At 64.1% G+C, this 113410-nt stretch carries 107 protein-coding genes, 7 pseudogenes and 1 other annotated feature (2 of these 115 running past the window's edge); of the genes and pseudogenes, 56 read left to right on the top strand and 58 right to left on the bottom strand.

Annotated elements, in window-relative coordinates; all coding sequences use genetic code 11:
- The 3 genes from traA to MBENS4_RS12815 all read left to right on the top strand — a co-directional run.
- Positions 1–320: the 3' portion of a Ti-type conjugative transfer relaxase TraA gene (gene traA / locus MBENS4_RS12825; protein ID WP_039391179.1), read on the top strand. 2530 nt of this gene lie to the left of the window's left edge; 320 of the gene's 2850 nt are visible here — the last part of the coding sequence; its start codon lies off the left edge, out of view; it ends in the stop codon at positions 318–320.
- A 9-nt stretch (positions 321–329) separates the two neighbouring features.
- Positions 330–1031: a DUF6118 family protein gene (locus MBENS4_RS12820; protein WP_039391178.1), complete on the top strand. Its 702-nt coding sequence runs from the start codon at positions 330–332 to the stop codon at positions 1029–1031.
- Positions 1032–1383: 352 nt separating this feature from the next.
- Positions 1384–1815, top strand: a complete 432-nt coding sequence (locus tag MBENS4_RS12815; protein ID WP_144400910.1) for a hypothetical protein — start codon at positions 1384–1386, stop codon at positions 1813–1815.
- 18 nt (positions 1816–1833) lie between these two features.
- Here the strand turns inward: MBENS4_RS12815 and MBENS4_RS26680 are convergent, their stop codons facing one another.
- Positions 1834–1980, bottom strand: coding sequence for a hypothetical protein (locus MBENS4_RS26680; protein WP_242404889.1), 147 nt, complete (start codon positions 1978–1980; stop codon positions 1834–1836).
- Between the two features lie 26 nt (positions 1981–2006).
- Between MBENS4_RS26680 and MBENS4_RS12810 the strand changes: the two genes are divergently transcribed.
- The 5 genes from MBENS4_RS12810 to MBENS4_RS12795 all read left to right on the top strand — a co-directional run bounded on the left by MBENS4_RS12810 (position 2007) and on the right by MBENS4_RS12795 (position 6895).
- Complete coding sequence (locus MBENS4_RS12810; protein WP_340140836.1) at positions 2007–4136, top strand: glycosyltransferase family 4 protein; 2130 nt, start codon at positions 2007–2009, stop codon at positions 4134–4136.
- Positions 4129–5424, top strand: a complete 1296-nt coding sequence (locus MBENS4_RS12805) for a glycoside hydrolase family 130 protein (protein WP_039391175.1) — start codon at positions 4129–4131, stop codon at positions 5422–5424. Before MBENS4_RS12810 ends, MBENS4_RS12805 begins: the two co-directional genes overlap by 8 nt.
- A gap of 11 nt (positions 5425–5435) precedes the next feature.
- Positions 5436–5612 carry a hypothetical protein gene (locus tag MBENS4_RS25820; RefSeq protein ID WP_159108060.1) on the top strand — a complete coding sequence of 59 codons (177 nt, stop codon included), beginning with the start codon at positions 5436–5438 and terminating at the stop codon, positions 5610–5612.
- A gap of 131 nt (positions 5613–5743) precedes the next feature.
- Positions 5744–6010, top strand: a complete 267-nt coding sequence (locus tag MBENS4_RS12800) for a hypothetical protein (RefSeq protein WP_039391174.1) — start codon at positions 5744–5746, stop codon at positions 6008–6010.
- Between the two features lie 6 nt (positions 6011–6016).
- Positions 6017–6895 (top strand): transglutaminase family protein, encoded by an 879-nt coding sequence (locus MBENS4_RS12795; RefSeq protein ID WP_039391173.1) that lies wholly within the window; start codon positions 6017–6019, stop codon positions 6893–6895.
- Here the strand turns inward: MBENS4_RS12795 and nhaA are convergent.
- The 12 genes and pseudogenes from nhaA to MBENS4_RS12740 form a co-directional block, all read right to left on the bottom strand.
- Positions 6820–8127: a Na+/H+ antiporter NhaA gene (gene nhaA / locus MBENS4_RS12790; protein WP_255352660.1), complete on the bottom strand. Its 1308-nt coding sequence runs from the start codon at positions 8125–8127 to the stop codon at positions 6820–6822. The two genes, MBENS4_RS12795 and nhaA, sit on opposite strands and share 76 nt — an antisense overlap.
- A gap of 121 nt (positions 8128–8248) precedes the next feature.
- The gene (locus tag MBENS4_RS12785) at positions 8249–8485 is read right to left on the bottom strand and encodes a hypothetical protein (RefSeq protein ID WP_052322256.1); all 237 of its coding nucleotides are present in this window, start codon (positions 8483–8485) and stop codon (positions 8249–8251) included.
- 48 nt (positions 8486–8533) lie between these two features.
- Positions 8534–8905, bottom strand: a complete 372-nt coding sequence (locus MBENS4_RS25420) for a hypothetical protein (protein WP_144400909.1) — start codon at positions 8903–8905, stop codon at positions 8534–8536.
- Positions 8902–9087 (bottom strand): hypothetical protein, encoded by a 186-nt coding sequence (locus MBENS4_RS12780; RefSeq protein WP_039391172.1) that lies wholly within the window; start codon positions 9085–9087, stop codon positions 8902–8904. The genes MBENS4_RS25420 and MBENS4_RS12780 overlap by 4 nt, the downstream gene beginning before the upstream one ends.
- Before the next feature lie 82 nt (positions 9088–9169).
- Positions 9170–9358 carry a hypothetical protein gene (locus MBENS4_RS12775; RefSeq protein WP_052322255.1) on the bottom strand — a complete coding sequence of 63 codons (189 nt, stop codon included), beginning with the start codon at positions 9356–9358 and terminating at the stop codon, positions 9170–9172.
- A 220-nt stretch (positions 9359–9578) separates the two neighbouring features.
- A complete protein-coding gene (locus MBENS4_RS12770; RefSeq protein WP_052322254.1) occupies positions 9579–10628 on the bottom strand; it encodes an SLC13 family permease in 1050 nt (349 codons plus the stop codon).
- A gap of 21 nt (positions 10629–10649) precedes the next feature.
- Positions 10650–11153 (bottom strand): SLC13 family permease, encoded by a 504-nt coding sequence (locus tag MBENS4_RS24160; RefSeq protein ID WP_084592072.1) that lies wholly within the window; start codon positions 11151–11153, stop codon positions 10650–10652.
- Positions 11119–11610: pseudogene (locus MBENS4_RS12765) on the bottom strand (IS3 family transposase); the annotation flags it as partial. The pseudogene MBENS4_RS12765 and the gene MBENS4_RS24160, both read right to left, overlap by 35 nt.
- Positions 11611–11677: 67 nt before the next feature.
- Entirely contained in the window at positions 11678–12541 is an 864-nt protein-coding gene (locus MBENS4_RS12760) for a group II intron maturase-specific domain-containing protein (protein WP_199904377.1), read from the bottom strand.
- A gap of 487 nt (positions 12542–13028) precedes the next feature.
- A pseudogene (locus MBENS4_RS24780) lies at positions 13029–13771 on the bottom strand (IS3 family transposase); the annotation flags it as partial.
- Positions 13376–13490, bottom strand: a sequence feature (AL1L pseudoknot). (Overlaps the previous pseudogene by 115 nt.)
- Complete coding sequence (locus MBENS4_RS12745) at positions 13740–14291, bottom strand: hypothetical protein (RefSeq protein ID WP_039391169.1); 552 nt, start codon at positions 14289–14291, stop codon at positions 13740–13742. The gene MBENS4_RS12745 and the pseudogene MBENS4_RS24780, both read right to left, overlap by 32 nt.
- 301 nt (positions 14292–14592) lie before the next feature.
- The gene (locus MBENS4_RS12740) at positions 14593–15486 is read right to left on the bottom strand and encodes a Fic family protein (RefSeq protein WP_052322252.1); all 894 of its coding nucleotides are present in this window, start codon (positions 15484–15486) and stop codon (positions 14593–14595) included.
- 80 nt (positions 15487–15566) lie between these two features.
- On the opposite strand from MBENS4_RS12740, the gene MBENS4_RS12735 reads away from it, so the two are divergent.
- Positions 15567–16595 (top strand): IS110 family transposase, encoded by a 1029-nt coding sequence (locus MBENS4_RS12735; protein WP_039391168.1) that lies wholly within the window; start codon positions 15567–15569, stop codon positions 16593–16595.
- Positions 16596–16900: 305 nt separating this feature from the next.
- Here the strand turns inward: MBENS4_RS12735 and MBENS4_RS12730 are convergent, their stop codons facing one another.
- Positions 16901–17833: an IS5 family transposase gene (locus MBENS4_RS12730; protein WP_039391166.1), complete on the bottom strand. Its 933-nt coding sequence runs from the start codon at positions 17831–17833 to the stop codon at positions 16901–16903.
- Positions 17739–18236 (bottom strand): hypothetical protein, encoded by a 498-nt coding sequence (locus MBENS4_RS26135; RefSeq protein ID WP_199904376.1) that lies wholly within the window; start codon positions 18234–18236, stop codon positions 17739–17741. The genes MBENS4_RS12730 and MBENS4_RS26135 overlap by 95 nt, the downstream gene beginning before the upstream one ends.
- 435 nt (positions 18237–18671) lie before the next feature.
- Here MBENS4_RS26135 and MBENS4_RS12720 point away from each other — a divergent pair, with 435 nt between their 5' ends.
- Both MBENS4_RS12720 and MBENS4_RS12715 read left to right on the top strand, forming a co-directional pair.
- Entirely contained in the window at positions 18672–20021 is a 1350-nt protein-coding gene (locus MBENS4_RS12720) for an IS1380 family transposase (RefSeq protein WP_445321510.1), read from the top strand.
- Positions 20022–20180: 159 nt separating this feature from the next.
- Positions 20181–20753, top strand: a complete 573-nt coding sequence (locus tag MBENS4_RS12715) for a tyrosine-type recombinase/integrase (protein ID WP_052322251.1) — start codon at positions 20181–20183, stop codon at positions 20751–20753.
- A 467-nt stretch (positions 20754–21220) separates the two neighbouring features.
- On the opposite strand, the pseudogene MBENS4_RS12710 reads toward MBENS4_RS12715, so the two are convergent.
- The 7 genes and pseudogenes from MBENS4_RS12710 to MBENS4_RS12675 all read right to left on the bottom strand — a co-directional run.
- Positions 21221–22072 (bottom strand): annotated as a pseudogene (locus MBENS4_RS12710) (IS91 family transposase); the annotation flags it as partial.
- A 57-nt stretch (positions 22073–22129) separates the two neighbouring features.
- The gene (locus tag MBENS4_RS24775; RefSeq protein ID WP_084592071.1) at positions 22130–23671 is read right to left on the bottom strand and encodes an ISL3 family transposase; all 1542 of its coding nucleotides are present in this window, start codon (positions 23669–23671) and stop codon (positions 22130–22132) included.
- Between the two features lie 173 nt (positions 23672–23844).
- Positions 23845–24192 (bottom strand): annotated as a pseudogene (locus MBENS4_RS12695) (IS91 family transposase); the annotation flags it as partial.
- Between the two features lie 4 nt (positions 24193–24196).
- Positions 24197–25117: a tyrosine-type recombinase/integrase gene (locus MBENS4_RS12690; RefSeq protein WP_039391162.1), complete on the bottom strand. Its 921-nt coding sequence runs from the start codon at positions 25115–25117 to the stop codon at positions 24197–24199.
- Positions 25118–25267: 150 nt separating this feature from the next.
- Positions 25268–26374 carry a Fic family protein gene (locus MBENS4_RS12685; RefSeq protein WP_039391160.1) on the bottom strand — a complete coding sequence of 369 codons (1107 nt, stop codon included), beginning with the start codon at positions 26372–26374 and terminating at the stop codon, positions 25268–25270.
- A gap of 603 nt (positions 26375–26977) precedes the next feature.
- Positions 26978–27877 carry an SDR family NAD(P)-dependent oxidoreductase gene (locus tag MBENS4_RS12680; protein WP_039391158.1) on the bottom strand — a complete coding sequence of 300 codons (900 nt, stop codon included), beginning with the start codon at positions 27875–27877 and terminating at the stop codon, positions 26978–26980.
- A gap of 10 nt (positions 27878–27887) precedes the next feature.
- Positions 27888–28823 carry an SDR family NAD(P)-dependent oxidoreductase gene (locus MBENS4_RS12675; protein WP_039391156.1) on the bottom strand — a complete coding sequence of 312 codons (936 nt, stop codon included), beginning with the start codon at positions 28821–28823 and terminating at the stop codon, positions 27888–27890.
- 157 nt (positions 28824–28980) lie between these two features.
- Here MBENS4_RS12675 and MBENS4_RS12670 point away from each other — a divergent pair, with 157 nt between their 5' ends.
- The 5 genes from MBENS4_RS12670 (at position 28981) to MBENS4_RS12650 (ending at position 35484) form a co-directional block, all read left to right on the top strand.
- Positions 28981–30408: an MFS transporter gene (locus tag MBENS4_RS12670; protein WP_039391155.1), complete on the top strand. Its 1428-nt coding sequence runs from the start codon at positions 28981–28983 to the stop codon at positions 30406–30408.
- Between the two features lie 48 nt (positions 30409–30456).
- Positions 30457–31233 carry a nuclear transport factor 2 family protein gene (locus MBENS4_RS12665; RefSeq protein ID WP_052322249.1) on the top strand — a complete coding sequence of 259 codons (777 nt, stop codon included), beginning with the start codon at positions 30457–30459 and terminating at the stop codon, positions 31231–31233.
- A 126-nt stretch (positions 31234–31359) separates the two neighbouring features.
- Positions 31360–32790 carry an NAD-dependent succinate-semialdehyde dehydrogenase gene (locus MBENS4_RS12660; RefSeq protein ID WP_039391153.1) on the top strand — a complete coding sequence of 477 codons (1431 nt, stop codon included), beginning with the start codon at positions 31360–31362 and terminating at the stop codon, positions 32788–32790.
- A 7-nt stretch (positions 32791–32797) separates the two neighbouring features.
- Positions 32798–33853 carry an amidohydrolase family protein gene (locus MBENS4_RS12655; RefSeq protein ID WP_039391151.1) on the top strand — a complete coding sequence of 352 codons (1056 nt, stop codon included), beginning with the start codon at positions 32798–32800 and terminating at the stop codon, positions 33851–33853.
- Positions 33838–35484 (top strand): MFS transporter, encoded by a 1647-nt coding sequence (locus tag MBENS4_RS12650; protein ID WP_084592070.1) that lies wholly within the window; start codon positions 33838–33840, stop codon positions 35482–35484. The genes MBENS4_RS12655 and MBENS4_RS12650 overlap by 16 nt, the downstream gene beginning before the upstream one ends.
- A 176-nt stretch (positions 35485–35660) precedes the next feature.
- Here the strand turns inward: MBENS4_RS12650 and MBENS4_RS12645 are convergent, their stop codons facing one another.
- Entirely contained in the window at positions 35661–36743 is a 1083-nt protein-coding gene (locus tag MBENS4_RS12645) for an IS630 family transposase (RefSeq protein ID WP_039391149.1), read from the bottom strand.
- Positions 36744–37100: 357 nt separating this feature from the next.
- Here MBENS4_RS12645 and MBENS4_RS12640 point away from each other — a divergent pair, with 357 nt between their 5' ends.
- On the top strand, positions 37101–37658 hold the full coding sequence (locus MBENS4_RS12640; protein WP_039391147.1) for a hypothetical protein: 558 nt from the start codon (positions 37101–37103) through the stop codon (positions 37656–37658).
- A gap of 133 nt (positions 37659–37791) precedes the next feature.
- On the opposite strand, the gene MBENS4_RS12635 is transcribed toward MBENS4_RS12640, so the two are convergent.
- Positions 37792–39141 (bottom strand): IS1380 family transposase, encoded by a 1350-nt coding sequence (locus MBENS4_RS12635; protein ID WP_445321509.1) that lies wholly within the window; start codon positions 39139–39141, stop codon positions 37792–37794.
- A 459-nt stretch (positions 39142–39600) separates the two neighbouring features.
- Here MBENS4_RS12635 and MBENS4_RS12630 point away from each other — a divergent pair, with 459 nt between their 5' ends.
- Positions 39601–39843, top strand: a complete 243-nt coding sequence (locus MBENS4_RS12630; protein WP_039391143.1) for a hypothetical protein — start codon at positions 39601–39603, stop codon at positions 39841–39843.
- A 484-nt stretch (positions 39844–40327) separates the two neighbouring features.
- Here the strand turns inward: MBENS4_RS12630 and MBENS4_RS12625 are convergent, their stop codons facing one another.
- Positions 40328–41797 (bottom strand): carotenoid oxygenase family protein, encoded by a 1470-nt coding sequence (locus MBENS4_RS12625; RefSeq protein WP_039391141.1) that lies wholly within the window; start codon positions 41795–41797, stop codon positions 40328–40330.
- A 121-nt stretch (positions 41798–41918) separates the two neighbouring features.
- Between MBENS4_RS12625 and MBENS4_RS12620 the strand changes: the two genes are divergently transcribed.
- On the top strand, positions 41919–42386 hold the full coding sequence (locus tag MBENS4_RS12620; protein ID WP_039391139.1) for a MarR family winged helix-turn-helix transcriptional regulator: 468 nt from the start codon (positions 41919–41921) through the stop codon (positions 42384–42386).
- A gap of 33 nt (positions 42387–42419) precedes the next feature.
- Here MBENS4_RS12620 and MBENS4_RS12615 read toward each other — a convergent pair whose 3' ends face one another.
- From MBENS4_RS12615 to MBENS4_RS12605, 3 genes are all read right to left on the bottom strand, one after another.
- The gene (locus MBENS4_RS12615) at positions 42420–44126 is read right to left on the bottom strand and encodes an acyl-CoA dehydrogenase (RefSeq protein ID WP_039391137.1); all 1707 of its coding nucleotides are present in this window, start codon (positions 44124–44126) and stop codon (positions 42420–42422) included.
- A 90-nt stretch (positions 44127–44216) separates the two neighbouring features.
- Positions 44217–45482: an MFS transporter gene (locus tag MBENS4_RS12610; protein ID WP_052322379.1), complete on the bottom strand. Its 1266-nt coding sequence runs from the start codon at positions 45480–45482 to the stop codon at positions 44217–44219.
- Positions 45483–45659: 177 nt separating this feature from the next.
- Complete coding sequence (locus MBENS4_RS12605) at positions 45660–46388, bottom strand: nuclear transport factor 2 family protein (protein ID WP_242404887.1); 729 nt, start codon at positions 46386–46388, stop codon at positions 45660–45662.
- A gap of 73 nt (positions 46389–46461) precedes the next feature.
- On the opposite strand from MBENS4_RS12605, the gene MBENS4_RS12600 reads away from it, so the two are divergent.
- Entirely contained in the window at positions 46462–47391 is a 930-nt protein-coding gene (locus MBENS4_RS12600) for an SDR family oxidoreductase (protein WP_039391128.1), read from the top strand.
- A 91-nt stretch (positions 47392–47482) separates the two neighbouring features.
- Here MBENS4_RS12600 and MBENS4_RS12595 read toward each other — a convergent pair whose 3' ends face one another.
- From MBENS4_RS12595 to MBENS4_RS12580, 4 genes are read right to left on the bottom strand one after another with little or no spacing between them, the layout of a single operon-like run.
- Positions 47483–48919, bottom strand: a complete 1437-nt coding sequence (locus tag MBENS4_RS12595) for an aldehyde dehydrogenase family protein (RefSeq protein ID WP_039391126.1) — start codon at positions 48917–48919, stop codon at positions 47483–47485.
- Positions 48920–48969: 50 nt separating this feature from the next.
- The gene (locus MBENS4_RS12590; RefSeq protein WP_239026547.1) at positions 48970–49821 is read right to left on the bottom strand and encodes a glutathione S-transferase family protein; all 852 of its coding nucleotides are present in this window, start codon (positions 49819–49821) and stop codon (positions 48970–48972) included.
- A 10-nt stretch (positions 49822–49831) separates the two neighbouring features.
- A complete protein-coding gene (locus MBENS4_RS12585) occupies positions 49832–50650 on the bottom strand; it encodes a beta-etherase (RefSeq protein WP_039391125.1) in 819 nt (272 codons plus the stop codon).
- A gap of 10 nt (positions 50651–50660) precedes the next feature.
- Positions 50661–51431 (bottom strand): glutathione S-transferase family protein, encoded by a 771-nt coding sequence (locus MBENS4_RS12580; protein ID WP_039391123.1) that lies wholly within the window; start codon positions 51429–51431, stop codon positions 50661–50663.
- Between the two features lie 267 nt (positions 51432–51698).
- Here MBENS4_RS12580 and MBENS4_RS12575 point away from each other — a divergent pair, with 267 nt between their 5' ends.
- The 4 genes from MBENS4_RS12575 (at position 51699) to MBENS4_RS12560 (ending at position 55305) form a co-directional block, all read left to right on the top strand.
- Positions 51699–52379, top strand: coding sequence for a glutathione S-transferase family protein (locus MBENS4_RS12575; protein ID WP_039391121.1), 681 nt, complete (start codon positions 51699–51701; stop codon positions 52377–52379).
- Between the two features lie 3 nt (positions 52380–52382).
- Positions 52383–52820 (top strand): acyl-CoA thioesterase, encoded by a 438-nt coding sequence (locus MBENS4_RS12570; protein ID WP_039391119.1) that lies wholly within the window; start codon positions 52383–52385, stop codon positions 52818–52820.
- A gap of 97 nt (positions 52821–52917) precedes the next feature.
- On the top strand, positions 52918–53787 hold the full coding sequence (locus MBENS4_RS12565; RefSeq protein WP_039391117.1) for a CmcJ/NvfI family oxidoreductase: 870 nt from the start codon (positions 52918–52920) through the stop codon (positions 53785–53787).
- A gap of 54 nt (positions 53788–53841) precedes the next feature.
- On the top strand, positions 53842–55305 hold the full coding sequence (locus MBENS4_RS12560; RefSeq protein WP_052322248.1) for an MFS transporter: 1464 nt from the start codon (positions 53842–53844) through the stop codon (positions 55303–55305).
- Here the strand turns inward: MBENS4_RS12560 and MBENS4_RS12555 are convergent.
- A complete protein-coding gene (locus MBENS4_RS12555; RefSeq protein ID WP_039391115.1) occupies positions 55280–56116 on the bottom strand; it encodes a helix-turn-helix transcriptional regulator in 837 nt (278 codons plus the stop codon). The two genes, MBENS4_RS12560 and MBENS4_RS12555, sit on opposite strands and share 26 nt — an antisense overlap.
- A gap of 156 nt (positions 56117–56272) precedes the next feature.
- On the opposite strand from MBENS4_RS12555, the gene MBENS4_RS12550 reads away from it, so the two are divergent.
- From MBENS4_RS12550 to MBENS4_RS12540, 3 genes are read left to right on the top strand one after another with little or no spacing between them, the layout of a single operon-like run.
- A complete protein-coding gene (locus MBENS4_RS12550) occupies positions 56273–57160 on the top strand; it encodes a BKACE family enzyme (protein WP_084592069.1) in 888 nt (295 codons plus the stop codon).
- Between the two features lie 46 nt (positions 57161–57206).
- Complete coding sequence (locus MBENS4_RS12545) at positions 57207–58118, top strand: SDR family oxidoreductase (protein ID WP_039391111.1); 912 nt, start codon at positions 57207–57209, stop codon at positions 58116–58118.
- Complete coding sequence (locus MBENS4_RS12540) at positions 58115–58552, top strand: VOC family protein (RefSeq protein WP_052322247.1); 438 nt, start codon at positions 58115–58117, stop codon at positions 58550–58552. Before MBENS4_RS12545 ends, MBENS4_RS12540 begins: the two co-directional genes overlap by 4 nt.
- A gap of 137 nt (positions 58553–58689) precedes the next feature.
- Here MBENS4_RS12540 and MBENS4_RS12535 read toward each other — a convergent pair whose 3' ends face one another.
- The 6 genes from MBENS4_RS12535 to MBENS4_RS12510 all read right to left on the bottom strand — a co-directional run bounded on the left by MBENS4_RS12535 (position 58690) and on the right by MBENS4_RS12510 (position 66734).
- A complete protein-coding gene (locus tag MBENS4_RS12535; protein WP_039391109.1) occupies positions 58690–59436 on the bottom strand; it encodes an SDR family NAD(P)-dependent oxidoreductase in 747 nt (248 codons plus the stop codon).
- 22 nt (positions 59437–59458) lie between these two features.
- On the bottom strand, positions 59459–60334 hold the full coding sequence (locus MBENS4_RS12530; RefSeq protein ID WP_039391107.1) for an amidohydrolase family protein: 876 nt from the start codon (positions 60332–60334) through the stop codon (positions 59459–59461).
- Complete coding sequence (locus MBENS4_RS12525; protein WP_199904414.1) at positions 60331–62508, bottom strand: PQQ-dependent dehydrogenase, methanol/ethanol family; 2178 nt, start codon at positions 62506–62508, stop codon at positions 60331–60333. The genes MBENS4_RS12530 and MBENS4_RS12525 overlap by 4 nt, the downstream gene beginning before the upstream one ends.
- A 182-nt stretch (positions 62509–62690) precedes the next feature.
- Positions 62691–63488: a glutathione S-transferase family protein gene (locus tag MBENS4_RS12520; protein WP_039391104.1), complete on the bottom strand. Its 798-nt coding sequence runs from the start codon at positions 63486–63488 to the stop codon at positions 62691–62693.
- Complete coding sequence (locus MBENS4_RS12515) at positions 63488–64255, bottom strand: glutathione S-transferase family protein (RefSeq protein WP_039391102.1); 768 nt, start codon at positions 64253–64255, stop codon at positions 63488–63490. Before MBENS4_RS12515 ends, MBENS4_RS12520 begins: the two co-directional genes overlap by 1 nt.
- A gap of 88 nt (positions 64256–64343) precedes the next feature.
- Positions 64344–66734, bottom strand: coding sequence for a TonB-dependent receptor (locus MBENS4_RS12510; RefSeq protein ID WP_039391100.1), 2391 nt, complete (start codon positions 66732–66734; stop codon positions 64344–64346).
- 243 nt (positions 66735–66977) lie between these two features.
- Between MBENS4_RS12510 and MBENS4_RS12505 the strand changes: the two genes are divergently transcribed.
- Entirely contained in the window at positions 66978–67766 is a 789-nt protein-coding gene (locus MBENS4_RS12505) for a CmcJ/NvfI family oxidoreductase (protein WP_039391099.1), read from the top strand.
- Positions 67767–67803: 37 nt separating this feature from the next.
- Complete coding sequence (locus MBENS4_RS12500) at positions 67804–68403, top strand: cation diffusion facilitator family transporter (RefSeq protein WP_039391097.1); 600 nt, start codon at positions 67804–67806, stop codon at positions 68401–68403.
- 83 nt (positions 68404–68486) lie between these two features.
- Here the strand turns inward: MBENS4_RS12500 and MBENS4_RS27405 are convergent, their stop codons facing one another.
- Both MBENS4_RS27405 and ligM read right to left on the bottom strand, forming a co-directional pair.
- Complete coding sequence (locus MBENS4_RS27405; RefSeq protein WP_340140820.1) at positions 68487–68729, bottom strand: hypothetical protein; 243 nt, start codon at positions 68727–68729, stop codon at positions 68487–68489.
- Entirely contained in the window at positions 68690–69892 is a 1203-nt protein-coding gene (gene ligM / locus MBENS4_RS12495; protein ID WP_340140819.1) for a vanillate/3-O-methylgallate O-demethylase, read from the bottom strand. The genes MBENS4_RS27405 and ligM overlap by 40 nt, the downstream gene beginning before the upstream one ends.
- Before the next feature lie 189 nt (positions 69893–70081).
- On the opposite strand from ligM, the gene MBENS4_RS12490 reads away from it, so the two are divergent.
- The 4 genes from MBENS4_RS12490 (at position 70082) to MBENS4_RS24155 (ending at position 73234) form a co-directional block, all read left to right on the top strand.
- Entirely contained in the window at positions 70082–70567 is a 486-nt protein-coding gene (locus MBENS4_RS12490) for a MarR family winged helix-turn-helix transcriptional regulator (RefSeq protein ID WP_039391095.1), read from the top strand.
- 131 nt (positions 70568–70698) lie between these two features.
- Positions 70699–72255 carry an FAD-binding oxidoreductase gene (locus MBENS4_RS12485; RefSeq protein WP_052322246.1) on the top strand — a complete coding sequence of 519 codons (1557 nt, stop codon included), beginning with the start codon at positions 70699–70701 and terminating at the stop codon, positions 72253–72255.
- Positions 72252–72698, top strand: a complete 447-nt coding sequence (locus MBENS4_RS12480; RefSeq protein ID WP_052322245.1) for a c-type cytochrome — start codon at positions 72252–72254, stop codon at positions 72696–72698. The genes MBENS4_RS12485 and MBENS4_RS12480 overlap by 4 nt, the downstream gene beginning before the upstream one ends.
- Complete coding sequence (locus MBENS4_RS24155; protein WP_052322244.1) at positions 72695–73234, top strand: hypothetical protein; 540 nt, start codon at positions 72695–72697, stop codon at positions 73232–73234. Before MBENS4_RS12480 ends, MBENS4_RS24155 begins: the two co-directional genes overlap by 4 nt.
- A gap of 194 nt (positions 73235–73428) precedes the next feature.
- Here MBENS4_RS24155 and MBENS4_RS12470 read toward each other — a convergent pair whose 3' ends face one another.
- Complete coding sequence (locus tag MBENS4_RS12470; protein ID WP_039391093.1) at positions 73429–73926, bottom strand: nuclear transport factor 2 family protein; 498 nt, start codon at positions 73924–73926, stop codon at positions 73429–73431.
- A 146-nt stretch (positions 73927–74072) separates the two neighbouring features.
- Between MBENS4_RS12470 and MBENS4_RS12465 the strand changes: the two genes are divergently transcribed.
- The 6 genes from MBENS4_RS12465 (at position 74073) to MBENS4_RS12440 (ending at position 83568) form a co-directional block, all read left to right on the top strand.
- Positions 74073–74987 (top strand): NAD(P)H-binding protein, encoded by a 915-nt coding sequence (locus MBENS4_RS12465; protein ID WP_039391091.1) that lies wholly within the window; start codon positions 74073–74075, stop codon positions 74985–74987.
- Positions 74984–77185 carry a PQQ-dependent dehydrogenase, methanol/ethanol family gene (locus MBENS4_RS12460; protein ID WP_039391090.1) on the top strand — a complete coding sequence of 734 codons (2202 nt, stop codon included), beginning with the start codon at positions 74984–74986 and terminating at the stop codon, positions 77183–77185. Before MBENS4_RS12465 ends, MBENS4_RS12460 begins: the two co-directional genes overlap by 4 nt.
- Positions 77186–77202: 17 nt before the next feature.
- Positions 77203–78813, top strand: coding sequence for a GMC family oxidoreductase (locus MBENS4_RS12455; protein WP_039391089.1), 1611 nt, complete (start codon positions 77203–77205; stop codon positions 78811–78813).
- Positions 78814–78898: 85 nt separating this feature from the next.
- The gene (locus MBENS4_RS12450) at positions 78899–80386 is read left to right on the top strand and encodes a carotenoid oxygenase family protein (protein ID WP_039391088.1); all 1488 of its coding nucleotides are present in this window, start codon (positions 78899–78901) and stop codon (positions 80384–80386) included.
- A gap of 327 nt (positions 80387–80713) precedes the next feature.
- Positions 80714–83107, top strand: a complete 2394-nt coding sequence (locus tag MBENS4_RS12445) for a TonB-dependent receptor (RefSeq protein ID WP_039391086.1) — start codon at positions 80714–80716, stop codon at positions 83105–83107.
- Positions 83108–83151: 44 nt separating this feature from the next.
- On the top strand, positions 83152–83568 hold the full coding sequence (locus MBENS4_RS12440) for a hypothetical protein (protein ID WP_199904375.1): 417 nt from the start codon (positions 83152–83154) through the stop codon (positions 83566–83568).
- On the opposite strand, the gene MBENS4_RS12435 is transcribed toward MBENS4_RS12440, so the two are convergent.
- Genes MBENS4_RS12435 through MBENS4_RS12425 form a run of 3 tightly spaced genes read right to left on the bottom strand, consistent with a single transcriptional unit; the run spans position 83508 to position 86303 of the window.
- Complete coding sequence (locus MBENS4_RS12435; protein ID WP_084592067.1) at positions 83508–84803, bottom strand: MFS transporter; 1296 nt, start codon at positions 84801–84803, stop codon at positions 83508–83510. The genes MBENS4_RS12440 and MBENS4_RS12435 overlap by 61 nt on opposite strands.
- Positions 84800–85711, bottom strand: coding sequence for a hypothetical protein (locus tag MBENS4_RS12430; RefSeq protein WP_052322243.1), 912 nt, complete (start codon positions 85709–85711; stop codon positions 84800–84802). Before MBENS4_RS12430 ends, MBENS4_RS12435 begins: the two co-directional genes overlap by 4 nt.
- Positions 85686–86303 (bottom strand): nuclear transport factor 2 family protein, encoded by a 618-nt coding sequence (locus tag MBENS4_RS12425; RefSeq protein WP_039391082.1) that lies wholly within the window; start codon positions 86301–86303, stop codon positions 85686–85688. The genes MBENS4_RS12430 and MBENS4_RS12425 overlap by 26 nt, the downstream gene beginning before the upstream one ends.
- 182 nt (positions 86304–86485) lie before the next feature.
- Here MBENS4_RS12425 and MBENS4_RS12420 point away from each other — a divergent pair, with 182 nt between their 5' ends.
- The 4 genes from MBENS4_RS12420 to MBENS4_RS12405 all read left to right on the top strand — a co-directional run bounded on the left by MBENS4_RS12420 (position 86486) and on the right by MBENS4_RS12405 (position 90452).
- On the top strand, positions 86486–87958 hold the full coding sequence (locus MBENS4_RS12420) for an aldehyde dehydrogenase (RefSeq protein ID WP_039391080.1): 1473 nt from the start codon (positions 86486–86488) through the stop codon (positions 87956–87958).
- Positions 87955–88392 carry a nuclear transport factor 2 family protein gene (locus MBENS4_RS12415; protein ID WP_242404886.1) on the top strand — a complete coding sequence of 146 codons (438 nt, stop codon included), beginning with the start codon at positions 87955–87957 and terminating at the stop codon, positions 88390–88392. Before MBENS4_RS12420 ends, MBENS4_RS12415 begins: the two co-directional genes overlap by 4 nt.
- 156 nt (positions 88393–88548) lie before the next feature.
- Entirely contained in the window at positions 88549–89328 is a 780-nt protein-coding gene (locus tag MBENS4_RS12410; protein ID WP_039391078.1) for an SDR family NAD(P)-dependent oxidoreductase, read from the top strand.
- Positions 89329–89465: 137 nt separating this feature from the next.
- Positions 89466–90452 (top strand): GGDEF domain-containing protein, encoded by a 987-nt coding sequence (locus tag MBENS4_RS12405; protein WP_052322242.1) that lies wholly within the window; start codon positions 89466–89468, stop codon positions 90450–90452.
- On the opposite strand, the gene MBENS4_RS12400 is transcribed toward MBENS4_RS12405, so the two are convergent.
- From MBENS4_RS12400 to MBENS4_RS12380, 5 genes are read right to left on the bottom strand one after another with little or no spacing between them, the layout of a single operon-like run.
- The gene (locus MBENS4_RS12400) at positions 90418–90924 is read right to left on the bottom strand and encodes a nuclear transport factor 2 family protein (RefSeq protein ID WP_039391077.1); all 507 of its coding nucleotides are present in this window, start codon (positions 90922–90924) and stop codon (positions 90418–90420) included. The genes MBENS4_RS12405 and MBENS4_RS12400 overlap by 35 nt on opposite strands.
- Positions 90921–91346, bottom strand: a complete 426-nt coding sequence (locus tag MBENS4_RS12395; protein ID WP_052322241.1) for a nuclear transport factor 2 family protein — start codon at positions 91344–91346, stop codon at positions 90921–90923. The genes MBENS4_RS12400 and MBENS4_RS12395 overlap by 4 nt, the downstream gene beginning before the upstream one ends.
- 8 nt (positions 91347–91354) lie before the next feature.
- Entirely contained in the window at positions 91355–91882 is a 528-nt protein-coding gene (locus MBENS4_RS12390; protein ID WP_039392330.1) for a DUF3237 domain-containing protein, read from the bottom strand.
- A gap of 7 nt (positions 91883–91889) precedes the next feature.
- A complete protein-coding gene (locus MBENS4_RS12385) occupies positions 91890–92651 on the bottom strand; it encodes an SDR family NAD(P)-dependent oxidoreductase (RefSeq protein ID WP_039391076.1) in 762 nt (253 codons plus the stop codon).
- A gap of 1 nt (position 92652) precedes the next feature.
- Positions 92653–93069 carry a nuclear transport factor 2 family protein gene (locus MBENS4_RS12380; protein WP_242404885.1) on the bottom strand — a complete coding sequence of 139 codons (417 nt, stop codon included), beginning with the start codon at positions 93067–93069 and terminating at the stop codon, positions 92653–92655.
- Between the two features lie 112 nt (positions 93070–93181).
- Between MBENS4_RS12380 and MBENS4_RS12375 the strand changes: the two genes are divergently transcribed.
- From MBENS4_RS12375 to MBENS4_RS27195, 3 genes are all read left to right on the top strand, one after another.
- Positions 93182–93577, top strand: coding sequence for a nuclear transport factor 2 family protein (locus MBENS4_RS12375; RefSeq protein WP_039391074.1), 396 nt, complete (start codon positions 93182–93184; stop codon positions 93575–93577).
- A 192-nt stretch (positions 93578–93769) separates the two neighbouring features.
- Complete coding sequence (locus MBENS4_RS27200) at positions 93770–94789, top strand: S41 family peptidase (RefSeq protein ID WP_039391073.1); 1020 nt, start codon at positions 93770–93772, stop codon at positions 94787–94789.
- Positions 94789–95115, top strand: a complete 327-nt coding sequence (locus MBENS4_RS27195) for a S41 family peptidase (protein ID WP_039391072.1) — start codon at positions 94789–94791, stop codon at positions 95113–95115. Before MBENS4_RS27200 ends, MBENS4_RS27195 begins: the two co-directional genes overlap by 1 nt.
- On the opposite strand, the gene MBENS4_RS24150 is transcribed toward MBENS4_RS27195, so the two are convergent.
- Both MBENS4_RS24150 and MBENS4_RS27610 read right to left on the bottom strand, forming a co-directional pair.
- Positions 95103–95519 (bottom strand): FAD-linked oxidase C-terminal domain-containing protein, encoded by a 417-nt coding sequence (locus MBENS4_RS24150; RefSeq protein WP_052322240.1) that lies wholly within the window; start codon positions 95517–95519, stop codon positions 95103–95105. The two genes, MBENS4_RS27195 and MBENS4_RS24150, sit on opposite strands and share 13 nt — an antisense overlap.
- 631 nt (positions 95520–96150) lie before the next feature.
- Positions 96151–96537 (bottom strand): annotated as a pseudogene (locus MBENS4_RS27610) (FAD-binding oxidoreductase); the annotation flags it as partial.
- Between the two features lie 237 nt (positions 96538–96774).
- Here MBENS4_RS27610 and MBENS4_RS12355 point away from each other — a divergent pair.
- From MBENS4_RS12355 to MBENS4_RS12345, 3 genes are all read left to right on the top strand, one after another.
- The gene (locus MBENS4_RS12355; RefSeq protein ID WP_242404884.1) at positions 96775–97302 is read left to right on the top strand and encodes a MarR family winged helix-turn-helix transcriptional regulator; all 528 of its coding nucleotides are present in this window, start codon (positions 96775–96777) and stop codon (positions 97300–97302) included.
- 258 nt (positions 97303–97560) lie between these two features.
- The gene (locus MBENS4_RS12350; protein ID WP_052322238.1) at positions 97561–98730 is read left to right on the top strand and encodes a multidrug effflux MFS transporter; all 1170 of its coding nucleotides are present in this window, start codon (positions 97561–97563) and stop codon (positions 98728–98730) included.
- Positions 98731–98931: 201 nt separating this feature from the next.
- Positions 98932–99774, top strand: coding sequence for a p-hydroxycinnamoyl CoA hydratase/lyase (locus MBENS4_RS12345; protein ID WP_039391071.1), 843 nt, complete (start codon positions 98932–98934; stop codon positions 99772–99774).
- Positions 99775–99982: 208 nt separating this feature from the next.
- On the opposite strand, the gene MBENS4_RS12340 is transcribed toward MBENS4_RS12345, so the two are convergent.
- Positions 99983–102127 (bottom strand): acetate--CoA ligase family protein, encoded by a 2145-nt coding sequence (locus tag MBENS4_RS12340; RefSeq protein WP_052322376.1) that lies wholly within the window; start codon positions 102125–102127, stop codon positions 99983–99985.
- A 133-nt stretch (positions 102128–102260) separates the two neighbouring features.
- Positions 102261–102689: a MarR family winged helix-turn-helix transcriptional regulator gene (locus tag MBENS4_RS12335; RefSeq protein ID WP_039391070.1), complete on the bottom strand. Its 429-nt coding sequence runs from the start codon at positions 102687–102689 to the stop codon at positions 102261–102263.
- Positions 102690–102829: 140 nt separating this feature from the next.
- Between MBENS4_RS12335 and MBENS4_RS12330 the strand changes: the two genes are divergently transcribed.
- Positions 102830–104254: an aldehyde dehydrogenase family protein gene (locus MBENS4_RS12330; RefSeq protein ID WP_039391069.1), complete on the top strand. Its 1425-nt coding sequence runs from the start codon at positions 102830–102832 to the stop codon at positions 104252–104254.
- A 174-nt stretch (positions 104255–104428) separates the two neighbouring features.
- Here MBENS4_RS12330 and MBENS4_RS12325 read toward each other — a convergent pair whose 3' ends face one another.
- Positions 104429–105550: an NAD(P)-dependent alcohol dehydrogenase gene (locus tag MBENS4_RS12325; RefSeq protein WP_039391068.1), complete on the bottom strand. Its 1122-nt coding sequence runs from the start codon at positions 105548–105550 to the stop codon at positions 104429–104431.
- Positions 105551–105687: 137 nt separating this feature from the next.
- On the opposite strand from MBENS4_RS12325, the pseudogene MBENS4_RS12320 reads away from it, so the two are divergent.
- The 3 genes and pseudogenes from MBENS4_RS12320 (at position 105688) to MBENS4_RS12310 (ending at position 108011) form a co-directional block, all read left to right on the top strand.
- A pseudogene (locus MBENS4_RS12320) lies at positions 105688–106829 on the top strand (cobalamin-independent methionine synthase II family protein).
- A complete protein-coding gene (locus tag MBENS4_RS12315) occupies positions 106826–107227 on the top strand; it encodes a nuclear transport factor 2 family protein (protein WP_039391067.1) in 402 nt (133 codons plus the stop codon). Before MBENS4_RS12320 ends, MBENS4_RS12315 begins: the two are co-directional and overlap by 4 nt.
- 28 nt (positions 107228–107255) lie before the next feature.
- Entirely contained in the window at positions 107256–108011 is a 756-nt protein-coding gene (locus MBENS4_RS12310) for an IclR family transcriptional regulator (protein ID WP_039391065.1), read from the top strand.
- 301 nt (positions 108012–108312) lie between these two features.
- On the opposite strand, the gene MBENS4_RS25405 is transcribed toward MBENS4_RS12310, so the two are convergent.
- Positions 108313–108702: a hypothetical protein gene (locus MBENS4_RS25405; RefSeq protein ID WP_144400906.1), complete on the bottom strand. Its 390-nt coding sequence runs from the start codon at positions 108700–108702 to the stop codon at positions 108313–108315.
- Positions 108703–108749: 47 nt separating this feature from the next.
- Between MBENS4_RS25405 and MBENS4_RS12305 the strand changes: the two genes are divergently transcribed.
- Positions 108750–109682, top strand: a complete 933-nt coding sequence (locus tag MBENS4_RS12305) for an IS5-like element ISNov2 family transposase (protein WP_039391064.1) — start codon at positions 108750–108752, stop codon at positions 109680–109682.
- Between the two features lie 280 nt (positions 109683–109962).
- Here MBENS4_RS12305 and desA read toward each other — a convergent pair.
- Both desA and MBENS4_RS12295 read right to left on the bottom strand, forming a co-directional pair.
- A pseudogene (gene desA / locus MBENS4_RS12300) lies at positions 109963–111371 on the bottom strand (syringate O-demethylase).
- Positions 111372–111424: 53 nt separating this feature from the next.
- Complete coding sequence (locus tag MBENS4_RS12295; RefSeq protein WP_039391063.1) at positions 111425–112183, bottom strand: alpha/beta fold hydrolase; 759 nt, start codon at positions 112181–112183, stop codon at positions 111425–111427.
- Between the two features lie 75 nt (positions 112184–112258).
- On the opposite strand from MBENS4_RS12295, the gene MBENS4_RS12290 reads away from it, so the two are divergent.
- Entirely contained in the window at positions 112259–113128 is an 870-nt protein-coding gene (locus MBENS4_RS12290) for a methylenetetrahydrofolate reductase (RefSeq protein ID WP_039391062.1), read from the top strand.
- Positions 113129–113236: 108 nt separating this feature from the next.
- Positions 113237–113410: the 5' portion of a formyltetrahydrofolate deformylase gene (gene purU / locus MBENS4_RS12285; protein ID WP_039391061.1), read on the top strand. It continues 684 nt past the right edge of the window; only the first 174 of its 858 coding nucleotides appear in the window; the start codon lies at positions 113237–113239; the stop codon falls past the right edge of the window.

The raw sequence follows: 113410 nt of genomic DNA, 5'->3' as shown, positions 1-113410 counted from the left end.
CGCGCGCCATCCAGGCCATGCGCCTGGAAAGCGAGATCCGTATCGCGGCCGATGAGCGCGCCGATCGCTTCATCGAAGAATGGCAGATCCGCACCCGCCAGTTCCTGCGCATGCAGAAGATGGGCGATCCGCTTGGTGCCGAACGGGCTGCCGAGCGAATCGATTATCTGTCAAAGAGCTTCCATCGCGACCCGGAGCTGGAATCCCGGCTCCACAGGAGATCTTATGAGCTGGGCTTCAAGCCCCGCGAAGGCAGTACCCTGTCTCGGGATATGCAGGATTGGATCAGCCGCTCGCGCTCACGCGGGCTTGAGCGGTAGCCTTCGCGCATGACACAAACCCACCCACCCGAAGAGCTCGACGCTGCCGAGGCATTCGAGGCCATGAACCGCCGTCTTGCCGGCATGTCGGCGGCGATCGATGGCTTTGCTGCGCGCTTCGATCACCTGCAGGAGCGCGACTACAGCGCGGATCTGGCCGGAATCGATAAGCGGATCAATCAACTCGGGAAGGAAGTCCAATCCCTGAAGGGTCAGCCTGCGATGACCTTGACGCCCGAACGTGTAAACAGCCAGATCAAAGCGGCTGCCCAAGAAGCGCGGCAGGCAGAGCAAGTCGCCTGGACCCGGGCACGGCAAGAGTTGAGCGTCGAGGCAAACTCGATCCGTGAAGTCGTCTATTCAGCTCGGGAGGCAGACAAACAGGAAAAGGTGCTCCTTTGCATGTTGGGTTCAGGCCTCGTGATAGGCGCGATACTGATGTTCTTTGCCCCCAGCGTCGCCCTGGATATCGTACCGGACCGTTGGCATTGGCGCGAAAAATCTGCTGTGGCAGCCATGAAGCGCGACGGTTGGACTGCTGGCGAGCGCCTTATGCAGGTCTACGATGAGAAGCGCTGGGAGGAAGTGGCTCACTTCCTGCGATTGCCGGACGAGGAGCGCGCTAAGTTCGCCGATTGCGCGACGAAGGCGGAGGAAGCGGAGAGCAAGGCCACCTGCCCTATCCACATGAGTTCGACGGACGGTAGATAAGGGCGGGCCTTGGGACATCCGCGACAGTCAGGTTCGGGGAAGCCGCCCGAGGAATGCGGACATTCTCGACGACACGCTGTGACGACCGCTTTGTTGGACGCTCCGGAATGTCTCCTTACGGGAGCGCTCACTGGGATAGCGGACGTTCCGGACGGCGAACAGGTATGTCAGCTTCGCGCCTTAGAGACGGTCATTGCGCGGGCGGCTGATGCGCCGGAAAGCGGAAAATGTTTTTTGGCCACCCTCAAGCTTTCGTTCCAAATGAGAACTGATGCCCGCTCACGAATTCGTGAAGCGGTCCGCGCGAAGTATGCTACAAGCATCCATCACATAAAAATCTTCCGAGCCATGTGTGACCGAGGGACCGACCGCGCCCCCGCTTGATGTGGGAGTGCGCACCATGTGCCTCAATCAAATCCTAGAAAATGAACAAGTTACGCTCATGCAGCACGCTGCAGCTAACAATGCGGCAAAGATCAAACCCTTGCGGCGGAAGCTGAACATGTTTCAAAAACTGCTCAAAGAACATCCATACGCTCACCGTCCCTATATCCATGCCAACAGTTCTGATGCCCAGATGGCGTCGGAAGCGAACGAGCCGTCTGGATTGATCCCCGGCCTGGCCGCTTGGGAAAACGAAGGCGGGCGTATCGAGATGGCCAAATCGCAGAAGCGCAGCAATCGTGTGATACGCAAACCCAAGGCCGAAAAGCCTAAAACTGGCCCCAAGCCGCCGGTATCTCCCGTCAGTGAGTTGATGAAGAAGCCGAAAGGAAAGCTGTGAGACGATTTTTCAGCGCGCTCACTCCGGATTGCATTTGTCGGTAACGCCCTGCCGCGCCGCTGCGGCATAGCGACATTCACGACTGACCTTGAACTGGCGCTCCGATCCTCGGCCGGAGTTGCCGAAACCGCCATTATCGTCATGCGCGACCCCGGAAGCGTCCATGACTACCCTCCTCGGTTCGCCTCGGGATCGACCAGGATGATCCGGAGCAATATCGCAATGCAGCCGAATTCATAAATCGGGAGGGTTTCGACGTCGTCTGCCTGCAGCACGAGTTCGGAATATTCGGCGGGGAAGCCGGCAAGCTCATTCTCGACTTCATTGCGGCGTTGAAGGTGCCGCTGGTCACTACGCTTCACACCGTTCTCGACCGGCCAAGCGATGATCAACGCGAGGTCACAGAAGCAATCGTTGCTGCATCGAGGCGCCTCGTCGTCATGGCGCGCAAGGGCAGGCACATCCTCGTCGAAACCTATCGCGCCGATCCCGGAAAGATCGATGTCGTTCCCCATGGCATTCCTGACGCACCCTTCGTAGACACGCTGGGAGCGAAGCACAGGCTCGGTTTCTCGGGCCGCAATGTCATCTTGACCTTTGGTCTCATCAGCCCGAACAAGGGTATCGAAACGATGATCGAGGCGATGCCAGCGATCATCGCGCGCTCGCCCGATGCTCTCTATGTGGTGATGGGAGCGACGCATCCGCAGCTTCTGCGGGAAGCCGGGGAAGCGTACCGTGAAAGCCTTGTCCGGCAGGTCGAAGCCCTAGGGCTCAAAGATCACGTTGTGTTCCTGAACCGGTTTGTCGATCGCCCCGAACTGCTCGACCATATCGCCATGTGCGACCTCTATGTGACGCCGTATCTGGATGAGGCCCAGATGACGTCGGGCACATTGGCCTATTCCCACGGACTGGGCCGGCCCGTCATCTCTACCCCCTATTGGCATGCCGCCGAACTGCTCGAAGACGGCTCGGGAGTCCTGGTGCCATTCGGCGATCCGGCGAGTCTGGGCCGCGCTGTCGCTGGCCTGCTCGAAGACGTCTCAGCGCGTCTGGACATGGCAAAAAAGGCCTATGCGGCCAGTCGCCCAATGATCTGGGCGAATACGGCGCAGCGGTATGTCCAGTGTTTTGGCGCAGCGCGCCGGGCTCTGCCGACAACTCCGTTGGCAGACGTTTCGCCGCCGACGCATTTGCTGACCGCTAACTGCATGCTTCCGACAGCGTCTGCGCGGCATCTCATCGACATGTGCGACGACACCGGAATGTTCCAGCACGCAGTGTTCTCAATCCCGGATCGCCATCACGGCTATTGCATCGATGACAATGCCAGGGGGCTATTGCTGTGCTGCACTCCTGCAAACGGACTGGATGAGTCCTTTGCAGAAACCATGTCCCAGCGATTAGCTGCCTTTGTCCAGCATGCCTGGAACCCGGATGAACGGCGGTTTCGCAATTTCATGGGGTTCAACCGCCAATGGCTGGAGTCGGTCGGGTCCGAGGACAGTCACGGTCGCACGCTGTGGGCGCTCGGTGCCTGTGCCCGGCACTCTTCCGACCCGGGACGAGCAAGTTGGGCCAGGCACTTGTTCAGCGAAGCGCTGGAAAAGGTCATGGCCTTCACGTCTCCGCGGGCGTGGGCCTTCACGCTGCTCGGACTCGACCACTATTGCGCGGCTTGCCCGAAGGACAGGAACGCTGACACACGGCGTGGAGAATTGGGTCAGCGGCTTGAGCGCCTGCTGATTGCGACCGAAACGCCTGCATGGATCTGGTTCGAAGACCGGCTGACCTATGACAATGCCCGTCTGTGTGAAGCGTTGATCCGCACCGGCAAGGCGACGCGGATCACCCATTTCACCGAAGCGGGGCTCCGCAGCCTGCGCTGGCTGATCCAGGTTCAAACGGCTCCGCAAGGCCATTTCCGGCCTGTCGGCTCGATGGGGTTTATGCGGCAACGCGCGCCCCCCCATCTGTTCGACCAGCAGCCGCTGGAAGCCTGCGCAACGATTGCTGCATGCGTGGCTGCGAATGCAATCGATCCGGCAGCGCCGTGGCCGGAAGAGGCAAGGCGGGCATTCGCCTGGTTCCTGGGTGAGAACGATCTCGCCATTGCATTGGTCGATATCGAATCCGGGAGTTGCCGAGATGGCCTTCATCCCGACCGCGCGAATGAAAACCGGGGCGCCGAGTCCGTCTTGTCCTATCTGCTGGGGTTGGCGGACATGCGTGCCCTTGAAGCGATGACCCGCAGCGACACCGTGTCGGTCGGCCACAGCCCTGAACCCTCTGTTTGTCTGGACCGTGCCGATGCATGAAACGACCACGCGCACGACGCCGTTCTTCAATCGCCAGACGCTGCACCTGAGGCCGGATCCCGCGCGCGTGGTGCTGCGTCCATTCGAGCCTGCGCCCGAGCCCAGAGCCCTGAACCGGATCGACAAGTCGCGAGCTTGCCGCATCTTCGAGCGAATTCTCGCCCTCGATGAAACAGGCGTCGAAACCTTGCTGGCGGCAACGCTCGCGAACTTCAAAGGTAGACATCGGAACCTGCTCGACATCTTCGATCGGCGAGCGACAGAAATGTCCGGCGCATTTGCTTGCGATCCATCGTTATCCGAAGCGCGGCATCAGTTGATCGGCGCCTATTTCCTCAATGAATACAGCTTCGAGGCAGCCGCGCTTTTCAACCCAAGCATTGTTCCGCATCCAGACCAGTTAGGCACCACCGGAGGCCGATTCATCCTGAGCGCAAGGGCAGTGGGCGAAGGCCACATTTCGTCACTGACCTTCCGGACCGGCAATGTCGCGGCTGATGGTACCGTTACGATTGATGCCCCAGAGCGCCTTGCGAGTGTTCCCGAAATTACCGCGCGAGTTGGTGATCGGGTGGAGCTCGCCTTCGATCCCGCCAGCGAGATTACCGAGCGGGTGATCTTTCCCATCACAGAGCATCAGGCAAATGGTATCGAGGATGCGCGCTTCGTCGCCTTCCAGGACAAGGGCAAGACAACCTACTACGCGACCTACACCGCCTATAGCGGCCAGGCGATCAGGTCTGAACTGTTCGAAACCGAGGATTTCGTGTCATTCCGCATGGCGGCGCTCAAAGGTGTAGGCGCACGCAATAAGGGAATGGCGCTATTCCCTCGGAAGATTGGCGGGCGCTACGCGATGATAGCGCGCCACGACAACGAAAATCTCTACCTCATCTATTCCGACAATTTGCATGAATGGGGTCCTGGCCAGCCTATCCTCCAGCCTGCGCATGCCTGGGAGTTTATCCAGATCGGCAATTGCGGTTCGCCTATCGAACTGGACGAGGGATGGTTGCTCTTCACGCACGGTGTCGGCCCGGTCAGACACTATTCGATCGGCGCCGTGCTGCTGGATAAGGAGGATCCCTCCAAGGTCATTGGACGATCCCGCCAACCACTCATCCAGCCGGCGGCATCCGAACGCGAAGGCTATGTGCCGAACGTCGTGTACACCTGCGGTGCCATGCAACTGGAGGGCAGAATCGTGCTTCCCTATGCCATCTCCGACACCTTTTCGACCTTCGCAACCGTTGAGACTGCAGCGCTGCTCGAACTTCTGAAATCTTGAAAGGAATAAATATGACCGACAATCCAACAGCACACCCGATTGAGGACGCAAGCGATGCCGAACTGGAAGCAATGCAGCGATACGGCATCACGCGCGTGCCCGCTGCAGTTTATCTGGTTGGGCCTTATCGCTATTCGAAGCTCGCCGATGCGCTTGCCGAGGCGAAGCGAAGAGAGATCGCATTCTGAGGCGCTCCCTGGAACCTCTGATTGAAAGCCGGGCTGGCCAATTGTCGTGCAAGCGGCCGGGCCACTCGGCGCCAGACTTGCCATGAACAATTGAGTCCGATCCATGCTCACCGTCCAGGAAAGGACCTCCAATGGAACTTACATCCGACCAGTGCCGCGCACAGGAAGCCATTCAATGGGAACGCGCCCAGAGCGAGCCGCTCGAAAACGTCCGGATTGTGGCTCTGAGAGCTGCAATCGCCTGGGGGCATGAAGCGACGGCAGCAGAACGGCGGGAAGCTCGAAAGCGCCGCACACGCGCGATCGCCGAAATCATGCACGTGCGGCAGCAGCGGAGCGACGACCACGACCTACGAAGTTTCAGCGAGAATCCGGATCGCGGTTTCGCGGACGTTTGATAGCTCATGGAGGAACTGCTCATCAGGCATCGCACAAGCTACCACTATCAGGTGCCGGTTCAGCTCGGGCCGCACCGGCTTATGCTTCGGCCGCGCGAAAGCTGCGAGGTCCGCCTCAAGACATTCGATCTCACGGTCCTCCCGCAAGCTCAGGTGTCCTGGGCGCATGACGTCTTCGGGAATGCCGTCGCGACAGCGGTGTTCGCGGACCTGACCGACGAGCTCGTCATCGAAAGCTCCGCGCGCGTGCAACTCGAAGCGGCCGCATGGCCCGTGTTCGACATAGCGGCGTCCGCAATTTCCTACCCCTTCCTCTACGCTGACGACGAATGGACCGACCTCGGTGCCCTGACCGTGCAGAGTTATCCTGATCCGGACAGCAGATTGCGCAATTGGGCGCAGGCGTTCGTTGGTGGCAATCCGACCGATACACTGGCCATGGTCAAGGATCTGAGCGCTGGCGTGACCGGGTGGATCGCATACCAGTCGCGCGAGGATGAGGGTACTCAGTCGCCAGAGCAAACCTTGAACCGCGGCTGGGGCTCGTGCCGGGATTTTGCTGTGCTGTTTGTCGAAGCGGCCAGAAGCCTCGGCTTCGGGGCGAGGATCATTTCCGGCTATCTCCACAATCCGGATCAAACTCTGGACGGCACTTCGGGGGCCGGGTCGACGCACGCCTGGGCGGAAGTCTTTGTGCCGGGTGCCGGCTGGATAGCCTTCGATCCAACCAATCGCAGTGTTGGCGGGGCCAATCTCGTGCCTGTGGCAGTGGCCCGCGAAATCGGGCAAACGATTCCGGTCGCCGGAACCTATGTGGGCTTGTCTGGACTGGTGGATGCGATGAACGTCGAGGTCTCCGTCGCCTCGCCGGACATTCGCTCCTGATTTCGTCTGGACGTCCACCAGAATAGTATCAGCAGCCCAATGATCGCGGATGTCGCCGAGCCCACGAAGACACCCAGTTTGGCAGCCGACAGTACCGCCGACGGGAAAGCCAGGTTCGAAATGAAGATGGACATCGTAAAGCCGATTCCCGTCAGAAAGGCTCCCGCCATCAGAAATACCCAGTCTAGTTCGGCGCTGAGCGTCGCGACACGGAAGCGCACCGCCAACAAGGCAAACAGCAGCACACCTGCCGGCTTACCGACCACCAGGCCCGCGAAGATGGCAGCGGAGACCCGCTGGTCCAGATCGACTCTCGAAAATGCCACGCCGGCGTTGGCCAGTGCAAAAATCGGCATGACCGCAAACCCGACCCAAGGGTGCAGCGTCATTTCCAGGCGTTCCAAGGGTGAGAGCGATTCCTCGATCGCACGCCCGGTTTCCCTCAGATCAAGGCGTTCCGATGTGTCGCCGCTCCAATGCTCGCCAGTCGGGTAGGCCGTCAATTTACTTATGATGGAACGTAGACGCTCATCCTCAACCCACGCGCGGGCGGGGGTCATCAAGCCGAGAATTACGCCGGCAATTGTCGCATGAAGACCGGAGGCATCGAAGCATAGCCAGATGCCTCCGCCGAGCACAAAATAGACCGGGATGCTCCTGATTCCTATGCGAGCGGAAATCGCCACAACGCCAAGACCAAGCATTGCCAGGCCAAGCGCACCGAAGTTCAGTGTCTCACCATATGCGACCGCAACGACGGATATGGCGCCAACGTCATCGAAGATCGCCAGAGAAACCAGAAATATCCGCAACTGCGCAGGTATGGATGATCCAAACAGCGCAAGGCCGCCGATCACAAAGGCCGTATCGGTCGCCATCACGGTTCCCCAGCCGTGTACACCGGGCTGTCCGGTCATGAGGACGAGATAGATGGAGACGGGAACCGCCATGCCGCCGAGCGCGGCCAGAAAGGGCAAGGCCGCAGCTCTCGGATTGCGGAGCTCGCCCAGAGCGAATTCCCGCTTGAGTTCGAGCGAGACGACGAAAAAGAACAAGGTCATCAAGGCATCGTTGATCCAATGGTGCAACGAGCGGGTGAAATCCAGCTGACCCACCTGAAGGCCTATCGGCATCTTCCAGAAGTTCAGGAAAGGGGCGGACAAGGGCGAGTTGGCCAACACCAGTGCGACCATGGCGCAAAGGAGTAACAGTCCCCCTGCCGCAGCCTCAATCTTGAGGAAGCGCGCAAATGGCCTGGTTACGCGATCGGCGACTTCGATCGGAAGACCCTGGTTCCTGTTCTTATCGATAATGTTCCATGCCTCGTCGGAAGGTCAAGAGCGGAGGGCGCAATCAGTGAGGCACACCGCGAGCGATTTCCTTTTCGATCATCCTGACGAACATGTCGCCATATTGTTCGGTTGAACTGTAGTCTTGCTCGTATTCCCCGACGTTATGGCCGGAGCCGAAGGCTGACTTCAAGCGCTCGAGAATTTCGGGCTGGCTCTCTGCAAGAAAGCAGATCAACGACTGAAGAATCCGGGCATGCGCGAGTACTCTGCGCTCCAGCTCGGTTGTTTCGGCTTCCATTTTCGTTTCCTTTTCGTTCCTGGTGCGGAGACTGTCACTGAAACTGGCCTATCGGGCAGATCGCTGGCGCTGCAATTCAGCCTTTGCGAGCTCGAGGTCCGTATAATTGTAAGAACCGACCCGGTAGTTCGTCACGGTACTCGCTGTGATCCCGGCTGGGATATCCGGCTCGTGCGGACTGCGCGCGTTTCTTTCGACCGCACCTTCCCGAAATCCTTGTGGTCGGCTTGACGTAGATGTCACTGCCGGGGGATCTTGCTCGCGACAAACGGCAAACATGTCCTTCAACAAGGCAAGCTGATCGGAAATCCGTTCCAGCGCAGAGATCTCACGTTCCTGAAAGGTAAGTGCGGCGCGTCTCTCGACGAGTTCCGCCGGAGGTTCCGCATCGAAGGGAAAACCGGGAGATTGCTCTTTCATCGCCCGACGCCTCTCATTTCCAATGATATCGCGGGGAGGCCGGCGTCATGCCGATATTGGCGGATGCGCTTCGCATAATATTCCACCAGATCAAAGTAAGTCTGCCGATCTTCGGGCCCCTCCGACCGCCGCGCATTGACGAGGGCACGTTGATGGTTGGCGTAAAGCTGATTGAGATCCATCACTGCTCCTTTCCTGGTTGGAGACACCCAATGGGGGATTTCCCGCCGGGCGAGTTTACCTCTGATCAGGCCTTCTTCAGGTTCACGGCGCAAATTTCGCATCATGGTTAGATTGCGTATTGTACCCGTAGCGGTCATTCTGCTTCGGCAATTGAGCTTTGTCCTGGAGATCGGCCCACCTGAAAGGCAAGGGGCCGCCACCCTTCTCGGGTGCAATGAAGCCCGTGCCAGTTATATCATTGTAGTGGCTGACCTTCCCGTGCTGGGTCATCACGCGCATTCCTTCCGCTCTGGAAGATCCCTGATTGGCTGCATTCGCAGCTAAAGGCGTAAAAGAAGGAAAGAGGCGTTTCGCTTACGCCAGTCACCGTCGTTCGCGACAGGTAGCTATTGTGAAATGGAGTGCGCCGCCGCAAAAAACAAGGTCGGAGTGAGAATATTGAGACGATGGGGCGCCTTCTCCTACGAAGGGCTCGAATGGGCCATATTTCTCAAAGTTGGTATTTCCAGACCAGCAACACCGAAAGCGTGCCAATCATCAGCAGGACAAGGGGCAGCCCGGCGCGCACATAATCCCGGAAATGATACCCGCCCGCGCTCATGATCAGGATGTTCGTCTGGTAGGCGATGGGAGTGGCATAACACAGGTTGCAACCGAACAGCACGGCAAGAACAAGTGGCTCCTCCGCCGGTATGGCAAGCTTTTCGGCCAGGCTCACCGCGATGGGCGCGCCTACCGCTGCAGCCGCTGTGTTTGACGAGAAATTGGTGAGCAATGTCGCAAAGGCCATCATGATCGCCAGGACTACCGCTCCTGGAAAGCCCTGCATCCCAAGCGCAAGCGAACTGCCAAGCCACTCCGCTGCGCTCGTTTCCAGTAATGCCCGGCCAAGCGCGATGCTGGCAGCGACAAGCACGATAACCTTGGCGCTCAAGGCCTGGCCCAACCGATCGAACTTCACGCGTCCCGTCGCTAGCATGACGATCGATCCGGCAAGGGCCGCGACTGCAATGGGGACAAGATGCAGCGCCGCAAGCAGGACAACTCCCGCAAATATCAGCAAGGCAAGGCCAGCCTTCGCCGTACGCGGAATTTCCGCTGCGCCCTCGAGTATCATTGTGCCTTCGCTTATCTGGATTTGCTCCAACGCAGCGCTGCCGCCCTGTACCCACAGCACATCGCCAACTTCCAGGCGTTCAGCATCGGCCCTGGACCTGCCAGGGAAAAATGCTTGTTCCGGGTGATGAAGCCCCATGATTGCAACGCCATAACGGTCGATGACTTGTGCTGATCTTATAGTCTGCCCGATGAGCGAGGAATCCGCTCCAATGACGAGCTCCGCCATCACCTGGCCTTCACCCTTGTCTCCGGCAAAGGTCTCGATGGTCTCCATCATTGCCGGGCGCACTAGAGGCATTTTCATCGCCGAACTGAGTTCCTGCAACTCGGCGCTTGTGCCCTCGACCTCTATGGCATCGCCAAATTCTACAATGAACCTAGAATCGGTCTGCAAGCTGCCCTTGCGAACAGCTCCGACCACTTCAAGCGCCCCATCGAACCTTTAGCGCAGAGCCTGCAGGGATTGGCCGATTCCAGGCGAAGCTTCCCGTGGGAAGAGCATGGACCGAAATCGACGGGTCAACTGCTCGTCACTCGCACTGTGGGCAGGGAGCAGACGCGGCATGACAAGCCAGAGGTATGGCAGCGCAACCAGGGCGGCGAGAAGCGCCACATCGGTAAAATGGAATATGCCAAACCTGGGCAGGCCAAGATCCTCTGCGATGGAAACCACCAGCAGATTGGTGGAGGTTCCAATCGTGGTTGCCATTCCGCCGATGAGGATGGCGCAATTCATCGGCATCAGCGTTTTCGATGCGGGTATGCCGGCGCGGATGGCCAGGTTGATCATGATCGGCATGGTCAGGACGAGCACCGGCGTGTCATTCACGAACATGCTCATGAGGCCACCGACCACGAGCGAGAACAGAAGATGAAGCGCCCCGGGTTTTTCGGAGGCAGTTTGGTTTGAGTCAGGCGACCATATCGAGGGTTTCGAGGGCCGCATAGTAGTTTGCTTCTGCCTCGGCCGGTGGGATGTAGCCGATAGGGCCGAAGAGGCGGTGGTTGTTGAACCAATCCACCCAGCGCAATGTCGCCATTTCCACCGCAGATATGCTTGGCCAGGAACGCTGGCGCCAGATGACCTCGGCCTTGTAGAGACCGTTGATCGTCTCGGCCAAGGCGTTGTCATAGGAGTCGCCCACGCTCCCGACCGATGGGACGAGATTGGCTTCGGCGAGGCGCTGTGTGTAGTTCATGGCAAGATATTGAACGCCCCTGTCGCTGTGATGGATCAGACCATCGTCCGGGCCGGGCCTGCGGGCATGGATAGCTTGCTCCAGAGCATCGAGGACGAAGCCGGCGGTGGCCGACGTGCTGACCTTCCAGCCCACGATCCGTCGCGCATAAGCATCGATCACGAAGGCGACATAGACGAAGCCGACCCAGGTGTGGAGTGGAGTAGGAAGCGCATGAGCGCTTCCCCTCCCCGAACCGTACGTGCACCTTTCAGCGCATACGGCTCTCTATTCAACCTTGGCCCAAGGCCATGGCGACATCATGATAGCGAGAAGTGACGGTGTTTCGGAGTTCGTCCCGGAAGATGTAGGGATTTCGCTCCGGGTTTCGCCACCGGAACTGCAACTTCTGGCTGGTGACCAGTCGTCGTAGCGCCTTGCCGACGGCATTGCCCTGATTGCTTCGGCCGTAAACCAGCCACGTCTTTGAGTGGCCTATTTCCGGCACGCGGTACCACTTGCGCATCAAGGGCTTGATACGGGACCGGTATTTCCGCGCCAACCAGTGCGCCATTTTCCAGAACACGACCGTGTCGATCCGCCGGAATATGCGCGCCGTGAAGTCGGTGAACTTGTAGAACGCGGCCCAACCCGCCAGTTGGCGGTTCAGGCTGTCGATCATGTCCACCGTGGCAATCTCATGATTGCCGGAGAGGGTCTCGACCAATCGGCGAGCGAAGGTCTTGGCCTTCTCCTTGGGTATCGTCGAGACCACGGACATACGTCCGCTCGATCCCCGCCTGCGGATAATCCGGTGCCCGAGGAACACGAACCCATCGTCGACGTGGGTGATATGGGTCTTGTCCATATTCAGCGTCAGCTTCAGGTTGCCTTCCAGAAAGGCTCGGCATTCCGCGCGGATGGCCTCGGCATGTGCCTTGGTGCCCTTGACGATGACGACGAAGTCGTCGGCGTAACGGCAGTAGGCGACAGCAGGTTTCCATTGCCGGTTCTCGCGAACCGTGATGGGGCGTCCCTGCTGGATACCGAAGTTCCATGCCCAACGATCCTTTCGCGCCTTGTCGCTCAGGTATTTCGCCTCCAGCCACGCATCAAACTCATGGAGCATGATGTTGGACAGGAGCGGTGACAACACGCCGCCTTCCCTCGTTCATATGCTGGACTTTCACGCACTGGGGAGGCTGCCGGTCGCAGTCCTTGTCCTTGCGTCCTGCAAGTCGATGCCGATGCCATGGTCTGGCTGCGTTCTCTCCATGGCTCCATGCGGGCGAGCTACATGTACGACCGCATTCGGATGCCGCCGACATACGTGTCCGGCGCCATCATCAGCATTCCGCCTGTTAAGCCGTGTAGGCGAAGGCGACATTTCAGCCCTCGGATGCGGATTAACCGGTTCGTGTTCCTCAACCTTCCAGCGCTACAGCCTCGGGGACCATCTTGGCGTAACGGCTTCGCCTCAATCCCCTTTACCTGCGGGCTACGTCACCCTGCCAGTTGACAGCAGGTCACCGCCGCTTGGGCTCATGCCCCCTCACAGCAGAGGGCAAGGCATTCGCTCAATTCCTCCTTTCTCTTTTGCATTCCAACATACGCCTCCCGGACCACCCGGGACGAGGCGCACCGTACGTAAAATCGACCACCCACAAGGCATTGGGCCGCGAGACGCGGAACTCCCGATTGACCTTGTCCAGTGGGCATGGCGCCTTGGGATCGCTGATGGTGGTCACGGTCTTCTTGCCTCGCCGTATGCCAGCGAGCCCCATACTGCGCATGAGGCGCTCGACGGTGCACTTGGCAACTGCGATGCCTTCGCGGCGTAGCTGATGCCAGACCTTGCGCGCCCCGTAGAGGCTGTGGCTGTCCTCGTAGACGCGTTTGATCTGACGACAGATCTCTTCGTCCCGACGCGCACGCTCGGGTCGCCTGGACGGATCAAGCAGGCGTGCAGCATGTTCGTGATAGGAGGACGGGGCGACTGCCAGCTCTCGGCAGATCGGCTCGATACCCAGGTCCTGGCGATGGGCGTCTATGAACGCCATCATCATCTCTCGCGGCGGTCGAGCTCCGCCATCGCAAAATATGCAGACGCCTTGCGGAGGATCTCGTTGGCCCGGCGCAGTTCCTTCACTTCACGTTCGAGAGCCTTGATCCTGGCCTTCTCATCGGCGGCAAGCGCCGCTGGCCCCGCTCGTCGGCTCGCCTCCTCGCGGCACCAGCGGCGCAGCGTCTCGGCCGTGCAGCCAATCTTGGCGGCAATCGAAGACATCGCCTCCCACTCCGAACCGTAATCGGCGCGATGTTCGCCAACCATACGCACTGCACGATCGCGGATCTCAGGTGAAAACTTGTTCCGGGTTCTGCTCATCACGAAAGCTCCTTCTCATAAATCGGAGCCTCCGGAAAACCCGGGGCGCTTCAAGACCCAGCAATCTGCTGAACTTCCACAGACGCGTGAGCAAACGTCCTGCCGGTTCAAGTGCACCCGTAACAACCAGCTCGCGCCCGAGGATCATCAGGGCGCAAATGGCGATCAGCGCTTCATGGCCAAATCCGCCAAAGGCAATTTCCAGCCCGGTGTAGGGTCCGTCATGCTCGATCGGAAAAAAATAGGCGCTAATCGCGAGCACGGCGATCAGAACGAGCGAGACAATCTCTATCCGGACACGGCCGCTCGCAAAAAACCAGAACGCCGTTACCGCGATCAACATCGCTCCGATCGCATGTGGGGACGGAGCAATCAAAAAAACTCTCCCTGCTTGAATATCAACGGGAACCTGTAGGAACGCACTGTCGCCACGGCCGACGCGTTCCTGCACCATCACCGTCGTAGCCTGCCATTCGTCGAGAAATTCGCTGACGTGCTGTGCTGTGGACTTCGTTGACATGTGGCACGGGCTAGCACGCTTCGACATTAGCGGCGGGCAAAATATGCGAGCAACTGTGTCTTCGGTAAATCGCGGCCGAGATCAGTCAATCAGGCGCACCCATTAATCGATGAACGTAAGGCAAGTTTTGAAGGCCTCAGCTTCAGCCTTGAACGGCGGCTATGGCGGCGAAAGCCGACATGATCGGTGGACCTGAGCGCAGTCAGGACATGACGGCTAACTGGAGGCCGGAGACGGCCCGTGAGCGTCTCAGAAGGGTCGCTGTCAGGCGAAGAGCTTTGGGAAAAGCGTATCCTGAGTGTCACTTGGGAAACGAAGCGATCCCCTCCGGAGTATCGGATGCCAGCAATCCAGCGTCGGTTAGCTCCTTTAGGACACGTCGAGCACTGCGCTCGGGCAGACCCGTAAGGCGCGGTGCTGCGCCCCGCTCGAACTCGCCTCGAATAAGGGCCTCCTGGAGCAGCCAGTTACTTTCCGGAGACAGGCCATCTGTGATCAACACATGGCGCTCAAGCCGCTTTGATAGGGTGTCGAGTTCGAAGAGGCTCGACATGTAGCTGATTTGATCGAGGCAGACTTTGAGAAACCACTCGGTAAATCCGACCAGGTGCGCTTCGGAAAGGTTTCCCCGGCCGTCGCGGTCTCCCTGGCGCGGTGCATCGGCCGAGGCCATGTATTTGCGATATTCTGTCCGGCCAGCATCTCCCGGCCCCAGCCCTCGTGCAAGCCCTCGAGATACCGACCATAACCCGTGTGCGCCGATCCCTGCCTTGAGCGCCATGGCGTGGCTCATCAACCGACTAACCCGGCCATTGCCATCGGGAAAGGGATGAATCCAATTGAACCGGTGGTGTGCGGTTGCCAGCGCAAGGATACGCTTTGCCTTCCCAGCTCCCACTGCGGTCATGTGCATTCCATCCTTGGGTTCAAAGGCAAACCGCGAGAAGAAATAGCTCATGAAATCGGCCACTCTGGCCGACGATGGCGGGATGTGACGGCCAATCTGGACATCGTGCTCGGCCCTTGATCGCCATTCGCCCGGCGTCATGGCAAAGCTTCGCTCTCCACCGCGCACGGTGAGCATGTCGATCGAGGCATCCGCGTAGAAATCACGGTGCAACCGCAGGATAAAATCGGGGTCGGCAGGATCGGGAAGTTCGCCGTCAACGGCAGCTCGATCGATGGCTTCCTGCACGGGCTTTGATGATGTGACCGCCCCCCGACGGCCTTGATGTGCGAAGGTGGGTCTGGAACGATCCACATAGGAGAGCGGTCATGTCGGAGATTATCACGGTCGGGCTCGACTTGGCGAAGAATGTGTTTCAGGTGCATGGTGCTGATGCCGAGGGTCATGCTGTGCTTCGCAAGAGGCTGAGGCGAGACCAGGTCCTGACGTTTTTCAGTCAACTGCCACGCTGCAGGGTCGCGATGGAAGCCTGCGGCGGCGCACATTTTTGGGGCCGGGAGATTGGTAAGCTGGGCCATGAAGTGAGGCTCATCCCGCCTGCTTATGTGAAGCCTTTCGTGAAGCGGCAGAAGAACGATGCAGCTGATGCGGAGGCGATTTGCGAAGCGGCTACGCGCCCAACGATGCGGTTCGTGCCCGTGAAGAGCGAAGAGACGCAGGCGGCAGCAACGGTCTTCCGTATTCGCGAGCTACTGATCCGGCAGCGCACGCAGGCGATCAATTCCCTGCGCGGCCATCTCGGGGAGTTCGGGCAGATCGTGCCGCAGGGAGCTGCAAACGCAACGCGGCTGATCGCAATCGTCCAGGGGCCAGACAGTGGATTACCCAGCGATGCCATCGCCACTCTGCAGGTGCTGGTTGCAACCCTTACCCATCTCGAGGTCGAGATCGGCAAGCTTGATGCCGAGATTGCCCGGCGAGCGAAAGAGAACGAAGTCGCCCGTCGGCTCATGACGGTGCCGGGCATTGGGCCGCTGATCGCTACGGCCATCGCGGTTCTGGCCCCGGCTCCTGAGACATTCCAAAAAGGGCGCGACTTTGCGGCATGGCTTGGCCTGACACCTCGGCAGCATTCGACAGGAGGCAAGCAGCGCCTTGGGGCCACGACAAAGATGGGCGAGCGATCATTGCGGCGCCTTCTAATCATCGGTGCCAACAGCGTGATCATCAAACGCCATGTCCATGTCAGCGCCAGACCGGGGACATGGCTGGGCGGGATGCTGACCCGCAAGCCTCCCATGTTGGTGCGTGTGGCGCTGGCCAACAAGATGGCACGGATCGTCTGGGCCTTGATGATGCGGGGCACAGTTTACCAGTCTCCGGTCGCGGCTGCATAAGTCAGCCGTAGGTCGCGAGGGCGTCGGAGCGTAGGAGGGCAACGAGCAGTTTGGCGCAACGGTCGTAAGACGGGATCGGGAAAACCAGGGCGCAACAAAGTGCCTTCGAGCACGCGGCTTTGATCTGGACCCGACCTGCGAACACCATACGGGCCCGCGGCATCTACCCCGCCGCACACGAGGCCGGATACATGTCAGCACCCGACAACGCGTCAAAGCAGCTCAAATACCTCTTGCGCATGGGGCGGTTATACATGTTGCGCAAATCGGCCTCAGGGGAGCAGTTGGCCTTTGAAGGCATCCAATTATGCGACACGCTGAGTCTGAGGCCTTCCGAGCGCGGTGAAGCGGTTGAGGATGGCCGCACGGATTTGGATTTCAGCGACCTGGCGATCGAAGTCTCGAGCCATGATGCGTTCCCCCAGCAGCTTGAAACAATGCATTTTCGTCTCGACCAGACTGCGCTGGTGATATCCGCTCCATCGCTTCCAGATCGGCCGCCCGAACCGCCGGCTTGAGCGAACGATTTCATTGCGGGCGGCAACGCCCGGTGTGCTCCCGGGCCAGGCTTTTCCATTACTGCGGGCGGGGATGATGGCACAGGCATCGCGCGCGGCAATGGCTTCGTGACAGGCCCTGGTGTCAAAGGCGCCATCGGCGCTGACGGTCGCGATGACTTGATCGTGCGGGATCTGCTTCAGTAGTTCAGGCAGCATGGGCGCATCGCCAACCCGGCTTCCGGTCACTTCGATAGCGTGGATATCCAACGATCCGAGGTTCACACCCAAGTGGACCTTGCGCCACTGGCGACGTTTGGACGGGCCATGCTTGCGCCTGCACCATTCCCCGTCTCCAACGGCTTTGATGCCCGTGCTGTCGATCAGCAGGTGCAACGGCCCGGAACTGGGCTGACGAGGGATCTCGACAAGCAAGGTCTTCTGCCTCCGGCTCAAAGTGCTGAAATCCGGCACCGGCCAATCGAGCCCTGCCATCTCGAGAAGGCTGGCGACCATGCCAGTGGTTTGGCGCAAGGGAAGCTTGAACACGCCCTTCAGCGTCAGGCAGGCTTGGATCGCGGCATCTGTAAAGACAGGCTGACGTCCGCGCTTGCCGGTGGGTCGGGCAAGCCACTCCATCGCGGGATCAAACCAGACCTGAAGCGAACCTCTCTGCGCCAGCGCTGCGTTGTAGGACTTCCAGTTCGTCGTGCGGTAGCGTGCGCGGGGCGGTTTGCTCATCACCGCCTCCTAACCAACTGGATTCAAAAACGGAATCCCTTGGGCATTTGCGCAACAAAGCCTCCTGCACGCGGTAATGCGCTGCGGCTTCAGCCATGAGATCTCGTTGATCGTCATCGCGTTCGCCAGCCAGCGCGCGCTCGATATCCCGAGGACGGGTGCGGTGCCCCTCGATGAGGTTGCTGTAATAGGTATTCATCAATCGTACGAGGCTGGCGAGATGGAGTGCGGTCTGCGGATGAAGTGCTCGCCCGAGACCTTCGGCCTTGGCTGCTATTTCGGCGACCAGGTCGGGCAAATCGCCGGCCGGTGCGTCGATCCGTGCAGGCTCAATCTGGGTGGGGGATTCGACGTTCATTGCCACAGGTTTGGCCGATCTTTCCAGCAGTTTTCCGATGCTCACATTAGCCCAAGAATATCCGTTTTTCCAGTTTTATGCTTTGCTTTACGCTCTGTCTGATAGGCTATGAAGTGGCCATTTGGCCGATCTTCTGGCCGAAGTCCGCCATCCGTTACTGCGCCTCGCCTCGACGATACCTACGTTTCGGTCGCGCCGGACGTCCATTCCGCAACAGCAGGCAATCGAGCTGCGCTGATGCGTTCTACCTATGGCCATCACGGCCATAGGAGATGTGTCATGGGTTTATCAGAATTTGATCCCGCCGTTCACGAACGCGTTTCGTGGAACGCAGGGCGCAAAGTGGGACCTAACCGCTCTTATTCACCGGGGCGGGTAAATGGGTTGGCGGGAGTGGCGTAAGCCTCTGATCTGCATTAGAAACTGGGTGTCTACGCCGGCCCTGTTGCAGGGCAGAAAATGCCACAGGCCACACCCGCCATGAACGACGATATCGCAAGCTCTTTTGGATTCCCAGCTGTCATCGGCAAGAAGGTCACAGCCGCGTTCGACGGTGGCCGGCTGACCTCGGACGGAGGCGTGCTGTTGCTGGCGCAGGCCGAGCGCGCGATGGGGATTTGCCGGCGGCTTGCGGGTTGCATTGCCGATCCGCGTGACCCTTCCCGAGTGGTCCATCGCCTCGATGACATCCTGCGGGCCCGGGTATTCGCGATCGCCTGTGGCTACGAGGATGCCGACGACCTTGATGCTCTGCGCGATGTTCCGGGGTTCCGCCTGGCGCTCGGCAAGTTGCCGGGATCGGGCGCGGGGCTTGCCAGCCAACCGACGATGAGCCGGTGGGAGAACGCACCGACCACGCGGGAGTTGGCCAAGATGATGGTCGCGATGATCGGCGTCTACTGCAGCAGTTATCCCGCCTCACCGGCGACGGTGACGCTGGACATCGATGATACCTGCGATGTCGTGCATGGCTACCAGCAGTTGTCGTTCTGGAACGCCCACTATGGCGAACGCTGCTTCCTGCCGATCCACGTCTACGATACCGCCACCGGCCGCCCGGTGGCGATGCTGCTGCGCACCGGCAAGACGCCATCGGGTACCGAGGCCGCCGGCCACATCCGGCGCTTGGTCCGTCATATCCGCCAGTACTGGCCCGACACCGGCATCACCATCCGGGGCGACGGGCACTATGGCCGTCCCGAGGTCATGGCGTTCTGCGAGGCGGCCGGGGTCGACTTCGTGTTCGGCTTGCCGACCAACGCCGCGCTGCGCGCCGATCCGGCCATCGTTGCCGCCGCCGATGCCTGCGCGGTCAAGCGGGCCGAACGCCAGGCGCCGGTGCTGCGCAGCTATGCCGAGACCCGCTACGGCGCGAAGAGCTGGAACCGCCAGCGCCGCGTCGTCGCCCGGATCGAGGCCAGCACGCTGGGCATGGACATCCGCTACGTCGTCACCTCGCTGGCGCAAGGCTTGGCCGAGCACATCTACGACACGCTTTACTGCGCGCGCGGCCAGGCCGAGAACCTAATCAAGCGCCACAAGGCTCAACTCGCCAGCGACCGCACCTCGTGCCGCTCGGCCAACGCCAACCAGATGCGGCTGATCTTGCATACCGCTGCTTACTGGCTGCTATGGCGCGTCCAGCAGGCGATCCCCAGAACCACCGCGCTGGCCACGGCCGAGTTCGCGACGCTGCGCCTGCGGATCCTCAAGGTCGCCGCCCGCGTCATCGAAAGTGCCTCGCGCATCCGTGTAGCGTTCGCGTCAGCCTACCCCGATGCCAACGTGTTCAGAGCCCTCGCTACCAGCCTCCGGCCAGCACCGACATAGCCAGCGCGGCAGTGCCGCCCAAAGCCCGAACCCCCGTCCACCAACCTCGAAAAGCCCATCGATCTTGCCGCGGTGAAAAACGCCGCCGATGCCGCTCGCCCAAGCTACGCTGCCTGCATCAAATCGCAGCCCATCCAACCGGGGCCCGCAACCTCATGAATAACGTGGGCTAAGCGCGCGCTCAAACCGCGTCAGATCTGGGCGGTGCGTTTCTTTCTCGACCAGCACCGGCGCATTCGAGATCGGGCCCTTTTCGATCTTGCGATCGACAGCAAGCTGCGCGGTTGCGACCTCGTGAAGATGAAGATCGAGGATATCCTCTGCGATCGGAAGATTCGAAACCGCGCTACCGTGGTTCAGCAAAAGACCGGGCGACCCGTCCAGTTTGAACTGATGGATGATGCTCGAGCCAGTCTTCTCAAATGGCTTGAGCTCCGGAGCGGCTCTCTGGAAGATTTTGTCTTCCCAAGTCGCACGAACCACGCCACCCACATCAGCACGCGGCAATACGCGCGTCTCGTCGACGAATGGGTCACGGGAATTGGCTTGCCCTGCGAGGATTACGGCACGCATTCCCTGAGAAGGACCAAGGCATCCATCATCTACAAGGCCACGGGCAATCTCCGGGCAGTTCAGATCCTGCTCGGGCATACGAAGATCGAAAGCACGGTCAGGTACCTTGGGGTCGATGTGGAAGACGCCTTGGTTTTGGCGGAGGGCACCGAAATCTAAGATTTTCTGGCTCCCTGTTTAGGCGGGGAGCCAGAACCCTTCTGCTACGAGTAACTCGCCACGAATTGTACTCGGCTACACAGCGCCTACCAGCCCAGCTTTCGTATGCGGCAAGGATGAGCAGACCGTCCGCTCCTGAGGAGCGGAAATTGGCGTCTGAGCGACAATAATGGTGAAGGTTTTCGGGCGCTTGCGTACGAAAACCTCCCATGCAGGAACCCGCGGGCCCGATAGGCTGGGCTATGGGGATTTGCGCTTTAGTGTGGTCTGACGGTGTGAAGTGCGTGCTTTGATGGAGGCACGACAGCAGCGCAGTCGCGGGTGTCTGGATGCGTGCAAGGTGTGTTCGGGGCGCTGTCGAGGTTGATGCCAGGAGCAGACGCGGGTGCGGCGCACGCCGGCGGCAAGTCGGCCCTCTGACCACCGCGCGTTATGCGGGGCCATGGCGACTGGCGGACCATGCCGGGTCATGCGGTGCGCTCCCGGATTGGCGGGCTGGGCCTGGGCGGTGCGCGGGGCTGGCTCCAGCGTGGGAAGGTTTCGATGACGATCATGCGCCCGCCACAGCACGGGCATGGCGCACAGGTGTCGGGCTCGGCTTCGGGCTCTGGCGCCTCCGTCTCCGGGGTGACGGCAAGCAGGCGGCGGGCGAGCGCGAGATTGTCGTGGCGCGCGGCGCTGGCGAGCAGGCCGTAATGGCGGATGCGGTGGAAGCCGCGTGGCAGGACGTGGAGCAGGAAGCGGCGGATGAACTCGTTGGCGGTCAGCGTCATGACCCGCTGGCGTTCGGACCCATCGCGGCGATAGTCCTTATAACGCAAGGTCACGTCGTTCGCGTCGAAGGCGACGAGGCGCCGGTTCGAGATGGCGACGCGGTGGGTATAGCGCGAGAGGTAGGCGAGCACCGCTTCCGGTCCGGCAAAGGGCGGCTTGGCATAGACCACCCAGCGTTTCTTGCGCGCCGGGGCAAGGTGGCGCTGGAACGCCCGCCGATCTGCCAGATCGGTCAGGGAGCCGAAGAAGGCGAGCTTGCCGGCACCGTGCAGCGCGTTCAGCCGGGTGAGGAAGAGCCGCCGGAACAGCGCCCCCAGCACGCGCACGGGCAGTAGAAAGGCCGGACGCGAGAAGATCCAGCGACTTGCATCGGGCGCGAGGCCGCCGCCCGGCACGATCATGTGGACATGCGGATGGTGGGTCATCGCCGATCCCCAGGTGTGGAGGACAGCGGTGATCCCGATCCGGGCGCCCAGATGCCGGGGATCGGCGGCGATGGTCAGCATCGTCTGTGCGGCCGCCTTGAACAACAGGTCGTAGAGCAGTGTCGGTGCCGGACGTAATCTCCCCAAAAGTGGGCTCTCCCGCACTTTTGGTGCTGTTCAGGCCATCACGCGAGCTCGCAGGAGATCCAAGCCCGCGCGGCCATACATAGACCGCTTGATGAACTTGAGCTTGTTGATTTTCCCTTCGACTGGTCCCGTACTCCATGGAAGGTCGATCGCGGCACGGACAGCGTCTAAATCGCGCATGAGGCCGCGAGCGAAGGATGCGATGGGGCTTTCAAGGGCGGATGCCAACCATCCATCGAGTGTGTCAGCTTTGCGCTCGACCAGTAGGTCATGGAACTCGCGTCCGAGATCAGCAGCCTGCGCAATGGCCGGTGAGGCTGTGCGCAAGGCATTGATGAATACCATGTCGCTCGGGCGAACCGTGCCTTTGGCTGCGCTGAGTAGGCGAACTGTCTGCCGCGTGCTGGGCGGTTTCCAACGAGACGATGACGGTCGAGGAGCAGGGTCTTCAATTCCGTCACGGATTCGGATTTTCACCCACTGACGGAATCCTTTCACGCTGCCGGAATACCCACGCTCGCAAATCTCCCGGTAAAGCTGCGTGGCATTACGGCAGCCATCCGCCCACCGAGAGCGAATGAAGCCGTCGAAGGCGTTCGCAGGATGCCGGGATTTCCGCTCCCATTGTCCTGGTTTGCGATCCATGAGCCATTGTCGGATCGTTTTGCGATCTCGCCCAATTTCCTGGGCAATAGCCGATATGGTCCAACCCTTCTCGCGCAGGGCAACAACTGTATCGAACACGGCTTGTCGACGTTGGCGACCGTGGTTTCGTTTTTGAACGGCAGCCGTAGGCTCGCCTGGTCTTGTGCCGCTGTCCTGTATCCTGATCGCTGACATGTCATGCCCAAGCGATCGCCCGACCTCGCGTACGAGCCTGTAGCGCTTTTCCACTGCGGCGAGCACTGCATCCGAGCAATTGCGCAGCATGTGCCAGCGATCAGCGACCTGCCGCGCCAAAGGTGCCCCTTCACGAGCGCCCTTGGCGTAACTGCCGCCGCGATCGCGCGCGATGATTTCGGCTCCGGGATTGGACTTCAGCCAGGCAGCAAGCGTCCCACCTTCACGATCAGGCAGCAGGTCAACGACCTTGTTGGTTTCCAGATCGAGCAAAACCGTGCCGTAGCGATGACCCTTCCGCCACGCCCAGTCGTCGACGCCCAGAACCCGGGGCGATCCCGTCATCATCTGCCGGTCATTCCGGACTAGGCGGATCATCGTATCTGGGCTGGTTGGCATGCCAATGCGATCGGCAAGCCGCGCGCCAGCTTCGCCTCCAAGCGCCAGGCCGACGGTGCGCTGGATTTCGCGTAGCCGTATGGACCGTCTGGAGTGGCTGGTAACAATTTCATCAGCACGCTCGACGAAGATCCGCTGCCTGCAGTTCTGATTGGAGCAGCGCAGGCGGCGTGCTTGCATGAGCAGGGTTACGAACCTTCCCTGCCAGGGCAGGTCTGCGATGCGTCGCTCATATCGGCTATGCAGCCGCGCAGACTTTCGCCGACAAGTCGGGCAGCGCGATGCCGTCGATCGGGAACGGCACCAGATAACGACTTTCTCAGGGCTGAGCATCACACGCTCCACGACCAACTGGCGAGGAACAAGCGGCAGGACTCGTCTGGACACGGCTCGGAAGCTCCCATTTACGGAGCAATCAAGAATCCCTCAGATTCATGGTTTGTTTCATCGGCTGCACCAAAAGTGCGGGAGAGCCCACTTCTGGGGATTTTTGGGTCGGCGTTGACAAGCAGCGCCTTGTTCTGGAAGGCGATGTCCGCAACCTCGGCCGGCAGCGTGAAGACGACGTGGAAGTAGCCGACGGGAAGCAGGTCGGCCTCCCGTTCGGCCAGCCAGGTGCGCGCGGCGGCACCCTGGCATTTGGGGCAATGCCGGTTGCGGCAGGAGTTATAGGCGACCCGCCAGTGCCCGCAGTCCTGACAGGCCTCGACGTGCCCGCCCAGGGCTGCGGTGCGGCAGGTCTCGACCGCGGACATCACCTTGAGTTGGGCAAGACTCAGGTGCCCGGCATGGGCCGCCCTGTAGGCCGGTCCGGCCGAGCGGAAGATGTCCGCGACCTCGAGGTCGGAGCGCACTGGCTCATCCGGCGCCGTCTGGTCCTGTAGGCGGCTTGCCCTCTATCAGCGCCATCAGCTGGTCAAGCGGGCTCGACACGGCGTGGATCGTGCGGGTGGAGACCTTGGTGTAGAGCGCGGTGGTCTCCAGCTTGCTGTGGCCGAGCAGGACCTGGATCACGCGAATATCGACATCCTGCTCGAGCAGATGCGTGGCGAAGGAATGACGCAGGGTGTGTGGGCTGACGCGCTTGTGGATGCCGGCCACCTCGGCCGCCTCCTGGACCGCGCGGTGCAACTGCCGGGTCGAGATCGGATCGGTGATGTTCTGGCCCGGGAACAGCCAGCCATGCGCGATCAGCACCCCGCGCTTGTGGCCATCGCGCCACCACATCCGCAGCAGTTCGAGCAGCTGGGGTGAGAGCATCGCATTGCGATCCTTGCCACCCTTGCCCTGTTCGACGCGGATCAGCATGCGCGTGCTGTCGATATCGTCGACCTTGAGGTGGGCGACTTCGGACACGCGCAGGCCCGCGCCATAGGCGACACCCAGCGCCGCTTTGTACTTCATGCCCGGCGCCGACTGGAGCAGCCGCGCGGCCTCCTCGACGCTCAGCACTTCGGGCAGCCGGGGCACGATGCGGGTGACGACCAGGGCCCGCGCCAGATCGCGTCGCCTGAGCGTGACGTTATACAGGAAGCGCAGCGCCGACACCGCGGAGTTGATGGTTGATGGCCTGACCCCGCTCTCGTGCTGCATGATCTGGAAGCGGCGAAGATCCTCTTCCGTCGCCGTATCGGGAGGACGTCCCAGGAAGGCCACAAGGCGCTTCACGTGGCGGACGTAATCCTTCTGGGTGTGAGGCCCGAGCCCCCGCATCATCATGTCGTGCTGCATCCGCTGACGCAGCGGGCTGATCGGGCCGGTATTGATCGAGACAGTCATGGCAAGTTCCTCTCCGTTAAAGGAACTGCCAGCCTCTCCCCGCTAAAGGCCTACGTATACCACGCTACATCGCCCCACGCGCCCCTCCCGCGCGAGCGGGTTAGTGCATGGGTCGATAGCGGCGATGCCCTCTCCAACGCTCGTCGCCAGCTACGTGCTCAAGTCTAGATGGTAGCGGGTCGATTTCAGCGTGCCCGTCTGCCCCAATGCGCCCATGCTGACCAACTCTTGCAAATCGCGGGTGGCGGTCGCACGGGACGTCCCGGTGATGGTAATGTAATTGGCCGCGCTCAGCCCCCCGGTGAAGCCGTCCAATCCTTCGCGGAACATCCGGGCAATGACGCGGGCTTGCCGCTCGTTCAGCTGGTCCCGGAAACGGTCATAGTATCGCGTCTTGGCGATCAGAAAGTCGATCAGGGCGAGACTGTGCGTCTGGGCATCCAGCACGGTTTCGGCGAAATAGGTTAGCCAAGGGGTGATTTCGTTATGCTTGTTGGCGGCTTCCAGCGCATCGTAATAGGCGGCGCGCTTACGCTGGATGACATGCGAAAGGGCAATCAGGCTGGGCTGGCCGATCGCCTGTGACAGCACTTTCTCCGCTAGCGCGCGGGCCACACGACCATTGCCGTCCTCGAACGGATGGATCGATACGAAATAAAGGTGAGCAATCCCGGCCCGGGTCAGCGCTGCCAACGGCCTTGGTCCGTCAGGAGACGTCGCAGCGAACCACGCTAGGAAACTCTGCATTTCCTCTGGCACGTCCTTTGAGGGCGGAGCCTCGAAATGAACTTTCGGCTTGTGGCTGAAGCCTGAGACGACCTGCATGGCATCCGCGTGTTCGCGGTAGCTGCCGACAACCTCGATGTCGTGTCGCCCACTGACGACCATGCGATGCCAGGCGAACAGAGCCTCATCCGTGAGCGGCTCGGCAAAGGCGCGATAGAGCGCAATCATCATTTCAGCGATGCCGCGCTCGGCCGGCGGAATGCGATGGTCTCCGACTTCTAGACCGAACTGGCGGCGCAGCGAGCTTTGCACGCTATTGCGGTTGAGAAGCTCACCTTCAATCTCCGACGTCTTGAGCGCTTCGCCGGTCATGATATCGACGGTGACGGCGGCGCGGTCATCATCGGCAAGGTGCTTGACCGAGCCAATGAGAATACCGGACTGCTGTAGGAAGCGAGCTTCAAGCGCCGTCAAAAGGGCGCTTTCCCAACGAAATTCAGGCCAATCTGGCTGCTGCCAATTCCACTTCATGAGCTATAAATAGCCGCTTTATAACTCACTGAAAATCACTTTTTGAGGCAAAAATCCACAAATTATGCCTCACCCAACCATCGCTCACTAAATGTCCAAGCCGAAGCAAGCCGTCATGGCGACAAGAGGCGTGCCCTGAGACCAACAAAATTCGATCCCACCGCACACGGACACAAGGCCTCCAATCGCCCCACCTCCTCATGACCTAGATTGCTCAATTCAAGGGACCAGCATCCATTCGAAACAGGCCGATAAATGGAAACGGCGATTCGCGAATCACTGCCCAAAAACCGTTCGATTCCAGCTTTCGGAATAGAACCCGGATAAAAATAAAATTTGATGGTTTGAACGATGGACGACTTCATCCGAGTGGCAATTTTACGCAGACATCAAAGCTACTTACGACACCAATTCGATTCCGGCTCGGCCTCCACTACCGCCGATCGCAATTCCGATCGAGTTCGGTCCTGTGGCTTTCCTCTCCATCCCGGACATGACGAGCGGCCTGCCCGCTGGCCTGTCGTGGCCCCAAACGCCACGCAAACGGGCCGCGCAGATTGCCCTGCGCGGCCCGTGCGTTTTCTCGGAAAATAGGCCGAAGGCTCAGAGCGCGTTGGCGGACTCGCGCGCCTTCCTGTAGCTGGCGCGGCGGCCCGCCTCGATCTGCAGGCGGTCGGAAAGGCCCGGATCCTCGGGGTATTCGCGGAAATCGGCGAGGACCTCGTCGAAGACTTCGGCCAGCTCGTCCTGGAACTCGGGGTGGGAGAAGATGTAGAAGCGGTTCTCCTGGATCGCCTCCAGCGTACGCGCGGCGATCACCTCGGGCTCCATCCCGGCCTGGTGCAGCTTTTCGAGGTTGCTAACGAATTCGGTGTTCACTTCCTTGGCCCCGCCCTTCAGCGCTTCGGGCCGGATCGCGTCGCTCGCATAGATCTGGCTCTTCACCAGCCCCGGGCAGAGCATCGAGACGCCAATCCCGTGCGCGACGAGGCTGTAACGCAGGGATTCGCTGAGGCCCCGGACCGCGAACTTGGTCGTGTTGTAGATGCCCGGCGCCCCATTGCACAGGAACGCGGCCATCGAGGCGGTGTTGCACACGTGGCCGCCGAGGCCCCGCTCCTTCATGCGCGGCACGAAGGTCGTCACCCCGTTGATGACGCCGTGCAGGTTGACCCCCAGGAGCCAGTCCCAATCGTCGTACGAACTGTCGTCGATGGTCTGGAAGAGGTTCACGCCAGCGTTGTTGAAGAGGAGACTGACCGGGCCAAGCTCGGCCTCCACCCGGTCGGCCGCCTGCGCAAAACTTTCGCGCGAGGCGACGTCTAGTGGCACGCCCATCACGTGCTGGTTCTCCAGCAGCTTGAGCGCGGCCTCGATCGAATCCTCGCGCACGTCGGCGATGGCCACCTTGCACCCTTCGGCAAGGAGGGCGCGGGCAAGGCCCAGGCCCACCCCGTTCGCCCCGCCCGTCACGAAGGCCGTGCGGCCCGCAAGCTGTGTCATGCCCGCCCCCTTACGCGACGCCGGCTTCGGACATCTGCGCGGCGCGCAGGGCCTTCTGCCGATCGATCTCCTGGGTGATCGCCGAGTTGCGGAAGAGCACGCCGAAGGTGTTCTTGTACTCCTCGTTCTCGGGCAACTGGACCTGCACCGCCGCGGTGGTCGCCTCGCCGCGCTCCTGCACGCCGATGAGGAACTCGGCGTGGGTGAGGATGTAGAGTTCATCGTTGAGGATGCCCGTCAGCACGCGCTCACCGACCTCTTCCTTGGTCTGGTAGAGGTGGAAGAAACTGCCCCCCGCCTGGCGCCCCTTGTCGGCCTCGGCGTAGCCGGTCTCGGCCAGCGCGTCGGGACGGGTGCGCCCGGCTTCGGCAATGTTCGACTGCACCGCGCCTGGGCAGAAGGCCGAGCACACGATGCCGCGCGATTCCAGTTCGGGGCGCATGCATTCCATCATCGAGGTGACGGCGGCTTTGCCCGAGGAATAGATCGTGGTGCCCGGCGCGGGCACGAGCGCGGACATCGAGGCGGTGTTGACGATGTGGCCGCCCTCGCCGTGCTTCAACATGCGCGGCAGCATGGTGACGATGCCGTTGATCGTGCCGCCCACGTTCACGCCCATGACCCAGTCCCAGTCGGCGAAAGTCGCCATGTCGGTGGGGCCGACAACCGCAACCCCTGCGTTGTTGCACAGGATGTGGATCTTGCCGAACTTGGCCTCGGTGGCATCGGCGGCGGCGGCAAAGGCAGCGCGATCGGTGACGTCGAGCTGGAGCGCGAGCACCTTGTCGCCGCCGTCCAGTTCGGCTGCGGCGTCATCGAGATGGTCCTGGCGAATGTCGGCGATAGCAACGTTCATGCCCGCCCCCAGCAGGGCCTTGGCTATCCCCAGGCCAATCCCGCTGGCGCCGCCGGTCACAAAGGCGGTCTTCCCCGGTAGATCCTGCATAGTTCCTCACTCCTCTCCATCGATTTTTCAAACTTTTTCGGCCTTGAACCGAATCTCCTGTCTTTTTTTCACGAACAAGAGATTGTATGCAAGGCCAACAATAACGAATGGGAACGACCTGACAAGGCGTCCTGAGAGAGATGGGAAGAGAGACGCGATGGCAGTAGCGAGTGCCGGTATCGAGCCGTTCGAGCCTGCGGGCAGTGAAGCGCAAGGGGCCGCCGGTCAGGATGGCGCCGACTCGCGCGAATGGCCCACGCCCTCCAGCGCCTACTGGGCGCTGGCCGTGATTGTCCTGGCGACCTTTCTCACCTTCTTCGACCAGGTCGTGTTCGGAATGATGGCCGAGCGGATCAAGGCCGACTTCGGGCTCACCGATTCGCAGCTGGGCTTCCTCGCGGGGCCCGCCAGCATCATCTGCTACCTCTTCGTGGGCATCCCGCTCGCCCGCCTCGCCGACATCTTTCCGCGCAAGTACGTGCTCTCGGGCGGCGTTGCGGTGATCGGCCTTGTCACCATTGCAGGCGGCATCGCACAGAACTTCATCCAGTTCGTGGGCAGCCGCGTGTTCCTGGCCGCGGGCGGTTCGGCGCACGCGCCCGCTTCCTATTCGCTGCTCGCCGACATGTTCCCGCCCAAGAAGATCACCCGCGCCTTTGCCGTGCTGCAGCTGGGCTTCATCGGCGGATCGACGCTCGGCCCCCTTCTCGGCGGCCAGCTGATCGCGATGACTTCGCACTGGGAGCCGACCGTCTGGGGCTCCTTTCGCATCTATTCCTGGCAGTGGATCCTGATCTGGACGGGCCTACCCGCCTTCCTCTTCGCGCTCCTGTTCCTGACCGTGAAGGAGCCCAAGCGCCTTGTCATTCCGGGCATGATGAACACTGTCCCGGAAAACGCCTCGCTCTCGCGCCGCATCCTCACCTTCACCGGCCTTGATGCGGCCAAGGCGATCCACGCCAACCGCCGCGTCTACTACCCGCTGTTCTTCGGTCTTGCGCTGAGCGCGATCGAGACCTTCGGGCTTTCCTTCTGGCGCGTGCCCTTCATGATCCGCACCTACGGCTGGAACGAAGCGCAGATCGGCGCGGTCATCGGCGGCATGACGCTTGTCGCCTCGCTGCTCGGCCTGGTCCTGGGCGGCACCTTCGTCGAATGGCTGGCCAAGCGCCGCAAGGACGCCAACGTCTTTGCCGCCACGATCTGCTTTGCGGTCGTCACCGTGTGCTCGATCCTCTCGCCGCTCATGCCCAACGGCTATGCGGCGCTGGGCGTCGCCTCGTTCGGCGCGATGTTCGGGATTGCAGGCGCAGTGCCCCAGAACGCGGCGATCCAGCGCGTCGCGCCCAACGCCATGCGCGGGCAGGTCACCGCGATCTACCTGTTCATGTTCACCTTCTTTGGCGCGATGGGCAGCTTCGTGATCGGGCTTGTCGCGCAGTACGTCGTCGCCGACCCGGCCAAGCTGTGGCTGGCACTCGAGATTACCGCGATCGCCCTGCTGCCGCTCGCCACTTTCTGCATCTACCGGGCAATCCGCCCCTACCGCGAGGAGATCGAGCGTCTCGAAGCGCTGGGCCTGTGACCCTGCCCCCAACCCGACAACAATAATCCCAGGAGAGAGGAACCCCATATGACCGACACCGCCCGCATCGAGGCCCTGGAAAACCAGGTCGCCGATCTGGCCCGCCGCCTGACCGTGCGCGAGGACGAGCTGGACGTGCGCAAGCTGCAGCACCTCTACGGCTATCTCATCGACAAGTGCATGTACAACGAGACCGTCGACCTGTTCACCGACGATGCCGAAGTGCGCTTCTTCGGCGGCGTGTGGAAGGGCAAGGAAGGCGCGCGCCGTCTTTACGTCGAGCGGTTCCAGAAGCGCTTCACCCACGGCAACAACGGCCCGATCGACGGCTTCCTGCTCGACCATCCGCAGCTCCAGGACATCGTCACCATCGAGCCCGACGGCGTCACCGCGCACGCCCGCGCGCGTTCGATGATGCAGGCCGGGCGCCACAAGGACTACCTCACCCCCGACAATCCGATGATGGCCAACCCGCGCCAGTGGTGGGAAGGCGGCATTTACGAGAACACCTACAAGAAGGTGGACGGGGTCTGGCGCATCCACGTGCTCAACTACTTCCCGCACTGGCACGCCGATTTCGACAAGGGCTGGGCCTATACCGAGGCCGAATACGTGCCCTTCCCCAAGGTGCTCTACCCCGAGGACCCGAGCGGCCCGGACGCCCTGATCGAGGATCACTGGCTCTGGCCCACCCACAAGCTGCTGCCCTTCCACATGCCCCACCCTGTGACGGGCAAGGACATGGTGGCCGAGCGCTGGCAGGGCGACATCGACCGCGCTCAGGCAAAACTAGACGCCAAGGCAGGCGCCCAGGCGGCCGAATAGGCCCGCCTGCGCCCTGACGGCAGGGCTCCCTCGCGCCGCTTCGAACCCCTCTGGCGCGAGAGGGCCCTGCCCGATGGACCCTGCCTGAAGGCCCTTTACCCGATCCCTCCAGCCGCGCGGTGAGGCATGAGCGAATACCCTGAACTGTACCTGATGATCGACGGCGAGCGCCTCTCCGGCGCCGACCGCAGGACCCACGATGTCCTGAACCCGGCGACCGGCGAGACCATCGGCAAGCTGCCACTTGCGACAAGTGCCGACCTCGATCGCGCACTGGAGACGGCCGCGCGCGGCTTTGCCACCTGGCGCAAATCGACGCCGCAGGAACGCGCCAATGTGCTCAACGGCGCGGCGCGCCTGATGCGTGAGCGCACAGAGGACATCGCGCGCATCGCCGTCCTCGAACAGGGCAAGACGCTTGCCGAGGCGCGGATCGAGGTCGGCATGAACATCGGCCTGTTCGAGTTCTATGCGGGCGAAGTCTTTCGCATCTACGGCCGCACGCTGGTGCGCCCCGAAGGCATGCGCTCCACCGTGGTGCACGAGCCCGTCGGTCCGGTTGCGGCCTTTGCGCCCTGGAACTTTCCCATCGGCAATCCGGGCCGCAAGCTCGGCGCGCCGGTCGCGGCGGGCTGCTCGGTCATCATGAAGGCGGCCGAGGAAACGCCCGCAAGCGCGCTTGCCGTGCTGCAATGCCTCTATGACGCGGGGCTTCCCACCGAGGTCGCGCAGGCCGTCTTCGGCGTGCCCGACGAGGTCTCGCGCCATCTCCTGGCCAGCCCCGTCATCCGCAAGCTCTCGTTCACCGGCTCCACCGTGGTCGGGCGCCAGCTGGCCAAGCTCGCGGCGGAGGATTTCAAGCGCACGACGATGGAACTGGGCGGCCACGGGCCGGTCCTCGTCTTTGCCGACGCCGATATCGAGCGCGTGCTCGACATTGCCGTCGCGCAAAAGTTCCGCAACGGCGGGCAGGTCTGCGTGAGCCCCACCCGCTTCCTCGTCGAGGCGCCTGTCTACGAGGCCTTCCGCGAGGGCTTTGCAAGCCGCGCCGCGGCCTTGCGCATCGGCCCCGGCCTCGCCCCGGAAAGCCAGATGGGCCCGCTCGCCAACCCGCGCCGGGTGGAGGCCATCGACGCGCTCATCCACGAGGCGGTGGACGCGGGCGCACGCCTCCACACCGGCGGCGAGCGGCTGGGCAACCAGGGTTTCTTCTACCAGCCCACGGTCCTCTCCGACGTACCGCAAACCGCGCGCATCATGAACGAGGAACCCTTCGGCCCGGTCGCGCTCCTCAACCGCTTCGAGAGCGAGGAGGCGATGATCGCCGAGGCCAACCGCCTGCCCTACGGCCTTGCCGCCTACGCCTGGACGTCGAACGCCGCGCGCCAGAAGCGCCTTTCGGCCGCCATCGAGGCGGGCATGGTCGGCATCAACACACCCATGATCGGGGGCGCGGACAGCCCCTTCGGCGGGGTCAAATGGTCAGGCCACGGGCACGAGGACGGGCCCGAAGGCATCATGGCCTGCCTCGTCACCAAGGCTGTACACGAAGGATAACAAAGACATGACGGGAGAGCTCAAGACCGGCGGTGACAAGGGCTACCTTCGCATCGCCACCGAAGAGGCCTTCGCCACGCGCGAGCAGATCGACATCTACCTGCGCATGGTAAAGGACGGGAGCGCGGACAAGGGCATGGTCTCGCTCTGGGGCTTCTACGCCAAGAGCCCGAGCGAGCGCGCGATGACCATCATCGAGCGCCTGCTGGACCTGGGCGAGCGGCGCCTCGCGGACATGGACGCCCACGGCATCGACAAGGCGATCCTGGCGCTGACCTCGCCCGGCGTGCAGCCGCTGCTCGACCTGGACGAGGCCAAAGGCATCGCGCTGGCCGCCAACGACTACCTCGCCGAACGCTGCCAGGCCCACCCCGACCGCTTCATCGGCATGACCGCCGTCGCCCCGCAGGACCCGGAATGGTCCGCCGCCGAGATCCGGCGCGGCGCGAGGGAGTTGGGCTTCAAGGGCGTGCAGATCAACAGCCACACCCAGGGCGAATACCTGGACGCGGCCAAGTTCGATCCCATCTTCCGCGCGCTCTGCGATGTCGGCCAGCCGCTCTACATCCACCCCTCGACCCCGCCCGATGCGATGATCGACCCCATGCTCGAAGCCGGGCTCGACGGCGCGATCTTCGGCTTCGGGGTGGAGACGGGGATGCACCTCTTGCGCCTCATCACCAGCGGCATCTTCGACCGCTACCCGACCTTGCAGATCATGGTCGGGCACATGGGCGAAGCGCTGCCCTACTGGCTCTACCGGCTCGACTACATGCACCAGGCGGGCGTGCGCGCGAACCGCTACGCATGCATGAAACCCCTGAAGAAGACGATTGCCGAGTATTTCCGTTCGAACGTCCTCGTCACCAATTCGGGCATGGCCTGGGAGCCCGCGGTCAAGTTCGCGCAGAGCGTCATGGGCACCGAGCGCGTGATGTACGCGATGGACTACCCCTACGAAGTCATGCCTGAGGAAGTCCACGCCATGGACGCGATGGACATGCCCTTCGACGCCAAACGCCAGTTCTTCCAGACCAACGCCGAAAAATGGTTCAACCTGTGAAGGCCGACGTGACCCCGAGTGCCCCGCCGCCCACCCGCGAAGACAGGATCGGCAAGGCTGGCTGGCGCATCCTCACCCTGATCTGCGCGGCCCAGGCGATGAGCCTGCTCGACCGCCAGATCCTCTCGATCCTCGCCAGCGACATCCGCGCCGATCTGAACATCGGTGATGCCGAGCTGGGCCTCCTCTACGGCACCGTCTTCGCGCTTTTCTACGCGCTCTTCTCGCTCCCGCTGGGGCGGCTCGCCGATGGCTGGATCCGCACGAAGCTGCTCGCGATCTGCATTGCGATCTGGTCGGTCTCGACGCTGATGGCGGCCTTCGCCTCGGGCTTTGCGCTGCTTGCCCTCTCGCGCCTCGGCGTCGGGATCGGCGAGGCCGCCGCGCAGCCGACCGGCAACAGCCTCATCTTCGATGTCATCCCCAAGGGACGGCGCAGCTTTGCCATGGCCGCCGTCGCCATTGCCATTGCGCTCGGCCTTGGCGCCTCGATGATTCTGGGGGGCATTGCCGCGGACTGGTGGAACCACGCCTTTACCACCGGCGCGCCGCTCGGCCTTGCGGGCTGGCAGTTCGCCTTCGTCGTGGCGGCGCTGCCCGGCTTCATTCTCGTGCTCCTGCTCCTGCGCGAACCGGAACCCGAACGCGGCAAGAGCGACGGCATCGCCACGAAAAAGGACCCGGCCCCCTTCAAGGCCAGCCTCGCGCTCTTTGCCGCCGTTGCCCCCGTCACCAACTGGGTCATGCTGCACAGGCGCGGGGCGCCAGCGCGCAGCTGGATCGCCAACATCGTGGGCCTTGCCCTGATCGTGGCGGCCTGCACCACGATTGCAAGGCTCGCCCAGCACTTCTCGCCGCGCCCGGCCATCGATTTTGGCATCCTCGCCATCAACCCGCATGTCCTGCAATGGACCGTCGTCGGTTTCGGGGCCTTCGTGATCCTCAACCTGTTCCAGTCGCTGAAGCTCTCCGACCGCCCGGCCCACGCGGCCATCGCCTCGCCCACGCTGCTGCTGCTGATGGGCGCGGGCGCGCTGCAATACGCGATCAACTACGGAGTCATGGGCTTCACGCCGTCCTTCCTGATGCGCAGCTACGGCCTCTCCGCGCGCGAGACCGGGCTCAACTTCGGCCTCCTCTCGGCGGGCCTGGGCATGCTCGGCCCGCTGGTCGCCGGCCCGCTCGCCGACAAGGCCAACCGCTACCTGCCAGGCGCGGGTCGCATCGGCCTCACCCTCGCCTCGCTCGGCCTCTCGCCGCTCCTCGCAATCTGGGTCTACACCGCGCCCGAGGCGAGCAGCTTCTACCTGCGCTTCACGCTCTATTCGCTGGTGCTGACGATGTGGATGCCCCCGCTCTACGCGATGATGTACGACCTAGTCCTGCCCCGCATGCGCGGCGTGACAAGCTCGGCCTTCGTGATGATCTCGACGCTGAGCGGCCTTGGCATCGGTCCCTACGCGGTGGGCATGATCAGCGACGCCAACGGCGGGAACCTGGGCTCCGCGATCCTCTCGGTGAACCTCGTGGCCCCCGTGATCGTGGTCTGCCTCATCCTCGCCATGCTCTGGGTAAAACGCGACGAAAACAGCCTCGTCCCCCGCTGCCGCGCCGCCGGAGAGCCGGTCTGACGCACGCCCCTTCCGGCGGCTGCGAAGTGCTGAAGAAAGGGGAAATTCAAGGGGTCATCCCCCCTTGACCCCATACCCCGCAACCGCACCTCGCGCAGCCGGGGACGCGTCACGGCTGAAGGTCGGCAGTTCGGTCTGCCAAGGACCCGACCTTCAGCGCCGTCTTATGATCTATTCTAGTGGATTGACTCCAACGTTTGGAACCCTCGATTTCGAGCGGCGATGATGTCATCCGGATTGGCCTTCCAGATGAAGGGCTTGGGGTTATCGGCATTGTACTCCCGGATGAACCGGTTGATGGCAGCCTGGAGCTCGACGACGGAGTGGAAGACGCCGTGCTTGAGGCGCCGCCTGGTCAGCTTTGCGAAGAAGCCCTCGACGGCATTGAGCCATGAGGAAGAAGTTGGCGTGAAGTGGAAAGTCCAGCGCGGATGGCGGGCGAGCCACTCCTGGACCTTGTCCTTCTTGTGTGCGGCATAGTTGTCGAGGATCACGTGGATCGCCTTATCCTTGGGCACTTCGCGCTCGATCCGATTGAGGAAGCGGATGAACTCCTGGTGGCGGTGACGCTGCATGTTCTGCCCGATGACGGTTCCGTCGAGTACGTTGAGTGCAGCAAACAGCGTGGTCGTGCCGTGGCGCTTGTAGTCATGGGTCAGGGTACCGGCGCGGCCCTTCTTCATCGGCAGGCCGGGCTGGGTGCGGTCGAGCGCCTGTATCTGCGATTTCTCGTCGATCGACAGGACCACCGCATGGGCGGGCGGATCGACATAGAGGCCGACGATCTCGGTGAGCTTTTCGGCGAAAGCCGGATCGTTCGACAGCTTGAAGCTGCGCCAGCGATGCGGAGCAAGCCCATGCGCCTTCCAGATCGACTGCACTGTCGAAACGGCAAGCCCGACCGCTTTGGCCATCGCGCGCGCCGTCCAGTGGGTTGCCTCATGCGGCGGCGGTTCCTGCGTCAGCCGGACAATCTCCGCCACGCGCCTGGGCAACACTGGCGCCTTGCCGGGCGGACGGGACTTGTCGCGAAGAAGACCATCTACACCTTCGTGCATGAAGCGCTCCTGCCAGCGCCACACGCAGGTCTTCGACTTGCCTGTGGCCGCCATGATCGCCGAGGTGCCCAGGCCATCGCTGCTCAAAAGCACGATACGGGCGCGCCAGACATGTTTCTGCGGGCTCAAGGGAGCCGACACGATGTCGTCCAGGCGTTGACGGTCGGAAGCCGAAACGGTGAAGCTGATCCCATCGCGCATCCTCCGAGACTGGCACGCCTGCAAGCCGGTGGGAATCCCCAGACGGACTCTTTCGTTGCGGTCAATCCACTAGTTCGTTGGGAAGCCCCCCGCTTCGAAAGCCGACGCTACCGCGCGGGTCGCGCTCTGCCGAAGATCGGCGCACCCCTCAAAAACTCGAGAAAATAAAAATACAACAATTCAATTAACATAAAAAATTTGTCTGGAAAAAATTAACAAATGGCAGATCTTGCAATAAATTTAACTAAATTGCGAGACAATGCCATGAGAATACTATCGCTATGCGCAGTAATTTCACTAAGCGGGTGCGCCCATGTCGCGGAAATCATAGACAACCAATCGGTCGAAAGTAAGTCCATGATCAAGGACAAGCGCGAACTCGTCACAATAAACGGCACCAGCCGGCTCGTAAGGGCGTCAAGCACTGGCGGCGGCGGCAGGCCGTATGACAACGGCTCTCCTCTGCCATTCCCCGCGCACCGTTTAGGAGTAGATTCTGCCAAGGACGACCTTGGCGCCGACACCTTGAATCCAAACTACGACACAATGATGATATGCGCAGAAACACAAGCCGACGCGGTAAGCGGACGATCTACCAAGAGCGACTTTTCCATAGAGGACAAGGGTGCTCTCAACGATTCCATCTCCGAAGCCCTAACCCAGACGAATACCCGGCAAGAGATGTCTGACATTGTCCGCCAGCTGTCATGGCATGTCTGCAACAGCAGGGCGAACGGATTCATTACGAATTCGCAGTTCCACACACAAATGAACACAATAATTAATGGGTCACTACTCGTTTTCGAGCTACGCGCCATCACTGACGTCGACAAGCTTCAGAAAGCGCTCAAGTCACTTGCCACTCTTGAAGCCAAACTAGCCCGGTCTATTCATGACGAGGCTGCTGCGGGTTGATCCAGCCGCTCTCTTTCGGTGCCCAGGTAATCAGGGCGAGCGCCTCCGCCGGCGCTTTTCACCGCGACAGGATCGATGGGCTTTTCAAGGTTGATGGACGGGGCTTTGGCGTTCGGCGGCACGGCCGCGCTGGCTATGTTGGTGCTGGCCGGAGGCTGGTAGCGAGGGCTCTGAATACGTTGGCATCAGGGCAGGCTGACGCGAACGCGACACGGATGCGCGAGGCACTCTCGATGACGCGTGCGGCAACCTTGAGCAGCCGCAGGCGCAGCGTCACGAAGTCGGCCGTGGCCAGAGAGGTGGTTCTGGGGATCGCCTGCTGGATGCGCCATAGCAGCCAGTAGGCGGCGGTGTGCAGAATGAGGCGCATCTGGTTGGCGTTGGCCGAGCGGCACGAGGTGCGATCGCTGGCGAGTTGCGATTTGTGGCGCTTGATCAGGTTCTCGGCCTGGCCGCGCGCGCAGTAAAGCGTGTCGTAGATATGCTCGGCCGAACCCTCGGCCCGCGAGGTGACGACGTAGCGGATGTCCATGCCCAGTGTGCTGGCCTCGATCCGGGCGACGACGCGGCGCTGGCGGTTCCAGCTCTTCGCGCCGTAGCGGATCTCGGCATAGCTGCGCAGCACTGGCGCCTGGCGCTCGGCCCGCCTGACCGCGCAGGCATCGGCGGCGGCAACGATGGCCGGTTCAGCGCGCAGCGTGGCATTGGTCGGCAAGCCGAACACGAAGTCGACCCCGGCCGCCTCGCAGAAGGCCATGACCTCGGGACGGCCATAGTGCCCGTCGCCGCGGATGGTGATGTGCGTATCCGGCCAGTGCCGGCGGATATGGCGGACCAGGCGCCGGATATGGCCGGCCGCTTCGGTGCCCGACGGCGTCTTGCCGGTGCGCAGCAGCATCGCCACCGGGCGGCCGGTGGCGGTATCGTAGACGTGGATCGGCAGGAAGCAGCGTTCGCCATAGTGGGCATTCCAGAACGACAACTGCTGGTAGCCATGCACGACATCGCAGGTATCATCGATGTCCAGCGTCACCGCCGCCGGTGAGGCGGGATAACTGCTGCAGTAGACGCCGATCATCGCGGCCATCATCTTAGCCAACTCCCGCGTGGTCGGTGCGTTCTCCCACCGGCTCATCGTCGGTTGGCTGGCCAGCCCCACGCCCGATCCCGGCAGCTTGCCCAGCGCCAGGCGGAACCCAGGGTCATCGCGCAGGGCGTCGAGATCATCAGCATCCTCGTAGCCACAGGCGATCGCGAACATGCGGGCCCGCAGGATGTCATCGAGGCGATGGATCACCCGCATGGGGTCCCGCGGATCGGCAATGCAAGCCGCAAGCCGCCGACAAATCCCCATCGCGCGCTCGGCCTGCGCCAGCAACAGCACACCTCCGTCAGAGGTCAGTCGGCCACCGTCGAACGCGGCTGTGACCTTCTTGCCGATGACAGCTGGGAATCCGAAAGAGCTTGCGATATCGTCGTTCATGGCGGGTGTGGCCTGTGGCATTTTCTGCCCTGCAACAGGGCCGGCGTAGACACCCAGTTTCTAATGCAGATCAGAGGCTTAAGCTACTCCCGCCAACCCGCTCACACCCCTCGGTGAATAAGACGGGCTAGAGTGCGTAAAAAAGGCAGAAAGAAATGACAGCCAAGCCATAAGCAGATGCATCTCATAGCCGTCGCCCCACGGACCGAAGACTTCGACCTTTGAAATGAGCCCAAATTGCGTGCGCCTGCGGTATTGATCAGCCTTGTCGTGCCACGAATTTCCGGCCCTTGAACGGCCTATTTGGGCACGCAGCCTCCCAATCGCACTCGCCCCATTGCAGAGGTTCCGAGGGATCGTATGTTGCAGGAATGAAGGCCCGCACTCTCTCTCTCTCCCCTCATTGCAGCTTTCATCTTTGCTGCAACGCCTGCCCTTGCACAGGAGACAGACGCATCTGTGGGTGAAGAGATCATCCTGAATGCATGGAGCAATTCAGAGAATTGCAATCGCGATAACGCAAGGGAGGTTTCCTTCTACGAGGTCGCAGCGGATTCTGACGTACTGATCGGCCAGTGTGTCTCCCTTGCCGGTTACTGGTATGGCAGAGGAATTTTCCGTAGCGAGAAGGACGCTTTACGCAAAGGGTCTCTGTTTAAGCCGGAGATGCTCGGAAAGCGCATTGGCTTATACGCCAACTGAGAAATGATCGGTGATCCGCCTAGCGAGCCAAGATGGCTGCGGATTGTAGGTGAAGTTGGGCGGTGTGAGACGCAGTGGCCGGGCGCAATGATGGTGAGGGGATTTTGCCATTATTCCGGCGGACCAATTTTGCTGGTTTCCAAAGTCATTTCCGAAGACGAAAAGGAAGGCAGGTAGCTTCCCATCGACGCAAGGAGCCTGTGTGAAGCCAAGGCTGGCGGGAGGACGCGACCTTCGCGCAAGCACCTGCCCTCTCCGCTTCCGGGAGCGCGAGGGCGATGGCCCTCGCATCGGCCTTTTCTTAGCCCCCGATGCCTAGAGTTTTCACTTTCCTACAGGCGCGCGCTCGTGCGAAACTGAGGGAATGCTCGCTATCGCCATCTCCTTGAAATCAGGCACCTTGGGAGGATGACACGGGGGCCGGGGGACACCCTCTGGACTGTGTCACCTGTGTCAACCTGGGTGTCACCTGGCCCCGATGCGGCTAGGCGGCGAGGCCGATGTCCTGGGCGTCGACCCAGTTGCCGTGGAGGCCGAAGCGCAGGCGGATCGGGATGTGGACGGTCGCGACGGGGCCTTTGGCTATATCGAGTGCGTCGAAGATCAGAAGGTCGCTGGTGTGCTCTTCGAGGCGGTTGCAGACCTGGACGATCCAGCCGTCGCCTTCCTCGCCCTCGGCGCTGCGGGGCACGAAGCAGGGTTCCTGCAGGCTGGAAACCGGGCCGCACCACCAGTGCTGCTCCTCGCCGGTTGCGAAGTCCTTGAGGAACAGGCAGTTCATCAGAAGACCGCCTGCGCTGCCGCCGCGCAATTCGACGGGGCGCTTCATGTCCATCTCGAGGAACCAGCCGTAGCGGGTCTGCTGGCCGGTAAAGCGGTCGTCGATGCGCGGGAATTCGCAGGCCGTCTCGCTCAGCTTGGTGACCGCCTCGAAGGCGTCCTCGTTGCTGGCCATGTCCACCGTCCAGTCGGTCGGGTAGCTCATCGCCTCCATCCCGTTGAAGGGCTCGCCGTGGATGTCGGGAAAGAAGGGGAACATGTTGTTCTTCGCCTCACAGGTCAGGAAGTGGATCTTCGATCCTTCCTGCCAGGCGTTGAGGACGTGGCTGGCAAAGCAGTTGTCGCGGGTGAACCAGCGGATCTCGTCGCCCGAGACGCCTGCGCGGCGGGGGAGGACGCCCAGGTGCACCGGCTTGGTCGTGTCAAAACCGAAGTGGGGGAGGCCCTTCTCGAGCCGCTCCCAGCTGCCGATCGAGGGCACGATGTGGATGACGAGGTAGTCCTCGGTGATCGCGAAGTCGTGCATCATGCAGTAGTAGGGGACCTTGAACCAGACCTCGCGGATCAACTCTCCCTGCGGGTTGACCTCGTAGTAGGCGACATCGTCGGTGCACAGCCCCGAGGCGGCGTAGCCGATGGCGACCATGTTGCCGGTGACGGGATCGATCTTGGGGTGCGCGGTGAAGGTCTGGCCCTTCATCGTGCCGCCGAACGTCTCGAAGCCGGTGGTTTCCATCGTCACCGGGTCCATCAGGAGAGCCGGGCTGTCCTCCTTCATCGCCCAGAGCTTGCCCGCGTAGATCCACGCGTTGGTGTTGGCGGTGGAGCGGTACTCGCCCTTGACGGACGGGTCGTCGGTGAGGGGATTGCGGTAGGCCCCGAAGAGGGCCTTGCCCGCTTCGTGTTCCCGGTTCCACTTGTCGGTCCTGGCCCAGCGCTGGCGAAAATCGCACTGCCCGCCGTGGATGTGAAAGCGGGTGATCATGCCATCGCCGTTGAAGGCGATGTCATCGCCCAGCCGCGGCGGGAACTGCGGATCGGGCTGAACGCGGTAGAACGCGCCGCTCAGGGCTTCGGGAATCGCACCTTCGTGGGCAAGGTCGGCGATGTCGGCCTCGATGCGCGACGGTGTGTTGAACCCGGTGAAACTCGGGCTGTCGGGGAAGTGGGACATATCCTCTCCTGGATCAGCGAATCTCGTGCGTGGATTCGCCCTTGCGATATTGTATGCCTCACTCACAAATTTATCCAAGTCGCCGCTTGACGCAATGCAGAAATGATCGCAACTAGGGCCTATGAACGCCCCCCTCCCTTTGACCGAAGTGCCCACTGCGGCGAGCATCGATCATGTGCTTGACCTACATCTTCGCCTGGCGCAGGGCGCGGTACAACGGCGGTTTTCCGACATTTTCAGCGACCTGGGGATCACCCAGACCCAGCTTACCACGATGATCCTGATCCAGGAGAACGCAGGCACCTCGCAGAGCGATATCGGCCGCACGCTGCAGATGGACCGCGCCACGGTGATGGGCATCATCAACCGCCTCGAAGGGCGTGGACTTATCCAACGCGGCCAGTCGCCGACCGACAAGCGTCGCCAGACGCTCGCCATCACCGAGGCGGGCACGGCGATGCTCTCGATTGCGCGTGAGCGCAGCACCGAGCTTGGAAACTGGCTCAAGGAGCGCTTTTCCGATGCCGAGTTCCACATGCTCGCCGCCCTCCTGAAACGCATTCACGAGGTCGACATCAAGGCCTTCTGAGGCGCGCGGCCTGTCCCGCGCGCCTGTTCCGCCTCAATCTTCGACGAACGCCGCGAAGCCTTCAAGGCGACGTTCGCCCAGCGTTGCCAGTCGGCCCAGCGCTTCTGTGCGGGCCGGGAGTTCGGCCAGGTAGAAGCGCGCTGCGGCCTTGAGGCGTGCACCTGCCGGATCCTCGCCAGCGTCGCGTACCAGACGCCCCGCAATCCAGCCGCCGACACAGGCACCGCACAGGTCGAGGAAGGCCAGCGCCCCGGCATCGCCATCGCGCCCCGAACCTTCCATCTGCGCCATCTGCGCCGCGACGGCCTCAAGCGTGTCGAGGCTTGCGCCCAGTTGCGCGGCCGCTTCCGTATCGCCCAAATCGCCCTCACCCCGCGCGATCGCAAGGAAGTGGCCCAGCCCCTCCCCCTTCTCGCGCCAGAGACGGCGGTGGACCATGTCGATGGCCTGGATGCCGCTGGTGCCTTCGAAGACGGCAAACACGCGCGCATCGCGCAAGGTCTGCTCGACCGGCCATTCGCGAGTGTAACCCGCCCCGCCGAAAACCTGCACGGCCTCGCTCGCACAATCGAAGGCGAGCCTGGCCGACATGTCCTTGGCAATCGGCAGCAGGAACTGGGCGAGCGATGCCCAGCGCGCCTTTTCGGCGGGATCCTCGGCGCGTTCGCTCAGTTGCAGGATGTTGCCGCAGGCGAGCGAGACACCGCGCGCCGCCTCGATGCGCCCGGCCATGCCCAGCAGCATGCGCTGGACATCGGCATGCTCACGGATGAGAACGGGCTTGTCGGTCGGCGCCCCGCCCTGGCGGCGCTCTCCGGCATAGCGCAGCGCGCGGTCGAAGGCGTTGGCGGCGACACCGATGCCCTGCGGACCACACGAGAGGCGCATGCGCAGCATCATGTGGAACAGCGTCTGCAAACCGCGCCCCTCCGGACCAATCAGAGTGCCTTGCGCATCCTCGTAGCCCATCACGCAAGTCGGCGAGCCGTGCAGACCCAGCTTTTCCTCGATCCGGCGCACGAAGGCGCCGTTGCGCGTGCCATCCTCGAGGCTGTCGGGCACGAGAAAGAGGCTGAGGCCGCGCACGCCGGGCTGCTCATTCGAACGCGCAAGCATGCAGTGGCCGATGCGCTGGGTCAGGTCATGGTCGCCAAAGGAGATCCAGCATTTCTCGCCGGTGATCCGCCAACCGCCCGCGCCATCGGAGATCGCCCGGGTCCGAATGCGCCCGACGTCGGAGCCCGCATCGGGCTCGGAAATGCAGATCGTCGCGCCCCATTCGCCGCTGACGAGCCGCGGCACCCATTCGCCCGCGATTTCCGCAGGTGCGCTGGCCACCAGCATCTCGGCCGCCGTGCGCCCGGGAGTTCCCAGCATCGAGAAGGCCGGAGAGGCCCGGTTGAACAGTTCCTCGCACGCGTTCTGCAGGACGAGTGGCAGCGCCATGCCGCCCAGCTCCTCCGGCAACGGAAGGCCGATCCAGCCGCCTTGCGCGAACTGGTCCCAGGCATCCTTGTGGCCGGGCACCGTCTTCACACGCCCATCGACGACCTTGGCGCCGACCTCGTCCATGACCCGGTCCACCGGCGCGATGACGCCTTCGGCGAGCTTCGCAGCCTCCAGGAGGATCTGCTGCCATGTCTCCTGGTCGACCTCGATTCCCGTGGCGGCCAGCTCCTCCAGGAACGGCGCAATCTCCAGGTGACGGGCAAGGGCATCGCAATGCGGCTGGTAATCCAAGTTCGCTCTCCAAACGTATCGTTCTCTTGGAATCGAGATAGCTATGTTTGATTGCTATTTCGAGAGCAAAAGTAGAGACGTCCTCTCCACTCAGTCGCGCGGCTGGAAACGCAAGGCCAGAAGCGCGAAGGCCGCCGTGAGCGAGCCCAGAGCGATGGTGGTCGCGACCAGGGCGAGCGAGAGCCCCCACTCGAACAGCGCACCGGCGAGGATCGGCGAAAGCGCCGCCCCGCCGCGCCCGATACCGATGGCAAAGCCGGTGCCGGTCGCGCGCACATGGGTCGGGAAAACCCGCGCAAACAGCGTGTAGAGACCCGAGACCGCGCTATTGGTGAAGAGCCCCGAAGCGAAAGCCAGAGCGGAAAGGCCGACGAGCGTGTTCGCCCCCGCCGCGCCGAACAGCGCGACCATGATCGAAGCGCCGAACAGCATGGTGACGGTCGCCCCCTTCAGCGGCAGGCGCTGCACGGCAAAGCCGAAGATCGCCCCTCCCAGCACGCCGCCCATGTTGGCCCAGACGAGCACGCTCGCGGCCTCAGGCGGCGGGAAGCCGAGATCGACCACGATCTTGGGCGTCCACTTCAGGATGAAGTAGAAGCTGACGATGTGGGCGAAGTAGGCGAAGGTCACGAGAAGCGTCGTTGCCATCAGACCCGGGCGCAGGATGTCGGCGATGGAGGCCTTCTCCTCCTCTTCGCGCACCGGCGGGAGGACCGAGACTGCACCGTGCCCGAAGCGAGCGAGCAGGGCGTTGATCCGCGCCAGCGTATCGGGGTTTCGGTGCACGAGCGTATAATGGACGCTCTCGGGCACGAAGATCCAGACCAGCGGGATGAAGATGGCGGTGAGGAGCGCACCGAACCAGAAGATCGCGCGCCAGTCGAAAAGGACGAGAAGCTCGGCTGAAATGAGGCCACCGATGACCGCGCCCAGCGGGTAGCCGATGACCATGATGCCCATGGTGAGCGTGCGCCGCCGCGTACTGGCGAACTCGGCCGTGACCGCGTTGATCGAGGCCAGCATGCCGCCGATGCCGAGCCCCGTGAGGACACGCCAGATCGAAAGTACGGTCACGCTGGTGGTCTGCGTCACCATCGCCATGCCCAGCGCCATGACGACCAGGCACCCCAGGATCGTGCGGCGCCGGCCGATGCGGTCGGCAACGCCGCCCAACACCACCGAGCCCACGGCCATGCCGATGAGCTCCATCGAGAGCACCGCACCCAGCGCCACCCGGTCGATCCCCCACTCGGTCGCGATGCCCGGCGAGGCGAAGCTGATCGACAGCACATCGAACCCGTCGAGCGCGTTGAGACCAACCATAATGGCCACGGCAATGATCTGCCCCCGCGACATGGGGGCGTCGGAAATGATATCGCGCGGATCGCGCAGGCTGGCATCGACCGAGTTCACGGCGCCGTCTCTCCCAAGGCTTGCGGAAGAACGGGCCGCCTCTTACGGCTCCGTTCCGCCTCTCATTGTTTCGTTAGCATACAATAAGAGGCGGAACCAATGCGAAAATCGCGCGAAGGATCAGGAGGCCTGCTGCCCCGCCAGAACGGCGCCGAAACGCGGGTGCGCGAAGTGCATGGGCACGTCACAGCGGAACGGCCAGGTCGGGCGATGCTCGCTTTCAGGAAGCAGGCGGTCGGGGCCCAGCGGGTCTTCCGGGAAAGTCTTGGCAGCGGGCTGAAGGTGCGAGGTGGTGTGCGCCCAGCCGTCCTCGTAGTTGGACTGCCACTGCATCATGTAGTCGAGACGCTTGATCTTCCACACGCCGTTCTCGCGCACGTAGTCGTTCTCGTAGATGCCCGCTTCCATGAACTGCTGGGGCATGATCTCCTCGCGCGTGTCCTGGAAATCGTCGTGCCAGCCGCCGAACAGCATGCCGCGGAACCGGCCCTTCGCGGTCTGGCGATCGGGCGCGACGGTGATGATGTCCTGCATCTGGAAGTGATCCAGGAGCAGACCGTCCACCGGGCCGGGACGCCCGCCCGTGAAGCGCCCCGCGATCCAGTCGCCGTAAAGACGCTTCACACCGGCATGACCGACATATTCACCCGAAAGGAAAACGACGACGCCATCCTCGGAAAAGAGCTGCGCGACTTCCTCGGGCTGGTTGAAGTCGATGTAGTAGCCGTAGGCCCAGTGCAGGCGGCGGATGGCGTTGATGTCCTCCAGTTCGCCCACACGGTGTTCCAGCGCATCGAGGCGCGCGGTCGCGGCCTTGTCGAGCACGTCGGTCATGCGAATCTCTCCCATTGCACGATCTTGTTCGTTATAGTTTGCTACACCAACAATATTTGAAATCAAGGCGAGAGGAGAACTTCGCACCATGGGAGAGACGACAAAACGCCACGAAGGGCGGGTAGCCTTCATCACCGGCGGCGTATCGGGCCTCGGCTTCGGGATTGCGCGCGCCCTGTCGAACGCGGGCTTTCGGCTTGCCCTCAGCTACCGCAACGAAGATTACCGCGCGCAGGCGGAAGATTGGTTTCGCGAGGAAAAGCGGGAAATCCCCTTGTTCGTGAAGCTCGATGTCACCGACCGTGCCCGCTTTGCCGAAGTGGCCGAGGAAATCGAGACTGCCTTCGGCCGGCTTGACGTGCTGGTCAACAACGCAGGCGTCTCGGTGTTCGGGCCGACCGACACCGCCACCCACGCCGATTACGACTGGATCATGGGGGTGAATTTCGGAGGTGTTGCAAATGGTCTTGTCGCCCTCCTTCCGCTGCTGAAGCGCACCGGCAAGGGCGGTCACGTCGTCAATGTCGCCTCGATGGCGGCGTACCTGTCGGGTCCTCAGGCGGGCATCTACACCGCGAGCAAGTTCGCCGTGCGCGGCCTGACCGAGAGCCTGCGCTACAACCTCGCGCCCGAAGGCATCGGGGTCTCGCTGCTGTGCCCCGGGCTCACCCGCACCAACGCGTGGGACAGTGCGTTTCGCCGCCCGGACGCCTTTGCGCACAGCGGGTTCGAAGACATCGATCCCGAGGCACTGACCGAATTCGGCAAGGCTTTCGAGCTTGGCATGGACCCGCTTGAAGTGGGCGAGAAGACCTTGAAGGGCATCGAGGAGAACCGCGGGCTGATCTTCTCGCACCCCGAGTACGCCGAGGACTTCGAGGAGATCTACCGCACCTCGCTCGCCGCGCTGCCCGACGAAGAGGCCCCGCCCGAGCGCCTCGAGATCGAACGGCTGCGCCGCGAGGCCAACCGCGCCTCGGCCGCAGGACAGGCGATCTCGCTCGCCGACCTCACCTGAGCAGGCCCGAAGGACCCACGAAAAATCCCCCGGATGCGCGAGGCATCCGGGGGCGAAGTCACCTTCGGGAGGTGTCGAAGATCAGAAAGGATCAGGCGTTCTCGGGCACGTAGGTGCCGATCACCGCCTTGACCTCGAGGAATTCCTCCAGCCCGAACTTGCCGAATTCACGGCCATTGCCCGACTGCTTGTAGCCGCCGAACGGCATGTCCATGACCAGGCCGCCTGCGTTAACGAAGACCGCGCCAGCGCGCAGTTTGCCGACCAACTTGCTCGCCTTGGCCGGATCGCCCGCGATGTAGGCACCAAGGCCGTAGGGCGTGTCGTTGGCGATGCGCACCGCATCGTCCTCGTCCTTGTAGGGCATGATCACCAGGACCGGGCCGAAGATCTCTTCCTGCGCGATGGCCATGTCGGGCGTCACGTTCGAGAACACCGTGGGCTTCACGTAGAAGCCATGCTCGAAGCCCTCCGGGCGGCCGGTACCACCCGTGACCAGCGTCGCGCCTTCGTCGATGCCCTTCTGGATCAGGCCCTGGATCTTCTCCCACTGGGCCTTGTTGACGACCGGGCCGATGTGCGGGCCTTCGCTCATGGGATCGCCCACGGGCTTTTCCGCGAACATCTTGCCCACTTCCGCCGCAGCCTCGTCATGCTGCGAGACATGGACAAGCATGCGGGTCGGGGCCACACAGGACTGGCCCGAGTTCAGGAGTACACCACCCACGCCGCCGGGCAGCGCCTTGTCGAGCGGCGTGCCTTCTAGGATGATGTTGGGCGACTTGCCGCCCAGTTCCTGCGCCACGCGCTTGACCGTGTCGGCCGCGTTCTTGGCGACCATGATGCCCGCCCGGGTGGAGCCGGTGAAGCTGATCATGTCGATGCCCGGATGCGCGGCAAGAGCGGTCCCAACGCCCGGACCATCGCCCTGGACGAGGTTGAAGACACCGGCGGGAACGCCAGCAGCTTCCAGTACCTCGGCGAAGATTGCGGCAGAGCTCGGCGCTTCCTCGGACGGCTTGAGGATCATCGTGCAGCCCGCGGCCAGGCACGGGCCCACCTTGGCGACGATCTGGTTCATCGGCCAGTTCCACGGGGTGATGAGGCCGACCACGCCGATGGGCTCACGCACCACGACGTTGTCGCCCACCTGCTCGGAGAACTCGAACTTCTCAAGCGCGGCAAGGGCCTGGGCAAGGTGCCCCAGGCCCGAGCCCGCCTGTGCGGTCGAGGCGGTGGAGATCGGGCAGCCCATTTCCACGGCAATGGCTTCGGCAATGTCGGGGATGCGGGCCTTGTAAGCCTCGATCACCTTGCCCAGCAGTTCCATGCGCTCCTCGCGCGTGGTCTGGCTGAAGGTTTCAAAAGCCGCGCGCGCGGCGCTGACCGCCGCATCGACATCCGCGCTGGTGCCCAGCACGATCTCGCTCGCCGGGCCTTCGGTCGCCGGGTTGATGACGGTGTGCTTCACGCCCCCGGTGCTGTCGACCCACTTTCCATCGATGTAGTTCTGGAGATAGCTCTTCATTGTCGGCTTCCTGCTCTCACAAATAGGTGTTCGGTGTCCGGTCAGTGCGCTCAGGCGGGCACCGTGTCCGAACGGACGGTAATGCCCGGGATCAGCCCGAGCTCGGCATCGCTGGCGCCCTGCCCCCACTTGTCACGCGGCGGCATGGGCCGCGCGCGCCACGGCGGATCGAGGGTGAAGCTGGAGACGCTGCGCCCTTCGGGCAGACGTCCGTTTCCACCGCCCTGGGTGTAGTCGTAGTAGAGCGTCATCAGCTCGCGGTGGCCGTGGCGCGCCTGCACGACAGGTTCGGCCAGTGTCGCCTCGCGCCACAGAAGCACCCGCGTCAGGTTCTGCGGCACCTCGTAGTCCTCGTAGTATTCGAGGAACCACAGCCGCTTGAACATCGGCGCAAAGGCCACTTCGGCCCAGCCGAAACGGTCGAACAGGTAGACCCCATCCGGGCTGTAGTGCCGCAGGAAATCGTCGAGCCGGGCGTACTGCGCATCGACTTCGGCCTTCAATTCCTCGCGCCTGGCCTTGTCCCGGTTCAGGATCATGCGATAGCCCGCCCCGGTGTAGGCGCCATCGGTCGCGCACAGCATCGCCTCGAGGGCGTGCTCGTAGGGATCCTGGCGCGCGACCGGAACTTCGGGGAAGCGGTCCTCGATGTAGCGCATGATGACCATGCTCTCCTTCAAGGTCTCCCCGTTCTCCAGCTCCAGCGCGGGAAGCGAAGTCGTCCCCCGCGTCTTCTTCAGGAGCCAGTCCGGGCGCGGTTTGGAAATGTCGATCTCGTGGTCGACGAGGACATCGCCCAGCCCCTTGAGATCGAGCAACAACTCCACCCGCTCCGAGAACGGGCAGCCCGGGATCTGGTACATGCGCAAAGCGCCGCCTTCGGGTTCATCGTCCCATGCCATGTGCGCCCCCTCAGCTCGCCGTAGCCGGCTCGGCCGAGCCCTGGTTGACCGGCGCGGGCTCGATGCCAAGGCCGGTGCGGTCGAAAGGCTCTGGATCGCCCTCGCGCAGCTTCAGGCCGAACAGCGTGTGCATGCCCGGATGACGCCCCAGCCCGCCGTAAAGGTCGAAGCCGCGGTCGAGCCAGTCGCGTAACGGGTCATCCTCGGTGAGCGGCGGCGTGGTGCACACAGAGCCGGTCCACAGGAAGATGGCGAGCGCGGTGTAGTCCGCGTAGTTGGGTGTCGCACCGCCCAGCCAGGGCGTATCGCGCAGCAGCTGGCGCAGCGGCTCCAGCAACGGCGGCACGTGCGGAAGCCGATCCTCGCGGCCCGCCTGCACATCCTCCAGCTTCTGCCCGCCCAGGAACATCGTCTCGCGCGATTCGCGCACGTAGGCATGGTCCTGCGGCAACGACAGATCATGGTAGTCGAGGATGTAGCAGCGGAACCACGGCGCGATGATCGTCTTCCATAGCCAGGCGTCGAGGAACTTGGTGAGCACCTTCATGGAAGGGCCCTCGAACAGCATCGGGCGATCGGGATAAGTCTCATCGAGGTATTCGGCGATCTTCCAGCTGTCGAGCACCCACTTGCCATCGTCGACGATCACTGGCGCACGTTCGGAACGCCCGCCCGTGCGCTCGGCAATGCCGGTAAAGCCGCCCGGCACGATATCCATGTCGAAGCCCTTGTGCGCCAGCGCGTACTTGGTGCGCCACACGAAGGGGCTGATCGTGCAGCCCGAGGCAAGCTGCAGATCGTAAAGCGTTATGCGGTTGTCCTTGGCCATGCCGCGCTCCTCAGGCCTGTGCCTGCTCTTCGCTCTTGGCGAAGGGCTTGCGCGCGGCGAACTCGCTCTTGGACTTGGCGAACATCTCGATGCAGGCGGGACGCGCGTTGATGCGTTCGATCCAGGCGACGAGGTTGGGCGTAGCGGCCGTATTGACGATGTCATCAAAGCCCTTCTCCATGCCGTTGGCGATGGCGAAGTTGCAGATGTCGGCAAGCGTATAGTCCTCGCCCGCCAGCCAGGTGCTTTCGGAAAGGCGCTTTTCGAGACGGTCGATCGAGACGCGGATCTTGCGCATTTCCTCGTCCAGAACCTCCTTGGGGAAGCCGGCGCGGGCGCTGCGCCACTTGGCCTGCTGCTCAGGGATCGGGATGCGTTTGACCTTTTCCTCGAACTCCTCGTCCGACAGGGCACGGGCCATCGGACCGATGCCGCGCTCCCAGCCGATGGTGGAGACGCACCAGCAGAAGTATTCGTCCACCCACTTGGTCCAGACCCGCATCTCGGCGATCTGCACAGGGTCGGTGGGACGCAGCCGGGGCGCATCGGGGAAGGCGTCTTCGAGGTATTCGCAAATCACCGTCGATTCGGTGATGACGTTGCCATCGTGATCGAGCGCGGGAACCTGGCCGCGCGGGTTGATCTTCTTGAACCATTCCTCGTGATGCTCGAACTTGGTCGGATCGACGAAGCGCGGCGTAAATTCGAGGCCTTTCTCGTAAAGGGCCAGCAGGGGCTTAAGCGAATTGGCTCCGGGGCCAAAGCTGTACAGCGTCAACATCGCGTGGGCGTATCCTCTCCATTTGTGTCCTTGCGGATCTCTCGAATGGCAGAGTGCGTCGCCGCGCGGCCGGGGGGAAGCCCAGCAGCGATACTATTACAATAGCCAACTGTTTGCAGCCGCAGATCGGTTCGCACGCCCTAACTGTCACTTCCAATACTACTGTTTGCACTCTTCTTGCCCGCGAGCATCGCCTCTGCTTTCGTTCGTGCCACGAATGGCGCACCCTGAAGGCGAATCACGCACACGGCGCCATGGGAGAGAGACGTGCTGGAACTGTGGACTTCGGAAACACCGAATGGCTGGAAAACCACCATCATGCTCGAGGAGCTGGACGCGAACTACACGTTGCGTCCGATCTCGCTGACCAACCGCGAGCAGAAGGAAGACTGGTATCTCGCCCGCAATCCCAACGGGCGTATCCCCACACTGATCGACCATGAGGTCGATGCCGGGAACGGCGGTTTTGCGGTGTTCGAATCGGGTGCGATCCTGATCTACCTTGCCGAGAAGTTCGGCCGTTTCCTGCCAGCCGACACGATGGGCCGCAGCCGCGCGATCCAGTGGGTGATGTGGCAGATGTCGGGCCTCGGCCCCATGATGGGACAGGCGACCGTCTTCAACCGCTACTTCGAGCCCAGGCTGCCCGAGGTCATCGACCGCTACACGCGCGAGAGCCGCCGCCTCTTCGAAGTGATGGACACGCACCTCGCCGACAACGAATTCCTCGCGGGCGACTATTCGATCGCCGACATCGCCTGCTTCCCGTGGGTGCGCGGGCATGACTGGGCCTGCATCGACATGGAGGGGCTGCCCCACCTGCAACGCTGGTTCGAGACCATCGGTGAGCGCCCGGCCGTCCAGCGCGGCCTGCTCTTGCCCGAACCGCCCAAGGCGGACGAGATGGCCGAGAAGACGACCCGCCAGGGCAAGAACATCCTGGCCTGAACGATGAGCACACCTACCCCCCCCTTCCTCAGCCGCGAGTACCGCATCGAGTGGGGCCAGTGCGATCCGGCCGGCATCGTCTTTGCCCCGCGCTACATGGACATGTTCGCCGAGAGTTCGGTGCTGCTGTTCGAAGCGGCAGGCCTTCCCAAAAAGCGCGATATGCTGCGCGAGATGGGCGTTGCCGGTTTCCCGCTGGTGGACCTGTCGGCCCGCTTCCTGAAGCCTGCCAGCTACGGCGACGTGGTCACCATCGAGGCCGATGCCCCCGTCTTCGGCAACTCCAGTTTCACCATCGCGCACCGCATCCGCCTTGGCGATGCGCTCTGCGTCGAAGGAACCGAGAAGCGCGTCTGGACGATCCGTGAGAAGGACGGCAGCGGCCCGCTCAAGGCCGCACGCGTGCCCGACGACGTGCGCGCGCGCTTCGCGTCCGGGTAGACCGCCGGCAAGCCCGAGGGCCGCACCAAGGCGCCTGCACAGGACACGACAACAAGATCCGGCAGGCGCCCCATCCAGCATGGAGGAGAGGACAACCATGGACAGTGCCACCCTGTCGCGCCCCGGTGCGGCCATCGACACCGAGATCAAGTACCTGGTGCCGACCTCGCGCATCAACCGCCGCTTCTGGGCGCCGGGCGCGGAGTACAACACCGGGGTCTACGACTTCTACCCCGCAACGATCCGCAACGCGCGCCTGCGCGAGACGGCCCCCACCCTCGACGAACACGGCTTCTGCCTGGCCGAGCACCCCACCAAGGTGACCGACTTTGCCGATGCCGATACGCTCAAGGCGATCTATCCGGCCGAAGTCGAAGAGGTCGCCAAACGCCTGACGGGCTGCGACTTCATCCACCCCATGGGCGGCCAGTTGCGTTCCCCCGTCGTAGGTGCCGCTGGCGTACAGCCTCCCGCGGCCGAAGCGCACGTCGACTTCAACACGCCCACCGCCAACGCCATCGCCAAGGTCTTCTACGACCAGATGCGCCCCGATGGTCCGGGCTACGAGCGCTTCGTGTGCTTCAGTCTCTGGCGCACCTTCTCGCCGGCCCCGCAGGACTGGCCGCTCGCGCTGTGCGAAGGCCCCTCGATCGGCGAGGACGACAGCATCTCCAACTACAAGGTCGATGTCGACGAGATCCCGACCGGCGCCGATCTCTTCGCGCCGATTCCCGACGAGGAAAAGCTGCTCGCCGCGACGATCTTCAAGTACAGCCCCGGGCACCGCTGGTGGTACTATCCGGACATGACCCGCGATGAGGTCATCTTCATCAAGTTCCACGATTCCGACCACGCGCGCGCCTGGCGCAGCCCGCACACCGCCTTCCACGACACCACGCGCCCTGACGCAAATGTGCGGCGCAGCTACGAATTCCGGGCCATCGCCTATTTCGAGAAGAAGGGCTGATCCCCTGACGCGAGCCGACCACATTCCGGGGCCCATCCGCCTTCGGAGGCATATATGAGCGCGCCAGCGGACACCCGCCGCGCACCCGAGGCACCCAGCAGGGATGCGCCGCACGCCGACCCGCGTGCGGCCGCCATCCTTGTCGCTTTCGTCATGTTTCTCTCGATCCTCGAGGCGACGGTCATCGCGACCGCGCTTCCCGACATGGCGCGCGACTTTGGCGTTGCGGCGAGCGAACTGGGCATCGGCATCACCGCCTACCTCATGGTCTCGACCGCGTTCCTGCCTCTGAGCAGCTGGGTCGCGCTGCGCCTCGGGCCCCGGCGCGTGCTCACCGTCTCGGTGCTCGGCTTTGGGGTCGCTTCGCTCTTGTGCTCGCAGAGCCCGACACTGGGCTTCTTCGTCGCCGCGCGCGCCTTCCAGGCGCTGTGCTCCAGCCTCATGACCCCAGTCGGCAACCTCGTCCTGCTGCGCATCACACCCAAGCACCGCCTTGTCGAGATGCTCGCGATCAGCACCACGCCCGCGCTCATCGCGCCGGTCATCGGGCCGCCGCTCGGCGGGTTCCTGACAGAGGCTTTTGGTTGGCCCTCGATCTTTCTCATCAACCTGCCGCTCACGCTGGTCGGCGCGCTGCTGGCCCGGCGCCTGCTCCCGCGTCTTGCGCCCCAGCGGCTGCGTTTCGATGCGGTGGGCTTCGTGCTCATAGCCTCCGCGCTCTCACTTCTCATCTATGGGTTGGACCGGCTCGGCGCCCACCCCGATGCGCCCACGGTGCCCCTCATCCTGATGGGTACAGGCAGCGTGCTTGCCGTCATGGCCTACCGCTGGCTGCGCCGTATGCGCCACGGACTGGTCCCGCTCGACGCGCTGCGCCACCAGACCTTCCGCGCGATTTCCTATGGCCCGGGCATGCTCATGCGCATTCCCCACATGGGCCTCGCGCTGGTCCTGCCGCTCTATTTCCAGCTGGCTTTCGGGCTGTCACCGGGAATGGCCGGTGTATTGCTCCTCGCCAACAACCTGGGTGATCTTGCCGTCAAACCCTTCATCAGTCGCATCCTGCGCCGCGTCGGCTTTCGCAGCGGCCTTGTCGTGGGTACCGCGATGATGATGGCGGCGAGCGCCTCGGTCGCCGCGTTTACGGTCGCGATGCCGGTTTGGCTGATGGCGCTGGCCATGTTCCTCATCGGAATGGCCCGTTCGGTCCCCTTCACCGGCATGGTCAGCCTCGCTTTTGCGGATGTCGAGGCTGACGAACTGCCCGGCGCCAATGTCCTCAACGCCATTGGCAACGCGCTTTCGGCTGCCGCGGGTATTTCGCTCGGCGCGCTGTTCCTCAACCTTCCGCTCGGCGACGGGCTTGCCTCCGATCCCCTGCCCTACCGCGTCGCACTGCTTGCGCTTTCGGGAATCGGAACGTTGTCGGTCTTTCTGTTCCTGCGCCTTCCTGCCGATGCCGGAGCCAAGGTCACCGGCACCGCTCCGGACGTTACAGAGCCACCAGTTCGGGCCTGAGTTCGCGCAGCTTTTCCAGCTTGCGGGCGTCTTCCTCACCCTTGGGTGCAAAGAGGATCAGGCGCTGGCCGGGGGCCTCCTCGATGCCATAGGAGCTGTGCGTGAAGGAGATCTTGCCCACTTCGGGCACGCGCGCGTTGTTCTCGCCGCCGAAGTGGGCCTGGATCGCGCTGCACTCCCAGAACTCGCGGAAATGTTCCGACTTCTCGGTCATTTCCGCGATGAGTTCGTCAAATGCCTCGGGCGTGCCAGCCTGGCTGTAGTCCCATTTCAACCGCGCGGTCAGGCGCGAGGCCATCGCACGGAAGCTTTCCGGATGGCGCTGGTAGCGTTCGCCCAGCATCAGGATCTTGAACAGGTTGCGCTCGCCGCGCGGCATGTCCGCGTAGTCACGAAAGGCTGCCGTCACCATCCGGTTCCAGCCAACCACGGTCCAGTCCGCAACAATCACCAGCGCGGGCATGCCGAGGGTATCGAGCAGGTGACGCGTCGCCGGACGAATGTCCTCGTCCAGCCTGGAGGCGAGCGGCGGCGGGCGATGCTGAGCAAGGCCGAACAGGTAGTCACGCTCGGTATCGGAAAGCCGCAAGGTGCGTCCCAGTCGCTCGATCATGGGCGCGGACAGCTGGATCTCACGGCCCTGTTCGAACCAGGTGTACCAGGTGACGCTCATGCCCGCGAGCGCGGCCACTTCCTCACGCCGCAGACCCTTTGCACGGCGTCGCTCGCCTTCGGGAAGGCCCACTTCGGACGGTGTCAGCCGGGCCCGGGCCGATTTCAGGAATCGCGAAAGTTCCTCGCGATGGGACATCTCTCTTCCCCTTCTCTCTCTCCGACCTGTCACTTCCGGTACCTGTTACCGGGCGTGATAGGATATGTGCTGAACTATTCCGCCAGCCTCGATCTTGTAGTTTTGCCAGAGTGAACCCGAAATCAAACGGGCATGCAAGGTGAGAGGAGATCCAAATTGGCCAAGAAGGTCTACATTACGTGTGCGGTTACCGGCAGTTCGCCCATGCCGGACCACCCCAACTTCCCGTTCCGCCCCGACCATGTCGCCGCCGAAGCCCTCGCCGCCGCCGAGGCAGGTGCCTCGATCATTCACGTCCACGTGCGTGACGGGAAGACCGGCGAACCCTCGCAGGCGCTCGACGACTACCGCGAGGTCGTGGGCCTGATTCGCGAGAAGAACCGCGAGGTCATCCTCAACGTGACCACCGGACCCGGCTGCACCTGGATGCAGAGCGAGGAAGATCCCAAGGTGTGCGGCGAAGGCACGCTGATGTTCACCGCCGAGCGGCGCCTCGAACACATCCTCGATCTCAAGCCCGACATGTGCACCCTCGACATCTGCACCATGCAGCTGTGGGGCGGCGTCGCGATCAACCTCGACCCGATGATCACGCGCATGGGCCACATGATCCAGGATGCCGGCGTCATGCCCGAGATCGAATGCTTCGAAGCCGGTGACTTCGTCTTTGCCGACGACCTCATGGCCAAGGGCGCGATCCCCAGGAATGTCCCCTTCTCCTTCGTGCTGGGTACCAAGTACGGCCTGCCCGCCACCCCCGAAGCGATGATGTACGCGGCCAACCAGATCCCGCGCGGCGCGGCCTTCACCGGCTTTGGCGTCAGCCGCCATTCCTACCCGATGGCCGCACAGTCGGTGCTTCTGGGCGGGCATGTCCGCGTCGGCTTCGAGGACACGATCTGGCTGCGCAAGGGCCAGCTTGCCCCCGACAACGCCGCCCACGTGCGCTGGGCCGTCGACCTCGTCGACCGCATGGGCGCCGAGGTCTCGAGCGCGGGCGAGACGCGCGACCTGCTGGGCCTGGCGAACCACGCCTACGCCTGAGCGCGTCTGTCACCATCTGAGAGAATAAAGAGGGAGTGGAGAGGACATGACACAGGTAAAGGGACGCACCGCGTTCATCACTGGCGGCGGTTCGGGCGTGGCGCTCGGCCAGGCCAAGGTTTTCGCCAGGGCTGGCTGCAAGGTCGCCATTGCCGACATCCGCCAGGATCACCTCGACGAGGCCATGGCCTGGTTCGAGGCCGAGAACGCCAAGGGCGCGAACTACGAGGTGATGGCGGTCAAACTCGACATCACCGACCGCGAGGCTTACGCCAAGGTCGCCGACGAGGTGGAAGCGAAGCTGGGGCCCGTCGAACTGCTGTTCAACACCGCCGGGGTCTCGCACTTCGGCGCGATCCAGGATGCCACTTACGACGACTGGGACTGGCAGATCGACGTCAACCTGCGCGGTGTGATCAACGGCGTGCGCACCTTCGTGCCGCGCATGATCGAGCGCGGCAACGGCGGCCACGTGGTCAACACCGCCTCGATGTCGGCCTTCGTGGCGCTCAAGGGCACGGGCATCTACTGCACCACCAAGATGGCGGTGCGCGGGCTGACCGAGACTCTGGCCCTCGATCTGGAAGAGCATGGCATCGGCGTGTCGCTGCTGTGCCCGGGCGCGGTCAACACCAACATTCACGAAGCGCTGCTGACCCGCCCCAAGCATCTGGCGGACACCGGCTACTACCAGGCCGGGCCGGAGATGTTCGCGCATCTCAAGAACGTGATCGAATGCGGCATGGAGCCCGAGACGCTGGCGAACCACGTCCTGAAGGCCGTGGAGGAGAACCAGCTTTACGTTCTCGCCTATCCGGAATTCCGCAAGCCGCTGGAAGACATCCACGCGCGCGTCATGGCCGCCCTCGCCAATCCCGAGGACGATCCCGACTACGACCGGCGCGTGGCGCACGGCGTACCGGGCGGCGAGGCCAAGGAGGAGGAAAAGACGGCATGAACAGTCCCTTCCTCCAGTTCGAGACGCGGGTGCGAGCCCGCGTCGTCGCCCTCGACCACTTCTGCGTGGTTGCCGCGGACCTCGACCGTTCGGAAGCCTTCTACCGCGATGTGCTTTCGCTGGAATCGTGCCCTGCGCCCGCCCCGCTCACCCGCGAAACCGCGCGCTGGATCTACGATCACGAGGAGCGGCCGATCATCCATCTCAACGCGAAATCCGCGCCGCGCGCGATGGACCGCGACATGGCGAAAGGCCCGACCGGCGCGCTGCACCACATTGCGCTGCGCTGCGAAGGCTTCGACGACATCCGCGATCGCCTGGAAGACCGGGGGCTCACCTATGAGAGCAACCTGATCCAGTCGATCGGCCTGCGCCAGATCTTCGTCCACGATCCCGACGGAGTGCTGCTGGAGCTCAACTTCTTCGAGGATTGAAGAGAGACAAGCGACTGATTCAAGGCCATCGCCCCTTGACCCCGGAATGGTTGACCTCGCCGCTCTTTGTTAGAGGTTAGCTCGACAGGTTTGGGAGCCCGAGGGCGATGGCCCTCGGTTTCATTCTTCTGCCTTCCTTAAACAGAAAGTGTACCCAGCACCCCGCCATCGACCGCAAGGCTCTGCCCGGTCACGTGCGAGGCCGCGTCCGAGAGCAGGAACGCGGCCACCGCGCCCAATTCCTCGGCGCTTCCCGTGCGCCCCTGCGGCACGCGCGCGGTGATTTGCTCCAGCGCGTCGGGCGGGAGCGCGGCAAACATCTCGGTATCGATGAAACCGGGCACCACGCAATTGCAGCGAACGCCGTGGGGGGCCGCTTCGAGCGCGACCGCGCGCGCAAGCCCCAGCACCGCGTGCTTGGAAGCCACGTACGCGACGTTGTTCGCCATTCCGCGCTCGCTCGCAAGGCTGCCCGTCACCAGGATCGCGCCGCGTCCGCGTGCTTTCATCCCCGGCAGCACCTGCGCGATGGCGCGATAGGGGGCCGTCAGGTTGACGTTGAGAACCTGCGCGAACGCCTCCTCACCATAGTCCTCCACGGCCGCGAAGGAACCACCCGTTCCGGCATTGAGAAACAGGCCGTCAATCGGCCCGCCCGCCTCCACGGCGGCATCCAGCGCGGCCGCCTGCGCGGCTCCATCACTGACGTCGACCGCGAACCAGCGCGCGCCCTCGCCCAGCTCGGCGGCCAGAGCCTCCAGCCGTTCGGCCCGGCGCGCCATCAGCGTGACCGCCCCGCCGCGCGCGGCGATGGCCCTTGCCGTGGCCGCGCCGATCCCGCTCGACGCGCCGGTAACGATGATGTGCTTGCCGGTAAAATCCATGAGCCCTGCCTTTTTTGCCGTCTCAGCCCGCGAGCCCCAGAACCCGCGCCGCGTTGTCCTTCATGATGCCCGGCATGACCTCGTCCTTGAAGCCGATGCCCTTGGCCGCCTCGATCCACTTGTCCGGGCGGATCAGCGGGAAATCGGAGCCGAACATCATCTTGTGTTTGAGCTGCCCGTTTGCGTAGCGCACGATCTGTGGCGGGAAGTACCTGGGGCTCCAGCCCGAGAGGTCGATGAAGACGTTCTCCTTGTGGAGCGCCATCGAGAGGCTCTCATCCACCCAGGGCCAGCTGGGATGGGCCAGAATGATCTTCATGTCGGGGAAGTCCACCGCGACATCGTCGACCAGCATCGGGCGCCCATATTTCAGGCGCAGCCCCCCGCCCCCGCGCATGCCGGTGCCCATGCCTGAATGGCCGGTGTGGAAGATCGCAGGCAGACCATACTCGGCGATGACTTCGTAGATGGGATAGCCCACGCGGTCGGCCGGGTGGCAGTCCTGCATGATGGCGTGGAACTTGAAGCCGCGCACGCCGTGGTTCTCGATAAGATCGCGGGCCTCGCGCGCGCCCAACCTCCCTTTTCGCGGATCGATCGAGGCGAAGGGAATGCACACGTCGGAATTCGCTGCGGCAAACTCAGCCACCTCGTAGTTCGAAACCCGCTTTGCCCCCACTCCGCTCTCGCAATCGACCGTGAAGAGGCAGAAGGCGATGTTCTGCTCCCGGTAGATCTGTGCGATCTCGGGCATCTTGGGTCGTTCGCGCGGCGCCTTGAAATAGGCCGACGCCGCATCGAAGAACTGCGCCATCACCGGGTCCTCCGGATCGTGGCAAGATACCTCGGCGTGCACGTGAACGTCGATGGCGGCAAGCCGCGCGAGGTCGAACGTCACGGACGGCGGCCCGTCGCCTGCTGGTCTTTCACGATCTGCGCCGCCGCTTTGGTGGCCTCGCTGGCCGGAACACTGGGCGCGGCCTTGGGCGCCTTGCCCGACTTGGCCTCGAGCGCCTTGTCCTCGTTGGCGCGGTGGATGATGTACTGGCGCACGTCCTCCACTTCCTCCGGCTTCAGAGTGTCGGCGAAGCTGACCATGCCCAGGTCCTCAAGCGCCCCGTCATGGACCACTTGCTGGAAGGCGTCATGGTCCTGGATGAAGCCCGAGCGACGAAGGTCGGGCAGCACGCCGCCGCCGATGGCCGCATCGCCGTGGCAGGTGGAGCAGAAGCGTCCGAAGCGGTAGCCACCGCGCGCGACCTGCTCCTTGGTCCCGGCGAACGGCGGCGGGTCGAGCGGCAGTTCATCGAGCGTCAGCGGCTCCGAAAGCTTCGCCTTGCCATCGAGCTTGAAGACGAGCAGGCGGCTCACATTGCGCACCGGCCCGCCATCCTGCGAAAGGATGCCCGGCGCCAGCGCCCAGATCCCGCCCCAGCCCGCGACCAGAGCCACGTACTGCGTGCCGTCGATCTCGTAGGTGATCGGGGGCGCGACAACCCCGGTCTGGACCGGATAGGACCACAGCTCCTTGCCCGTGTCCGACGCATAGGCAACGAGATTGCTTTTCATGTTGCCCTGGAAGACAAGGCCGCCGCCTGTCGCCAGTACGCCGCCGTTGTTGACGCTGGGCAACGTGACCTTCCAGCGCGCCTTCTGCGCGACCGGGTCCCAGGCAATCAATTCGCCCTTGGTGGCATCGGCCGCCGCCTTGCGCACCGCCGGATCGGCCGGCATCGCGCCTGCCGACATGTCGACGCCGGTGTTGAAGCCCTTGGGCTTGGCCTTCCAGTCCTTGTCGGGGAAATACGGCAAGGAGGCGAGCTGGGCGGGAATGTAGACCAGCTTGTCCTTGGGGCTGTAAGCCATCGGGTGCCACGAGTGCGCGCCGCCAGCCCCCGGCGATCCGATGAACATCTTGCCCGTCTTGTAGTAGCGCGCCTCGGGGTTCTCGATCGGACGGCCCGTCTTGGGATCGAGACCCGTGGCCCAGTTCACCGGCACGAAGTTCTTGCCCGAGATGAACTGGCCCGTCTCGCGGTCGATCACGTAGAAGAAGCCGTTCTTGGGCGCCTGCATCAGCACCTTGCGCGGCTTGCCCTCGATTTCGAGGTCGGCGAGGATGATGCTCTGCGTCGCGGTGAAGTCCCAGGTCTCGCCCGGCGTCGTCTGGAAGTGCCAGACGTATTCGCCGGTCTCGGGGCGGACCGCGACAATCGAGGAGAGGTAGAGGTTGTCCCCCTTGCCTTCCGAACGAATGCCCTGGTTCCAGGGGGAACCGTTGCCGACACCGATGTACAGGAGGTCAAGCTCGGGATCGTAGGCCATCGAATCCCAGGCCGTACCACCGCCTCCCTCGGCCCAATATTCACCGTGCCAGGTCTTTTCCGCGTCCTTGAGGTACTTGGCCTCGTTCTTCCCCGGTGCATCGGGCACCGTGTAGAAGCGCCAGGCCTGCTCGCCGGTCTCGGCATCATAGGCCGTCACGTAGCCGCGCACGCCCATTTCGGCGCCGCCATTGCCGATCACGACCTTGCCCTTCACCACGCGCGGCGCGCCGGTGATGGTGTAGGGCTTGGTGGGATCGACCGTCTCCTTGATCCACAGCGGCTTGCCGGTCTTGCGGTCGAGCGCAACAAGGCGCCCGTCGAAGGTGCCCAGGTACAGCTTGCCCCCCCAGGCCGCGAGACCGCGGTTGACGACGTCGCAGCATCCCTTCACGCCCGCCGAGCCGGGCACCTCGGGGTCGTAACCCCACAGCTGCTTGCCTGTCTTCGCATCATAGGCGCGCACCTTGGACCAGGCGGTGGTGATGTAGATCACCCCGTCAATGACGAGCGGGGTCGACTCCTGCCCGCGCGAGGTGTCGAGGTCCTGCGACCAGGCCAGCCCCAGCTTGCCCACGGTCTCCCGATTGATCTGGTCGAGCGGGGAGTAGCGCTGCTCATCGTAGGTGCGCCCGTAACTCAGCCACTCGCTGTCCACGCCCTGTGCGATGAGCTGTCCATCGACGCCAGCTTCGCCACTGCCGTCCGCACTTGCCGTGCAACCGGCGAGGATCAGGGCGCCGGACATCGCAAGCCCGGCCAGCCAGCCTCGCCGGCCCCGAACGCGCACCTGCCTTGCTTGCGAATTTCCCTGCGCGCCCGTCAGCCTGATCATGTAAAAACCCAATCCTCTCGTTTGGCCCTAAGCCCCCCGCCTTGTTCCGGCAGGTGTGGCCCGGGACCTCTCTCAATCGTCGTTGGTGCCGAAGCTCAGCCCCAGCGGTTGATTTCGGGCCCGGGCGCCCAACTGCGCTCGGGGGCGTCCGTGGTTGCCCTGGCAAGTGCCGCCTGAACGCTCGGGCGCGCCTTCACACGCTTCATCCAGGCCTGGGTTTCGCTCTTGCCCTTGAAGGCTTCGGGAACGATCGGCTCCATGCCGACCAGCCAGGCGAAGGTCTCGAAGTCGGCAATGGTCAGCGCGCCCATCAGCCAATCCCGGCCATCGGCAAGCTGCTTTTCGCAGCGTTCGACGGCCTGCATGACCTTGGCCTCGCAGTCCTTGAGCTGCGCGTCGTCGGCTTCGCCGTCGCGCACCAGATCCCAGCGCACCTTGAGGTCGGCGCTCACGATGGGCTCCACCTGGGCGGCGAAGGCATCCTCGCTCAGCGCCTCGAGACGCTGGTGCGAGGTGGCCAGATTGCCCAGCAGGGAGGCCGCGGGGGACAGCCGCTCGGTGATCTGGCGGCACCACATCATCATTTCCCAGTGCGCATAGGCATCTTCGGGCTGGAGCGAGGTGCCGCCCCCGACCTCGTCGAAGAACTGGGCCAGAAAGACGGATTCGGTCATCGCCTCTCCGTCGATCACGAGGACAGGTCCCTCGCCTTCCACGCCCATGTCGCGGGCGAGCGGCTCGGTGACACCGGGCAGCGTATGCCGCTTGCCGCCCAGAAGATCGATGGCATGACACGCGATATCGAGTGCCGTGTCGGCGCCTGTCTCGGCCATGGCGGCGAGCACCGCCAGCGAGGGCCCGTTGGGCTCACCGTGATAGAGGATCGTCGCCATCAGATGCGCTCCTGTTCGAGAATGGTCACGCGCTTCACCATGTCGGTGCGCCCCAGCGCCCAGCAGTCCTTCACCGCCTTGCGCGCATAGATCGCGCGCAGCCAGCGCAGGAGATTGGGGGTCAGCTCGTCGTTCGAGAGCTCGGGCTGGCTCAGCGGAATGGCGTAGGCGAGGTTGAAGCCGTTGATATCGGCAAGCGAATAGCTGTCGCTGCCAAGCCATTCGCGCTTGCCCAGTTCCTTCTCCAGCATCGCGATGCCCATCGCCACCCGGCGCTGGCTCTCGGCGATCTCGGCCTCGGAGAACGTCCCGTAGATGGCCTTGCGCCAGGAGACGCGGCGTTCGGGCATGGGAATGCGCTCGATCGCGGCTTCGAGTTCGGCCGGGTCGCGCTGGCGGACGACCGGGCCGATGAAAACCGACCAGCCGATCATCGAGAAGCTGGGGGCGAGCCACTGGTCCATGAACTTCATCCACCAGCGCACGCGCCAACGATCACGCGCATCAGAGGGCATCAGATCGGGGCCCTCGAAGCACTCGTTCACGTATTCCATGATCGCGGTGCTCTCGACGAGGACCTTGTCGCCGTGGGTCATCGCCGGGATCGTTCCTTGCGGGTTGATCGCCAGATATTCCGGACGGTGCTGATCGAAGTTCAGCATGTCGATGTAGTGGCTGTCGAAAGGAACGCCCTTTTCCATCAGCGCCAGCATCGGCTTGCCCGAGTTGGCGTTGGGCTCCCAGTGGTAAAGCGTGACCTCGGCCATCGCGTCTCTCCCCCGTGCGTCTATCGTCTTGAAATGGGTGCGGCGGGACACGTCCAGGGACCTGTCCCGCCGCGAGGGGTGCGGATCGTCAGAACTTCTTCTGCACGGTGAAGGCCCACTCGCGCGGACGGCCCACGTTGGAGTAGGTCGTGCCGGCGCTGGCGTAGAGCGCGGCGAAGCGGATCGGCAGATAGTAGTACTTGTCGAAGAGGTTCTGGACCTCGAACGAGATCGCCAGGTCCTCGTCCGCGTTGCGCCAGGTCAGACGCGCATTGGCGATGGCGCGGGCCGGGTTGAAGTCCAGCTCACTGCTGCCCGGAAGGCGGCCCATGCCCTGCTTGCCGGTGTAGGCGATGTCGAAGCGGGGCGTGATCGTGCCTGCATTGTCGCCCAGTTCGCCGCGGTACTGGATGCCGAAGCTACCGCGCCAGTTGGGCGTGGTGAGCGGATCCTCGAGGCGGATGTTGTTGCCGACCATGGGGCCGATACGCTTCCAATTGCCTTCGATCCAGCTGACGGTGGCGTCGATGTCGAGGCCGTAGATCGGGCTCGCCTGGAGTTCGAACTCGACGCCGTACATTTCGCCGTCGCCCGCGTTGCTGATGGCCGCGCAGGGGAACGGATCCTCACCCGGCGGGAAACCGTCGAGGATGGCGCAGTCCGCGATTGGCAGCTGCATGTTCTTGTAATCGTTGTAGAAACCCGACAGGTTCATGCGCAGCGTACGGCCAAGGAGGTCGGTCTTTACACCCACTTCATAGGCAGTCAGCGTTTCGGGATCGAAGGTGCCGTTGACGGCCTGGGACTGGGTAAAGGGACGCGCGGTTACGCCGCCGCCCTTGAAGCCCGTGCTGACCGTGGCGTAGGCGAGGACCTCGTCGCTGAAGCGGTAGTCGACCGAGATGCGGTAGTCGATCCGGTCGCCATCGTAGACGGCGACAGTGCCATCGAGCGCCCCCACGCCGAAGATGTCGACCAGCGGGCCGCCGTCCCAGGCCTTGCGCACGAAGGTGTAGTCCTTGTGCTCCTTGGTGTAGCGAAGGCCGCCCGTGACGTTGAGGTTGGGCGTCGGGTGCACGATGACGGTCCCGAACACCGCCTTGCTGTCGGCGCGGACCGGGTCGTCGCCCTGGAACTGCAGGAACAGCGCCGGATTGCCCATGCCGATGTAGCGGATGTCCTGGCGGGTGAAGTAGACCGACTTCTGGTCGCTGTAGTAGCCGCCCACGGTAAGATCGGCGAAGTCACCCAATTCCGCGTTGACGCGCAGTTCCTGGCTGAAGAAGCGGAAGGTCAGGTCGTTGAAACCGCCGCCGCCGATGTTCGGGTTGGGCGTGTAATCGTCGTCCGTGCCATAGGTCTGCTGGTATTCGCGGTAGGCGGTGATCGACTTGACGTTGATCGAGTCCGAAAGGTTCACCGACATGTCGCTCGACACGCCCCAGCCCCAGAACTTGACCGAGTTGGGCATGTAGTAGGCCTGGCCCGCCTGGCCGCCGGCGGGCAGGTACCAGCTGGCGTACGTGCAGAACTTGCCGCAGCGGAAGTCCGCGCCGGTCAGGTCAGTGTTGTTCTCGGTGATGACACCGGCGGCCGCTGTGCGGTTCTCCCAGGTGTAGTCACCGGTCACGATCCAGTCGAAGCTGTCGGTCGGGTTGAAGCGCAGCGATCCGCGCACGCCTGCGTAGTTGCGCTCGCCCAGTTTGTCGACGACGCAGTTGGCCGGGGTTGAGGGATTTCCGGTGATGCCCAGTTCGTTGTCCGGGTTCACGCAGCCATAGTCGAGCTGGTCGACGTAGCCGTTCTGGTGCTTGTAGACACCCGCGACACGCGCATAAAGGTTGTCGGTCAGCGCGAAGTTCATGCTGGCGCGAAGGTCGATGCGTTCACGCGCACCGTAGACCACGTCCACCTTGCCGCTGCTTCCGGGCTCGGGCTTGACCGAGAACATCTTGATCGCGCCGCCGATCGAGTTGCGGCCGGTCAGAGTGCCCTGCGGCCCGCGCAGAATCTCGACACGCTCCAGGTCGAGCAGGTCCATGATGTTGCCGGTCAGCGTCGCGTAGTAGACATCGTCGATGTACATGCCCACGCCCGGCTCGTAGGCGGGGTTGAAGTCGTACTGGCCGATGCCGCGGATATAGACAGCCATCGAGGAGCCGAAAGCGCCGCCCATTTCGGTCAGTTGCACGTTCGGTGCCTGACCGGCGACCTGCGAAAGATCGGTCTGGTTGCGCGCTTCAAGGAGCGCGGCGTCGACTGCGGTGATCGAAAGCGGCGTGTCCTGCAGTTTCTGCGAGCGGAACTGCGCGGTCACGATGATCTCGCGCATGGCGGCATCATTGGTGGTCTGCTGCTGCGGCTCCGAAGTCGTCTCCGCGGTGTCCTGCGCCCGCGCGCCGGTAGCTGTGAAAAGCGTGGCCGCCGAAGCGGTTGCGAGCAACGCACAGCGCAGCCCTGATCTGGAAGTGATCTGCATATTGGCCCTCTCCTGAACCAGCGCCGGGGATTATGCGTCTCCGTGCGCCTTTCATGCCGTCGCGTTGTGCGACATGTTGTTTGTATGGCATACAATATGTGGAAGGCAAGCCCAGAGAGGCTCGGAGGCGACTTTTTTGAAAGAGATACAGTTGCCCAGATCACCTATAGGGAAACCGCGCAAGACCCACACAAGCACCAAAGAAATCGCAAAAAATAACAATCAAAGAAGGACTTGAGAGGGATGACCCAACTTGTAGGCACCATCAACTATGCCGCCCGGAACGCAGAACGCATGCTCTACCGGGCCAACGACCACACCCGCGACACCGTTCGCATAGCCCCCGAATCCATGACGATCGACGATGGCCGCACGCGCGAATCCACGCTGGATTGCAATGGGTACCAAATTGTCTCGGTTGTTATGTCACCCGGTACCAGTGGCCATCTCGAGCCTGCAACCGACGCCGCCTGCGCGCTGATCCGCGATCTGTGCGGCGCTGACCGCGTGGTGGCAACCGCCCCTCCGGTCCACCGCTTCGGCGAACGCTCGGACCTTTCAGGCCAGCTCGACAACTCACGCCCCGCGCGTTTTGCCCATGTCGACGTCTCGGACACCACCGCCCTCGCCTTCTCCATACGCTCCTGCCCGAACGACCTCGGCCACTATCGCCGCAGCGCGCACTACAACCTGTGGTGCGTCACCTCGCCCCCGCCGCAGGACGTGCCGCTGGCGCTGTGCGATGCCCGCTCGTTCGCGCGCGAGGACCTCATCCTGGCCGACGCCGTATTCGACCGGGACGGCGAGGACCTGTGGACCATGGAAAGTTTCGTCCTGGCCCACGCGCCCCAGCACGAATGGGTCTGGTTCCCCGACATGCAGCCGGGCGAGGCGCTTCTCTTCAAGACCTTCGACAGCGATGCCGAGGCGGCAACCTGCGTGCCCCATGTCGCCTTCGACAACCCGCTTGCCCCGCCCGGCACGCGGCCTCGCAGCTCGGTGGAACTGCGCTTCATCGCCTACTGGGCCTGAGCTTGGCTGCGCGCAGCCCCCGCGCTACCCTGCCTGGATGAGCGATTGCGGATGCCGCCCGACGGGCCTCGAAACCACCTCCCAGCGCCGCGCCCTCGTCGTGGCGCTGGGGCTAAACGCGGTCATGTTCGTGGTCGAGACCGCTGCAGGTCTCCACGCCGATTCGGCGAGCCTGCTCGCCGATGGCCTCGACATGGCCACCGACGCCTCGGTCTATGCCGTCGCACTCCTCGCCCTCACCCGCAGCGCCCGCTTCAAGAAGGGCGCGGCGACGTGGAGCGGCGCCCTCCTCTTTCTCGTCGGCGTAGGCGTGGTGCTCGAAACCGTGCGCCGGGCCTTTGCGGGCGCCGAGCCGGGCGGCCTGTGGATGATGGCAATCGGCCTCATGGCCCTGGCGGTGAACACCTATGTCCTGCGCCTGCTTGCACGCCAGCGCAGCGCCGAAGTCCACATGCGCGCCGCCTGGATCTTCACCCGCGCCGACGTCATCGCCAACGCCGCCGTCCTTGTTTCGGGCGCGCTAGTCTGGGCGACCGGCATCGTCGCCTTCGATCTTGCCGTCGGCTTGGCCATCGGCGTCTATGTCATCAAGGAAGCCTTCGAGATCCTGCGCGAAGCGAGAGACGCGAAGCCCTGATGGCCGCATCTGCTGCGCACAAAAGAAAAAGGCCGCCCGGATCGAAATCCGGGCGGCCCTTCTTCATCGGGAGAGCGAAAGGATCAGGCGTCGGCCTTCACGGTGCGCCAACCTTCCTGATAGCTTTCACGCGCGACGCGCGAGTAGGGAACCGGCGAGACGATCGCGCGCACGGCAAGCTGCTTGTGCGGCTCGACGGTCGACTTCCTGGTGCCGCCGTTCTCTTCGCCCCACAGCACGGTGACTTCGTCGCCGATCTGCGTTTCGGGATCGACGGTCGCCAGGCTCAGAGCCTGCTTCTCGTTGTAGGAGAAGCCGGTGAACATCGAGTAGCCGATGGTCTTGCCCGAAGCGTCGCGCACCGCGTCGTAGTTGGACGAGGCGTAGTTCGCGAGCGGCACGTCGAAGAACTTGTAGCTTCGCCATCCGGATCGAACATCGAGGCCATGATCTTGGCCATGTCTTCGGGATGCCAGGCGAGCGTCACCTTCTTGCGCTGCTTGGCCGGGTCGAGCGCTTCGAGCGCTTCACGGCCGATGAAGTCATGGTCGAACTTCACGAAGTTGCCGTAGCCCAGTTCCCACGGGTTGAGGTAGTAGTCCTCGATGTCGTCCGACACGAACGAACCGCCGATCGAACCGGTGGCCTCGTAGCTGTTCGCACCGAGCCACTCGCGGAAGCCCTTGAGCTTCTCGCCGGTGTAGATGGCCGGGAGCGGCGAGGGGATCCAGCCCGATTCCAGCGTGTTCGAAGGGTACGCGCGGCTGCCGCAGGGAATCAGGCCGAATTCCTTGCCCGCTTCCAGAATGGCGGCGCGGATTTCTTCCTGCTCTTCATAGGGGCCCCAGATCTCGAGACCCGGCGCGCCCGACATGCCGTGGCGCAGCGTGCGCACGGTCTTGCCGGCAATGTTCATGGTGCTCATGTTGAAGAACTTGAGCTTCTCGAGCGGGCCGCCGTGCAGCTTCTCGATCACGTCCCAGGCCTTGGGGCCCTGGATCTGGAAGCGCCATTCCTTGCGGCTGACGGGCTTGCCCATCGGGCGCATCGGCGAGCGGTCGTCGAGCTCGATCTCGCAATCGTAGCCGCCGGTCTCAGCCTGGTAACGCAGCCAGTTGGACGCAGGCGCGCGGCCGACGTAGGTGAAGCTTTCCTCTTCTTCCCAGAAGATGATGCCGTCGCCGATGACGTGGCCGTAGGGCGTGGTCGGGACGTACTGCTTGGCCTTGTTCACGGTCCAGCCCTTGGGGCTGTTGATCATCGTGTCGGTGAGGAGCTTGAGCGCGTCCTTGCCGCGGATGTAGAGATTGACCATGTGGTGCGACTGGTCGAACAGGACGGCGCTGTGCTGCCAGGCCCACTGCTCCGAACGCCAGTTGGAAAATTCGGGCGCCACAACGGGGTATACGTAGGCGCCAAGCTGCGAATTGCGCAGCATCTCAACGATATTGCCGGTCCCCTGAAGAACCTGCTCGAGATTGTCAGCCATCTCACCTCTCCAAAAAATTCAGCCGCAGCCTCGCTGCGTGCCTGCTGAGAGTATCGCGGCCCCGAAATCCGCACAAGAGAAAATGTTCGTGGAACGAACCAATATCTAGCAACATATTGTTATAAAGCATTATTTTTTGTTTTCATGCGATGACTTGCACGATTTGCGCGACGGGCTAAGCATGAGCGCGTGGGCACGAACGAACCAAAATCCGAGACACCCGGCGCCGCTGCGCGGACCGGGGGACACGGCGATCTCGACTCGATCCTGGGCTTCCATATCCGGTTGGCCCATGGCGCGGTCTATCGCCATTTCACCGAGACCTTCACCGATCTGGGCCTGACCCAGAAGCAGGTCTCGGTGCTGTGGACGGTGGCCGAGCAGCCCGGGCTGTTCCAGGCGGACCTGGGCCAACAGCTGCAGATGGACCGCGCGACCACGACCGAGATCATCAACCGGCTGGCCGCGCGCGACCTCCTGCGCCGCGAGCCCTCCCCGCTCGACCGCCGCAAGAGTTCGCTCCACCTCCAGCCCGAGGGCGAGCGCGTGCTCGAGGAGGCCCGCACGTCCATTCTCGCGCACGAGACCTGGCTCAAGGAGCGCTTCACCGACGCCGAAGTGGCGACGCTCATCGGTCTGCTCACCCGCATCCACAGCCTGCCGCCCAGCGACTGAGCCGCCTTGCGCCTGCGCCGCGTTGACAGGCGCCCGCACCTCCTGCAAAGTAACGAACGTTACTAATAAGGTGGCAGCCAGCCCGTGCGCTTCGCAGGCGCATGACTTGGCTTGCGACAAGGTGGAGAGCGATGGTTTCGAAACGTGCGCAGGGGCCCGACCCGGCCCGCATCCGGCAGGCGCGGGCCGCCTTCCAGGCGGCGCTGGGCGCCGACAACGTCTTTTTCGGCGAAGAAGACGCCGCCGCCTACAACGACAAGTTCGCGGTGGACGACACGCTCCACCACCCTTCGGGTGCCATCGCGCCGGGCAGCGCACAGGAAGTCCAAGCGGCCCTGCGCATCGCCTCCGAGGTCGGCATCCCGCTCTGGCCGATCAGCCGGGGCAAGAACCTGGGCTATGGCGGGAGCGCACCGGTCCTGGCCGGCTCGGTCATACTCGATCTCTCCCGCATGAAGAAAATCGAGTACGACGAGGAAAACGGCACCGTCCTGCTCGAGCCTGGTGTGGGCTTCTACGATCTCTACGACTTCCTCAAGGCCCGGGGCATGAAGCACTGGCTTTCGACGCCCGGAAATTCCTGGGGATCGGTCGTCGGCAACGCGCTCGACCGGGGCGTGGGCTATACCCCCTATGGCGAAAACACGAGCAAGATCTGCGGGATGGAAGTCGCGCTGGCGGACGGCTCGCTGGTGCGCACCGGGATGGGCGCGCTCGAAGGATCGCCCACCTGGCAGCTCTACCGCTACGGCTTCGGCCCGGCCTGGGACCAGCTCTTCGTGCAATCGAACTTCGGCGTCGTCACCAAGATGGGCCTCTGGCTCATGCCCGAGCCCGAATCGCTCATGGGCATGGATGTCGAGTTCGACAATCCCGAGGACCTCGGCCCCCTCATCGACACGCTGGCCCCCTTGCGCCGCGAAGGCCTGCTTCAGCAGTCGCCCACCATCGGCAACTGGCTGCGCGCGGCGGCCGTCCTCACCACGCGCTCGGAATGGACCGACCAGCCCGGCGCGCTGAGCGACGAGGTGATCTCGGCGATCCGCACGAAGTACCGTGTAGGCTGGTGGGGCGTGAGCCTGCGCCTCTATGGCCGCGAAGAGGTGAACAAGGCCGCCTATCCGATCCTGGAAAAGGCCATGAACGACCTGAAGCCCCTCTCCATGCGCCCTGCACAGTGGAAGCGCGGCGAGCCGCTGGAAAATTCGGGCTGGACCGGCACGCCGATCAGCTTCCCGATGCAGAACGCCAACTGGCACGGCGGGCGCGGCGGGCACATCGGCTTCTCGCCGGTGCTGCCCCAGTCGGGCACGGCCGCCATGGCGCAGTTCAAGCGAACCTATGACCGCTACCGCGAATACGGCATGGACTACCAGGCCAGTTTCGCCTTCGGCGAGCGCCATCTCATCAACGTCAACGCGGTCCTCCTCGACAAGGACGACCCGGAGATGATGGGCCGGGTCGATCCCTTCCTGCGCCAGCTTGTCGCCGACGCGAAGGCGCAAGGCTATGGCGAGTACCGCACCCATCTCGACTACATGGACCTCGTCGCCTCGACGTACGATTTCAACGACAACGCCCTGCTCAAGCTGAACGAGCGCGTGAAGAATGCGCTGGATCCGGCCGGCGTCATCGCGCCCGGCAAGAGCGGCATCTGGCCCGGTGCCAAGGGAGGAACCTGCGCATGAGCACACTTTCCAAGTCAGCGCTGACCGGTGCCTGCACGGCCGTATTCATCGCCGTCGCGGCATGTGGCACCGGAGCCCCGGCCCAGGACGCCAAGGACGCGCCACAAGGCGGCCCGCCGCCGATGCCCGCGCCCGTTACGCTCTCCTCGCGCCCCGACGCGGGCCCGGGCGAAAAGCTCTTCATCGAGAAGTGCGTGATGTGCCACGGTCCCAACGGCATGGGCACCGGCCTTCTTGCGCGCCGCATGGATGTGGCCCTGCTTGAAGAGCGCGAGGACCTTCCCGCCGACTACGTGATCCAGGCCGCGCGCATGGGCATCGGCAACATGCCCGCGATCCCGCGCGGCGAAGTGAGCGATGCCGATATGCAGCAGATCGCCGACTACCTCGCAAGCAAGACGCCCAGGGACATGGGTGGCACGATGGAAGGGGACACCCGATGACGGCTCTGGCCCGGCGCGAATTGCTCGCGCTTACCGCCGCAGGCGTGCCGCTTGCGGCGCTCGGCTCCACGCTCTTCGCCTCCGGAGCGAATGCCACCACGACGCCCACCGCCCTCCTGCATGACGCTACACTTCCCGACGCGCGGCGCTTTGCCGCCCGCGCCGCCCAGCTTGGCCAGACCTCGCAGGCCCTCGCCGGAGACCCCGTGCGCCAGGCCCAGGCGCTCTTTGCACGCCGTCCGCAGGTCGTGTTTGGAGTTAGCCGGGCCAGCGACCGCCTGCTCTTTGCCGAGGTCGCCCGCGAAGCCGGTTACGAGGAACTCGTCCAGATCGCCCAGCGCGCCGGATGTATCCATGAGAGCCGCTGCCGGAGCGGCGCCGAAGCCTTCGCCGCCCTCGCCCGCGCGAGTGGCCCCAACTGGCCGCGCGCCTTCGCCGAACTGGCTCTGGGGGCCGCGCCGCTGACGGACGCCCTGGAGATACAGGGAGCGGATGCGCCGACCAGCTTCAGCTGGGTGCTACGTCGAAAGGGGTGATCTTGCCCACAAAAAAGCCCTTCCGGAACCGCCGTTCTGGAAGGGCTTTATTTAAAAGATATTCCGAGGGCCATCGCCCTCGGGCTCCCCGAACCGGCGACCTCTCGTCCCGCGCGCCAGACTGGCGGAACAAGGTTAGGTCGCCGAGTCTGGGGTCCAAGGGGCGAAGGTCCCTTGAATCCTCTTCTTCTTCGTCACTTACGAATGATGAGCGATTCCGGCCGCTTGCGCGGCACCCACTGGCCACGTCCAGGGAACTTGCTGAGAACTTCACCGTCCCAGAGGCGTACGGTGCGGCGGTGGAAGCGCCAGTTCCCGTCTTCGCAGCGCACCGCGTGGTCGTCGTACCAGCCGGTAAAGCGCAGGAGATAGGGCGGCTCGTCCTCGCACTCGGTCACGAAGGCGAAGCTGCGCATCTTGACGCTGCCATCGTCCTGCGGGCGGAACTGGGTCTGCGTGACGTGGTGCTGACGCCCCGGAAAGCCCGGTGCGTTGCGGTAATGCTCGGCAATTCCGCGAATACCCTCGTGGCCTTCCCAGATATCCGGGTCCTCGAACACTTCCTCGACCATCCGCGCATCGGGCGTGAAGCAGGCGACCAGCGCCTCCACGTCGCCCGTGTCCAGCGCCCAGCTGTAGTCCGCAATCAGATCCTGCAGCGCAAGACGGTCTTCGATCGGCAATTTCGGCAAGGTAAGTCTCTCCCATGTTCGCCCTCGCCGCCCGCATCGCGTTTCCGGGCCGGTACGAGGTGCCTTGACGCAACCGTAACACTCGTTACTTTCTTCCACAAGAACTCCGGGCTGACTCGGAGCGAAATCGGGAAGAGAGAGGACCCTTGGGCAAGATCATTGTCACCGGCGCATCGGGCGCCTTCGGCCACAGCGCAGCGCAGCTTCTTCTGGAAAAATGCGCGGCGGACGACCTCGTGTTCCTGACACGGACCCCGGACAAGTTGAAACACTTTTCGGAGGCTGGCGCGCACGTACGCGCAGCCGACTTCGACGATCCCGCAAGCCTGCCTGCCGCGATGGAAGGCGGGGAGCGCATGCTGCTCATCAGCACCGCGCGCGTGGGCACCCGCGTCGGCCAGCACCGAAATGCCGTCGAGGCCGCCGTGGCCGCTGGCGTGAACCATATCGTCTACACCTCGCTCATCGCGGCCGATGCGCCCGACAACCCGGCCATCGTCAAGCTCGACCACCGCGCCACCGAGGAGATCATCGAAGCCTCGGGCGCGGCCTGGACGCACCTTCGCGACAGCCAGTATTCCGAAGCCATCGCGGGCGCCATGGTCATCCCTGCGCTGATGGCAGGGCACAAGCCCGACAACTGCGCGGACGGCAAGGTCGCCTTCGTCAGCCGCGACGACTGCGTGGCCTCGGCGGTTGGCGTGCTTACCCAGGACGGGCACGCGAACACCGCCTACACCCTCACCGGCCCCGAGCTCATCTCGATCCCCGAAGCGCTTGCGATGGCGAGCGAGATCGCGGGCAAGCCGATCGAAGTCGAGCATGTCGATGACGAGGCCATGTTCGCCTACTTCGATTCGCTGGGCGTGCCGCGCCACGCCTCGGACATCGTGCCCGACGGGCCGATCCCCTGGTCGAGCGACGACATGGTCACTTTCGGGCAGTCGATCCGCGAGGGCTTCTTCGACCTTGCGACCGACCACGTCGAGAAGCTGACCGGGAAGCCCCCGCGTAGCTTGCGCGAAGTCATGCTGCAGCACTGCGAAAGCTGGCCGAAATGAAGGTACTTTCCGCAAGCCTGACCGTTGCCGCAGCCCTGCTGCTGAGCGCCTGTTCCGGGGCGACCGGCTCGTCCGACAGCGCCGCGATGGGCGATGACTGGACCACCCCCAAGGGCGGCGCAAATGCGGCCCATTTCTCGCGCCTCACCGACATCAACCCCGGCAATGTCGGGCGTCTGGGCCTTGCCTGGAGCTATGACCTGGGCTCCTCGCGCGTGCAGGAGGCGACCCCGGTCGTCCTCGACGGGGTGATGTACACCTCGGGTAACCTGGGGCGGACCTACGCGCTCAACGCCGCGAACGGCGAGGAGCTGTGGACCTTCGAGCCCGAAGTCGACATGCAGGCCAACCGTGGCGCCTGCTGCGACCAGGGCAACCGCGGCGTTGCTGTCGCGAACGGCAAGGTCATGGTGGCCGCGCTCGACGGCTGGCTCTACGCGCTCGACGCGAAGACCGGCAAGGTCGCCTGGAAGGCTGACACGATCACCGATCATTCGCGCGGCTACACCATCACTGGCGCGCCCGAAGTGGCCGGAAACCTCGTCCTCATCGGCAATGCGGGCGCGGAATACGACGCGCGCGGCTATGTGACCGCCTATGATATCGCCACCGGCGAACAAGCCTGGCGCTTCTACACCGTGCCCCACGATCCCGCCCAAGGACCTCAGGAAAACCCGGAGCTGGAAGAGGCGGTCAAGACCTGGTCGCCCGAAAGCCGCTGGGACATCGGCGGCGGCGGCACCGTGTGGGACGCGATCAACTACGACGAACGCTTCGGCACGGTCATCATCGGTGTCGGCAACGCCGGGCCCTACAACCTGGAGCGTCGCTCACCGGGCGGGGGCGACAACCTCTACGTCGCCTCGCTCGTCGCGCTTGATGCCAGGACGGGCCGCGTGAAGTGGCATTACCAGGAAACGCCGGGTGATGCCTGGGACTTCACCTCGACCCAGCCCATCGTCTTTGCCGACATGGACGTCGAGGGCGAGATGCGCCCCGTGCTCATCCACGCGCCCAAGAACGGCTACATGTTCGTGCTCGACCGTGAGACCGGAAAACCCATCGCGATCAACGCCATCGTGCGCACCAGCTGGGCCGACGGCTACGACATGAAGACCGGGCGTCCCAAGGAAAAGCCCGACAGCGCCCATTACTGGAAGGGGCCGAAGATCATCTTCCCCGCCTCGCCCGGCGCACGCAACTGGTACCCGCCCGCCTATGACCCGGACCGCGAGCTCTACTTCGCCTCCGTGCTCGACATGGGCAACCTCATGTTCACCACGCCCCCGCTCGACCCGGCCGATCCGCACCGCAAGAAGGCGCTCAACATCCAGACTGCGCTGCTCTTCACCGCCGATCTCGACAAGTCGATCGCCACCCTGCCCCCGCCGCTGCAGGACATGGTGAAGGCCCTGCCCGAATGGCAGTGGGTCAAGGACAAGCCCTATTCTTCGCAGATCCGCGCCATCGACCCGATGACCGGCAAGGCCAAGTGGGCGGTCGACACCGAGGGCTGGCAGGACCGCCCCGGCGTCATGGCGACGAAGACCGGCATCGTCTTCCACGGCAGCATCGACGGGCGCTTCATCGCGCGCGACGCCGAGACGGGCGCGATCCTCAAGGAAATCGACACCGGCACCGCGATCATGGCCGCGCCCATGACCTACCGCGTCGACGGCGTGCAGTACGTCGCAGTCCAGGCGGGCTTCGGCGGGGGTGGCTGGGGCTTCGTCCCGCGCTACTCCGCGCCCTATAAATACGGCAACGCCAACCGTCTGCTCGTCTTCAAGATCGACGGCGGCGAAGTACCCAAGCCCGATCCGCTGCCCGCTCCGCAAGTTGCGCCCGAGCCGCCCGCACAGCTTCCCGGCGTTACCCCGGCGACGATCGCACGCGGCCAGGCGGTGTTCTTCGGCAACTGCGCGATCTGCCACTCGAACCAGATCATCTCGGGCGTGCCGGACCTGCGCCGCATGCAGCCCGAGATCCACGAAGCCTTCGACCAGATCGTGCTGGAAGGCGCATTCCTGCCGATGGGCATGCCCCGCTGGGACGATCTCATCAGCAAGGAGGACGCGCATGCGATCCACGCCTGGCTGATCGACGAGCAGGCCAAGGTGCGCGCGCGTGAGCTCAAGCTGAAGGCCGCGGGCAAGCCGCTCGACGCGCCCAGCCTCACCATCCTGTCCAGCTACTGACGAAGGAGAGACAGGCCATGGATACCCCTGACATCATCGTCATCGGCGGCGGTTCGGCCGGCGCGGCAATGGCCGGACGGCTCGCCGAAGGGGGCACGCGCGTGCTCCTGGTCGAGGCCGGACGCTCCGACAAGACGCTGAAATCGCGCGTCCCTGCCCTTACCAGCTCGGTCGTCCAGAACCCGGACTACGACTGGTGCTACAAGGTCGAGCCCGACCCCTCGCTCGGCGGACGTGCCGACGTATGGCCGGCGGGCAAGCTCCTGGGCGGAGGCAGTTCGCTCAACGGGATGATGTTCATCCGCGGACACAAGTGGGACTACGACCACTGGGCTGACCTGGGCGCGGCAGGCTGGGACTACCAGAGCGTGCTCCCCTACTTCCGCCGCCTGGAGGACAACGAGCGCGGCCCCGACGCCTGGCGCGGGACGGGCGGCCCCATCGGGGTCTCCGAGGTCCGCGCGCGCTATGCCATCACCGACGACTGGATTGCCGCGGCCGAAGCTGCCGGAATCCCGCGCTCGGAGGACCTCAACGGCAAGAGCGCCGAAGGCGTCGACTACGTTCAGGTCTCGCAGCGCGGCGGCCTGCGCTGCTCGACCGCGCGCGGCTATCTGGAGGGGCGCGACTACGACGGGCGGCTCAAGGTGGAACTGGAGTGCCAGGTCCTGCGCATCCTCATCGAGGAGGGCCGCGCCTGCGGCGTGGTCGTGCGGCAAGGCGGCGAGGAACGCACCTGGCGCAGCACGCGCGGCGTGGTCCTGAGCGCGGGTTCGATGAACACGCCGCGCCTGCTCATGCTCTCGGGGATTGGTCCGGCCGAGCATCTGCAGGACATGGGCATCCCCCTCGTGCGCGATCTTCCGGGCGTCGGGCGCAACCTGCAGGACCATGTCGGCACGCACCTCGTCAACACGGTTTCGGGCACGACGCTCAACACCGATGCGCAAGGGTTGCGCGGCGCGCTGCAACTGCTCAAGTTCGCCGCCTTGCGCACAGGTGCCCTCACCACCGGGATCGGCCATGCGCAGGCCTTCGTCCATGGGCGCCCGGGACTGCCCGCACCCAACCTGCAGATCTCGTTTGCCGCCTTCGCTTTCGATTTCGACGAGCAGGGCCGCCTCATGCTGCGCAAGGACGCGGCGGTCTCCACGCTGATCGGCCTCATGCGCCCCTCCGCGCGCGGGCGCATCACCCTGCGCTCGGCCGATCCGCTGGCGCCGCCGGTCATCGCGCACCAGCAGCTGGGCAGCGAGGACGACATCGAGCAGATCGTCGAGGGCATCGCGATTGCGCGCAAGATCATGGAGGCCGCCCCTATGGCCGCCCAGATCACCGGCGAAGTCCGCCCCGGCGCCGCGCTCGACGCGCCCGAGGCTCTGCGCGAATACGTCAAGCTCGCCTCGATCCCGCTCTACCACCCTGTCGGCACCGCAAAGATGGGCGCGGCCGAGGACCTGATGGCGGTGGTCGATCCCGACCTGGCCGTCAACGGCGTCGAGGGCCTGTGGGTCGCCGACGCCTCTATCTTCCCGAGCCTGCCTGCCGGCAACACCAACGCGACCGCGATCATGGTCGGCGACAAGGGCTCGGACCACGTACTCAAGGCCCTGCGCGCGAACCGCTGATGGAACGCGTGACACAACAAACCGGGGTCCCCGGGGAGACACCACCCAAAACAGGTTCTGGATACATTCTGGAGAGGACGTCACTGTGACACAGTTCCCGCACACCATCCATTTCACCGGCACCAACACCCCCATCGGGGTCGAGTGGTCGGCCCGCAATCTCGACGTCATCGGCACCATTCCCGAGGAGATCGACGGCGCCTTCTTCCGCGCCGTCCCCGACCCGGCCATGGCCCCGATCTTCGAGGACGAGGTCGCGCTTTCAGCCGATGGCATGGTCGCCAAGTTCGACATTCGCGGCGGCACCGTCGACTACGCGATCAAGTACGTCGAGACCGAGCGCTACCTCCTGGAGAAGGAGGCGCGCACCGCGCTCTTCGGGCGCTACCGCAACCCTTACACCGACGATCCCAGCGTTGCGGGCAAGGACCGCACCGTCGCCAACACCACGCCTGTCTGGCACGGCGGCCGCCTGCTGATGACCAAGGAAGATGGGCTTGGCTACGAGGTCGATCCCGAGACGCTCGAGACCATCGGCCGCTTCGATTACTATGGTGCGCTCAAGTCCGAGACCTTCACCGCCCACCCGCGCATCGATCCCGAGACGGGCGAGATGTTCTTCTTCGGCTATGAGGCAGGCGGCCTTGCCAGCCTCGATGTGGCCTATGGCATTGCCGACAAGGACGGCAACCTGATCTCGGAGCAATGGTTCAAGCAGCCCTACTGCTCGACCATCCACGACTTCACGATCACCGAGACGTACGCTGTCTTCCCGATCTTCCCGACCACCGCCGATCTTGACCGCCTGAAGGCGGGCGGCGCGCACTGGGCGCACCAGCAGGACCTGGAATCCTGGGTCGGGATCATGCCGCGCTACGGCAAGGTCGAGGACATGCGCTGGTTCAAGGGGCCCAAGGGCGTTTCGGCCTTTCACTTCCTCAACGCCTACGACGATGGCGATCTGGTCCATCTCGACGTGTGCCTGTCCGACACCTGTGCCTTCGGCTTCATGCGCGAGGCGGGCGGCGTCGAGCGCCCCCAGCAGAGCATCCAGGGCGGCATGACCCGCTGGACCTTCGACATGTCCAAGCCCGGCGAGGAATTTGAATCGCGCGTCATCGGCCCTCCGGGCGACATGCCGCGCATTCCCGACGCCAGCCAGGGCCGCATGCACCGCAAGGGCTGGTACCTCACCATCAACCCCGAAGGCGGCCCGCCCGTCCTTGGTGGCCCGGTCGGGGTCTCGTTCAACATGCTGGTGCAGATCGAGCCGGGCAATGGACGCATCGAAGCGATGCCGCTCGAACCGGGCATGGCCATCAACGAGCCGGTCCATGTGCCCTCCTCCGATCCGGACAAGGACGGCTGGCTGCTGATGGTGGTCGACCGCCAGACCGGCGAGAACAGCTTCGATTCCGAACTCTGGGTGGTCGAGGCCGACGCCGTGGGCAAGGGTCCCATCGCCCGGGTGCCGATGCCCCTGCCCATGCGCGCGCAGGTCCACGGCTGGTGGGTTTCGCGCGAACAGCTCGACAAGGCCAAGGCCCGCAAGGCGCAGGCCGCCGCGGCCTGATGCGCTCGAGCTGAGGCGCGCTGTCGGGACGTCGTCCGGAAGGAGAGAGGAGGCTCCTTTCGGGCGACGAAATCGATTGACACATTAATAACGATCGTTACTAATTTACCCCAGCTGGTAGTCCGGCTGACAGGGGCACCGCTGCCCGGGTCCAGACTGCCCTTTGCACAATGACGAAGTCACCAACGATGGACCGTTGGGGCAGGGAGAACGGTGGCCGCAAGGAATGCCCGGCAGGGCTTTTCACGCGACCATGAAGGGTGAGAAAGGACCGCCAGCGTCCTCCATCCGCCTGCCCGATCCGATGGTCGAGGGAGAGGAAATATCATGGCACGAGCCCCATTCACCTGTCGTCGCACGGCCAGCGCCGTGATCGCCCTGGCCACGGGCCTCACCGGCCTGACCCTGAGCCCTGGCAGCGCCCATGCGCAGGACGACGCACAGGACAGTGCGCAAGTCCACGCCCCCGAGATCATCGTGACCGCGCAGTTTCGCGAACAGCGCCTGCAGGACACGCCCATCGCCATCACCGCGACGAGCGGCGACCAGCTGGCCGCCAAGAGCGTCGACAGCGTCACCGACCTCACCGCCATCGCGCCCAACGTGAACCTGTCCGAAGCGACCGGCCTCAACGGCAGCGCGGTGCAGGCCTATATCCGCGGCATCGGCCAGAACGATTCCAGCTTCGCGCTCGAACCGGGCGTGGGCATCTACATCGACGATGTCTATTATGGCACCACCTTCGGCGCGATCCTCGACCTCAACGACCTTGACCGCGTCGAAGTCCTGCGCGGGCCGCAAGGCACCCTCTCGGGCAAGAACTCGATCGGCGGCTCGATCAAGCTGTTCAGCCGCAAGCCCGACGAGGTCAGCGATGGCTTCGTGGAGGCAACCACGGGCAGCTACGGCCGCATCGACCTGCGCGCGAGCGCCGGTTTCACCATTACCGATGGGCTTTACGCGCGCATTTCAGGTGTCTCGAAACACACCGACGGCTTCTTCAAGCTCTACGACTACGGCTGCCTGAACCCCGATTCCGGCATTGCGCCGACAGTGGGTGGTGGCGACTGCCAGACCGGCACCGAGGGCGGCGTCGATGTCCAGGGCGGGCGCCTTGCGCTGCGCTATGCCCCTGTCGGATCGAGCCTCGAGATCAACCTCATCGGCGACTACGCGATGAACAAGTCCGAGCAGGTTGCCACCAAGCTGATCTATGCGAACAGCAACGATACCCGCTCCTACGACGCGGCCGATCCGCTGGGCGGCGTCCCCTTCGACAGCCGCTTCCTGACCGGGCCGAAGTCCTATTCCAGTTACGCCAACTACGCCTCGGGCGGCAACTACACCACGATCTTCGGCACGCCGCTGCAAGTCGCCCCCGGCACCTTCGACACCAGCCCGCAGAGCACCGCCAAGAGCTGGGGCGTGGCCGGTACGGTCGACTTCGAGTTGACCGACTTCCTCGCCGTCAAGTCGATCACCGCCTACCGCGAGGCGAGCGGGACTTCCGGCATCGATCTCGATGGCTCGCCCCTCTCGGTGCTGGTCCAGGAGTTCGACTACGAGCACGCCCAGTTCACCCAGGAACTGCGCCTTTCCGGCCAGGTCGGCACGCTCATCGACTTCACCGTGGGCGGCTACTATTACGATGCCGACGACAACATCGCCGGACGCTCGCTCATCCCGACCGCGATGTTCGACTTCGTGCAGGACGACCCGATCTCGAACCGCTCCGTGTCCGCCTTCGCGCACTCCGAGTTTCACCTGACGCCCGACCTCAACGTGATCGCGGGCATCCGCTACACCGACGACAAGAAGACGTACCAGTTCACCCGGCGCAATCCGGACGGCACACTGCCCTCGGGCATTCCGCTGACGACGAACTTCCTCGTCGCAGGGCTGGACGGGGAAGTGGGCCTCTTCAAGGGCACGCGCACCGACTATCGCCTCGGCGTCAACTACCGCTTCATGCCCGAGCTGATGGTCTATGCGCAGATCGCGACCGGCTACAAGGGCGGCGGCATCAATCCGCGCCCCTACACGCCTGACCAGATCGTGCCCTTCGATCCCGAGACGCTGACCACCTACGAGGCCGGCTTCAAGTCGGACCTTTGGAACAACCGCATCCGCTTCAACGGCACGTTCTTCTTCAACCGCTACAAGGATCTGCAGATCAACCGCTACTTCTGCCCGGAAAGCGTGAGCCCGACCTGCTCGCAGCCGGCCAATGCGGGCGATGCGGACGTCTGGGGCCTGGAGGCCGAGCTCTTTGCCGAGCCCATCGACAACCTCACCATCGACGGCGCGATGGGCTACCTCAACTTCGACTATACCCGCGTCGATCCCACGACTTTTGTCGAAGAGGACATGGTCGCCCCCTTCAACCCCAGCTGGCAGCTGAGCGCCGGGATGCAGTACAAGGCACAGCTAGGCGATGGCATCGGCACGCTCACCCCGCGCGTCGACTGGACCTACCAGTCTTCGTTCTACTTCAACTCGGTCAACAACCCGGACAACCAGATCGGTTCGCGCAGTCTCTTCAACCTGCGCCTGACCTACGCCTCGGACGACGAGACCTGGCAGGTCAGCACCGGCATCACCAACCTGTTCGACAAGTTCTACTACACCGGCGTCAGCGAGAACGTGCAGAACTACGGCGTGAACACCGGCTCGGTCGGCCGTCCGCGCGAGTGGTTCCTCTCGGTCCGCCGCGCGTTCTGAGCGCGGACCTTTCCGGCACGTTTCCAGGACGAGAGGACGACACGATGCGCGCGCTCTATCACACCAGCCGCTGGATCTTCGGATTGTGGTACCTGTTCTCGGGGGTGGAGTACTTCACCCCCTTCGAAATCCAGCCGCTCGGCAATACGCCGCTGGGCCAGGAATTCACGCTGGCGCTCATCCACTCCGGGCTCTTCGCCTGGATCAAGGTGGCCGAGATCGCGATTGCCGTCCTCGTCCTTGCCGACCGCATGATGCCGCTCGTTGCGGCCGCAGCCGTGCCGCTGACGGTCGTCATCGCCTACTGGAACTTCGCGCTGGAATGGGGCGTCGTCGAAGTCGTCTTCGGCGCGCTGACGATCCTCTTCAACGCGGTCCTGCTCTGGCCCTATCGGGCCTATTACCGACCCACGCTCACCGCCTGGCGCGGGGAACGGGATTTCTCGCTTTCACTCGACTGAGGCGCGGGACGCGCGGCCCGTCGCACGACGGGCAGCAGCATCGTGAGGCCCAGGCACAAGGCCACCGGCAGCGCGGCAAAGGCGAAGAACAGCGCAGCCCCTACATCTCCCTCGATGACCGCAGCGCCCAGCAAGGGGCCGCCGATGGCGCCGATCCGAGCCACCGCCACGGCAAGGCCAATGAGGCTGGAGAGCAGGCGCGGCGGGACGAGCCCCGAGGCCACCGCCAGGATCGCGACGTGCACGCCCGAGATGCCGCCACCTGCGATCAGCAGGAGGATACCCCAGCCCAGCCGCGTGGGCGGGACGAGGCCAAAGGCCAGCAGCGCCAGCCCTATCGCGCCGTAGCTTGTCGCCAGCACCACCGTCACCCGCCCCCCGTCAAGCATGCGGGCGAGCAAGAGCCCGATGACCATGCCTCCGAATTGCAGGAGCGAAACCGCATGGGCCGCCGTCTCCAGCGTGAAACCAGCGTTCGGCAGGACCGTGGGGACCCAGGAATTGATATAGTAGAGCGCCGCGGCGTTGACCCCGTAGAGCACGCATATAAGCGCGGTGACGTAGAAGATGGGCCGATGCAGCAACTGCACCAGTGGCGCTCCTGAACCTGCCCCCTCCTCGACATCACCCGCGACCGCCGGGGATTCGGACAAGGCCATCCAGAGGAGGCCCAGAAGCAGCAAAGTCACAAGCCCCGGAAGGATGAAGATCGCCTGCCACCCGAACGCAGCGACCAGCGGCGAGACCACCAGACCCGATCCCGCCGCGCCGAGTGGAATGGCCATCGAGACAATCGTCATCGTGCTCGCCCGCCGACCGGGTAGCGCCAGTTCCGCGCTGAGCGCGGTGACGTTGGGCAGGCACGCGCCGAGGGCAAGGCCGGTGAGAAGCCGCCAGGCGGTAAACGCCTCGACGCTCTGACCCGTGGCCGTCCCGAAAGTCGCCAGCGCCAGCACAGGCAGGACGAGGAGGATCACACGCCGCCGCCCGAACCGATCGCCCAGCGGCGCAAGCCCCACCGCGCCAAGCCCCAGCCCCAGCAGAACGGCGGAAAGCGCGAGACCAAAGGTCTCGGGCGCATGGCCATAGGCCTGAACCAGGTGTGGCACGGCCAGCGGCATCGCGGTCAGGTCATAGCCGTCGAGCAGCATGACCGCGCCGCACAGGATCAGCGAGGTCCAGCGCGCGCGAGCAGAAAGCGCGGGCGCTGCATCCGGCAGGACGGTCGCGCTCATCGCCCCTGCCCCTGCGCGTCCCAGGGCGAGGGCATGTGGTAGGGCACGGTGATGAAGTTCGCCTCGACCTGGCGGATCGCGCCAGCCTCGATCTTGAAGACTTCGGAGAGATAGAACGTGTGCGGGCGGCGGATATGCGATTCCACCTCGGTCCCGTCGGTCAGGGTATAGCGCTCCAGCACGCCGCGATGGTCGATGAAGCCATGGGCCATGACCAGCCCGCGTTCCACGTCGACAAGCGGGAAGCGGCGCGCGCGCAGGCGATCGTCGTAACGGTACCAGCCGAGGCGAAACTGCGCCTCGCAGCCCAGCTTCGCAATGGGCAGCATGAAGGCCGGGTTGTTGGTCGTCTGTGTCCCGTTCTCGACCCTCTGGCAGTCCGGGTGAAAGGCGGTGAAGAGCTGCCCGTCGTTCTGCTCCAGTGTCGCGAAGTAGCCGTTGGCCAATGTCAGCAGCCGTTCGCGGGTCATCCGCTCGGCCTCGGGCACAAAGGCGTCCATGACCGGCTTGGCCTCGAACCTGGGATCGGGGAAATGCAGGGCCTCGTCGCGTTGGCGCACGACGATCATTTCGGCCTCGCAGACCTCGCCCGCCCCGCTCACGCCAAGGCGCAGCGCGGCGGCGGATTCGTCGCCGCTCTCGATCACCGTCGTGAACAGGCCGATCTGCCCCGTCTCGGGATCGCAGAAGCGAAAGTCGTAGGTACCCCGGCCGGTGATCGTCGCCCACAGCCCATCGCCCGGAAGCAGCGCGACGTTGTTCTCGGTGTGAAGGACATCGCGCGCCCAGGAGACCTGCGTCGGATCACGCGCGTCAAGGGCGGCCAGATAGCGGTCGAGCACGGCGTAGAGCGCGGCGCGATCAAGCCTGACGACAGGCCGCTCACGCCCCCGTCTCCACCGCCCCATCTCCGTAATGAAAGGGCGGCACGAAGACCTCAGGAAAGGCTTCGTACTCGACCGTCGGGGGCAGATCGGGCTTCAGCCCGTCGATCTTGCGCAGAAGCGGGATGCCGCCCTCGTTCAGGCCCTTGTCGTACTCGCAATAGAAGGTGATGAAGCCATGGAGCGAGGCGATGCGCCAGGCCCCGTCCTCGCGCACGTAGCTGTTTTCATACGTCGCCTCGCCCCAGCGCGCGATCCCGCCCAGCCAGGCGATCTGGATGAAGGTGCGCCAGCGCGCCTTTGCCGTATCTCCCTCGACGTGGATCACGGGCTGGAGCTGCATGTGGTTGAACAATGCGCCGCGCTCGTAGGGCGGCAAGGCATGCAGGTAAGCCCGCACCCGCTCACGCCCGACATAGACGCCGCGCCCTGCAATCTCGAGCGTACCCTCGCGGGCGAACAGGTCCGCCGCCTTGTCCCACAGCCCCTTGTCGACATAGTATCCGTACATCGCCTGGAGGTTGGCGATCTCGGTCCAGTCGCGCGCGGCGCGTGCTTCTTCGCGCAGCTGCGCCACTTCGGCCCGCAACTGGGCAATTGCCGGATCCTGATCCATGCAGCCTCTCTCCTCTCCCGAGCCCTCTTCCCGCGGCCGGAGAAACCAGATCGGCTCCCCTGAAACGCGTTTTGGGCGTTGCGCACCATCGTAACGTTCGTTATCGTTTTGGCAAGAGACGCGCACCCTCCGGCATCATTGCCGGATCGCAAGCCGTGCGCACATGGAAGAGGACACCTGCAATGACCCCTGAAGGCGTGGATATCCGCAACCCCGAGAAACTCTACATCGGTGGCAGCTGGATCGAATCAACCGGCACACAGCGCTTCGAACTCGTCTCGCCCAACAGCGAAGAGGTGATCGGCGTGGTTGCCGACGCCACCGCCGCGGACATGGACAAGGCCGTTGCCGCCGCGCGCGAGGCTTTCGACACCGGCCCCTGGCCGCAGATGAGCCCGGCCGAGCGCGGAGCAGCCGTCCTGCGCTGGGCCGAGGAACTGGAGAAGCGCGAAGCGGAACTGTGCGCCTGCTGGACCGCGCAGGTCGGCGGCCTTTCCAGCTTTGCCCCGCAGATGCACGGCGGTGCGACCGCCACGATCAAGTTCATCGCATCGCTGGGCAAGGACTTCGAGTTCGTCGTGCGCCGCCCCAGCCAGATGGTCGACACCGCGCTTGTCGCCTACGAGCCGGTTGGCGTTGCCGCCTGCATCGCGCCCTGGAACGCGCCTTACGGCATTCTTTCCAGCAAGGTCGCCTACGCGCTGGTTGCCGGCTGCACGGTCATCATGAAGCCCTCGCCCGAAACCCCGCTCGAAGCCTATATCATGGCCGAGGCGGCGGACGCGGCCGGCATTCCGGCGGGCGTCGTCAACCTGGTGTGCGGCGGGCGCGACGCGTCCGACCACCTCGTCAACAACCCCGGCATCGACAAGGTCAGTTTCACTGGCTCGACCATCGCGGGCAAGCGTATCGGCGAGGTCTGCGCGGGCCGCGTCGCGCGCTGCACGCTCGAACTGGGCGGCAAGTCGGCCGCCATCGTGCGCGACGACTTCCCGATCGAGGCCGCCGCCGCGATCCTGGGCAACACCATCACCGTGATGAGCGGGCAGGTCTGCGCCATGCTGAGCCGCGCCATTATCACCAAAGCGCGCCACGACGAACTGGCCGACGCCATCGCCAAGGTCATGCAGGGCGTGAAAATCGGGGCCAGCACCGCGCCCGATACCCAGCTTGGTCCCCTTGCCATGAAGCGCCAGCTCGAACGCGTCGAGGACTACATCGCCATCGGCAAGGCCGAAGGCGCCGACCTCATCACCGGCGGCAACCGCCCGACCACGATGAACAAGGGCTACTTCCTCGAGCCCACCCTCTTTGCCAACGTCGACAACACGAGCCGCATTGCGCAGGAAGAGATCTTCGGCCCGGTCCTCAGCCTCATCCCGGCCGAGGACGAAGAGGACGCGATCCGCATCGCCAATGAAAGCGCCTTCGGCCTCAACGGCTCGGTCCTGACCAACGACCACGAAGCGGCCTACCGCATCGGGCGCAAGGTGCGTGCGGGTGGTTTCGGCCAGAACGGCATGCGCCTCGAATTCGGCCTGCCCTTCGGCGGGTTCAAGCAGTCGGGCATCGGCCGCGAGGGCGGCGTGGAAGGTCTCTGCTCCTTCCTCGAGAGCAAGACGATGCTGCTCGACGGCATGCCCTCGCAGCTGTGAGCGCTTCGGCCGCGGCGATGCCGTTGTGCGAAGCGGACTACATTCGGTACGTGGAGGCCTTCAACGCGCGCGACTACGCCGCGTTGGAGACCTTCTTCACCGACGACTTCGTGCTGGAAAACGCAGGCTTTGCGGTGCGCGGCAAGCCCGCGTTCCGCGCGTTCTACGCCTTCTTCCACGAGTACTGCCGTGAAACGGTCGACTTCCGCGGGTTCTATCCCGGCGCCGAGGGCTTCGTCGGCCATGTCGTCATCACCTTCGAGGGGCTGAAGGACCTCTCCCAGAAGGTGCTGGAGGCGCGTGGATTTTCCGGCATGTCGCTGGTCCCTAAGGGGGCGCGGGTCGAGGTCGAGTTCCTGATCCTCTACAAGGTCGACGCGGCCGGCCTCATCCACCACATCAAGGGCGCGGTCTGGGAGCCGGAACGCCCCTGAGCCGAGACCGATGCCCTGCGCCTGCGCCTTGCAGGGCGGACGCTCCATGACCACATCCTGCCGCGACAGGCTCCATCCAGGGGCTTGGCGCGGCTTTGTTTTCCCGCACACCAGGGCCGTCACGACCACCCCGAAGAAGCGGGAAAGGAGCGCGACATGGCCCGCATTTTCGTCACCGGATCAACGCAGGGGATCGGTCGCAACGCCATCCAGACACTGATCGGCAACGGACACGATGTCATCCTCCATGCCCGCTCGAAAGAGCGTATCAACGCCTTTGGCGCGCTCGCCGACGTCAATACGGTCCTGACCGGCGATCTTGCCAGCCTCGAGGAGGTCCGCGCACTTGCCCGGGCGCTCAACGAAACGGGCCCTGTCGACGCGATCATTCACAACGCCGGGGTCATCGACTCGACGCGTGAGGTAACCCGCGAGGGCCTCCTGCGCGTCCTGATGGTGAACGCGATCGCCCCCTACATGCTCAGCCTGCTCGCCGAACGCCCTGCGCGCCTGATCTTCACCGGCAGCTCGATGCACTATGGCCACGAGGAAGCGCTCGACGACATGGACTGGCGCGAACGCCGCTGGTCGGGCCCGAGCGCTTATGGCGAGAGCAAGATGCTGCTGACGGCCATGGCCAACGGCCTTGCCCGCCATCTTCCCGACATCGCGTGCCACACCGTCGATCCGGGCTGGGTGCCCACCCGCATGGGCGGCGAATCGGCCAGCGATCCCTTGGACGAAGCCCACCTCACCCAGTGCTGGCTTGCAACATGCCTGGACGGCGAGGCGGGAACCAGCGGAGGCTACTGGCACCACATGGAGCGCCGCGAGCCCGATCCCAAGACACTCGACACGAAGGTCCAGGACGCCGTCCTCACGCGCTTCGCCGCGCTATCGGGCGTCGCCATGCCCGCCGCTGCGTCGCGCCCATGACTGCCCCCTTTTCTAGTTAACGCGAGATGCTTATAGGAGTGACTCAGATACTTCGCGAAGCCAAGACCTTAGCCCGTCCTTAAGTATTCCAGGATACTTAACGCACCTCCACCACTCCTACGGTATTCGACCTCTCATTGGCCCAGGCTGTCCCTCCCTTTTCCATCTCGCGGGCCGCCTTCGAGGCGATCACCCGCAGGGATTCGTGTGCGTCCGAGGGCGACACGCAGAGTGACGGCACGCCCGTAGCGATCGGAGCCTTTTCGTGCGATCTGAGCGATCAGAGCCTGCGCTGGAACGAAGCGACTTTCGAGCTTTTCGGGTTCGCCCCTGGCGAGAAGGTCGACCGGCGCGAGGTGCTCGACATGTATGCCCCCGAATCGCGCCGCCTCCTTGAGGTGCGGCGCGCGCAGGCCATCGAAGTGCTCGGGGCCTTTTCTCTGGAGGCGCAGATATATACCGCCGAGGGCGAGGAGCGCTGGCTGCGCATCCATGCCCATGTCGAATCGCGCAATGGCCAGGCCCTGCGGCTGCACGGCACCAAGCAGGACATCACCCACGAGCGGCTCCATTTGCGCAAGCTGGAAGAACTCGCCTTCACCGATCCGGTCTCCGGGCTAGGCAACCGCGCGCTGTTCCACGCCGCCTTTCTTCAAGCGCCCCACGCGCCTTCCTCGCCAGCCTCCCGCAACATGGCCTCGGCCGGCGCACTGGTGCTGTTCGACTTCGACCACTTCAAGGCCGTCAACGACGCCTTCGGCCACATCGCAGGGGATGCCTGCCTTGCGCGCTTCGGTGCGCACTTGCGCAGCGCCTTTCCCGAAGCCCTGCTGCTCGCCCGCATCGGGGGCGACGAGTTCGCCATGGTGCTTGCGCAGAACCAGGACGAGGACCAGTTGCAGCAGCGCCTGAACGCTGCCCTGCACATGCTCGCCACGCCGTTCAACTGGGAAGGAACGTCCCTCTCGATCCGCGCCTCGTTCGGTCTCGCCCTGCCCCGCGCCGGAGAGCCGTCGTCTCCGAACGAGCTCTTCCGCCGGGCCGATGCGGACCTCTACCGCTCGAAGGAGCGCCGCACGCCGCGCGCGTCTAGTCCAGACGTTGCGAGTTGGGATCGGTCCTGAGCATCGCCGCACTCCTGATCGCCGGGTCCCAGTGCTCGGCTATCCGGCCATCCTGAATACGGAACAGATCGAACCAGCTGGTGTGGTAGGTCTCTCCATCCTCACCCGTTTCGGTGCGCACGAAGGCCATCGTCACCATGTCCCGCTCCGCCACGATGGAGACCAGCGGCAGCTCGATGGTGGGCCGGACCTCGCGCGCCGGGCGCGAACCGCGGATGAAGCTTTCCAGCGCGGCGCGCCCGCTGACGACGTTGGGATTGTGCTGGATATAGCTTTCGGCGATGAATTCGTGCGCGCGGTCGGCATGGCCGCCCTGCAGCACGATGCGGTACATGTCGTAGCAAAGCCGCTTGTTCGCCGCGAGAACGGGATCTGCGCTGGCGAGCAGCTGTGCATGGTCGGCCGCCACCATCGGCGGGGTCTGCCCCTCGGGCACACTCGCGCCGGGGACCAGCTGTGTGGCCATGTTCATGAGCGCTCTCCCGGCTGTTCCTCGGCCCAGGAGCGCGCCCATTTGCGGGTGTCGTCCCAGTGTTCGACGATGAGACCATCCTCCAGCCGGTACATGTCGAAGGCGTGCCCGGGGTAGGTCTGCCCTGGCCGCGCGGGATCGGGCTGGTCCTGGTTCCAGATCACCACGACCGTGTCGTCCTGCGCCACCGTGCGCACCAGGTGCTTGGTTGCTGGCGGCACGAAGCCCTCGGGCGGATTGCGGATAAGATCGGTCAGGTGCAGCAGTTGCTCGCGCCCCGAAGGCAGGTTCACCGCATGCTGCACGTAGTCCGGGTGGATATAGCGCAGCACGGCCTCGCGGCTCCCCTCGCGGATCACGCCCTGCCACATGTCGAGAACAATGCGCGTGTTGCGCTGCTGGAGCGTCTCAGCTTCGGCCATGACGCACCTCAGGTCAGCGCGTAATAGCGCAGCAGGTTACCGTCCGCGCGCCGCTCGCCCACGCCGATGAAGACGTGCTTGGTCAACCAGTCGTGCTTGCCCACCGGGCATTCGAAACTGGGGTTGCCGCGTAGGTAGTATTCCTGCTGCTCGACCGGTTCGCCCCCCTTGAAGGCCCAGTCGCGCAGGCGCTCCATCGTGCCGGGCTTGCGCCCCCACAGGAAGCCCCGGTTGTTGAGCAGGATCAGCGTCCCATCGTCCTCCTCCAGCATGTAGCGCGCGTCGAACACGGCCACATCGTCGGGCCGGAAGGTGGCGTAGTCACCACCCGAGCCCGGCACGGCTTTGCCTTTGAGGTGCGGCCCCTCGAACGTCCCGCCATCGACATAGACCGCGCTGCGGTTGCCCCCCATCGGGGTGTTGGCGATCATCTGCACGCGCGGGAAGGTCAGGCGCACTTCCATCGCGAATTCGAGGCGCGGGTTGTCGAGCGTCGAGAAAGGCCCGGCAAAGGGCGTGGTGTCGTTGTGGGTCATGCCATCCTCATCCGATTTCCAGCGCGCCGCCATCGACCATCAGGTTGGCCGCGGTCACGAAACTTGCCTCGTTGGAGGCGAGAAAGAGCACCGCATCGGCCACTTCCTTCGCCGCGCCCATGCGCTTCATCGGCACGGCCGCGATCATCTGTTCGCGCATCGCCTCGACCGCCGCCTCGTCCATGCCGGGATTGCGGTAGAGGAGCGGCGTCTCGATGGGGCCCGGGCTCACCATGTTGACCCGGATCCCGCGCGCGACATACTCGCCGGCGAACTGGCGCATGGCGAGCGCAAGGCCCGCCTTGGCCGCGCCATAGGCCGCGTTGCCGGGCACGAAGGCATGGCCGCCGATAGATCCGGTGACGACAATCGCGCCCCCTTCGCCCATGAGCCGCACCGCCTTCTGCATGGCAAAGACACAGCCCCTGAGGTTGATCGAATGGACCTGGTCCCAGTATTCGCTTGTCATGTCCTCGATCAGCGAAAAGCCGCCCATCCCGGCGTTGACCATGAGGACGTCGATGCCACCCTCCTCGGCCGCCACCGTCTCGTAGAAGGCGTCCATCGCGGCAAGGTCGGAGATGTCGACCGCGTTGCCCTTCGCCCCGGGAATCGAGGCGACGGCGCTGGCGATGGTCTGCGGGTCCCGGCCAGTGAGGCGCACGCCCGCGCCTTCCTCGGCAAATCCTTGTGCGCAGGCCAGGCCGATGCCGCTGTTGCCGCCCAGGACAACCACCCGCTTGCCGGTGAAGCGATCCGCGCGCGCCATCTCAGAACGGTCCGATCGGGTTGGGACTGTCCGCCGGGACTTCCATCATCACGTCCCAGTGCTCGACCACCATCGTGTTCTCGAGCCGGAAGATATCCATGATCGCGTAGCCCGTATCCCCCGGCCAGCGGCGCAGGTGGTAGTGCGCGATGACATGGTCGCCATCGGCAAAGATGCGCTTGATGTCATGGCACGGCTCGGGCGAATGGACCTTGGCCTCGCGCAGGAACTGCTTGAGCGGTTCGGTGCCCTGCCCCACCATCTGGTTGTGCTGGATGTAGTCGGGCACGATGAACCGGTCGACCGCATCGGGATCGAGCGCGTCGAGCACCTCGCGGATCATCGTGCGTACGTGGTCGATGTTCGCCTGTTCCTGCGCGGTATAGACGCGCGTCTCGGGCTCTGTCGTCGGGTGCAAGCTCTCTCTCCCTTCGCTGCATCGGGGCAGTCGTTGCGCACAATCGTAACGCTCGTTATCAATATGTGCAAGGCGGAGCGACACGCCATTTCGACGAGAGAGGAGCTGCCCGATGACCCGCGAGGACTACGACCGCTACGCCGCGGCCTTCAACGCGCGCGACTACGATGCCGTCTACGATTTCTACGCGCCCGGCGCGCACCTCACCTTCTTCGGCGTCGACCTCGCCACGCGTGAGGCGTTCCGCGACTTCTACGGCTTCCTGCACGACCACGTGGAGGAAACGCTGACCATTGAACGCTTTGCCGCCAGCGACGAACTCGTTGCCCTCGAAGGCGTGATCCGCATCGAGGCGCGCAAGGACCTGACCGCAGAAGCGCTCGCCGCGCAGGGGCTCGACCAGTTCTTCCCGATCCGCAAGGGCGAGGTGCAGGAACTTCGCCAGTACATCCATTACCACGTGACGAATGGCCTGTTCACGGGCGTCTCGTGCGCGCTGATGGATTGAGCCCCCATCGATCCCGGTCGGCCATCCATCGAGCGCGCGCTTGAGCGCGGCAGGTCGCGCGCTAGCATGTCGCACATGATCCGAGTTCCTGCCGCGGCGCTCCTGGCCGCCACCTGCCTCAGCGCGCCCCTGTCCGCCCAAGCCCAAGCCGCGCAATCCAAAGCGCCGCGCCCGTGGGAGGAGGCTGGTCCTGTGCAGAGCATCGCGCGCAGCGATGGCTCCACTGATCCCGCCGTGCGCGGCATCTGGCGTTCGCGCGGGTATGGCTGGCTGCTCGAGATCGACGAGGCTGGCGTCATCCGGCACCAGGAGGGAACGACCTGCTATCGCCCGCCCTTGGCGCGGGGCACGCAAAGCGAGATGGACAGCGCGCGCTACCGCTATTTCCGCGCGCTTCCCGGCAGCAAAGCCGCGATCTTCCAGTTGCTGGAGGGGGACACCAACGTCGTCTTCGACCGCCTCCCCGCCTTGCCCGCAGCCTGCAGCGCGCCGACCGATCGCACGCCCGGCGCCGTAGCCGCGGCCTTTCTCGACCATTTCGAACGCCACTACGCCTTTTTCGACAGACGCCCTCCCGGGTTTGCGGCGCGCCGCGCGGCGCTGCGCGCGAAGATGCATCCTGGCATGGACGAGGCCCAGTTGTGGGACGCACTTGCCGCCTTCATGGAAGGGCTCTCCGACAGCCACACCAAGCTGCTGGGTGAAGTCGACGGAGAACGCCGCCGCGTGCAGGACGGCCAGGGCGAGACCCTCCCGCGCATCCGTGCCCGCGAGGGTGGCGAACCCGCCTGGCTCGGCGCGCTCATCGCGCAGACCACCGCGAAGCTGGGTAAAAGCGCGCGCACGGCCGGAGGCGGGCGCATCGTGTGGGGCGTGATCGACGGGCGCGTGGGCTATCTGCAGGTCTTCGTCATGGGCGGGTTCACCGAGCGCAGCGACTTTGCCACTCCCGAATGGGCCGAGGCGGAAATGGCGGCATTCCAGGATGCACTCGAACAGGCCATGTCCGACTTTGCCGGGCTCGACGGCGTGATCGTCGATCTTTCCAACAACCGGGGCGGATGGGACCAGATCGCCAAGGCCCAGCCCGCCCGCTTCCTCGACACCGTGCAGACGGGCTTTACCACCCGCGCCCGCGGATCAGGCTTGCTCCGTTCCCTCATACCATCACGCCCGCCACGGGTGCGCGTTTCGCAGGGCCGGTCTACGTGATGACGAGCGATGTGACGGTCAGCGGCGGCGAACTCGCCACGCTCGCCTTTCGCCAGAACCCGCACGTAACGCAGGTCGGCACCCGCACGCGCGGCGCCTTCTCCACGCCTCTTGCCAAGCCGCTTCCCAACGGCTGGCTGCTGGAACTCGCGAACGAGACCTTCGCCGCGCCCGATGGCACGGTCTACGAGGAGACCGGCCTTGCGCCGGAGATCGAACTGGAGATCTACCCCGAAGAGGCCCCCGTCGCCGGCCACTGGAACTCGGTCGAGACGGTCGCCGCGATGGTCCCCCGCGCCGAGGCTCTCCCCGCTCAGGCCCGGTAGCGCGCAGGCCAGATCCCCTGCTTGCCCGGCGCCAGGATGCCATGGGGATCGAGCGCATCCTTGAGCACGCCGTTGAGGCGCCCCATCGCGCCCACCCCGGAGGCGTCCGCGCCGTAGTTCTGGGTTGCCGCCACCGTGTCCATGGCATCGATATGGGTGCGGTACTCGCCATAGCCATGCTTCGCCGCGTCTGCGATCAGCGTGTCCATCAACTGGGGCACCGCGCGCGCCATCTGCGCGTTGTCGCGGTCGTAAAGGATCTCGTTGATATTGATGATCGCCCGCGCGCCTACCGAAAAGGCCCCGTAATAGTCGATGCCCGCCGCCTCGAAGCGGGCCCGCGTGCTTTGGAACTGCGTTTGCGCGCGCGCGCCATCGGCAGGCAGGATCGGGGAGAAACCCAAGGTGCCCCCCGCGCCCGCCGTACCAGTCGATCATAGCCATGTCGCGTGTGGAGGGAATGCCCGCATGGCTCGCGCCAAAGTCGTCGCCCTGGCGCCACAGCCGGGGCTCCGGACGCTGGCCCAACTGCGCCGCGAGCGCGTCGGCGACAACCTCGAACTTGGCCCGGATCACCTTTTCGGGCCCATAGAAGTTGAGCTGCGAATTCCACCAGCCGATGCCCAGCTGGCTGCGGATGCTTGCCCCCACGTCCTCGGGCAGAAGGCCCTCGCCCTCGTACCATTGCGCGCGGGGCCCCACGAACGAGGCAATGCCGACATAGCTGACCCAGGCCGGGTCGTGATCGATCAGCCCGCGCTGGCGCAGCGGATAGAGCGCATCGACTCCACGTGCGAGATCGCTGGCGTCGGGCAGCGCATAGTCCACGGACAGTGTCGCCTCGGGCGCGGGCATGAGCCACAGGCCAAGGCGCGTCACGATCCCGAAGTTCGACTGGCAGAACATCTGGTCCCAGGCCGGGCCGTAGGTGTCGCGCGACAGGTGCCAGGTCGCCGAGCCCTCCATGGCCCCGGTGCCCGTGCGCACCAGCGATCCGTCTGGGAGCATCACCTCCAGACCGCAGATCTGCGCGCCATGATCGCCGTAGGGCTGCGGCCCCTTGCCGCGTTCGAGCGCATTGCCCGCCACGCTCCCCCAGGCATTGCCCGGCACCGAGAGCCAGAGCGGATGCCCGCGCCTGGAGAGTTCGTCGTAGAGATCGTAGAAGCCCACCCCCGGCTCGACCACGCAGACGCCGCGCTTCTCGTCGATCTCGTGAATGCGCCGGAGCCCGGAAAGGTCGACCACCACCGCCCCCGCCTGGACCGGTGCAGCGCCGCCATAGCCGAAGTTCTTGCCGCGCGAGATCGGCCAGAGCGGGACCTTGTGCACGTTGGCGGCCAGCACCACTTCGCGCAGTTCCTCGACCGAGCGCGGGGCCACCGCGCCCGAAGGTTCATGGCGGGCAAGATCGAAGCCCATCTGATCGCTGTAGGCCTGCCGGTCCTCCTCGCCCGCATGGACGCGGTCGGAACCGATAACCTGCGCAACCGTTTTCAGGAACGCGGCGACCTCGTGCCTATTTACATTCACTCGGCTGTGCTCCACGGAAATTTCACTCCTCATCCCTCCGGCGATAAGTAACATTCGTGATTATCTTGACAACCAGCAAAGCTCCTGCCCAAATGTCCGCCAATGGCTGACACCGATCAGGAATCCTTGGAAGATGGAGCTGACAGCGGCGCGCTGGAGGCGATGGAAACATCGAGCCCACACGCGGAGATTCTTCATCGCCTGCTCAAGCTGTCAAATCGGTTGATGACACCGTTCTCGGTCAACCTGGAGCACCAGTACAAGATCAGCATCAACGAGTTTCGCATGCTCATGCTGATCGGGCGCTACCCGCATTCGGCCAGCCACGAACTGGCCGAACGTACCGGCGTCAACGCAATGAGCGTCTCGCGCGCGGTCTCTGCTCTGGAGAAGCATGGCCGCGTCAAGGTTGAGCGGGACGAGACGAATCGCCGCCGCAAGCGGCTTACACTGACCGAGGAAGGCGAACGCCTCTACACGATCATGCGCCCACAGACCGAGCGCGTGGCCGACTATCTCCTGTCCGATCTGAAGCCCCACGAAGTGGCGATGTTCGACCACATCCTGAGCACGCTGATCACGACCCTGGAAGCCACCGACGCGCAAGGGCAATCGCTCTTCCTCGAGCGCACCCGCCCCACCGACGAGGCCTGATCGCCGGGCACCGCAGGGCCTTGCCAGGCAGGTAGCGCGCCTCCTCCATTCCGCTCCCCCCCATGCGCCGCCGCGTCATCGTGGCTGCGAAGCGTGCACGTGCGCCTTGCCTCGTTGGCCCCACATACTATAACGTTCGTTATTATGATGATCGACGCGCGCACGCACCGAACGGCCGGGACGACGGCCATATGACCTCCCCCATCCCCCCAGAACCCAGCCGCCCCGGCGAGTGGAAAACCCACGCTCGGCTTCGGCATCGCGCTCGGCTTCCTGTCCGCCCTCGGCCCCTTCGCCATCGACCTCTATCTCCCGGCCATGCCGGAGATGGCGGGCGCGCTTCGGGGCAACGAGAACGCGGTGCAGCGCACGCTCTCGGCCTTCTTCTTCGGCCTCGCCTTTGCCCAGATTCCGATCGGCGCGCTGGCGGATCGCTTCGGACGCCGCACGCCGCTGATCTTCGGCCTTGCACTCTTCATACTCGCCTCCTTCGCCTGCAGCCTCGCCACGAGCCTCGATCAGCTCGTGGCGCTGCGCTTCGTGCAGGGCATGGGCGCCTGTGCCGGCACCAGCAGCGCGCGCGCAATCATCCGCGACCTGCACCGCGGGCACCACGCGGCACGGCTGATGGCCTTCACCTTCCTCATCATCGGCATCTCGCCCATGCTGGCGCCGCTCCTGGGAAGCGGCCTCCTCCAGTTCGTGTCCTGGCGCGGGCTCTTCGTGATCCTCTCGGGCGCAGGTCTGCTCGCCGCGATCTGCGTGGTCCTGTTCCTGCCCGAAACGCTGGCGCCCGAGAACCGCGCGCCCGACTGGAGCGGCCTCCCCCGTGCTCTCGCCGCGCTGCTTGGCAACGGGCGGTTCGTCGGCTGGGCCGTGGTCGCGGGTCTTGCCACCACGGTCCCCTTCGCCTTCGTGACCGCCGCCCCGTTTGTCTACTCGGGCGTCTATGGCCTCGCTCCTGTCTGGTTCAGCGTGTTGCTCGCGGTGAATGCAGGCATGTCGATCATTGCCACCCAGATCGCCCCGCACCTGCTCAAGCGCCTGGGGGCCAGCCGCCTTGCCCTGCGCGCCGCGCTGGGAGCGCTGGCCATCACCGCCGCACTTGGACTTGCCTCGACGCTTCTGCCCGGCCGCGTGCCGCTCGCCGGGTTTCAGCTTTTCTCTGTGCTGCTCTTCATGGTCGCAGGGCTCGTCCTGACCCCGGCGGCGACGAGCGCTCTCGATTCGGTGCGCGAAGGCATTGGCGCGGCGGCCGGGCTCCTGGGCACGATCCAGCTCGCCGTCACCGCCCTCGCCAGCGCGGCGGTCACCCTCTGGCCACCGGTATCGCTCCAGCCGCTGACGCTCGTTCTCGGGTCCGCATTCGCGCTGATGCTGGTGATCGTCCTTGCCATTTCGCGCAGCGCCGCTCCCGAGCAGGGCTGACAACAAACCCCGACACGGAAGAGGAAATCCATGTTCACCCACGTCTGTTTCGGCAGCAACGACCTTGCCTAGTCAAGGCGTTCTATCACGCGTCCCATGACGCACGGTGATGGTTTCGCTTGATCCCAGCTTCCGATATTGTATCCTGAGGATACATAAAAACGTCAGGCCGGGAGAGCCTGCAAGGAAAGGAAGACAAGGATGAGTGAAGAGCAAGCCGAGACCGTCACCTACACGGTCGAGAACGGCGTCGCCTGGGTCTATTTCTCGCGTCCGGCCAAGCGCAACGCGATGAGCCCCAAGCTCAACCGCCGCATGATGGAAGTGCTCGACGAGCTGGAATACCGCGACGACGTGGGCGCTCTTGTGCTCGGCGGCGAAGGCACGGCCTGGTCGGCGGGCATGGATCTCAAGGAATACTTCCGCGAGACCGAGGCCAACGGCCTTCGCGGCATTCGCAAGTCGCAGTCGGAAAGCTACGGCTGGTTCCGCCGCCTGCGCTGGTACCAGAAGCCCACCATCGCGATGGTCAACGGCTGGTGCTTTGGCGGCGGGTTCGGTCCGCTCTTCGCCTGCGATCTCGCGATCTGCTCGGACGATGCCAAGTTCGGCCTGTCCGAGATCAACTGGGGCATCCTGCCCGGCGGCGGCGTGACCAAGGTCGTGGTCGACCTCCTGCCGATGCGCGATGCCATGTGGCTGACGCTGACCGGGGACCTCATCGACGGCAAGCAGGCCAGCGCGATGCGCCTCGTCAATGAGAGCGTGCCCGCCGACCAGCTCAAGGCCCGCACCGCCGAGATCGCCAACATGATGCTGGAGAAGAACCCGGTCACGCTCAAGTTCGCCAAGGACGCCGTGCGCCGCGTGGGCCTGATGACCTACGACGAGGCCGAGGATTACCTCGTGCGCATGCAGGAAGCCTGCAACTTCCACGACAAGACCGAAGGCCGGAAGGAAGGCATCCGCCAGTTCATCGACGAGAAGAGCTACAAGCCGGGCCTGGGCGCCTACGACAAGGACCGCGCCAAGGCCGACAGCTGACGGCCTCCTGCAATAACGGAAAAGCCGCTCTCCCTATGGGAGGGCGGCTTTTTCGTTTGTAGGCAAGAAGAAGAGATTCAAGGGGCCATCGCCCCTTGACCCCAAAATGGGCAACGTCACCTTTCGCAGCCACCGCAGTGCGCGCAACGTGAGGGCGACAAGTTTGGGGAGCCCGAGGGCGATGGCCCTCGGAATCTCTCTTCTCTTCTTACCCTGAAATCAGCGCATCAAGCGCCAGCGCCCCTTCCCCTTCGGGCAGCACCAAGACCGGGTTGAGATCGAGCTCGCCGATCTCGGGGGTGCCCCGCACGACAGCGCCCAGCGCTTCGACCGTGGCCGCAAGTGCGTCGAGGTCGGCCATGGGCGCTCCGCGGAAGCCTTCCAGGAGCGGCGCCATGCGCAGTGTGCGGATCTTCGCCTTGATCTCCTCGCGCGTGAGATCCGGCGCGAGCAGCACCGCATCGTGCAGCAGTTCGGCCGCCACGCCGCCAAAGCCGACGAGAAGCACCGGCCCCCAGCTGGGATCGCGCTTGGCGCCCACGATCATCTCCACCCCGCGCGGCCCCATACCCTCAACGAGCAAGCCATCGAGTTTCAGACCGGGACGGGCCTTGGCGACATCGCCCTGCATCTTGCTCCAGGCCGCTTCCAGCGCATCGCCATCGGCAATGTTGATGATGACGCCGCCCGCATCGCTCTTGTGGCTGAGCGCGGCGGCCTGCGCCTTCAGCACGACCGGGTAGCCGATCCGCTCGGCGATGGCGCGCGCCTCGGCCGCGCTCGTCGCCAGTTCGCCGGGCGAGAAGAGCACGCCGTGGGGCGCGAGAAGCGCCTTGGCGCGGTATTCCGGGATCACCTCGCCCGGCGCCGGGCCGTCGATGCGGATGGGAGCCGGTGCGCTTCCGCTGCGCACGCCGGTGCGGCTGTGGGCCAGCCGCGCGAGCGCCTTGAGCGCGCGTTCGGGGGTCGGGAAGTAGGGGACACCGAGCTTGCGCAGCGCTGCGATATCGTCGTCAAGGACGCCGCCGCCCTCGTCGACACCCGCCACCACGACCGGCTTGGCCCCGCCCAGTTCGCCCACGGCCTGCGCCACGGCGGCGAACTTGATGTGGCTGGTGTGGGTATCGGTCTGGATCAGCGGCACGAGGATCGTGTCGATCCGGTCATCGCTGCCAAGCGCGGCCAGCGTGCGGTTGTAGAGCGTGGAATCGACAAGCCCCTGCGCCGTGATGTCGAGCGGATTGCTGACCGGCACGAAGACGGGAAGCGCCTCGCGCAGCGCCGGACTGTCCGCGTCCGTCAACTTGGGCAGCGGCAGGCTGAGCTTTTCCGCCCCGTCGAGCATCATCGCCTTGAGCGCGCCCGATTCCGAGACCACGGCAAGGTCGGGGCCCGGAAGCGACGGGCAGCGCAGCGCGATCTCGGCCACGTCGCCCAGTTCCTCCAGGCCTTCGACCATGATGACGCCCGCATGGGTGACCAGGGTCTCCATCACCGCATGGTCGCCCGCCATCGCCCCGGTGTGGGTAGCCGCGCTCTCGCGCCCGGCCTCGCTCGAACCGGGGTGCAGCAGGACGACGGTCTTGCCCTTGGCCCGCGCGCGTTCGACGGCTTCCAGGTGCTCCATGGGCTTGCGGAAATGCTCGACGATCATGGCGATGACCGCGGTATCCTCATCGCCCGCGAGATAGTCGAGATAGTCCTCGACCCCGCTCGCGGCCTCGTTGCCGGTCGAGATATAGCAGGAGAGCGGCACGTCGCGCGCGATCATGGTGGTGGCCAGCACAGCGGCCATCGCGCCCGATTGCGAGACCACGCCCACCTTCTTCGCGCCCTTGGCGCGGGCGGGCGGCAGTTCCACGAACGTCAGCGCGACGTTGGCGTCGAAATTGACGAGGCCAAGGCAGTTGGGCCCTTCGATGACCATTCCCGCCTCGCGCGCCACGCGGGCCAGTTCTTCCTGCCGGGCGAGCCCTTCGGCGCCATCCTCGGCAAACCCGGCCGAGAAGATCACCGCCGAGCCGCAGCCCCGCTGCGCCAGCGCCTTCACCGCATCGAGCACCGCACCTTGCGGGATCGCGAGCACGGCGGCATCGATGCCCTCGGGCAAGGCCGAGACGTCGGGTACGCACGGGCGCCCGCCGATCTCTTCGCGCTTGGGATTGACGAGGTGGATATCGCCCGGAAAGTCCGCCTCGACCAGGTTCTTGAGGACAGACGCCCCCAGCGAGCCCAGACGGTCCGAGGCTCCGACGATGGCGACACTGCGCGGGTTGAGAAGGCGGTCGATCGCGGCTCTGGCGACACGATCCTGTACGGCGGCTTCCTGCACGGACACTCTCAGCTCTCCCATCTGGTTCACGCGCCGCACCATCGGCACGGCGCACGGCTTCCGGTCCTTTCCGGCAAGCCTCAGCTTTGTATCCTAGGGATACATAGCGCGCAAGCCGATTGCGCGGCCCCTTCCCCCTCGTGCACGTAACGAATTATGGCGCGCGCTGGTGCAGCCGCTGCAGCATTTCCAGGAGCGACTTGCGCTCCGCCACGCTCAGGACACCGAAGAAGCGCCGCTCATTCTCTTCCAACGCCACGTCGACATCGGCGGCAAACTGCTCGCCCTTGGAGGTCAGTTCCAGCGCATGCGCGCGCGGGTCCGCGCTGGGTGCCCGACGGATCAGGCCGCGTCCCTCGAGCAGGTCGACGATCTTCATCGCGCTCGACCGGTTGACGTTGAGCGCGCCGCCTAGCGCCGACTGCGAGCACCCCGGATTGGCCCGAATGAGCAGAAGCGCGGTCGCGCGCGCGGGCGTGATTTCAAGGTGCTCGAGCGCGGCACGCGCGGCTTCATGCGCCATCGGATGGACCAGTTGAACCTGGTATCCCAACTGCCCGGCAAGATCGCCTCCCACCTTCATTTCCCGTTCACCCCACACCTTGCCATCTTTGTATCCCAGGCGTACATAAAGCCGCGCCCGAGAGAAAGGGACTTCGCGTCAATGCGCCTGACAGCGGGAAAAATTCCCTGTAGCATCGACGCTAAACAAGGAGAGCGATCGTGAAAACCGATTTCAAGCTGCTGATCGACGGCAAACTCGTCGATGGCGTGTCTACGTTCGACGTCGTCAACCCGGCGACCGAAGAGTCCTTTGCCCAGTGCCCGCGCGCCAGCGAAGCCATGCTCGACGAAGCCGTGGCCGCAGCGAAGGCCGCCCAGCCAGCCTGGGCCGCGCTCAGCGCCGACGAGCGTCAGGCCTATCTCAACAAGCTGGCCGACGCGATGGAAGCGCGTCACGAGGAATTCGGCCGTCTCCTCACCACCGAACAGGGCAAGCCGCTCGACCAGGCGATGTACGAGATCGGCGGCAGCATCTACACCATCCGCGCCATTGCCGCGATGCGCCTGCCCGACCAGACCATGCGCGATGAAGGCGGCAACACCATCATCGAGCACCGCACGCCGCTGGGCGTGTGCGCCGCGATCACGCCCTGGAACTTCCCGGTGATCCTGCTCGTGGGCAAGATGGCGCCCTGCCTCATCACCGGCAACACGATGGTCGCCAAGCCCGCGCCGACGACCCCGCTCACCACGCTGCTCCTGGCCGAACTGGCCGCCGACATCCTGCCCGCGGGCGTCTTCAATGTCGTGTGCGACCAGAACGAGCTTGGCCCCAAGCTCACCGGCCACCCGGACATCGCCAAGGTCTCGTTCACCGGCTCGACCGCGACGGGCAAGAAGGTCATGGCGTCGGCCGCCGAAGGCGTGAAGCGCGTAACGCTCGAACTGGGCGGGAACGACGCCGCGATCGTGCTCGATGACGTCCCCGCCAAGGTCGCCGCCGAGAAGGTCTACAACGGCGCCATGGCGAACGCGGGCCAGATCTGCGTCGCGATCAAGCGCGCCTACGTGCCCACCGCGATGTACGATGAATTCTGCGCCGAGATCGCCAAGCTGACCAAGGCCGCCGTCGTCGACGACGGCTCCAAGCAGGGCGCGACCGTGGGCCCGGTCCAGAACAAGATGCAGTACGACAAGGTCCTCGCCATGATCGCGGATGCCAAGGCCAACGGCACCCTCATCGCCGAGGCCGCGAAGCCCGACAAGGCCGGCTACTTCATTGCGCCGACCGTCATCGGCGGCCTTTCCGATGATGCCCCGCTGGTGGCCGAGGAACAGTTCGGCCCGGTTCTCCCCGTCCTCACCTACGACGACATCGAGGACGTCATCCAGCGCGCGAACGACAGCCCGTTTGGCCTGGGCGGTACCGTCTGGGGCATGGACCAGCTGCGCGCGATGGACGTCGCCCGCCGCATCAATTCGGGGACGGTCTGGGTCAACCAGCACCTCGCCATCGACCCGAACATTCCGTTCCGTGGCTCCAAGCAGTCGGGCCTGGGCTCCGAGCACGGCACCGCCGGCCTCATGGAATACACCCAGGCGCACATCATCAATGCGGTGAGCCTCGAAGCCGAACCGGCCTGATCCACCGCCTTCACCAGTATGAAGAAAGGGCCGCCCCGGAAGGAGCGGCCCTTTCTCGTTCGCATTTGCGAAGAAGAGGAGCCCTCACCTTTCGCGCGCCACGTTAGTGGAGAATGGAGAGGTCGTCGATTCCGGGGTCCAAGGGGCGATGGCCCCTTGAATCGTCCCTTCCTCTTAGCTTTCTTCCGAAATCCGCAGCACCGGCTTGATGACCTCGCCGCTCTCGCTCGCCGCGATGGCCGCGTTGATATCCGCAAAAGCAAAGTGGCCGATCAGGCGGTCGAAGGGGAAGCGCCCCGCACGGTAGTGCTCCATCAGCTCGGGCAGGAAGGTCGCGATGTCGCTGTCGCCACCCAGGATTCCCATGACGCGGCGCCCGCCACCCATCAGCTCGGCCTCGTTGAGAGTAAGCGTATCGGCCGGGTCGGACGCACCGACCAGGCCCAGGATACCCATCGGCGCAAGCAGGTGGAATGCCCCTTCGATCAGCGTGTTCACGCCGGTCGTATCGAAGGCGTAGCCCAGCCCCTGCGGGCACAGTTCACGGATCTGCGCGGCCACGTCCTCGCGCCCGTTGATGGTGTGGGTCGCTCCGAGTTCACGCGCGATTTCGAGGCGGGAATCGTGGATGTCGATGGCGATGATGGGGTCCGCGCCTGCAATCTTGGCGGCCATGATCGCGGCCATGCCGACGGTTCCGGCCCCCCAGATGGCAATGGGCAGACCTTTGCGCACCTGCATCGAGCGCAGCACGGCACCCGCGCCCGTCATAAGGCCGCAGCCGATGGGGGCGAGCACGTCGAGCGGCACCTCGCCCATCGTCTCGGGCACCTTCACCACGTTGCGTTCGTGCGCAATGGCGTGGGTGGCAAAGCTCGACTGGCCGAAAAAGTTGCCGTGGAGCGGCTTGCCATCGCGGAACAGCGTGGGGCTGCCATCGGCGCGCGCGCCCGACCAGTTGTGCGGGAAGAAGTCGTAGCAATAGGTCGGCGCATCGACCGCGCAGCTGGGGCATTCGCCGCAGGAGTGGAAGCTCATCACCACCCGGTCTCCCGGCTTGGCGACGGTCACGCCCTCGCCCACGGCCTCGACGATGCCCGCGCCCTCGTGCCCGAGCACGATGGGCAGCGGCACCGGCAACTGGCGGTCGCGCACGGCAAGGTCGGTGTGGCAGATCCCGCAGGCGACGATGCGTACGCGCACTTCGTCGCTGCGCAGCGCATCCAGCGTCACATCCGCGAATTCGAACGCGCTACCTTCGCCGGTGCAGATCGCGGCCTTTGCCATTTCGGTCATGATTTCAATATCCTCTCGCAGTTTCCCGCCCTCACTGCGGCGGACATAGTATATTTCATGGATGCGAAGCTATACACATTTGTGAAAAAATGGCATGACCTCACAGGACCGAGAGGAGCCAACAAGGAGAGCCCCTGATGACGATCGACACGACCCACGTCGGCAGCCTGCCGCGCGGGAGCGAACTGACGCCGCTGCTGCTCGCCCGCGACAAGGGCGAGGCCTATGACGCTGCCGAATTCGACCGCGTGGTGCAAGCCGCCGTCGACGAAGGCGTCCGCAAGCAGGTCGAATGCGGCGTCACCATCGTCAGCGACGGGGAACTCGGCAAGGTCGGCTACTCGACCTACATGATCGAACGCCTGACCGGCTTTGGCGGACACATCGACCGCAAGCCCGCCGCCGACCTGGCCGCGCACCCGGACCTTTCCAAGAAGCTCTCCGCGATGATGGGCAGCCAGGAGTTCACCCGCGCCTCGTGCATCGGGCCGGTCCGGCTCAAGACGCTCGAGCCGCTGCACGAGGACATTCGCCGCTTCCGCAACGCGCTCGACAAGCACGGCAAGCCGGGCGTGCGCGGCTTCCTCAACGCGGCCTCGCCCGGGCTCGTCACCGCCTTCCAGGTCAACCGCCACTACCCCAGCCACGAGGCCTACCTCGCCGACCTCGTCGATGCGATGAAGCCCGAGTACGAGGCCATCGTCGCGGCCGGCTTCGACATCCAGCTCGATTGCCCCGACCTCGCGATGTCGCGCCACACCGGCTACCAGGACCAGGAGGAAGCCGAGTTCCTCAAGACCGCTGCGGCCAATGTCGAGGCGCTCAACGCGGCCACCGCCAACATCGCGCCCGAGCGCCTGCGCATGCACGTGTGCTGGGGCAACTACGAGGGCCCGCACGACTGCGACATCGACCTTTCCAAGATCATCGACACGGTAATCGCCGCACGCCCCGCGACGGTCCTGTTCGAGGCGGCCAACCCGCGCCACGAGCATGAGTGGAAGGTCTGGCGCAATGCCAAGCTGCCCGACTACAAGCTGCTCGCGCCCGGCCTCATCGACACCTGCTCCAACTACGTCGAGCACCCCGAGCTGATCGCCCAGCGCCTCGAGCGTTACATCGGCATCGTCGGCGTGGACCGCGTGGTCGCCAGTACCGACTGCGGCTTCGGCACCTTCGCGGGCTATGGCAAGATCGACCCGGACGGACCTGGAAGAAGCTGCGCGCGCTGCGTGAAGGCGCCGACATCGCCGAAGCCCGCGCCGGGGTGGCCGCATGAGCGCAGACCTCACGCCCGAAGCCGTGCGCGCGATCGAGCACGACTGCGCCAAGCTCGTCGCCCGCTACGCCAACCGCAACGACGCGGCGGACTGGGAGGCGGTGGTCGCGCTCTATGCAAAGGACGGGCGCATGGCGCGCCCCTCCGCTCCCGACGACTGGATCGAGGGGCAGGAGGCGATCCTTGCTGCCTTCACCGCGCGTGCCGCGCGCACCACGCGGCACGTGTGCTCCAACGTCGAAATCACCGTCCTTGATGCCGACACCGCCATTGGCGAGAGCGCGATGCTGCTCTTCACCGGCGAAAGCGTGCCCAAGGTCGGCTCGTTCGAGGATCGCTTCGTGCGCACGGCAGACGGCTGGAAGTTCGCCGAGCGCCGCGGCCTGATGACATTCTGAGATAACGCGAAGGAAAGGTAGACCCACAATGGCCACCACAGGGGGGACGGGCTCGGGCGGCGCCGTCAAGTCGGCCATGCGCACGCTCGACATCATCGAATATGTCGTGGCCCATCCCACCGGCGTCGTCGCCCAGGAAATCTCGCAGGCGCTCTCGATCCCCGTCAGCAGCCTGTCCTACCTCCTGGGCACGCTCGTCGACCGTCAGTACCTGGTGCGTGCAGGGCGCCTCTACCAGCCGGGCTGCGGGCTCGACCGCCTGCGGCTTGCTCCACAAGGGCTGCCGCTGGTCGAGCGTGTGCGCCCGCTGGTGCGTACCTTGCGCATGCGCCTGGATGAAACCTCCTCGTTCTTCGTGCGGCGCGACTGGCAGATCGAGGCGATCATCACCGAGACCGCCGAACACACGCTGCGCTATTCCATTGCGGTGGGCGCGCTGACGCCGATGCACTGCCTCGCGGCGGGCAAGGCGATCCTCGCCACGCTTTCCGAAGACGAACTTGCCGCCTATTTCGCCGGAACCCTGCGCGCGCAGTTCTCGGCCAACACGATCATCGACGAAGGCCAACTGCGTGAGGAACTGGCGCGCACCCGCGAACAGGGATTTGCCGTCACCCGCAACGAGTACACGCCAGGCATCTGCGGTATCGGACGGGTGCTGCGGGACGCAGGCCAGGTCGTCGGCTCACTCGCCGTCGCCATCCCCGTGGTGCGCTGCGACGCCAATGTCGAAGCGAGCGCGGGCGAAACGCTCAAGACCATCGCGGAGAGTTTCTCGGCGTGAAGTAGGCAGAAGAGAGATTCCGAGAGCCATCGCCCTCGGGCTCCCGGAACTGTCTGGCTCACTTTTCGCGTGGGGCCTCAGATGCAGAGCGTGAGGGCACTTGCCCTTGGATCAAGGAATATTGCTCCCTTGAGCAATTACCTTCATCCGGCCCAAGCGAGTTGCGCAACGCTCACCTCTGTCTCTCTGAGCAGCATGGCCAATGACAAGCGTCCGGTTCCGACCCCTTATGGATATTCAGGTTCGACCGGCTCAATATCTGACATGGCGGAGAAAGCAGACGTCAAGCCTGGCGCATTGATCACAACATGCCGACAATGACGACACGGCTGCCCCCTTCACTTGGGATGAAACCTACGAGAGTGTCGGTTACCGCAGAGGGCCAGAAAAGAAAGACTTCCTCACCGTTTCGAGACTTACGCGTTTCATGATATTTCAATTCGCCGACCAATTCTGGATGCCGCAGATTAAGGCAATCGAAATTAAATCGACTGCTATCAACCCGTTCCTGCGTCTCGTGGCTTGTAGAAGTCTTAATAGGGAAGCGGTCTTCTAACTCGGCAAACCAGATATTTTCAGATACGAACGAATCGCAATGCGTTGGCTGGCTTGAACAGCCAGTAAGAAGAACCGCAAACATCATAACTTGAAACTTGTGGCATTGACCCATTGAAAAGGCTTTGTTGCGCAAATGCCCAAGGGATTCCGTTGGTGAATCCAGTTGGTTAGGAGGCGGCGATGAGCAGACCGCCCCGCGCCCGTTACCGCACGACGAATTGGAAGTCCTACAACGCAGCGCTGGCGCAGAGAGGTTCGCTTCAGGTCTGGTTTGACCCCGAGATGGAGTGGCTATCCACTCCGACCGGCAAGCGCGGGCGTCAGCCGGTGTTCTCGGATGTCGCGATCCAGGCCTGCCTGACGCTGAAGGGCGTGTTCAAGCTGCCCTTGCGCCAGACCACCGGCATGGTCGCCAGCCTTCTCGAGATGGCCGGGCTCGATTGGCCGGTGCCGGATTTCAGCACGCTGAGCCGAAGGCAGAAGACCCTGCTTGTCGAGATCCCCTGCCAGCCCAGTTCCGGACCGTTGCACCTGCTGATTGACAGCACGGGCATCAAGGCCGTTGGAGACGGGGAATGGTGCAGGCGCAAACATGGCCCGTCCAAACGTCGCCAGTGGCGAAAGGTTCACCTGGGTGTGGACCTCGGATCGTTGGATATCCGCGCTATCGAAGTGACGGGAAGCCGGGTTGGCGATGCCCCCATGCTGCCCGAACTGCTGGACCAGATCCCATACGATCAAGCTATCGCGAGCGTCAGCGCCGATGGCGCTTTTGACACCAGGGCCTGTCACGAAGCCATTGCCGCACGCGATGCCTGTGCGATCATCCCTGCCCGCAGTAATGCGCAAGCCTGGCCGGAGAGTACGCCGGGCGTCGCGGCCCGCAACGAAATCGTTCGCTCAAGTCAGCGGTTTGGCAGGACAATCTGGAAACGATGGAGCGGCTATCACCAGCGCAGCTTGGTCGAAACCAAAATGCATTGCTTCAAACTCCTGGGCGAACGCATCATGGCACGCGACTTCGATCGCCAGGTCGCCGAAATGCAAATCCGCGCCGCCATCCTCAACCGCTTCACCGCACTCGGAAGGCCCCAAACTCAGCGTGTCGGGTGATCGATGCCTTCAAAGGCTAACTGCTGCCTTGGATCTATTTATGCAACAAAGCCCATTGAAAACACCATTTCCCATATCCGGCCGAGTTTCATTCGCCCCGCAATTCGTCGTTAGCTGACATTGGGCAATGAAAATGGCAATGCCCGCAGCACCCTAAGCAGATGGCCCACGTAGCGACAAATTTTACCCCACCCCCTCAGCGCAGCGTCACGAAAAAGGGGCCACCGGTGTCCCGGCAGCCCCTCCTCTCTCACTCGCGTCAGAGTGTTCGGGTGTTCGTTCAGGCCTTGGCCTTCGTGCGCCAGCCGTCGGCGTAGTTGTCGCGGGCGACTTCCGAATAGGGAACCGACGCGACGACCGCCTTGATCTGGGTCTGCTCGTGCGGCTCGACGGTGGGCTTGCGGGTGCCGCCATCGGGCTCGCCCCAGACCAGCGTCACTTCGGTGCCCGGCTCGGCGATGCTTTCATCGACCATGGCGAGCGAGAGGAAGCGGCCCTCGTTCTGGGTGTAACCGATCCAGGTCGAGATACCGGCCATCTTGCCGTCGGCGTCGAGCACCATGTCGTAGGGGTGCATCGCGTAGACCGCGCTCGGGTAGTCCATGTACTTGGCGCGCGGCGCGCCCTTGGTCAGCATCGAGGACTGGACGCGCATCACGTCTTCGTTGTCGAGCGCGAGCGTGACCTTCTTGCGCTTGGGCTGGTCGACCATCTTCTCGAGCGCTTCGCGGCCGATGAAGTCATGGTCGAACTTGACCATGATGCCATAGCCCAGCTCCCACGGGTTGAGGTAGTAGTCCTCGATGTTGTCCGAGACGAACGAACCGCCCAGCGAGGTCATGCCCTCATAGCACTTGGCGCCGGCCCATTCGCGGAAGCCCTTGGAGCCTTCGCCGGTGTAGAGCGCGGGCAGCGGCGAGGGAATCCAGCCCGATTCCAGAGTGTTCGAGCTGTAGGTACGGCCGCCCGAGGGACGGATGCCGAATTCCTCACCCGCCGCCAGGAGCGCGGTGCGGACCTTGTCGTAGTCCTTCCAGGGGCCGAACAGTTCGTAGCCCGGCTGACCGGCCATGCCGTGGCGCAGCGCGCGCACTTCGACGCCGTCGATCATGACCGGCGCCATGTGGAAGAACTTGAGGTCGGGCGGGGTCTGGCCCATCGCCTTTTCCAGCGTCTTCATGGCGTTGGGGCCCTGGAGCTGGAAGCGGTAGTTGCGGCGGTAGCCTGCTGGTCGGCCGGACGCGCGGCGGTGCGCTCGTCACGCTCGACCTTGACGTTCCACTTGCCGGTCTGGGCCCAGTACTCGACCCACTCGATGGTCGGCGCGCGGCCGACGAGCTCGAAGGTCTCTTCCTCGAGGTAGAACAGGATGACGTCGCCGATGACGTAGCCTTCGGGGGTAACCGGCGCGAACTGCTTGGCGCGGTTCGGCTTGAAGCCCTTGAAGCTGTTGGGCGCGAGGTACGAAAGCATCTCGAAGGCGTCGGGGCCGGTGACCAGAAGGTCCACCATGTGGAAGCTCTGGTTGAAGAGCACGGCCGTCTCGGCCCATGCGCGCTGTTCGTCGCGCCAGTTCGAGTATTCGCCCGGAACGCCCGGATAGACGTTGGGACCAGTCTGCTGGTTACGCAGGAACTCGACGATATCTCCCTTTTCGTCGAGCAGCTGCTGAAGGGTTTGTCCGGTCATGTCAGCTATGCCTTTCAGGTTGGTTGGTTATTGTTTGGGTTCGGGTGTGAACTTCAGGCGGCGGACGGCGCGTCGACGCTGGCCTTGAGCCAGCGGCGCAGCGCCGCGTTGAAAGCCTCGGGCGCCTCGGCCGGAGCCATGTGGCCGGCCTTGGGGATCACCGTCAGCGGGCACGGATCGGCCCAGTGGGGCGCGATGGTATCGGCAATGTCCTGGTGCTGCGACGGCGGCGCCCAGGCATCGTCCTCGCCCACCATCAGCGCGACGGGGCAGGTAAGCGAAGTCAGCACGTCCTCGACATCCGGACGGTGGAGGAGCGCCTCGATTTGCGCTTCAAAGATCTCCTGCCCGGCGCGCAGGCACATCGTGCGCAACGCCTGGTAGAGATCGGCGTCCTCGCGGCGCTCAGGCCCGATCATCGGGGGAAGCCAGGCGTCGACGAGCGCGCCGAAGCCTTGCGTGCGGCCGATATCGCGCAGCGCGTGGCGCTTGGCGGGCTCACCTTCGCGCACGGGATGGATGCCCGTGTCGGCCAGCGCCAGGCGTACGACGCGCGTGGGCGCCATACGGCAGACCTCGAGCGCGACGCGCGCGCCCATGGAATGGCCAAACAGCGATACGCGCGGAGGAATACGGTCGAGCACGTAATCGGCCATGGCTTCCAGGCTGCTGGCCCCGCCATAAAAACCATCGATTACCATCGCTTCGGGAAACGCGTCGAGCTGCGCGCCGAACATCCCCGAGTCGCACAACAGACCCGGCAGAATCACGAGCGCTTCGGCGCCCTCCTCTTCCCATTTTTTCGTATCCATGAATTTTCATCTATACGAAGCGAGCGCGCTGCGCTAGAGGGTAATGCAACAAGACTGAGAAGGGAGAGAGAATCGGTGAGCACTCCGATCATCCATCCGAACTGGGCGCGTCCGGCCATCAACATGGTGGAAGGCTACTCGCTTGAAATGACCGCCAAGGACATCGAGTCGCTGCGCGAAGCCGCTCCCGGCATTGCGCCCGAGACCCCGATTGCCGTGACCTTCCTGCCCGGTGAAGCCTTCGAGGCCCGCATTGCGGCGGCCCGCCTCGTGCGCGAGCTCGGCTTCGAACCGATGCCGCACTTCTCGGCGCGCCGGATCGTCTCCGAAGACGAATTCCGCGAGTACCTGAAGGCGGTGACCAAGGAAGCGGGCGTAAAGCGCTGCTTCGTCATCGCAGGCGACCCCTCAGAGCCCGAAGGCCCCTTCGCGGACAGCTCCGCGCTGATCGCGACCGGCGCCTTCGAAGATGCCGGGATCACCGCGATCGGCATCGGCGGCCACCCCGAAGGCCACCCCAACATGTCGGACGAGGAATGCTGGAGCGTGCTCCAGACCAAGTGCGACGAGATCGAGAAGCGCGGCATGGCCCCGCTGATCGTCACCCAGTTCGCCTTCGACGCGGGCGCTGTCCTGTCCTGGCTCGCCGAACTGCGCAAGCGCGGCCTCTCCGCGCCGGTGCGCCTGGGCATTCCGGGGCCTGCCGGCATCAAGACCCTGATGCGCTTTGCCGCGCGCTGCGGCGTAGGCGCTTCGGCCTCGGTGCTGACCAAGTACGGCATCTCGATCACCAAGCTGATCGGCACCGCGGGCCCGGACAAGCTGGTCGACCAGATCGAGAAGGGCCTGACCGAAGAACACGGCGCGGTGCGCCTGCACTTCTACCCCTTCGGCGGCCTCACCAAGACGGTGGGCTGGATCAACGACTACGCCAAGTCCCACTGATTTTCCGCCCGTCCCCCGCAGCGCGCGGGGACGGGTATCCGCGTGCCGCCCGACCAGCGCTGGCGCGCCAAGCAGAACAACAATATCTCTAGAGAGGAGTCCCACCCCGTGAGCACGACCTATTCGTTGCGCCTGCAGTGCCAGGACAAGGCCGGCATCGTGGCCGCCGTTTCGGTATTCCTGGCCGAACGCGGCGGCAATATCGTCGACGCGCAGCAGTTCCATGACCAGCTTTCGGGCCGGTTCTTCATGCGCATCGAATTCATTCCTGGCGAAGACCAG

Origin of the sequence: Novosphingobium sp. MBES04, assembly GCF_000813185.1 — a bacterium.
GTDB classification, from domain to species: domain Bacteria; phylum Pseudomonadota; class Alphaproteobacteria; order Sphingomonadales; family Sphingomonadaceae; genus Novosphingobium; species Novosphingobium decolorationis.
The sequence above is the reverse complement of the archived record's forward strand: the minus strand, read 5'-3'. Positions and strand labels throughout refer to the sequence as shown.

Excerpts from the sequence above, each read along its gene's own strand:
- MBENS4_RS12820 (WP_039391178.1), top strand. The coding sequence starts at position 330 with ATGACACAAACCCACCCACCCGAAGAGCTCGACGCTGCCGAGGCATTC.
- MBENS4_RS26680 (WP_242404889.1), bottom strand. The coding sequence starts at position 1,980 with ATGGACGCTTCCGGGGTCGCGCATGACGATAATGGCGGTTTCGGCAAC.
- MBENS4_RS12805 (WP_039391175.1), top strand. The coding sequence starts at position 4,129 with ATGCATGAAACGACCACGCGCACGACGCCGTTCTTCAATCGCCAGACG.
- MBENS4_RS25820 (WP_159108060.1), top strand. The coding sequence starts at position 5,436 with ATGACCGACAATCCAACAGCACACCCGATTGAGGACGCAAGCGATGCC.
- MBENS4_RS12800 (WP_039391174.1), top strand. The coding sequence starts at position 5,744 with ATGGAACTTACATCCGACCAGTGCCGCGCACAGGAAGCCATTCAATGG.
- MBENS4_RS12795 (WP_039391173.1), top strand. The coding sequence starts at position 6,017 with ATGGAGGAACTGCTCATCAGGCATCGCACAAGCTACCACTATCAGGTG.
- MBENS4_RS12785 (WP_052322256.1), bottom strand. The coding sequence starts at position 8,485 with ATGGAAGCCGAAACAACCGAGCTGGAGCGCAGAGTACTCGCGCATGCC.
- MBENS4_RS25420 (WP_144400909.1), bottom strand. The coding sequence starts at position 8,905 with ATGAAAGAGCAATCTCCCGGTTTTCCCTTCGATGCGGAACCTCCGGCG.
- MBENS4_RS12780 (WP_039391172.1), bottom strand. The coding sequence starts at position 9,087 with ATGGATCTCAATCAGCTTTACGCCAACCATCAACGTGCCCTCGTCAAT.
- MBENS4_RS12775 (WP_052322255.1), bottom strand. The coding sequence starts at position 9,358 with ATGACCCAGCACGGGAAGGTCAGCCACTACAATGATATAACTGGCACG.
- MBENS4_RS24160 (WP_084592072.1), bottom strand. The coding sequence starts at position 11,153 with ATGCGGCCCTCGAAACCCTCGATATGGTCGCCTGACTCAAACCAAACT.
- MBENS4_RS12745 (WP_039391169.1), bottom strand. The coding sequence starts at position 14,291 with ATGTCAACGAAGTCCACAGCACAGCACGTCAGCGAATTTCTCGACGAA.
- MBENS4_RS12735 (WP_039391168.1), top strand. The coding sequence starts at position 15,567 with ATGTCGGAGATTATCACGGTCGGGCTCGACTTGGCGAAGAATGTGTTT.
- MBENS4_RS12730 (WP_039391166.1), bottom strand. The coding sequence starts at position 17,833 with ATGAGCAAACCGCCCCGCGCACGCTACCGCACGACGAACTGGAAGTCC.
- MBENS4_RS12720 (WP_445321510.1), top strand. The coding sequence starts at position 18,672 with ATGAACGACGATATCGCAAGCTCTTTTGGATTCCCAGCTGTCATCGGC.
- MBENS4_RS24775 (WP_084592071.1), bottom strand. The coding sequence starts at position 23,671 with ATGCTCAGCCCTGAGAAAGTCGTTATCTGGTGCCGTTCCCGATCGACG.
- MBENS4_RS12690 (WP_039391162.1), bottom strand. The coding sequence starts at position 25,117 with ATGACTGTCTCGATCAATACCGGCCCGATCAGCCCGCTGCGTCAGCGG.
- MBENS4_RS12685 (WP_039391160.1), bottom strand. The coding sequence starts at position 26,374 with ATGAAGTGGAATTGGCAGCAGCCAGATTGGCCTGAATTTCGTTGGGAA.
- MBENS4_RS12680 (WP_039391158.1), bottom strand. The coding sequence starts at position 27,877 with ATGACACAGCTTGCGGGCCGCACGGCCTTCGTGACGGGCGGGGCGAAC.
- MBENS4_RS12675 (WP_039391156.1), bottom strand. The coding sequence starts at position 28,823 with ATGCAGGATCTACCGGGGAAGACCGCCTTTGTGACCGGCGGCGCCAGC.
- MBENS4_RS12670 (WP_039391155.1), top strand. The coding sequence starts at position 28,981 with ATGGCAGTAGCGAGTGCCGGTATCGAGCCGTTCGAGCCTGCGGGCAGT.
- MBENS4_RS12665 (WP_052322249.1), top strand. The coding sequence starts at position 30,457 with ATGACCGACACCGCCCGCATCGAGGCCCTGGAAAACCAGGTCGCCGAT.
- MBENS4_RS12660 (WP_039391153.1), top strand. The coding sequence starts at position 31,360 with ATGAGCGAATACCCTGAACTGTACCTGATGATCGACGGCGAGCGCCTC.
- MBENS4_RS12655 (WP_039391151.1), top strand. The coding sequence starts at position 32,798 with ATGACGGGAGAGCTCAAGACCGGCGGTGACAAGGGCTACCTTCGCATC.
- MBENS4_RS12650 (WP_084592070.1), top strand. The coding sequence starts at position 33,838 with ATGGTTCAACCTGTGAAGGCCGACGTGACCCCGAGTGCCCCGCCGCCC.
- MBENS4_RS12645 (WP_039391149.1), bottom strand. The coding sequence starts at position 36,743 with ATGCGCGATGGGATCAGCTTCACCGTTTCGGCTTCCGACCGTCAACGC.
- MBENS4_RS12640 (WP_039391147.1), top strand. The coding sequence starts at position 37,101 with ATGATCAAGGACAAGCGCGAACTCGTCACAATAAACGGCACCAGCCGG.
- MBENS4_RS12635 (WP_445321509.1), bottom strand. The coding sequence starts at position 39,141 with ATGAACGACGATATCGCAAGCTCTTTCGGATTCCCAGCTGTCATCGGC.
- MBENS4_RS12625 (WP_039391141.1), bottom strand. The coding sequence starts at position 41,797 with ATGTCCCACTTCCCCGACAGCCCGAGTTTCACCGGGTTCAACACACCG.
- MBENS4_RS12620 (WP_039391139.1), top strand. The coding sequence starts at position 41,919 with ATGAACGCCCCCCTCCCTTTGACCGAAGTGCCCACTGCGGCGAGCATC.
- MBENS4_RS12610 (WP_052322379.1), bottom strand. The coding sequence starts at position 45,482 with ATGTCGCGGGGGCAGATCATTGCCGTGGCCATTATGGTTGGTCTCAAC.
- MBENS4_RS12605 (WP_242404887.1), bottom strand. The coding sequence starts at position 46,388 with ATGGGAGAGATTCGCATGACCGACGTGCTCGACAAGGCCGCGACCGCG.
- MBENS4_RS12600 (WP_039391128.1), top strand. The coding sequence starts at position 46,462 with ATGGGAGAGACGACAAAACGCCACGAAGGGCGGGTAGCCTTCATCACC.
- MBENS4_RS12595 (WP_039391126.1), bottom strand. The coding sequence starts at position 48,919 with ATGAAGAGCTATCTCCAGAACTACATCGATGGAAAGTGGGTCGACAGC.
- MBENS4_RS12590 (WP_239026547.1), bottom strand. The coding sequence starts at position 49,821 with ATGGCATGGGACGATGAACCCGAAGGCGGCGCTTTGCGCATGTACCAG.
- MBENS4_RS12585 (WP_039391125.1), bottom strand. The coding sequence starts at position 50,650 with ATGGCCAAGGACAACCGCATAACGCTTTACGATCTGCAGCTTGCCTCG.
- MBENS4_RS12580 (WP_039391123.1), bottom strand. The coding sequence starts at position 51,431 with ATGTTGACGCTGTACAGCTTTGGCCCCGGAGCCAATTCGCTTAAGCCC.
- MBENS4_RS12570 (WP_039391119.1), top strand. The coding sequence starts at position 52,383 with ATGAGCACACCTACCCCCCCCTTCCTCAGCCGCGAGTACCGCATCGAG.
- MBENS4_RS12565 (WP_039391117.1), top strand. The coding sequence starts at position 52,918 with ATGGACAGTGCCACCCTGTCGCGCCCCGGTGCGGCCATCGACACCGAG.
- MBENS4_RS12560 (WP_052322248.1), top strand. The coding sequence starts at position 53,842 with ATGAGCGCGCCAGCGGACACCCGCCGCGCACCCGAGGCACCCAGCAGG.
- MBENS4_RS12555 (WP_039391115.1), bottom strand. The coding sequence starts at position 56,116 with ATGTCCCATCGCGAGGAACTTTCGCGATTCCTGAAATCGGCCCGGGCC.
- MBENS4_RS12545 (WP_039391111.1), top strand. The coding sequence starts at position 57,207 with ATGACACAGGTAAAGGGACGCACCGCGTTCATCACTGGCGGCGGTTCG.
- MBENS4_RS12540 (WP_052322247.1), top strand. The coding sequence starts at position 58,115 with ATGAACAGTCCCTTCCTCCAGTTCGAGACGCGGGTGCGAGCCCGCGTC.
- MBENS4_RS12535 (WP_039391109.1), bottom strand. The coding sequence starts at position 59,436 with ATGGATTTTACCGGCAAGCACATCATCGTTACCGGCGCGTCGAGCGGG.
- MBENS4_RS12525 (WP_199904414.1), bottom strand. The coding sequence starts at position 62,508 with ATGTCCGGCGCCCTGATCCTCGCCGGTTGCACGGCAAGTGCGGACGGC.
- MBENS4_RS12520 (WP_039391104.1), bottom strand. The coding sequence starts at position 63,488 with ATGGCGACGATCCTCTATCACGGTGAGCCCAACGGGCCCTCGCTGGCG.
- MBENS4_RS12515 (WP_039391102.1), bottom strand. The coding sequence starts at position 64,255 with ATGGCCGAGGTCACGCTTTACCACTGGGAGCCCAACGCCAACTCGGGC.
- MBENS4_RS12510 (WP_039391100.1), bottom strand. The coding sequence starts at position 66,734 with ATGCAGATCACTTCCAGATCAGGGCTGCGCTGTGCGTTGCTCGCAACC.
- MBENS4_RS12505 (WP_039391099.1), top strand. The coding sequence starts at position 66,978 with ATGACCCAACTTGTAGGCACCATCAACTATGCCGCCCGGAACGCAGAA.
- MBENS4_RS12500 (WP_039391097.1), top strand. The coding sequence starts at position 67,804 with ATGAGCGATTGCGGATGCCGCCCGACGGGCCTCGAAACCACCTCCCAG.
- MBENS4_RS27405 (WP_340140820.1), bottom strand. The coding sequence starts at position 68,729 with ATGTTCACCGGCTTCTCCTACAACGAGAAGCAGGCTCTGAGCCTGGCG.
- ligM (WP_340140819.1), bottom strand. The coding sequence starts at position 69,892 with ATGGCTGACAATCTCGAGCAGGTTCTTCAGGGGACCGGCAATATCGTT.
- MBENS4_RS12485 (WP_052322246.1), top strand. The coding sequence starts at position 70,699 with ATGGTTTCGAAACGTGCGCAGGGGCCCGACCCGGCCCGCATCCGGCAG.
- MBENS4_RS12480 (WP_052322245.1), top strand. The coding sequence starts at position 72,252 with ATGAGCACACTTTCCAAGTCAGCGCTGACCGGTGCCTGCACGGCCGTA.
- MBENS4_RS24155 (WP_052322244.1), top strand. The coding sequence starts at position 72,695 with ATGACGGCTCTGGCCCGGCGCGAATTGCTCGCGCTTACCGCCGCAGGC.
- MBENS4_RS12460 (WP_039391090.1), top strand. The coding sequence starts at position 74,984 with ATGAAGGTACTTTCCGCAAGCCTGACCGTTGCCGCAGCCCTGCTGCTG.
- MBENS4_RS12455 (WP_039391089.1), top strand. The coding sequence starts at position 77,203 with ATGGATACCCCTGACATCATCGTCATCGGCGGCGGTTCGGCCGGCGCG.
- MBENS4_RS12445 (WP_039391086.1), top strand. The coding sequence starts at position 80,714 with ATGGCACGAGCCCCATTCACCTGTCGTCGCACGGCCAGCGCCGTGATC.
- MBENS4_RS12440 (WP_199904375.1), top strand. The coding sequence starts at position 83,152 with ATGCGCGCGCTCTATCACACCAGCCGCTGGATCTTCGGATTGTGGTAC.
- MBENS4_RS12435 (WP_084592067.1), bottom strand. The coding sequence starts at position 84,803 with ATGAGCGCGACCGTCCTGCCGGATGCAGCGCCCGCGCTTTCTGCTCGC.
- MBENS4_RS12430 (WP_052322243.1), bottom strand. The coding sequence starts at position 85,711 with ATGGGGCGGTGGAGACGGGGGCGTGAGCGGCCTGTCGTCAGGCTTGAT.
- MBENS4_RS12425 (WP_039391082.1), bottom strand. The coding sequence starts at position 86,303 with ATGGATCAGGATCCGGCAATTGCCCAGTTGCGGGCCGAAGTGGCGCAG.
- MBENS4_RS12420 (WP_039391080.1), top strand. The coding sequence starts at position 86,486 with ATGACCCCTGAAGGCGTGGATATCCGCAACCCCGAGAAACTCTACATC.
- MBENS4_RS12410 (WP_039391078.1), top strand. The coding sequence starts at position 88,549 with ATGGCCCGCATTTTCGTCACCGGATCAACGCAGGGGATCGGTCGCAAC.
- MBENS4_RS12400 (WP_039391077.1), bottom strand. The coding sequence starts at position 90,924 with ATGAACATGGCCACACAGCTGGTCCCCGGCGCGAGTGTGCCCGAGGGG.
- MBENS4_RS12395 (WP_052322241.1), bottom strand. The coding sequence starts at position 91,346 with ATGGCCGAAGCTGAGACGCTCCAGCAGCGCAACACGCGCATTGTTCTC.
- MBENS4_RS12390 (WP_039392330.1), bottom strand. The coding sequence starts at position 91,882 with ATGACCCACAACGACACCACGCCCTTTGCCGGGCCTTTCTCGACGCTC.
- MBENS4_RS12385 (WP_039391076.1), bottom strand. The coding sequence starts at position 92,651 with ATGGCGCGCGCGGATCGCTTCACCGGCAAGCGGGTGGTTGTCCTGGGC.
- MBENS4_RS12375 (WP_039391074.1), top strand. The coding sequence starts at position 93,182 with ATGACCCGCGAGGACTACGACCGCTACGCCGCGGCCTTCAACGCGCGC.
- MBENS4_RS27195 (WP_039391072.1), top strand. The coding sequence starts at position 94,789 with ATGACGAGCGATGTGACGGTCAGCGGCGGCGAACTCGCCACGCTCGCC.
- MBENS4_RS12345 (WP_039391071.1), top strand. The coding sequence starts at position 98,932 with ATGAGTGAAGAGCAAGCCGAGACCGTCACCTACACGGTCGAGAACGGC.
- MBENS4_RS12340 (WP_052322376.1), bottom strand. The coding sequence starts at position 102,127 with ATGGGAGAGCTGAGAGTGTCCGTGCAGGAAGCCGCCGTACAGGATCGT.
- MBENS4_RS12335 (WP_039391070.1), bottom strand. The coding sequence starts at position 102,689 with ATGAAGGTGGGAGGCGATCTTGCCGGGCAGTTGGGATACCAGGTTCAA.
- MBENS4_RS12325 (WP_039391068.1), bottom strand. The coding sequence starts at position 105,550 with ATGACCGAAATGGCAAAGGCCGCGATCTGCACCGGCGAAGGTAGCGCG.
- MBENS4_RS12315 (WP_039391067.1), top strand. The coding sequence starts at position 106,826 with ATGAGCGCAGACCTCACGCCCGAAGCCGTGCGCGCGATCGAGCACGAC.
- MBENS4_RS12310 (WP_039391065.1), top strand. The coding sequence starts at position 107,256 with ATGGCCACCACAGGGGGGACGGGCTCGGGCGGCGCCGTCAAGTCGGCC.
- MBENS4_RS12305 (WP_039391064.1), top strand. The coding sequence starts at position 108,750 with ATGAGCAGACCGCCCCGCGCCCGTTACCGCACGACGAATTGGAAGTCC.
- MBENS4_RS12295 (WP_039391063.1), bottom strand. The coding sequence starts at position 112,183 with ATGGATACGAAAAAATGGGAAGAGGAGGGCGCCGAAGCGCTCGTGATT.